The 113589-nt window shown below is 71.1% G+C and carries 97 protein-coding genes and 6 pseudogenes (1 of these 103 running past the window's edge); 51 read left to right on the forward strand and 52 right to left on the reverse strand.

The features are described 5' to 3' along the window. Both ACIBVP_RS12610 and ACIBVP_RS12615 read right to left on the reverse strand, forming a co-directional pair. Nucleotides 1-1632, reverse strand: a pseudogene (locus tag ACIBVP_RS12610) (hypothetical protein); the annotation flags it as partial. A 50-nt stretch (nt 1633-1682) separates the two neighbouring features. Beyond that, nucleotides 1683-2978, reverse strand: coding sequence for a hypothetical protein (locus ACIBVP_RS12615; RefSeq protein WP_396106198.1), 1296 nt, complete (start codon nt 2976-2978; stop codon nt 1683-1685). A 99-nt stretch (nt 2979-3077) separates the two neighbouring features. On the opposite strand from ACIBVP_RS12615, the gene dxs reads away from it, so the two are divergent. Further along, a complete protein-coding gene (gene dxs / locus ACIBVP_RS12620) occupies nt 3078-5003 on the forward strand; it encodes a 1-deoxy-D-xylulose-5-phosphate synthase (RefSeq protein WP_396106199.1) in 1926 nt (641 codons plus the stop codon). Nucleotides 5004-5253: 250 nt separating this feature from the next. Here the strand turns inward: dxs and ACIBVP_RS12625 are convergent, their stop codons facing one another. Continuing rightward, on the reverse strand, nt 5254-5913 hold the full coding sequence (locus ACIBVP_RS12625; RefSeq protein ID WP_396106200.1) for a winged helix-turn-helix transcriptional regulator: 660 nt from the start codon (nt 5911-5913) through the stop codon (nt 5254-5256). A gap of 91 nt (nt 5914-6004) precedes the next feature. On the opposite strand from ACIBVP_RS12625, the gene ACIBVP_RS12630 reads away from it, so the two are divergent. The 3 genes from ACIBVP_RS12630 to ACIBVP_RS12640 are packed head-to-tail and all read left to right on the forward strand — an operon-like array spanning nt 6005 to nt 8992. Beyond that, nucleotides 6005-7150, forward strand: a complete 1146-nt coding sequence (locus ACIBVP_RS12630; RefSeq protein WP_396106201.1) for an acyl-CoA dehydrogenase family protein — start codon at nt 6005-6007, stop codon at nt 7148-7150. A gap of 43 nt (nt 7151-7193) precedes the next feature. Beyond that, complete coding sequence (locus ACIBVP_RS12635; RefSeq protein ID WP_396106202.1) at nt 7194-7868, forward strand: response regulator transcription factor; 675 nt, start codon at nt 7194-7196, stop codon at nt 7866-7868. Next, the gene (locus ACIBVP_RS12640; RefSeq protein ID WP_396106203.1) at nt 7865-8992 is read left to right on the forward strand and encodes a sensor histidine kinase; all 1128 of its coding nucleotides are present in this window, start codon (nt 7865-7867) and stop codon (nt 8990-8992) included. Before ACIBVP_RS12635 ends, ACIBVP_RS12640 begins: the two co-directional genes overlap by 4 nt. Here ACIBVP_RS12640 and ACIBVP_RS12645 read toward each other — a convergent pair. The 4 genes from ACIBVP_RS12645 to ACIBVP_RS12660 all read right to left on the reverse strand — a co-directional run bounded on the left by ACIBVP_RS12645 (nt 8986) and on the right by ACIBVP_RS12660 (nt 12987). Further along, entirely contained in the window at nt 8986-10047 is a 1062-nt protein-coding gene (locus tag ACIBVP_RS12645; RefSeq protein WP_396106204.1) for an extracellular solute-binding protein, read from the reverse strand. The two genes, ACIBVP_RS12640 and ACIBVP_RS12645, sit on opposite strands and share 7 nt — an antisense overlap. 7 nt (nt 10048-10054) lie before the next feature. Beyond that, entirely contained in the window at nt 10055-10885 is an 831-nt protein-coding gene (locus ACIBVP_RS12650) for a DUF72 domain-containing protein (protein WP_396106205.1), read from the reverse strand. Between the two features lie 18 nt (nt 10886-10903). Then, nucleotides 10904-12148, reverse strand: a complete 1245-nt coding sequence (locus tag ACIBVP_RS12655) for an HRDC domain-containing protein (RefSeq protein ID WP_396106206.1) — start codon at nt 12146-12148, stop codon at nt 10904-10906. A gap of 122 nt (nt 12149-12270) precedes the next feature. Further along, nucleotides 12271-12987 (reverse strand): response regulator transcription factor, encoded by a 717-nt coding sequence (locus ACIBVP_RS12660; RefSeq protein WP_133902500.1) that lies wholly within the window; start codon nt 12985-12987, stop codon nt 12271-12273. 254 nt (nt 12988-13241) lie between these two features. Between ACIBVP_RS12660 and ACIBVP_RS12665 the strand changes: the two genes are divergently transcribed. Then, nucleotides 13242-14390 carry a dipeptidase gene (locus ACIBVP_RS12665; RefSeq protein ID WP_396106207.1) on the forward strand — a complete coding sequence of 383 codons (1149 nt, stop codon included), beginning with the start codon at nt 13242-13244 and terminating at the stop codon, nt 14388-14390. A 36-nt stretch (nt 14391-14426) separates the two neighbouring features. Here ACIBVP_RS12665 and ACIBVP_RS12670 read toward each other — a convergent pair whose 3' ends face one another. Further along, nucleotides 14427-14990 carry a DUF3000 domain-containing protein gene (locus tag ACIBVP_RS12670; RefSeq protein ID WP_396106209.1) on the reverse strand — a complete coding sequence of 188 codons (564 nt, stop codon included), beginning with the start codon at nt 14988-14990 and terminating at the stop codon, nt 14427-14429. A gap of 142 nt (nt 14991-15132) precedes the next feature. On the opposite strand from ACIBVP_RS12670, the gene hemE reads away from it, so the two are divergent. The 5 genes from hemE to ACIBVP_RS12695 are packed head-to-tail and all read left to right on the forward strand — an operon-like array spanning nt 15133 to nt 20170. Then, a complete protein-coding gene (gene hemE / locus ACIBVP_RS12675) occupies nt 15133-16182 on the forward strand; it encodes a uroporphyrinogen decarboxylase (RefSeq protein ID WP_396106210.1) in 1050 nt (349 codons plus the stop codon). After that, nucleotides 16179-17567, forward strand: coding sequence for a protoporphyrinogen oxidase (gene hemG, locus ACIBVP_RS12680; protein ID WP_396106211.1), 1389 nt, complete (start codon nt 16179-16181; stop codon nt 17565-17567). The genes hemE and hemG overlap by 4 nt, the downstream gene beginning before the upstream one ends. 4 nt (nt 17568-17571) lie before the next feature. Continuing rightward, entirely contained in the window at nt 17572-18261 is a 690-nt protein-coding gene (hemQ, locus tag ACIBVP_RS12685; protein ID WP_396106212.1) for a hydrogen peroxide-dependent heme synthase, read from the forward strand. Further along, the gene (locus tag ACIBVP_RS12690) at nt 18261-19415 is read left to right on the forward strand and encodes a CoA transferase (protein WP_396106213.1); all 1155 of its coding nucleotides are present in this window, start codon (nt 18261-18263) and stop codon (nt 19413-19415) included. The genes hemQ and ACIBVP_RS12690 overlap by 1 nt, the downstream gene beginning before the upstream one ends. Continuing rightward, entirely contained in the window at nt 19403-20170 is a 768-nt protein-coding gene (locus ACIBVP_RS12695; protein WP_396106214.1) for a phosphodiesterase, read from the forward strand. Before ACIBVP_RS12690 ends, ACIBVP_RS12695 begins: the two co-directional genes overlap by 13 nt. On the opposite strand, the gene ACIBVP_RS12700 is transcribed toward ACIBVP_RS12695, so the two are convergent. Next, complete coding sequence (locus tag ACIBVP_RS12700; protein WP_396106215.1) at nt 20152-23340, reverse strand: S8 family serine peptidase; 3189 nt, start codon at nt 23338-23340, stop codon at nt 20152-20154. The two genes, ACIBVP_RS12695 and ACIBVP_RS12700, sit on opposite strands and share 19 nt — an antisense overlap. Nucleotides 23341-23685: 345 nt before the next feature. Between ACIBVP_RS12700 and ACIBVP_RS12705 the strand changes: the two genes are divergently transcribed. Both ACIBVP_RS12705 and ACIBVP_RS12710 read left to right on the forward strand, forming a co-directional pair. Further along, a complete protein-coding gene (locus tag ACIBVP_RS12705) occupies nt 23686-27666 on the forward strand; it encodes a discoidin domain-containing protein (protein WP_396106216.1) in 3981 nt (1326 codons plus the stop codon). 181 nt (nt 27667-27847) lie between these two features. Beyond that, nucleotides 27848-29734 (forward strand): GTP-binding protein, encoded by a 1887-nt coding sequence (locus ACIBVP_RS12710; protein ID WP_396106217.1) that lies wholly within the window; start codon nt 27848-27850, stop codon nt 29732-29734. Nucleotides 29735-30418: 684 nt separating this feature from the next. Here the strand turns inward: ACIBVP_RS12710 and ACIBVP_RS12715 are convergent. Next, a complete protein-coding gene (locus ACIBVP_RS12715; protein WP_396106218.1) occupies nt 30419-30580 on the reverse strand; it encodes a hypothetical protein in 162 nt (53 codons plus the stop codon). A 269-nt stretch (nt 30581-30849) separates the two neighbouring features. Here ACIBVP_RS12715 and ACIBVP_RS12720 point away from each other — a divergent pair, with 269 nt between their 5' ends. Next, nucleotides 30850-32010 carry a pyridoxal phosphate-dependent aminotransferase gene (locus ACIBVP_RS12720; RefSeq protein ID WP_396106219.1) on the forward strand — a complete coding sequence of 387 codons (1161 nt, stop codon included), beginning with the start codon at nt 30850-30852 and terminating at the stop codon, nt 32008-32010. 146 nt (nt 32011-32156) lie between these two features. On the opposite strand, the gene ACIBVP_RS12725 is transcribed toward ACIBVP_RS12720, so the two are convergent. After that, a complete protein-coding gene (locus ACIBVP_RS12725; RefSeq protein WP_396106220.1) occupies nt 32157-33377 on the reverse strand; it encodes a threonine synthase in 1221 nt (406 codons plus the stop codon). Nucleotides 33378-33583: 206 nt separating this feature from the next. Between ACIBVP_RS12725 and ACIBVP_RS12730 the strand changes: the two genes are divergently transcribed. The 6 genes from ACIBVP_RS12730 to ACIBVP_RS12755 all read left to right on the forward strand — a co-directional run bounded on the left by ACIBVP_RS12730 (nt 33584) and on the right by ACIBVP_RS12755 (nt 44676). Next, a complete protein-coding gene (locus tag ACIBVP_RS12730; protein WP_396106221.1) occupies nt 33584-34219 on the forward strand; it encodes a GntR family transcriptional regulator in 636 nt (211 codons plus the stop codon). Between the two features lie 227 nt (nt 34220-34446). After that, nucleotides 34447-37680, forward strand: a complete 3234-nt coding sequence (locus ACIBVP_RS12735) for a DUF2961 domain-containing protein (protein WP_396106222.1) — start codon at nt 34447-34449, stop codon at nt 37678-37680. A gap of 13 nt (nt 37681-37693) precedes the next feature. Then, nucleotides 37694-39232, forward strand: coding sequence for an FG-GAP-like repeat-containing protein (locus ACIBVP_RS12740; RefSeq protein WP_396106223.1), 1539 nt, complete (start codon nt 37694-37696; stop codon nt 39230-39232). 33 nt (nt 39233-39265) lie between these two features. Further along, complete coding sequence (locus tag ACIBVP_RS12745; protein WP_396106224.1) at nt 39266-40753, forward strand: FG-GAP repeat domain-containing protein; 1488 nt, start codon at nt 39266-39268, stop codon at nt 40751-40753. A 9-nt stretch (nt 40754-40762) separates the two neighbouring features. After that, entirely contained in the window at nt 40763-42793 is a 2031-nt protein-coding gene (locus ACIBVP_RS12750; protein WP_396106225.1) for an N-acetylmuramoyl-L-alanine amidase, read from the forward strand. A gap of 8 nt (nt 42794-42801) precedes the next feature. Then, nucleotides 42802-44676 carry an FG-GAP-like repeat-containing protein gene (locus ACIBVP_RS12755; protein ID WP_396106227.1) on the forward strand — a complete coding sequence of 625 codons (1875 nt, stop codon included), beginning with the start codon at nt 42802-42804 and terminating at the stop codon, nt 44674-44676. A gap of 71 nt (nt 44677-44747) precedes the next feature. On the opposite strand, the gene ACIBVP_RS12760 is transcribed toward ACIBVP_RS12755, so the two are convergent. From ACIBVP_RS12760 to pcaH, 8 genes are all read right to left on the reverse strand, one after another. After that, nucleotides 44748-45869: a hypothetical protein gene (locus ACIBVP_RS12760; RefSeq protein WP_396106228.1), complete on the reverse strand. Its 1122-nt coding sequence runs from the start codon at nt 45867-45869 to the stop codon at nt 44748-44750. Between the two features lie 155 nt (nt 45870-46024). After that, complete coding sequence (locus ACIBVP_RS12765) at nt 46025-46378, reverse strand: YrdB family protein (protein ID WP_396106229.1); 354 nt, start codon at nt 46376-46378, stop codon at nt 46025-46027. 9 nt (nt 46379-46387) lie between these two features. Then, the gene (locus ACIBVP_RS12770; RefSeq protein WP_396106230.1) at nt 46388-47623 is read right to left on the reverse strand and encodes an NYN domain-containing protein; all 1236 of its coding nucleotides are present in this window, start codon (nt 47621-47623) and stop codon (nt 46388-46390) included. 62 nt (nt 47624-47685) lie between these two features. Then, nucleotides 47686-48306, reverse strand: coding sequence for a 3-oxoacid CoA-transferase subunit B (locus ACIBVP_RS12775; protein WP_396106231.1), 621 nt, complete (start codon nt 48304-48306; stop codon nt 47686-47688). Then, the gene (locus ACIBVP_RS12780) at nt 48303-48998 is read right to left on the reverse strand and encodes a 3-oxoacid CoA-transferase subunit A (RefSeq protein ID WP_396106232.1); all 696 of its coding nucleotides are present in this window, start codon (nt 48996-48998) and stop codon (nt 48303-48305) included. The genes ACIBVP_RS12775 and ACIBVP_RS12780 overlap by 4 nt, the downstream gene beginning before the upstream one ends. Then, nucleotides 48995-50161: a thiolase family protein gene (locus ACIBVP_RS12785; RefSeq protein ID WP_396106233.1), complete on the reverse strand. Its 1167-nt coding sequence runs from the start codon at nt 50159-50161 to the stop codon at nt 48995-48997. Before ACIBVP_RS12785 ends, ACIBVP_RS12780 begins: the two co-directional genes overlap by 4 nt. Beyond that, on the reverse strand, nt 50158-50679 hold the full coding sequence (gene pcaG, locus ACIBVP_RS12790) for a protocatechuate 3,4-dioxygenase subunit alpha (protein WP_396106234.1): 522 nt from the start codon (nt 50677-50679) through the stop codon (nt 50158-50160). Before pcaG ends, ACIBVP_RS12785 begins: the two co-directional genes overlap by 4 nt. Continuing rightward, complete coding sequence (pcaH, locus tag ACIBVP_RS12795; protein ID WP_396106235.1) at nt 50676-51437, reverse strand: protocatechuate 3,4-dioxygenase subunit beta; 762 nt, start codon at nt 51435-51437, stop codon at nt 50676-50678. Before pcaH ends, pcaG begins: the two co-directional genes overlap by 4 nt. Nucleotides 51438-51506: 69 nt before the next feature. On the opposite strand from pcaH, the gene ACIBVP_RS12800 reads away from it, so the two are divergent. The 3 genes from ACIBVP_RS12800 (at nt 51507) to ACIBVP_RS12810 (ending at nt 54629) form a co-directional block, all read left to right on the forward strand. Next, nucleotides 51507-52259 (forward strand): IclR family transcriptional regulator, encoded by a 753-nt coding sequence (locus ACIBVP_RS12800; RefSeq protein ID WP_396106236.1) that lies wholly within the window; start codon nt 51507-51509, stop codon nt 52257-52259. A gap of 51 nt (nt 52260-52310) precedes the next feature. Next, entirely contained in the window at nt 52311-53468 is a 1158-nt protein-coding gene (locus tag ACIBVP_RS12805) for a 4-hydroxybenzoate 3-monooxygenase (RefSeq protein ID WP_396106237.1), read from the forward strand. 99 nt (nt 53469-53567) lie between these two features. Next, nucleotides 53568-54629, forward strand: a complete 1062-nt coding sequence (locus ACIBVP_RS12810; RefSeq protein WP_396106238.1) for an aromatic acid exporter family protein — start codon at nt 53568-53570, stop codon at nt 54627-54629. Here ACIBVP_RS12810 and ACIBVP_RS12815 read toward each other — a convergent pair. Continuing rightward, nucleotides 54626-55066, reverse strand: coding sequence for a MarR family winged helix-turn-helix transcriptional regulator (locus tag ACIBVP_RS12815; RefSeq protein ID WP_396106423.1), 441 nt, complete (start codon nt 55064-55066; stop codon nt 54626-54628). The two genes, ACIBVP_RS12810 and ACIBVP_RS12815, sit on opposite strands and share 4 nt — an antisense overlap. Before the next feature lie 74 nt (nt 55067-55140). Here ACIBVP_RS12815 and ACIBVP_RS12820 point away from each other — a divergent pair, with 74 nt between their 5' ends. Both ACIBVP_RS12820 and ACIBVP_RS12825 read left to right on the forward strand, forming a co-directional pair. Continuing rightward, complete coding sequence (locus ACIBVP_RS12820) at nt 55141-55797, forward strand: maleylpyruvate isomerase family mycothiol-dependent enzyme (protein ID WP_396106239.1); 657 nt, start codon at nt 55141-55143, stop codon at nt 55795-55797. A gap of 73 nt (nt 55798-55870) precedes the next feature. After that, entirely contained in the window at nt 55871-56509 is a 639-nt protein-coding gene (locus ACIBVP_RS12825) for a hypothetical protein (protein WP_396106240.1), read from the forward strand. Here ACIBVP_RS12825 and ACIBVP_RS12830 read toward each other — a convergent pair. Next, complete coding sequence (locus ACIBVP_RS12830) at nt 56497-57276, reverse strand: alpha/beta fold hydrolase (RefSeq protein ID WP_396106241.1); 780 nt, start codon at nt 57274-57276, stop codon at nt 56497-56499. The two genes, ACIBVP_RS12825 and ACIBVP_RS12830, sit on opposite strands and share 13 nt — an antisense overlap. Nucleotides 57277-57322: 46 nt before the next feature. On the opposite strand from ACIBVP_RS12830, the gene ACIBVP_RS12835 reads away from it, so the two are divergent. Then, nucleotides 57323-57754, forward strand: a complete 432-nt coding sequence (locus ACIBVP_RS12835; RefSeq protein ID WP_396106242.1) for an MmcQ/YjbR family DNA-binding protein — start codon at nt 57323-57325, stop codon at nt 57752-57754. Here the strand turns inward: ACIBVP_RS12835 and ACIBVP_RS12840 are convergent. Next, nucleotides 57669-58910, reverse strand: coding sequence for an MFS transporter (locus ACIBVP_RS12840; protein ID WP_396106243.1), 1242 nt, complete (start codon nt 58908-58910; stop codon nt 57669-57671). The two genes, ACIBVP_RS12835 and ACIBVP_RS12840, sit on opposite strands and share 86 nt — an antisense overlap. A gap of 71 nt (nt 58911-58981) precedes the next feature. Between ACIBVP_RS12840 and ACIBVP_RS12845 the strand changes: the two genes are divergently transcribed. After that, the gene (locus ACIBVP_RS12845) at nt 58982-59857 is read left to right on the forward strand and encodes a winged helix-turn-helix transcriptional regulator (RefSeq protein ID WP_396106244.1); all 876 of its coding nucleotides are present in this window, start codon (nt 58982-58984) and stop codon (nt 59855-59857) included. 27 nt (nt 59858-59884) lie between these two features. Here the strand turns inward: ACIBVP_RS12845 and ACIBVP_RS12850 are convergent, their stop codons facing one another. After that, nucleotides 59885-60271: a hypothetical protein gene (locus ACIBVP_RS12850; protein ID WP_396106245.1), complete on the reverse strand. Its 387-nt coding sequence runs from the start codon at nt 60269-60271 to the stop codon at nt 59885-59887. Nucleotides 60272-60477: 206 nt separating this feature from the next. Here ACIBVP_RS12850 and ACIBVP_RS12855 point away from each other — a divergent pair, with 206 nt between their 5' ends. The 5 genes from ACIBVP_RS12855 (at nt 60478) to ACIBVP_RS12875 (ending at nt 64093) form a co-directional block, all read left to right on the forward strand. Then, complete coding sequence (locus ACIBVP_RS12855; RefSeq protein WP_396106246.1) at nt 60478-61206, forward strand: hypothetical protein; 729 nt, start codon at nt 60478-60480, stop codon at nt 61204-61206. Nucleotides 61207-61286: 80 nt separating this feature from the next. After that, nucleotides 61287-61973 carry a DUF6529 family protein gene (locus ACIBVP_RS12860; RefSeq protein WP_396106247.1) on the forward strand — a complete coding sequence of 229 codons (687 nt, stop codon included), beginning with the start codon at nt 61287-61289 and terminating at the stop codon, nt 61971-61973. Next, on the forward strand, nt 61973-62761 hold the full coding sequence (locus ACIBVP_RS12865; RefSeq protein WP_396106248.1) for a Rieske 2Fe-2S domain-containing protein: 789 nt from the start codon (nt 61973-61975) through the stop codon (nt 62759-62761). The genes ACIBVP_RS12860 and ACIBVP_RS12865 overlap by 1 nt, the downstream gene beginning before the upstream one ends. 100 nt (nt 62762-62861) lie before the next feature. After that, a complete protein-coding gene (locus ACIBVP_RS12870; RefSeq protein WP_396106424.1) occupies nt 62862-63404 on the forward strand; it encodes a sigma-70 family RNA polymerase sigma factor in 543 nt (180 codons plus the stop codon). Next, nucleotides 63401-64093 carry an anti-sigma factor family protein gene (locus ACIBVP_RS12875; RefSeq protein ID WP_396106249.1) on the forward strand — a complete coding sequence of 231 codons (693 nt, stop codon included), beginning with the start codon at nt 63401-63403 and terminating at the stop codon, nt 64091-64093. The genes ACIBVP_RS12870 and ACIBVP_RS12875 overlap by 4 nt, the downstream gene beginning before the upstream one ends. 24 nt (nt 64094-64117) lie before the next feature. Here ACIBVP_RS12875 and ACIBVP_RS12880 read toward each other — a convergent pair whose 3' ends face one another. Continuing rightward, nucleotides 64118-64417: a hypothetical protein gene (locus ACIBVP_RS12880; RefSeq protein WP_396106250.1), complete on the reverse strand. Its 300-nt coding sequence runs from the start codon at nt 64415-64417 to the stop codon at nt 64118-64120. A 241-nt stretch (nt 64418-64658) separates the two neighbouring features. Between ACIBVP_RS12880 and ACIBVP_RS12885 the strand changes: the two genes are divergently transcribed. The 5 genes from ACIBVP_RS12885 to ACIBVP_RS12905 all read left to right on the forward strand — a co-directional run bounded on the left by ACIBVP_RS12885 (nt 64659) and on the right by ACIBVP_RS12905 (nt 71224). Next, nucleotides 64659-64820 (forward strand): hypothetical protein, encoded by a 162-nt coding sequence (locus tag ACIBVP_RS12885; RefSeq protein ID WP_396106251.1) that lies wholly within the window; start codon nt 64659-64661, stop codon nt 64818-64820. A gap of 13 nt (nt 64821-64833) precedes the next feature. After that, nucleotides 64834-65559, forward strand: coding sequence for a DUF4142 domain-containing protein (locus tag ACIBVP_RS12890; protein ID WP_396106252.1), 726 nt, complete (start codon nt 64834-64836; stop codon nt 65557-65559). Continuing rightward, entirely contained in the window at nt 65556-66395 is an 840-nt protein-coding gene (locus tag ACIBVP_RS12895) for a ferredoxin (protein WP_396106253.1), read from the forward strand. The genes ACIBVP_RS12890 and ACIBVP_RS12895 overlap by 4 nt, the downstream gene beginning before the upstream one ends. After that, complete coding sequence (locus ACIBVP_RS12900; protein ID WP_396106255.1) at nt 66392-69682, forward strand: FAD-dependent oxidoreductase; 3291 nt, start codon at nt 66392-66394, stop codon at nt 69680-69682. Before ACIBVP_RS12895 ends, ACIBVP_RS12900 begins: the two co-directional genes overlap by 4 nt. 237 nt (nt 69683-69919) lie before the next feature. Further along, nucleotides 69920-71224, forward strand: coding sequence for an acyl-CoA dehydrogenase family protein (locus ACIBVP_RS12905; protein ID WP_396106256.1), 1305 nt, complete (start codon nt 69920-69922; stop codon nt 71222-71224). Nucleotides 71225-71284: 60 nt separating this feature from the next. Here the strand turns inward: ACIBVP_RS12905 and ACIBVP_RS12910 are convergent, their stop codons facing one another. From ACIBVP_RS12910 to ACIBVP_RS12935, 6 genes are all read right to left on the reverse strand, one after another. Further along, a complete protein-coding gene (locus tag ACIBVP_RS12910) occupies nt 71285-71860 on the reverse strand; it encodes a GAF domain-containing protein (RefSeq protein ID WP_396106257.1) in 576 nt (191 codons plus the stop codon). Then, entirely contained in the window at nt 71857-72465 is a 609-nt protein-coding gene (locus ACIBVP_RS12915) for a GTP-binding protein (RefSeq protein ID WP_396106258.1), read from the reverse strand. The genes ACIBVP_RS12910 and ACIBVP_RS12915 overlap by 4 nt, the downstream gene beginning before the upstream one ends. After that, nucleotides 72443-72754: a DUF742 domain-containing protein gene (locus ACIBVP_RS12920; RefSeq protein ID WP_396106259.1), complete on the reverse strand. Its 312-nt coding sequence runs from the start codon at nt 72752-72754 to the stop codon at nt 72443-72445. Before ACIBVP_RS12920 ends, ACIBVP_RS12915 begins: the two co-directional genes overlap by 23 nt. Before the next feature lie 68 nt (nt 72755-72822). After that, a complete protein-coding gene (locus ACIBVP_RS12925; protein ID WP_396106260.1) occupies nt 72823-73239 on the reverse strand; it encodes a roadblock/LC7 domain-containing protein in 417 nt (138 codons plus the stop codon). Continuing rightward, complete coding sequence (locus tag ACIBVP_RS12930) at nt 73224-74978, reverse strand: ATP-binding protein (RefSeq protein ID WP_396106261.1); 1755 nt, start codon at nt 74976-74978, stop codon at nt 73224-73226. The genes ACIBVP_RS12925 and ACIBVP_RS12930 overlap by 16 nt, the downstream gene beginning before the upstream one ends. Nucleotides 74979-75127: 149 nt before the next feature. Beyond that, a complete protein-coding gene (locus tag ACIBVP_RS12935) occupies nt 75128-76204 on the reverse strand; it encodes a J domain-containing protein (RefSeq protein ID WP_396106262.1) in 1077 nt (358 codons plus the stop codon). A gap of 142 nt (nt 76205-76346) precedes the next feature. Here ACIBVP_RS12935 and ACIBVP_RS12940 point away from each other — a divergent pair, with 142 nt between their 5' ends. Further along, on the forward strand, nt 76347-76703 hold the full coding sequence (locus tag ACIBVP_RS12940) for a DUF427 domain-containing protein (RefSeq protein WP_396106263.1): 357 nt from the start codon (nt 76347-76349) through the stop codon (nt 76701-76703). Here the strand turns inward: ACIBVP_RS12940 and ACIBVP_RS12945 are convergent. After that, on the reverse strand, nt 76690-77496 hold the full coding sequence (locus tag ACIBVP_RS12945; RefSeq protein WP_396106264.1) for an alpha/beta fold hydrolase: 807 nt from the start codon (nt 77494-77496) through the stop codon (nt 76690-76692). The genes ACIBVP_RS12940 and ACIBVP_RS12945 overlap by 14 nt on opposite strands. Nucleotides 77497-77529: 33 nt before the next feature. Between ACIBVP_RS12945 and ACIBVP_RS12950 the strand changes: the two genes are divergently transcribed. Then, nucleotides 77530-78162 (forward strand): DUF4230 domain-containing protein, encoded by a 633-nt coding sequence (locus tag ACIBVP_RS12950; protein ID WP_396106265.1) that lies wholly within the window; start codon nt 77530-77532, stop codon nt 78160-78162. 415 nt (nt 78163-78577) lie between these two features. On the opposite strand, the gene ACIBVP_RS12955 is transcribed toward ACIBVP_RS12950, so the two are convergent. Further along, nucleotides 78578-79801 carry a YncE family protein gene (locus tag ACIBVP_RS12955; protein WP_396106267.1) on the reverse strand — a complete coding sequence of 408 codons (1224 nt, stop codon included), beginning with the start codon at nt 79799-79801 and terminating at the stop codon, nt 78578-78580. Nucleotides 79802-79929: 128 nt separating this feature from the next. Here ACIBVP_RS12955 and ACIBVP_RS12960 point away from each other — a divergent pair, with 128 nt between their 5' ends. Further along, nucleotides 79930-81018: a PucR family transcriptional regulator gene (locus ACIBVP_RS12960; protein WP_396106268.1), complete on the forward strand. Its 1089-nt coding sequence runs from the start codon at nt 79930-79932 to the stop codon at nt 81016-81018. Here ACIBVP_RS12960 and ACIBVP_RS12965 read toward each other — a convergent pair. Next, nucleotides 80998-83694 carry a hypothetical protein gene (locus tag ACIBVP_RS12965; protein WP_396106269.1) on the reverse strand — a complete coding sequence of 899 codons (2697 nt, stop codon included), beginning with the start codon at nt 83692-83694 and terminating at the stop codon, nt 80998-81000. The two genes, ACIBVP_RS12960 and ACIBVP_RS12965, sit on opposite strands and share 21 nt — an antisense overlap. A 181-nt stretch (nt 83695-83875) precedes the next feature. Between ACIBVP_RS12965 and ACIBVP_RS12970 the strand changes: the two genes are divergently transcribed. Beyond that, the gene (locus ACIBVP_RS12970; RefSeq protein ID WP_396106270.1) at nt 83876-86368 is read left to right on the forward strand and encodes an FAD-dependent oxidoreductase; all 2493 of its coding nucleotides are present in this window, start codon (nt 83876-83878) and stop codon (nt 86366-86368) included. A 1-nt stretch (nt 86369) separates the two neighbouring features. On the opposite strand, the pseudogene ACIBVP_RS12975 reads toward ACIBVP_RS12970, so the two are convergent. The 3 genes and pseudogenes from ACIBVP_RS12975 to ACIBVP_RS12985 form a co-directional block, all read right to left on the reverse strand. After that, a pseudogene (locus tag ACIBVP_RS12975) lies at nt 86370-87088 on the reverse strand (SDR family oxidoreductase). A gap of 73 nt (nt 87089-87161) precedes the next feature. After that, entirely contained in the window at nt 87162-87968 is an 807-nt protein-coding gene (locus ACIBVP_RS12980; protein ID WP_396106271.1) for a helix-turn-helix transcriptional regulator, read from the reverse strand. Between the two features lie 84 nt (nt 87969-88052). After that, the gene (locus tag ACIBVP_RS12985; RefSeq protein ID WP_396106272.1) at nt 88053-89537 is read right to left on the reverse strand and encodes a long-chain fatty acid--CoA ligase; all 1485 of its coding nucleotides are present in this window, start codon (nt 89535-89537) and stop codon (nt 88053-88055) included. Nucleotides 89538-89902: 365 nt separating this feature from the next. Here ACIBVP_RS12985 and ACIBVP_RS12990 point away from each other — a divergent pair. After that, nucleotides 89903-90951: pseudogene (locus tag ACIBVP_RS12990) on the forward strand (MFS transporter). Here ACIBVP_RS12990 and ACIBVP_RS12995 read toward each other — a convergent pair. The 5 genes from ACIBVP_RS12995 to ACIBVP_RS13015 all read right to left on the reverse strand — a co-directional run bounded on the left by ACIBVP_RS12995 (nt 90902) and on the right by ACIBVP_RS13015 (nt 97255). Next, on the reverse strand, nt 90902-91750 hold the full coding sequence (locus ACIBVP_RS12995; RefSeq protein ID WP_396106273.1) for an SAM-dependent methyltransferase: 849 nt from the start codon (nt 91748-91750) through the stop codon (nt 90902-90904). The pseudogene ACIBVP_RS12990 and the gene ACIBVP_RS12995 overlap by 50 nt on opposite strands. A 64-nt stretch (nt 91751-91814) precedes the next feature. After that, nucleotides 91815-93311, reverse strand: coding sequence for a serine/threonine-protein kinase (locus tag ACIBVP_RS13000; RefSeq protein ID WP_396106274.1), 1497 nt, complete (start codon nt 93309-93311; stop codon nt 91815-91817). A 60-nt stretch (nt 93312-93371) separates the two neighbouring features. Continuing rightward, entirely contained in the window at nt 93372-93557 is a 186-nt protein-coding gene (locus tag ACIBVP_RS13005) for a hypothetical protein (RefSeq protein ID WP_396106275.1), read from the reverse strand. A 148-nt stretch (nt 93558-93705) separates the two neighbouring features. Beyond that, nucleotides 93706-96000, reverse strand: coding sequence for a M20/M25/M40 family metallo-hydrolase (locus tag ACIBVP_RS13010; RefSeq protein ID WP_396106276.1), 2295 nt, complete (start codon nt 95998-96000; stop codon nt 93706-93708). 94 nt (nt 96001-96094) lie between these two features. After that, on the reverse strand, nt 96095-97255 hold the full coding sequence (locus ACIBVP_RS13015; protein ID WP_396106277.1) for a M20 family metallopeptidase: 1161 nt from the start codon (nt 97253-97255) through the stop codon (nt 96095-96097). Nucleotides 97256-97316: 61 nt separating this feature from the next. On the opposite strand from ACIBVP_RS13015, the gene ACIBVP_RS13020 reads away from it, so the two are divergent. Beyond that, on the forward strand, nt 97317-98702 hold the full coding sequence (locus tag ACIBVP_RS13020) for a PLP-dependent aminotransferase family protein (protein ID WP_396106278.1): 1386 nt from the start codon (nt 97317-97319) through the stop codon (nt 98700-98702). 47 nt (nt 98703-98749) lie between these two features. On the opposite strand, the gene ACIBVP_RS13025 is transcribed toward ACIBVP_RS13020, so the two are convergent. Further along, nucleotides 98750-98896, reverse strand: coding sequence for a hypothetical protein (locus ACIBVP_RS13025; protein ID WP_396106434.1), 147 nt, complete (start codon nt 98894-98896; stop codon nt 98750-98752). Between ACIBVP_RS13025 and ACIBVP_RS13030 the strand changes: the two are divergent. From ACIBVP_RS13030 to ACIBVP_RS13040, 3 genes and pseudogenes are all read left to right on the forward strand, one after another. After that, nucleotides 98856-99619: pseudogene (locus ACIBVP_RS13030) on the forward strand (SDR family NAD(P)-dependent oxidoreductase). The gene ACIBVP_RS13025 and the pseudogene ACIBVP_RS13030 sit on opposite strands and share 41 nt — an antisense overlap. Before the next feature lie 121 nt (nt 99620-99740). After that, nucleotides 99741-100127: a VOC family protein gene (locus ACIBVP_RS13035; protein ID WP_396106279.1), complete on the forward strand. Its 387-nt coding sequence runs from the start codon at nt 99741-99743 to the stop codon at nt 100125-100127. Nucleotides 100128-100425: 298 nt separating this feature from the next. Then, a complete protein-coding gene (locus tag ACIBVP_RS13040; RefSeq protein WP_396106280.1) occupies nt 100426-101178 on the forward strand; it encodes a hypothetical protein in 753 nt (250 codons plus the stop codon). Nucleotides 101179-101252: 74 nt separating this feature from the next. Here ACIBVP_RS13040 and ACIBVP_RS13045 read toward each other — a convergent pair. Continuing rightward, a pseudogene (locus tag ACIBVP_RS13045) lies at nt 101253-101471 on the reverse strand (peptide-methionine (R)-S-oxide reductase); the annotation flags it as partial. A gap of 334 nt (nt 101472-101805) precedes the next feature. Between ACIBVP_RS13045 and ACIBVP_RS13050 the strand changes: the two are divergent. Beyond that, on the forward strand, nt 101806-102315 hold the full coding sequence (locus tag ACIBVP_RS13050) for a hypothetical protein (protein WP_396106281.1): 510 nt from the start codon (nt 101806-101808) through the stop codon (nt 102313-102315). Nucleotides 102316-102626: 311 nt separating this feature from the next. Here ACIBVP_RS13050 and msrB read toward each other — a convergent pair whose 3' ends face one another. From msrB to hisS, 3 genes are read right to left on the reverse strand one after another with little or no spacing between them, the layout of a single operon-like run. Continuing rightward, the gene (gene msrB / locus ACIBVP_RS13055) at nt 102627-103046 is read right to left on the reverse strand and encodes a peptide-methionine (R)-S-oxide reductase MsrB (protein ID WP_396106282.1); all 420 of its coding nucleotides are present in this window, start codon (nt 103044-103046) and stop codon (nt 102627-102629) included. A 20-nt stretch (nt 103047-103066) separates the two neighbouring features. Then, the gene (locus ACIBVP_RS13060) at nt 103067-103378 is read right to left on the reverse strand and encodes a hypothetical protein (RefSeq protein ID WP_396106283.1); all 312 of its coding nucleotides are present in this window, start codon (nt 103376-103378) and stop codon (nt 103067-103069) included. A gap of 18 nt (nt 103379-103396) precedes the next feature. Continuing rightward, nucleotides 103397-104665 carry a histidine--tRNA ligase gene (gene hisS, locus ACIBVP_RS13065; RefSeq protein ID WP_396106284.1) on the reverse strand — a complete coding sequence of 423 codons (1269 nt, stop codon included), beginning with the start codon at nt 104663-104665 and terminating at the stop codon, nt 103397-103399. Between the two features lie 65 nt (nt 104666-104730). Between hisS and ligD the strand changes: the two genes are divergently transcribed. Next, nucleotides 104731-105759: a non-homologous end-joining DNA ligase gene (gene ligD, locus ACIBVP_RS13070; RefSeq protein WP_396106425.1), complete on the forward strand. Its 1029-nt coding sequence runs from the start codon at nt 104731-104733 to the stop codon at nt 105757-105759. Here the strand turns inward: ligD and ACIBVP_RS13075 are convergent. Beyond that, the gene (locus tag ACIBVP_RS13075) at nt 105756-106202 is read right to left on the reverse strand and encodes a hypothetical protein (protein WP_396106285.1); all 447 of its coding nucleotides are present in this window, start codon (nt 106200-106202) and stop codon (nt 105756-105758) included. The two genes, ligD and ACIBVP_RS13075, sit on opposite strands and share 4 nt — an antisense overlap. Nucleotides 106203-106383: 181 nt before the next feature. Here ACIBVP_RS13075 and ACIBVP_RS13080 point away from each other — a divergent pair, with 181 nt between their 5' ends. Further along, nucleotides 106384-106584 (forward strand): hypothetical protein, encoded by a 201-nt coding sequence (locus ACIBVP_RS13080; protein WP_396106286.1) that lies wholly within the window; start codon nt 106384-106386, stop codon nt 106582-106584. Between the two features lie 6 nt (nt 106585-106590). On the opposite strand, the gene ACIBVP_RS13085 is transcribed toward ACIBVP_RS13080, so the two are convergent. The 5 genes from ACIBVP_RS13085 to ACIBVP_RS13105 form a co-directional block, all read right to left on the reverse strand. Continuing rightward, the gene (locus ACIBVP_RS13085) at nt 106591-107412 is read right to left on the reverse strand and encodes an endonuclease/exonuclease/phosphatase family protein (protein WP_396106287.1); all 822 of its coding nucleotides are present in this window, start codon (nt 107410-107412) and stop codon (nt 106591-106593) included. Between the two features lie 20 nt (nt 107413-107432). Next, on the reverse strand, nt 107433-108971 hold the full coding sequence (locus ACIBVP_RS13090) for an alpha/beta hydrolase (RefSeq protein WP_396106288.1): 1539 nt from the start codon (nt 108969-108971) through the stop codon (nt 107433-107435). Between the two features lie 258 nt (nt 108972-109229). Continuing rightward, on the reverse strand, nt 109230-110294 hold the full coding sequence (locus ACIBVP_RS13095; RefSeq protein WP_396106289.1) for an ATP-dependent DNA ligase: 1065 nt from the start codon (nt 110292-110294) through the stop codon (nt 109230-109232). Nucleotides 110295-110299: 5 nt separating this feature from the next. Next, a complete protein-coding gene (locus ACIBVP_RS13100) occupies nt 110300-111055 on the reverse strand; it encodes a pyrimidine reductase family protein (RefSeq protein WP_396106290.1) in 756 nt (251 codons plus the stop codon). Nucleotides 111056-111075: 20 nt separating this feature from the next. After that, entirely contained in the window at nt 111076-111240 is a 165-nt protein-coding gene (locus tag ACIBVP_RS13105; RefSeq protein ID WP_396106291.1) for a hypothetical protein, read from the reverse strand. A gap of 187 nt (nt 111241-111427) precedes the next feature. Between ACIBVP_RS13105 and ACIBVP_RS13110 the strand changes: the two are divergent. The 3 genes and pseudogenes from ACIBVP_RS13110 to ACIBVP_RS13120 all read left to right on the forward strand — a co-directional run. Then, nucleotides 111428-111883, forward strand: a pseudogene (locus tag ACIBVP_RS13110) (ATP-binding cassette domain-containing protein); the annotation flags it as partial. Between the two features lie 516 nt (nt 111884-112399). Continuing rightward, entirely contained in the window at nt 112400-112993 is a 594-nt protein-coding gene (locus ACIBVP_RS13115; RefSeq protein WP_396106426.1) for an ATP-binding cassette domain-containing protein, read from the forward strand. Continuing rightward, nucleotides 112990-113589, forward strand: the 5' portion of a protein-coding gene (locus ACIBVP_RS13120) for an SDR family oxidoreductase (RefSeq protein WP_396106293.1). It continues 114 nt past the right edge of the window; the window shows 600 of its 714 coding nt (coding positions 1-600); the start codon lies at nt 112990-112992; its stop codon lies off the right edge, out of view. The genes ACIBVP_RS13115 and ACIBVP_RS13120 overlap by 4 nt, the downstream gene beginning before the upstream one ends.

Here is a 113589-nt window from a genome sequence, read left to right on the forward strand (position 1 = left end):
GGGCGGGGTGGGTTCGCCGGGCTGTTGCCCGCCGTAGGGAGTGACGCCGGGCGGTGGAGTGGGCTCGGCGGAGTGCTGGCTGCCATAGGGGGTGGCCGGGATGCCCGGTGGCGGGGTGGGTTCGCCGGGCTGTTGCCCGCCGTAGGGAGTGACGCCGGGCGGTGGAGTGGGCTCGGCGGAGTGCTGGCTGCCATAGGGGGTGGCGGGGTTGCCCGGAGGTCGAGTGGGTTCGCCCGGCTGTTGGCTGCCGTAGGGGGTGGCCGGGATGCCCGGTGGCGGGGTGGGTTCGCCGGGCTGTTGCCCGCCGAAGGGAGTCGCCGGGATGCCAGGTGGTGGCGTGGGTTCGCCGGGCTGTTGCCCGCCGAAGGGGGTGGCGGGGTTGCCCGGAGGTCGAGTGGGTTCGCCCGGCTGTTGGCTGCCGTAGGGGGTGGCCGGGATGCCAGGTGGCGGGGTGGGTTCGCCCGGCCATTGGCTACCTGACGGGATTCCGTGCGGTGGCGACGGTTCGCCGGGCTGTCGGCCGTCGAAGGGAGTGGCCGGGATGCCCGGTGTTTGCGTCTGGCCGTCGAATTGCTGGCTTCCGTAGGGAGTGGCGGGGGTGCCAGGTGGCGGCGGTTCGCCGGAGTGCTGGCTTCCGTAGGGAGTGGCCGGGATGCCAGGCGGTGGAGTGGGTTCGCCCGGCTGTTGGCTCCTGTAGGGGGTGGCCGGGATGCCGGGTGGTGGGGTGGGTTCGCCGGGCTGTTGGCTGCCATAGGGGGTGGCCGGGATGCCGGGTGGTGGGGTGGGTTCGCCGGGCTGTTGGCTGCCATAGGGAGTGGCGGGGTTGCCCGGTGGTGGGGTGGGTTGGCCCGGGTGTTGGCTGCCGTAGGGAGTGGCCGGGATGCCGGGCGGTGGGGTGGGTTCGGCGGAGTGCTGGCTGCCTAAGTGAGTGGCCGGGATGCCCGGTGGTGGGGTTGGCTCTGCCTGACGGTGGCCGAATGGCGTCCCGGGCTGGTCGGGCGGGTTGCCGGGGATGCCCCGTGCCGGTGAGGGCTCGCCGGTGTGCTGGGCGTTGCCCTGCTGCCTCGGCGCTGGCTGGCCGACGTGGGGCGTGCCCGGTGGCGGTGTGGGCTGCCCTCCGTGGGCTTCGCTGCCCGGTGGTGGGGTGACGCCTCGTGGTGGCGTCGGGTCGGGCGTGCCCTCGGGCTGGAGCGGGGGGAGACCGGCGCGCTGGCGGAACCACTCCGGGATGTTCTCGTCCGCGCGCGGGAAGAACTTCAGTTCGTCGGCGAACCCGATCGGTGGGGGCACGCGCCGCCAGTGCGGCTCTACGTCCGGCTCGAACTCGGCGCTGAACGAGCTCGGCGGCTCCAGTAGGTAGAGCGCCGACAGCCACGTCCCGCGGCCCGGCCGGTACATGCCCTGGCGCAGCCGCCCGAGCCCCTCGACGACCTCCTGTGGCGGGCGGACCGGCTTCTCGACGCCGTCGGGGCCGGTCACGAAGACGTCGACCTCGATGTGGCGGCCCGCGGACCGGTACTCGGCCCTGACGCGCTGCCAGCCGTCCCCGGCGACGGTCAGTAGGGACCGGCCCACCTTCCTGGTCAGCTGGTCCTGCTCCGCCTGCGCCATCACCGGCTGCGGCTCGGTCACTGCTCGATCCCCACCCTCTTGTGCCGAACGTGAGCTCTGACCTTACCGAATCACAATGTCGGGTTCGGACCGAACGACAGTCCCAACCGGAACGGGTGCGCGCCCCACGCCGCCACCGCGAACCTCGTCAACAACCCCGACGCGCGCACCGTCTGGTCCGTCGCCGGGCTGGCCAGCACCTGGGTCTTGCCCTCCACCGGCTGCTGGTCGCGCCACACCGGCGCGCCGGCGGGCACCGGGGACGCCTCCACCACCGAATGCCACTCGCGGCCGTCGGTCCGCAGCATCATCAGGAGCACCGGGGTCATCGGCACCTGCCAGCCGCCGGACTCGACCGCCACGAACTCGCCCCGGCGCACCGACGCCAGCACCACCTCGCCCAGCCACGTGTACAGCTCGGACAGTGCCTTGTCGTCGACCGCCGCGAACGCCTCCTCCTCCGTCGCCGGGAGGAGCTGCGTGCTGGTGCCGCCCAGGTGACCGGTCTCGTCGCGGTAGCGGTCCATCAGGAACAGCGTGCCGCGGGACGGGCTGAACATCGCCGCCTCGCGGAACCGGCGCGAGTCGATCTCCGAGCGGGACTCGACGCCGGTGCCGAGCCGGGCACGGACGGCGTCCGGGTCGCTCATCCGCCAGTACGTGACCCCGTCCTCCCGCCACAGCGGCAGGTAACCCGCCAACGGGAGACCGACGAGCACCGTGTGCAGGACGTCACCCTCCTCGACCGGGGGCGCCGGCTCGGGAGCCGGTGGCGGCGCGGCGGCCTCGAACGCGGGCAGCGCCGCGAACTGCGGGTCCACCCGCGCGGTGGCGACCATGCGGTGCGCCCACGCTCGTGCCCTGGTCAACGGGTGGTCGGGGAACTGCTGGTCCCAGCCGGCCTCGTCGGCGACGTTGTACGGCAGCTGCCCGCGCACCTCCGGGGCGTACGGGTGTGGCGGGAAGCACTTGTCGAACCCGACCTGAGCGGCGACCGTCGACTCGCGCACCCCCGTCATCTGCCCCTCCGCGCACTGGATCCGCAGCACGGCGCTGCAGTTCGCCCTCGGCACGGTGAACGCGGCGATGAACGCCAGCCCGGTGTCCTGCCCCGGTATCGGCAGCTTGATGAGCTGGAAGAGCGCAGGCACCCCACCGAGCCGCACCACGTGCGCCTCGATGATCGAACCGGACTCGGCTGTCTCCTCGGCCAGCTTTCTGCGCAGCAGGGGGAGGTCGTCGAACGGCGCGGGGATGTCGGGCACCATGCCGATGTAGGTGAGACTGACTTGGTCTCCGGTTCGCGGGTCGAACCAGGTCCGCTCGTCGTGTCGCTCCATGCCGGCGGTGTCGAATGCGACTGGCACCCGCCCGAGTGTAGGGCCGGGCGGGTTCTCCGGGTGCGCTCGTAGACTGGCGGGGACCCGCCCGACGTCCCGCGATCTGAGAAACCGAGGTGACCAGCGGTGACCGACGAGGATTCCCTGCTCGGCACGGTGCACGGCCCGGCGGACCTGAAAAGGCTGTCAGGAGAGCAGTTGCCGAGGCTCGCGACGGAGATCCGCGAGTTCCTCGTCGACAAGGTGACGACCACGGGTGGTCACCTCGGCCCGAACCTGGGCGTGGTGGAGCTGACCATGGCGATCCACCGCGTGTTCGACTCGCCGGACGACCCGGTGATCTGGGACGTCGGCCACCAGGCCTACGTGCACAAGATCCTCACCGGCCGTCAGGAGGGCTTCGACCGGCTGCGGAAGGTCGAGGGCCTCTCCGGCTACCCGAGCCGTGCCGAGAGCGAGCACGACTTCGTGGAGAGCAGCCACGCCTCCTCCGCCCTCTCCTACGCCGACGGTCTCGCGAAGGCGTTCGAGCTGCGTGGCGAGAAGCGCTGTGTGGTCGCGATCGTCGGGGACGGCGCGCTGACCGGCGGCATGTGCTGGGAGGCGCTCAACAACATCGCGGCGGGCAGGAACCGGCCGATGGTCGTCATCGTCAACGACAACGGCCGCTCCTACTCGCCGACCATCGGCGGCCTCGCCGACCACCTCGCGTCGCTGCGGCTCTCGCCCGGCTACGAACGGTCCCTCGAAGCGGGCAAGCGGATGCTGCAGGGCACGCCGGTCGTCGGCAAGCCCCTGTACGCGGCGCTGCACGCGGCCAAGCGCGGCATCAAGGACGCGATCAGCCCCCAGATCATGTTCGAGGACCTCGGCCTCAAGTACTTCGGCCCGGTCGACGGGCACGACTTCGCCGCGCTCGACGCCGCGCTGCGCCGCGCGAAGGAGTTCGGCGGCCCGGTGATCGTCCACGTCGCGACCTGCAAGGGCCGCGGCTACCCCCTCGCCGAGAACGACGAGGTGGACCAGATGCACCAGACCGACCCGATCGACCCGGTCACCGGCAAGCTCACCACCGCCAAGGGCGCGGCGTCGTGGACCTCGGTGTTCGCCGACGAGCTGGCCCGCATCGGCGAGTCGCGGCCCGACGTCGTGGCGATCACGGCGGCGATGCTGCGGTCGACGGGCCTCGCGAAGTTCGCCGAGGCGTACCCGGACCGCTGGTTCGACGTCGGCATCGCCGAGCAGCACGCGGTCACGTCGGCGGCGGGCATGGCGATGGCCGGGCTGCACCCGGTGGTCGCGATCTACTCGACGTTCCTCAACCGCGCGTTCGACCAGCTGCTGATGGACGTGGCGCTGCACAAGCTGCCGGTCACGCTGATCCTCGACCGCGCCGGCGTCACCGGCCCGGACGGCGCGAGTCACCACGGCATGTGGGACCTGTCGATCCTCGGTGTCGTGCCGGGCATCCGGGTCGCCGCGCCCCGCGACGCGGTGACGTTGCGGGAGGAGCTGAACGAGGCGGTCGCCGTGAAGGACGGCCCGACCGCGCTGCGTTTCCCGAAGGCGTCGGTCGGCGGTGAGGTCGCCGCGATCGAGCGGCGGGGCGTGGTCGACGTGCTGCGCCGCCCCGGCCGCCAGGAGACGAACGACGTGCTGCTGGTGACGGTCGGCGCGCTGGCCGAGCTGGGCATGGCGGCCGCGGACCGGCTGGCCGACCAGGGCATCGGCGTGACGGTCGTCGACCCGCGCTGGGTGACCCCGGTGCCGTCGGACCTGGTGTCGCTGGCCGCCGAGCACCGGCTCGTGGTCACGGTCGAGGACAGCGGCAGGCACGGCGGCTTCGGCTGGGCCCTGGCGGCAGCCCTGCGCGACGCGGACGTCGACGTGCCGCTGCGCGACCTCGGGCTGCCGCAGGAGTTCCACGCACAGGGGACGCGCAACGAGGTCCTGGTGCGGCTCGGCATGAGCGCACAGCAGGTGGCGCGCCGGGTCACGGAGTGGATCGCCACCCGCACGGACGCCACCCCCACCCCGGCAGCAACGCCATGAATCCGCCGATGATCATGCTCGGTTGTGTACGAGGTGGTTTCCCTCCGGGGGGTCCTCGCCGGACGGGCTGATCTCGGGGAGGGGGCCTCACGATTTTGGCGTGTTGTGGTTTGGCATGGATGGGTGGCCTGCCCGGCTCTGCGAAGCGGGCCTGACCAGGCCGCGCTTGCCGCAGGTCCGGAACAACCAGGTTGACCACCGGTGGATCCAGGCTCAACGTCCCGAAAGCGTCTTTCATGGCATTGCCGGGCTACGCCCGGGTCGCGCGAACGATCGGGGCGACCGGGCTCAGCTGCAGCCATTCCGGGAGGCCGCGCACGATCCAGCGGGCGCCCGTGAGGTCGATGGCGCCCGAGCGGAGGGCCTGCCGGAACTCGATCTCGCCCTCCCACATGCGGTACAGGGTCGGCAGGTCGGCGACCAGGACGGCGTCGATGTCGAAGCCGGGGTCGGTGTAGCAGACCGACGCGTCGCCCGGTTCGAGCACGAGCCAGTACCTGCGGCGACGGTCGGCGATGTCGACCTGGATCACGGCCCGCTTCGACAGGGCGCTGGTGTCGATGCGGCCGTGCATCCACCACATCAGCAGCTCGGGGTCCAGCTCCTCGGGCTGCGGGTCGCCGAACGCGTACCGGGCGCCCCAGTCCGCGAGCCCGAACACCAGTGGGCGCAGGTCCGCGCCCGCCCGGGTCAGCGCGTAGCCGTCGGCGGTGCGGCTCACCAGGCCCGCGCTGACCAGCTGTCGCAACCGCCGCGACAGCAGCGCGCGGGACAGCCCGGGCAGGCCGCGGGACAGCTCGTTGAAACGGGTCGCGCCGATCAGCATGTCCCGCACGATCAGCAGCGTCCACCGGTCGCCGAGCACCTCGACGGCCCGCACGATCGGGCAGTACTGCGCGTAGGTCCTCATGTCCTGTCGTCGCGGCAGCGCCGCGACCGTTACGGGCGTGGTTCAGTTTCTGCACTACTCGCGGGCCGCGCCCGTTCCTAGCGTCGGCGGCATGACTACCACCACTTTGGACTTCACCGACCTCGCCGCACGGATCGGCGCGGTCGCCGAGGAACACGCCGCCGACCACGACCGGGACGCCACGTTCGTCACCGAGGCCTACGACGCCATGCGCGAGCACGGCTACCTGAGGCTGGCCGTGCCCACCGAGCTGGGCGGGCTGGGCGCGTCGATGCGCGACGTCTGCCACGCCCAACGCGAGCTGGCCCGCCACGACGGGGCCACCGCGCTGTCCGTCGCCATGCACCAGTACCTGACGCTCGTGCAGGTTTACCGCTACCGCAAGGGCGCCCCCGACGCGGCCGCCGTGCTGAGACGCATCGCCGAGGAAGGCATCGTGATCGCCACGAGCGGCGGGTCGGACTGGCTGTGGCCCACCACCAGAGCAGTACCGGTCGACGGCGGGTTCCTGGTCACCGGCCGCAAGGTGTTCTGCAGCCAGTCGCCGAGCGCGACGGTCGTCGCCACCTGTGCCGTGCTCGGCGAACCGGGCGAGGACGCACAGGTGCTGCACTTCTCCGTCCCGTTCGCCGCGGCGGGCGTCCGGATCGAGGAAACCTGGGACACCCTCGGCATGCGCGGCACCGCCAGCCACGACGTGGTGATGGAGGACGTGTTCGTGCCCGCCGACAAGATCGCGGGCCGCAGGCCGTACGGCGAGCTGGGCGCGCCGCTGCTCGCCGCGACCGTCCACTTCGCACCCGTCGGCGGCGCGACCTACCACGGCATCGCCGTCGGCGCACGGGACCGGGCCGTGCGGTCGCTGACCGGCAACCGCGGCCCCATGCCGTTGACCGCGCTGCCCCGCGTGCACCGGCAGGTCGGCCTGATGGACGCGAAGCTGCGCACGTCGTGGTGGTCCCTGATTGGCGCGCTGGACGACCTGGGCGACGACTACGAGGCCGACGCACAGACGCTCGCGATGGTCATGCTGGCGAAGCGGCAGGCGGTCCTGTCGGCCATCGAGGTCGTCGACCTCGCGATGGACGTGATGGGTGGCCGGTCGTTCTTCCGCCGCTCCGGCATGGAACGCGCCTACCGGGACGTCCGCGCGGGCACGTTCCACCCGCTCACCCCGGAGGCCACGCTCACCTACGCGGGCAAGGTCGCGCTGGGCGACCCGGGCGTGGCGGAGTGAGGGTTCGCGACATCGTCACGCCGAGTTGTGGCACCTTTGTAGCGTGCGGATTCTGATCGTCGAGGACGAGGAACCCCTGGCCGACGCCATCGCCAGGGGGCTTCGTCGTGAAGGCATGGCCGTGGACGTCGCCCTGGACGGCGACGAGGGCCATGAGAAGTCCACGGTCACGCGGTACGACGTCGTGGTGCTCGACCGTGACCTGCCCGGCATGTCCGGGGACGAGCTGTGCCGCGAGATCGTCGCCTCCGGGGCGTTGACCAGGGTGATCATGCTGACCGCCAGCGGCTCGGTCGCCGACCGGGTCGAGGGGCTGTCCCTCGGCGCCGACGACTACCTGGCCAAGCCGTTCGCGTTCGACGAGCTGGTCGCGCGGGTGCGGGCGCTCGCCCGGCGCTCCACCCCGGTGACGCCGCCGGTGCTGCGCGCGGGTGACGTCGAGCTGGACCCGGCCCGCCGCACCGTGACGCGCGGCGGCACCCAGGTGGAGCTGACCCGCAAGGAGTTCGGCGTGCTGGAGGTGCTGCTCGCCGCGAGCGGGTCGGTGGTGTCCAGCGAGGAGCTGCTCGAACGGGTGTGGGACGAGCACGCCGACCCGTTCACCACGACCGTGCGCGTGACCGTGATGACCCTGCGCAAGAAGCTCGGTGAGCCGGGCATCATCGACACGGTGGTCGGCTCCGGCTACCGGGTGCCGACGGCGAGCCGGGTGGAGTGACCGACATACGGCGGGGTCCTGGCCTGCGCGCCAGGATCACGCTCCTCGCCACCGGGCTGGTCGCGGTCGTCGCGGCGCTGCTGCTGTGGCTCGCCTGGATCCTCGCGGGCGACTCCGCCAACGCGCCGTCGCTGCCGGACGGCACGACCGTCGTCGTCGGCGGCACCCGGGTGAAGGCCGAGGACCTCAACGAGGTGCTCCGCGACACCGCCCGCTTCCGGCTGCTGGTGGGCGGATCGATCGCGTTCGTGTGCGTGGTCGGGGCGACCGCGCTGCTCGCGTGGACGCTCACCGGCCGCGTCCTCAAACCGCTGCGGGACGTCACCGGCACCGCCCGCCGCCTGTCGGCCGAGTCGCTCGGCGAGCGGATCGCGCTGCGCGGCCCCCGGGACGAGGTCGCCGAGCTGGCCGACACGTTCGACGCCATGCTCGACCGGCTCCAGGCCACGTTCTCCGCGCAACGCCAGTTCGTCGCCAACGCCTCCCACGAGCTGCGCACCCCGCTGTCGGTGATCCGCACCGAGCTGGACGTGACCCTGTCCGACCCGAACGCGGACGCCGACGAGCTGCGCCGCATGGCGGGCGTGGTCCGCGACGCGACCCTGCGCGCCGGGCAGCTCGTCGACGCGCTGCTGCTGCTCGCCCGCACCGACGGCATGGGCCTGGGCCCCGTCGAACGCGTCGACCTCACGACCGTCGTGGGCAGCGCGTGGCAGGCCGTGCGGAGCGAGGCCGAACAGCGTCACCTGCGCACGTCGTTCTCCTGCGCACCGGCCCCGTCCGCCGGTGACCCGGCGCTGCTGGAACGCGTGGCGGGCAACCTCCTAGAGAACGCCGTGCGGCACAACGTGGACGGCGGCTGGCTGGACGTCCAGACGGCGGCGGGCCCGAGCTGGGTCGTGCTGCGGGTGTCGTCGTCGGGCACCGCGGTCGACCCGGAACGGGTGGAGGAGCTGTTCGAGTCGTTCCGCCGTGGCGGCGTGGACCGCACGGCCCACTCGGGCACGGGGCTGGGCCTGGCGATCGTGCGGGCGGTCGTGCGGGCCCACCACGGCACGGTCGCCGCGGAGGCCGTGCCGGGCGGTGGCCTCACGGTGACCGTCCACCTGCCCGCCGCTCACTGAAGGGCGGCCACCAGCCGGTCGGCCCACTCGTCGGCGGGGAACACGTACCCGCTGCCGCCGTCCCGGACGGTCAGCGACGCCAGCAGGAAGTCGCGGGCCGCCGCGTCGTCGTCGCAGGTCACCGCGTAGCTCACGATCACCAGCGGGTACGCCCCGGTCGCCGGGTCGGCGCCGTACACGTCGGCGGGGTCGAGCGCCAGCCCACCGCCGGGCAGCGCCGAGGTGATCGTCGTGGCCACGGCGTCGGGTTCCGGTGCGACGCCCCCGATCCGCAGCACCTGCGACCGGGTGCCTTCCGCGGCGGTCAGGTAGCCGATCGCGCCCTCGGTGTTCTCGATCATGGCCAGCATGCCGCTGTCGCCCTGCGCGGTCTGGGTCGCCTTGCCGGTGAACGTGGTGCCCGCGCCGCTCGTCCAGCCGCCCGCCGTCGCGAGGTACTGCTGGAACGCGGCCGTCGTGGCCGACTCGTCGCCGCGGCCGACGACGACGATGGGCCGGGCGCTGAGCGCCGTGTCGGGGTTCTGCTCGACGATCGCGGGGTCGTTCCACGTGGTGATGGCGCCGCCGAAGATCTTCGTGAGCGTCGGGGCGTCCAGGTTCAGGTCGCCGACACCCGCCACGTGGTACCGGACCATCACGGGGTGGGCGACGAACGGGTAGGCCTGCGCCTCGCAGCGTGCGCGGACCGCGGGCATCTCGGACTCCGCCAGCGGCCGGTCGACCACCGCGAAACCCGTCGCACCGCTCGTGAACTGCTGCAACCCGCCGCCAGAGCCGACGGGCGCGTAGTCCACCACCGAGTCCGGGCAGGCTCGTTCGAGGGCAGCCGCCACATCGGCCACCGCGTTGCGCGCGAGCGACGAGCCGCTGCCCACCAGCTCACCGGCGCACGCCGGTTCGGCGGGTGGCTCGGCGGGGGAGGGCGTCGTGACCGGCGGGACGTCGGCCGCGACCGGCGACCCCGCCACCGACGGCTCCATGACGGTCAGGGGCACCACCACCGCCGCGGCCGCGACCACGACGGCGGCGCCGAGCCCCACGAGAGATCCACGCACGCCCCAGTTATCTCACGCCGAGGCGCTCCAGGAGCCCCATGGCATCAAACGGTGCCCGCACCTTCATGTCGTTGTCGAAATACGCGTGGACGTCGAACCCGGCGGCGGTCCAGCCGTCGATCCGCGCCGCCCAGCGGTCCAGCTCCTCGTCGGTGTAGCCGCTCGCGTACAGCTCCGTCTCGCCGTGGAGCCGCACGTACACGAAGTCGGCCGTCACGTCCTCCAGGTACGGCCAGTCCCGCGCCGCGGACGCCGTCACCAGGCCGATCCCGTGGCCACGCAGGAAGCCCGGCAGCGTCGGGTCGACGAAGCTCGGGTGCCGCACCTCCAGCGCGTGCCGGACCGGGCGTTCGACGGGTGCTTCGGTCAGCGCCCGGCCCGTCAGCCGCTCGTCGTGTGCGGCGGCCAGCACCGCGGCGGCCGCGGTGTCGCGGGGCAGCAGGTCGAAGAAGTCGGCGAGCAGGTCCTGGTCGTAGGGGACGGTCGGCGGCAGCTGCCACAGGACCGGCCCCAGCTTGTCGCCCAGCGCCAGCACGCCGCTCGCGAAGAAGTTCGCCAACGGGACCCCCACGTCCCGCAGCCGCTTCATGTGGGTGACGAACCGGCCGCCCTTGACCGCGAACAGGAACTCCGGCGGCGTCTCGTCGTGCCAGCGCCGGTAGAACTCCGGCTTCTGCAGCGAGTAGAACGAGCCGTTGATCTCCACCGAGCCGAGCCGCCGCGAGAGGTACTCCAGCTCCCGGCGCTGTGGCAACCCGTCCGGGTAGAACTCGCCGCGCCAGTTCCGGTACCGCCACCCCGACGTGCCGATCCAGACCCTGCCGCTCACCCCTCTCATGCTGGCAGGGGCGGTCGCCTACTGCTCGGCGTCCTTCAGCGCCTGCGAGAACGCGTCGGCCGTCAGGCCGATCTGCCACTCGCGGGCGCCGCCGGCCCGCAGCGCCTGCGCCACCGAGTCCGGTGACAGGTCCTCCGGGGGCCGCCAGCACGTGCGCCGCACCAGGTCGGGCTGCAGCAGGTTCTCGACCGGCAACGTGTTGGCCTCGGCGATCGCGGTGAGCTGGGCCCGTGCCGCGGCCAGCCGGGCGGCGGCCGCCGGGTCGCGGTCGCCCCACCGGTTGGCGGGCGGGGGGCCTTCGTGCGGCGGGGACGGGTCGGGCAGCTCCGACTTCGGCAGCTTCGCCGCGGTCCGCAGGGCCCTGGCCCACACGTCCACGATCCGCCGCTGCGCCCGGCCCTTGAACACGGGCAGCTCCAGCAGCGCCTGCTCGTCGGTGGGCAGCACGGTCGCGGCCTGCACGATCGACGCGTCCGGCAGCACGCGGCCCGGTGCGATGTCCCGCTGGCGGGCGATGGTGTCGCGGGCCTCCCACAACGCGCGCACGGCCGCGAGCCCGCGTGCCGACCGCACGCGGTGGATCCCGGACGTGCGCCGCCACGGTTCCGCACGCGGCGGCGCGGGCGCAGCGGTGCGCAGCGCCTCGAACTCCTCGAGCGCCCACGCCAGCTTGCCCTGGTCGCGCAGGTCCTGTTCGAGCACGTCACGCAGCTGGATCAGCAGCTCGACGTCCAGTGCCGCGTAGTCGAGCCAGTCCTGCGGCAGGGGACGGCGGGACCAGTCGGCGGCGCCGTGGCCCTTCTCCAGCCGGTAGCCCAGCAGCAGCTCCACGAGCGTGCCGAGCGCGACCCGCTCGTACCCGGCGAGCCGCCCGGCCAGCTCGGTGTCGAACAGCTTGGCGGGTTTGAGACCCAGCTCGGCGAGACAGGGGAGGTCCTGGGAGGCGGCGTGCAGCACCCACTCGGTGTCCGACAGCGCCTCGATCAGCGGGTCGATGCGGTCGTCGAGCGCGACGGGATCGACCAGGACCGTGCCAGCGCCCTCCCTGCGCACCTGCACGAGGTAGGCGCGCTGGGAGTACCGGTAGCCGGATGCCCGTTCGGTGTCGACCGCGATGGGGCCATGCCCGGCCGCCAGCGCGTCCGATGTCTCACGCAGCGCGCGAGGCGTCTCCACGACGTCCGGTGTGCCCTCTGCTGGTTGTTTCAGCAGCACCGGATCCGGCCGTGCCTCCTCGGTCGTTCCCGTCCCCGTGTCCTCCACGGCCGATGACCATACGGGACGGGTGTGACACTTCGGCAGGCAGCGACCTGTTGATCACGCAAGGTGACCGTTTCGGCCGGGCCCGCGAATGCCCTCGCGAGCCCGGTCGAAACGTTCCTCGCTCAGCGGATCACACCGGCCCGCATGGCCAGCGCGACCATCTGTGCCCGGTCACCAGTGCCCAACTTCCTGCCGATCCGCGAAAGATGGGACTTCACCGTCAGTGCGGACAGGTTGAGTCCCTCGCCGATCTCCTTGTTGGACTGCCCGTCCGCGACGAGCTGCAGCACCTCCACCTCGCGTGCCGAGAGCTCACGCGGTGTGTTGTCGGTGCCGGGGACCCGCGTGCCCGTGGCGAGGATCGGCGCGACGCTCGGGTCGGCGTAGACGCCGCCTTCGAGTACGCGACGAACCCCGTCGGTCACGACCACCGGCGAGGCCGACTTCAGCAGGTAGGCCTGGGCCCCTGCCTGGAAGGCCGAACGCACGGCGTACGGGTCGTCGGACGAAGCCAGCACCACGATGCGAGGCCAGCCATGGCCGCGCAGCTCGGTGACAAGCTCGATTCCGCTGCCATCGGGCAGACCGAGATCGAGGATCGCGAGATCGCACGGGCCGGTGGCCAATGCTCGCGCCCTCGCCTCAGCCACCGTGGCGGCTTCGTGGACGGTGCCCGCACCCATCTGGGTCAACCGGGCAGCTATCGCCTCCCTTAGTAACGGATGGTCATCGACCACCAGTACTGAGAACAGCTCCTCCCGCGGATGCGGGACCATGTTCGCCGGCAGTACGCCGGCTGGCGTGGTTCGAGCGGCCTGACCTAAGCCGACGGCAGCCACGTCACTACCTCCCTGGAGTCGGTCGTGCCCCCCGACCTACACCGGGACCTTCGGCCAAACAGCCGCGCCGCCATTGGACCGAAAGTGGTGTCGACGTCCGCAGCCTAGCCCCCCAAGCGGGTTAGCGGGATGATCAATTCGTTATCTATCCAATCGAGACATCACTCTGGCGGGGAGATGTAACACGATCGGGTGACTTCCGGTTGGTGACGTAACGTCTATGCCTCTCAACTCGATGAAACGAGGTCGCGGTAGTGCTAGGTGCTTCGATCGAACGTGCCCGGGAGATGCTCGAGACCACCCCGTTGGTCGATGGACACAACGACCTTCCTTGGGCGTTGCGGCTACTTCCGGAGGTCGACGAGACCCGATCGGCTGCATTCGGGGTGGATTTGGAGCAATCACAGCCGCGGCTCCACACCGACTTCCCCCGGTTGCGTGCGGGCGGGGTCGGTGTCCAGTTCTGGAGTGTTTACGTTCCGTGCCGGCTCAGTGGTGACTCTGCGGTTACGGCGGTCGTCCAACAGGCGGAGCTGGTGCACACGCTGGCCGCCCAATATCCGTCGCAACTGCGAATCGCCCGGACGGTCGAAGAGGCTCGTACGGCCTTCGCCGACGGCCGCATCGCCTCGTTCCTGGGCGCCGAGGGCGGCCATTCGATCAACGAGTCGCTCGGCGTGCTCCGCGCGCTGTACCGCCTCGGGGTCCGGTACATGACGCTCACCCACAACGACAACACCCCGTGGGCCGACTCGGCGACCGACGAACCGGCGGTCGGCGGCCTGTCCGACTTCGGCCGCGAGGTGGTCCGCGAGATGAACCGCATCGGCATGCTCGTGGACCTCTCCCACGTCGCCGCGACCACGATGCGTGACGCCCTCGACGTGGCCGAGGCGCCGGTCATCTTCAGCCACTCGTCGTGCCGGGCGATCGCCGACCACCCCAGGAACGTCCCGGACGACGTACTGCGGCGGCTGCGCGACAACGGCGGCGTCTGCATGATCACGTTCGTGCCCGCGTTCGTGTCGCCGGAGCTGGTCGAGTGGGACCGGGGCGTCAGGGCGGCCATGGCGGCGGCCGGGGCCAAGCACGCCGACCTCGAGGAGCGGCAGGAGTTCCTGAAGACGTGGGACGGCCCGAAGCCACCGAAGGTCGGCCTCGACGCGGTGGTCGCGCACGTCGAGCACGCCAGGGAGGTCGCGGGGATCGACCACATCGGGCTGGGTGGCGACTACGACGGCGTGACGGAGCTGCCGGTCGGGCTGGAGGACGTGAGCACGTACCCGAACCTGATCGCGGCGCTGCTCGACCGCGGCTGGACCGAGGAGGACTGCGCCAAGCTGGCAGGTGAGAACGCGCTACGCGCCCTGTCGGAAGCAGAGGCCTACGCGACCAAGCAGTAACCCCCGCCCCCGGCCCCCGGCTCGCTCCGCCGGGGGTCAGGAGCCGTTTCGCTGGCTGAACATCGTGACGCCCACCGGGGGGAGGCCGACCACGCTTGCCATGAGGTCGAAGAACGCCTCGCCGTGCGGGGCGAGGTTGGCGTCCACCGGGGTCCAGGAGGCACGCAGTTCCAGGTCGTCCGTCCTGGCCGGGCCCGCGATGTCGCCGAAACGGGCCGACGACGTGTCGGTGACGGTGCCGCCGAGCGCGCGGTACTCGGCCCCGGTCGCGGCGAGCGCGTCCGTCAGCCACGACCAGCCCACGGCGGGCAGGAGCGGGTCGGCCGCCAGCTCCGCGTCCAGCTCGGCGCGGACGTAGGTCACGACGCGCAGGACACCGTCCCACGTCTCCTGCCCATCCGGGTCGTGCAGGAGGATCAGCCGGCCGGTGGCCAGCTCGTCCGCGGGGCCCGTGACCTCCGCGGTGAACGCGTACGCCCACGGCGCGAGGCGTTGCGGGGCGCGAACGACGCCGAGCTGCAACTCGGGCCTCGGTCGCAGTCCCTTGAGGGCCGCGACGGCCTGAGTGAACAGCTCGGGTGCTCCCGACGTACTGGTCACGACTCGTAACTGTAGGACCACCCGAGTCAGTGAGTGGGCACGGCGCGCCGGTGTGCCGGCCTACTTGTGCACACCGACGGTGGGTGGGTTTTGATCATGGACCCCCCAAGGTCGTTCGATTGGCGCGTGGCACGCTGAATCCATGACACCGGATACCACCGCGCCTGAGCGCGTGCAGACCGCGCCGCTGCTGGTGGCCGCCGCAGGTGAGAAGCCCAGCCACACCCCGGTCTGGTTCATGCGGCAGGCGGGGCGCTCGCTGCCGGAGTACCGGAAGCTGCGCGAGGGCGTGGCCATGCTCGAGGCGTGCTTCAACCCCGAGATGGTCTGCGAGATCACGATGCAGCCGGTGCGCAGGCACGGCGTGGACGCCGCGATCCTGTTCAGTGACATCGTGGTGCCGCTCGTCGCCGCGGGCATCGACGTGGACATCGTGCCCGGCACCGGGCCCGTCGTCGCCTCGCCGGTGCGTACGGCGGCGGACGTGGCCGCGCTGCCCGACGTGACCGAGGACGCGCTGCGGCCCGTCGCCCGCGCCATCGGCCTGCTGCGCAACGAGCTGGGCGCGACGCCCCTGATCGGGTTCGCCGGCGCGCCGTTCACGCTGGCCTCCTACCTGATCGAGGGCGGGCCCTCCCGTCACCACGAGCGCACGAAGGCGCTCATGCACTCCGACAAGGCCACCTGGCACGCGCTGCTGGGCAAGCTGGCGACCATCACGCAGGTGTTCCTGAAGACGCAGATCGCGGCCGGTGTGCAGGCGGTGCAGCTGTTCGACTCGTGGGCAGGCGCGCTGTCGGAACGCGACTACCGCGAGCTGGTGCTGCCGCACTCGACCGCCGTACTGGGCTCGCTGGCGGACGCCGGGGTGCCGCGGATCCACTTCGGGGTCGGCACGTCCGAGCTGCTGCCCGCGATGCGGGAGGCGGGCGCGGACGTCGTCGGCGTCGACTGGCGGCTGCCGCTCGACGAGGCCGCGCGCAGGCTGCCGGGCACGGTGCTGCAGGGCAACCTGGACCCGGCGCTGCTGCTGGCGGACTTCGCGACGGTGGAGGCCGAGGTTCGGCGCATCCACGCGGAGGGCAGGGCCGCGACCGGGCACATCTTCAACCTCGGGCACGGGGTGCTCCCGGAGACCGATCCGGACGTGCTGACGCGGGTCGTCGAGCTGGTGCACAGCCTCGAACCATGACCGTCGTCGTCATCGTCGGCGGCGGCGTCTCCGGGCTGACGGCCGCCTACCGGCTGCGGCAGCTGCTGGGGCCGTCGGCGCGGCTGACCGTGCTGGAGCAGGCGCCCGTGCTGGGCGGCAAGCTGCGGACGGTGGACCTCGACGGCGTGCCGACGGACGTCGGGGCCGAGGCGTTCGTGGTGCGCAACCCGTCGGCGGTGCGACTCGTCGAGGAGCTGGAGCTGTCGGTGGTGCACCCGACGTCCGCGTCCGCGACCATCCGTGCCGGCGGGACGACCGCCGGGCTGCCTCGGCGGACGTTCCTCGGCGTCCCGGCGGGACCGGACGCGGTGCGGGACGTGCTGTCGGCCGACGCGGTGGCGCGGGTGGCGGCGGAGCCGTCGCTGCCGTCGCTGTCGCTGGCCGCCGACGAGGACGTGTCGGTCGGTGCCCTGCTCTCGGCACGGCTCGGCCGCGAGGTGGTGGACCACCTGGTGGAGCCGCTGCTGGGTGGCGTCTACGCTGGCCGGGCCGACCGGCTGGGCCTGCGCGCCACCATGGCCCCGCTGGTGTCCGCGCTGAACGCGACGGGCTCGCTGACCGCGGCCGCCGACTCGCTGGCGCCCGCCGCGGACGCGCCCCGGAAGCCGGTGTTCGGCGCGCTGCCGGACGGGATGCGCTCCCTGGTCGCCGCGCTGGAGGACCGGTCGAAGGCGGAGATCCGGCTGGGCACGACGGTCCGCCGCCTGGCACGCACCGAAGGACCCCTTCAGCACGCGTGGCGGGTCGAGGTGGGGTCCGCGCCGCGGCCGGAGTTTCTCGACGCCGACGCCGTCGTGCTCGCCGTTCCGCCGCCCGCCGCGCGGAAGCTGCTCGCCGACGTCGCTCCCGCCGCCTCCGCCGCCTACGGGCGCATCGAGGTCGGGTCCATGGCGGTCGTCAGCATGGTCCTCCCGGACGTCGAGTTGCCCGACGCGAGCGGTGTCCTGCTCGCCGTGGGCGAGAAGCACCGCGACGGCACCCCGTTCACGGCGAAGGCGTTCACGTTCACGTCCCGCAAGTGGGGCGGCGACCGGGTGCGGCTGCGGGCGTCCGTCGGCCGTGTCGGCGAGGAGCACACCCTCCAGCGCGACGAGGACGCGCTGCTGGCCGCCGTGCTCACCGACCTGGCCGAGCTGACCGGTACGGCCGTCGAGCCGGTCGCCTGGACCGTCACCAAGTGGGGCGGCGGGCTGCCGCAGTACGGCGTCGGCCACACGGCGACCGTCGCCGAGATCGAGCGCGCGGTCGAGGCCGTCCCGGGGCTCGCTGTGACGGGCGCCTCGTTCCGCGGGGTCGGCGTCCCGGCCTGCGTGGACGCGGCCACCGCCGCAGCGGAACGCATCGCCGCGCACCTGGCAGTATGAGGTCATGGCCCGCCTGAACTACGCCGAGTTGAACGACACGATCCGCTACACCATGTGGTCGGTGTTCCGGGTCTCCTCCCCGCTCGGGGACGACCGTGAACCAGCCGCGACCGAGGTGCGCGAGTACTTCGACGGCCTGGAGGACAAGGGCGTCGTCGTGCGCGGCGTGTACGACGTGGCCGGTCTGCGCGCCGACGCCGACTACCTGATCTGGTGGCACGCCGAGGAGATCGAGCAGCTGCAGACCGCGTACACCGGTTTCCGCCGCACCGAGCTGGGCCGCGCGTCGGAGCCGGTGTGGAGCCAGGTCGCGTTGCACCGGCCCGCGGAGTTCAACAAGAGCCACATCCCGGCGTTCCTCGCGGGCGAGGAGCCGAGGAAGTACGTGTGCGTGTACCCGTTCGTGCGGTCCTACGAGTGGTACCTGCTCGCCGACGAGGAGCGCCGCGCCATGCTCGCCGAGCACGGCAAGATGGCCCGCGACTACCCGGACGTGCGAGCCAACACGGTGGCGTCGTTCGCGCTCGGTGACTACGAGTGGATCCTCGCCTTCGAGGCCGACGAGCTCCACCGGATCGTGGACCTCATGCGTCACCTGCGGGGAAGCACCGCACGCAAGCACGTGCGCGAGGAGATCCCGTTCTACACGGGCACCCGCGTGGCTCCCTCGGAGCTGGTGACGAACCTGCCGTAATGGCCTACCTGGTCACCGAGCTCGCGACGACCTGCGTGCGGATGGCCACGCAGGCGGCCCACGACCTGTGGGGCAGGCCCGCGCCCGCGATCGATCCCGGCCACGCGTTCGAGGCGTTCCGCAGCGAGCGGCACACCCGCGTGATCGGCGCGGACCCGTCGCCGCTGTGGTCACCGCTGTCTGGCGACTACCGCGCCGCGGACGGCTGGGTCAGGCTGCACGCGAACTACCCCCACCACGCGGACGCCATCCGCCGCGCCCTGGGCGACGACCCGGCCACGACGGTCGGCGGCACGCCCGCGGTCGCGGTGGAGGACGCGGTGCTCGCCGAGGGCGGTGCCGCCGCGGCGTTGCGCACCCGTGAGTCGTGGCTGGCCGTGCAGGGTTCGTCGGTGCGCACGGAACCGTTGGTGGCACTGGAAGAGCTGGCGTCGGGGGAACCGGTGGCGCGGGCAGGTGACGCTCCGCTCGCCGGTGTCCGGGTGCTGGACCTGACGCACGTGATCGCGGGCCCAGTGTGCGGCCGGGTGCTGGCGGCCCACGGCGCGGACGTGCTGCACGTGACCCCGCCGGGTTGGCCGGTGCTGCTGGACGTCATGCGCGACACCGACTTCGGGAAACGCCAGTGCACGACGGACCTCGCCGGCGTGCGTGCTCTGGCGGCGGAAGCGGACGTGTTCGTGCAGTCCTACCGGCCGGGTTCGCTGGGTTTCACGGCGGAGGACCTGGCCGAGGCGGGCACCGTGGTGGTGAGCCTGTCCGCGTACGGCCACACCGGGCCGTGGCGCGGCCGGCGGGGTTTCGACAGCCTGGTCCAGATGTCGACGGGGATCGCGGCGGGCGATCCGCCGAACCCGTTGCCCGCGCAGGCACTCGACCACGGCACGGGCTGGCTGGCCGCCTACGGCGCGATGACCGCGCTGGCCCGTGGTGGCTCGTGGCACGTGCGCGTTTCCCTTGCCAGAACAGCGGAATGGCTCCACGACCTCGGCCAGGGCGACCCGGTGTCCGAAGCGGACCCGGCCCCGTGGCTGACGGAAACCGACAGCGACTTCGGCCGGTTGCGGCACATCCGAGTCCCCGGCGCGACGGTCCGGTTGCCCGGCCCACGCCGCCCGGGCAGCGATCCGGCGGATTGGACGTGGACAGCGTGATCCTCGCGCACATCAGTGACCTGCACATCGGGCAGGACCAGGGGGACGGCGGGGCTCGCGCGTTGCGGCGTGCCCGGGATGTCGTCGAACGGCTCAACGGCCTTCACGGCGAACTCGACGGTGTGCTCGTCACCGGGGACCTCGCCGATCACGGCCTGCCCGAGGAGTACGAGACCGTCCGCGAACTGCTTGCCACGCTCCGCTTCCCGGTCGCCACCTGTCCCGGCAACCACGACGAGCGCGGCGCCTTCCGCGCCGGCCTGCTCGACGAGCCACAGGAAGACGGCCCCGTGAACCGGGTCCACCGCTTCGGTGGGTACACCGTCGCGATGGCCGACTCGTCGATCCCGGGCCGGGACGACGGCCACCTCGACGACGACACGCTGACCTGGCTCGACAAGGTCCTCGCCGACACCGACGATCCCGCACTGGTCTGCTTCCACCACCCGCCCGTGAAACTGGGCGTCCCGTTCGTCGACGGGATCCGCCTGACCGAACCGGAGCGGCTGGCGGAGGTCGTCCACGCGCACGACAACGTGGTCGCGGTCCTCTGTGGACACGCGCACACCGGTGCCACGACGACCTTCGCCGGGCGGCCGCTGGTGGTGGCGCCCGGCGTGGTGTCCACCGTGGTGCTCCCGTTCGAGAGCACCACGGTGATCGACTACGGCCTACCGCCCGCGGTCGCCTTCCACCTGTTCGATGACAATGCGGCGCACGACCGCGGGCTGGTCACTCACTTCCGCAGTTTGTAGGCCCGCAGCACGGTTTCCGTCACCTCACCACCGTCGCGGTCGGTGGCCGTCGCGCGGAGCGACACCGACTCGGCGTCGGCCGGGTGGTGGACCACCGCGACCAGGTTGAGGATGGTGTCGGCCCGCTTCCAGGTCTTGCCCTCGTCGTAGGAGACCTCGACCTTCAGCGTGCGCGGCCGCTCCGTCGCGCCGGTGCCGTTGTGCTGCGACGACACCGGCACCAGGAACGGCACACCTGCCGGTGCCGAGTTCGCGGCGTCCAGGCGCGGCGTGAACCGGAGCGCGGACGCGTTGACCGGAACCACCGTCTCCTCGTCGACGAACTTCGACCGGAACGTCCACTCGGCACTGATCGCCGTGCTCACGTCGAACACGTCGGCCGGCCGGTTCGCCGTCACCACGACGCGGTACTCGCCGTCCTGCGCGGGCACCTCGAAGAACGCCGACGGCTGGTCCGCCTCTCCGACCAGCTCGCCGTCGCGGTACAGCTTCAGCGACGCCGAGTCGAGCAGCGAGAAGCCCGCGTTGCCCGCGCTGTCGGAGAACAGCGGCGGCTGGATGTACAACTCGTTGGCGAAGCGGAAGATCCAGCCGCCTTCGAACCCGTCGTTGGTGAACGCCGGGGCGAACACCCCGTGGTTGAACGACGTGCGGTACGTCCTGCCGGCTCGGTAGGTGCTGACGGGCGAGGTGAACTGCGCCTCGACGTCGTCACCGTTGTACTGCAGGAACATCCCCTGCCACCGCGTGTTCTCCGTGGTGACGTACTCGGCTCGCCGGCTGGGCAGCTCGACCGTCGACTCGACGCCGAACACGAAACCCTCGCCCTCGGCAGGGGACGGGAAGAGGACCTTGCCGCCGGTGCGGCCCGGCGTCGGGGTGCCGTGGTCGGCACGCACCGTCGCCACGTCCTTCTTCGTCACGACCTTCGTGAACCCGGTCGGCATGCCGCCGTGCGGGAACCACGCCAGGCCGTAGTACGAACCGTCCGCCGCCGCCCACTGGGTGTTGACCTTCGCGGTGAAGGCGGTGCCCGGCACCTTCTCACCCAGGTGTGCCGTCGAGATCCTGCTCACGTCGTCGGTGAGGTACGCCGCGCCGAGGCCGCCGAGGTCGGTCATCATCAGGTAGCCGATGTCCCCGAGCAACAGGTCAGCCGCCGCGGGTGGGGTGACGCTGACCGGCTTCGCCGTGCGTGCGTCCACGGTGACGGTCATTGCCTTGTCCACCACCAGTTTCGGTTGGACCAGCAGGCTGGTGCGCGGGTCCTCCTCGGTGCCTTCGTAGACCGCGTCGTCGAGCAGGTAGGTACCCTTCGGCAGCCGGAGCTCGACGCTGCCGTCCTCTTCGGACGCCAGGATGAACCGCCCGTTGTCGTGGCCGAACAGCACCAGGACGAAGTCGCCCGTCGCCGCGCCCGTCGAGTCGAGCGTGTTGACCGTCAGGTCGTAGCTCTCCACCTCGCGGTAGAGGGCCGCCGGTGTGCGCGTCACGGACTCGCCCGCGGTCGCGACGACCGCGGCGGAGAAGTAGCCGTCGACGTCGCCGACCTCCGCGTCACCGGTGACGGTCACCTCGGCCGTGCCGCCCGCCGGGACGGTCACCTCGTTCGCGCTCACCGTGAACATGCCCGCGGGCGCGTCGGTGTCGAGGGCGAGCGCGAGCGTCACGTCGGTGTCGCCGAGGTTGCGGTAGGTCAGGGTCTTGCTGACGGGTTCGTCGTCGTCGTGCGGCCACTGGATCGTGCCGACGCTGACGCTGGTCGGCTCGGTGACCACGGACTGGGTGATCGCGCGGGCCACGTCGATGCGGCCGGCGCCCTGCTCGAACGCGGTCAGGTCCGCGTGCGGCTTCGCCGACGCCGACAGGATCGCCTTCAGTTGCGCACCGGTGTGGTCCGGGTGCTGCTGGGCCAGCAACGCGGCCGCGCCCGCGACGTGCGGGGTGGCCATCGAGGTGCCGGACAGCGCCGTGTAGCCGGGCTCGACCTCCGGGCCGATGGTGCCGTCGGAGTGCAGTGCCGCCACGATGTCCACGCCGGGCGCGGTGACGTCGGGCTTGATGGCGCCGTCACCGACACGCGGGCCGCGGCTGGAGAAACCGGCCAGGTTGTCGTCGCGGTCGACGGCGCCGACGGTGAGCGCGGCGTCCGCGCTGCCGGGCGAGCCGACCGACTCGTCCGTGCCGGAGTTGCCCGCCGCGATCACGAACAGCGTGCCGTACTCGGCGGACAGCGTGTTCACGGCCTCCTCGAGCGGGTCGATCTCGGCCGTGTCACCGCCGCCGAGCGACATGTTGGCGATGTCGGCGCCCTGCTCGGCCGCCCACTCCATGCCGCCGATGATCCACGACTCGAGGCCGCCGCCGAAGTCGTCGAGCACCTTCGCGTCGAGGATCTGCGCGCCGGGCGCGACGCCGCGGTACTTGCCGCCGGACTTCGCGCCGGTGCCCGCGACGGTCGACGCGACGTGCGTGCCGTGGCCGAAGTGGTCGACGTTGTCGGGGGACTCGGTGAAGTTCGCCTCGGCGATCTCCCGGTCCGCGAGGTCGGGGTGCGTCTGGTCGACGCCGGTGTCGATCACCGCGACCTTGATGCCCTCACCGGTGTAGCCGGCGTCCCAGGCGGTGGGGGCACCGATCTGCGGGACGCTGTGGTCCAGCACGGTCTTGCGCTTGCCGTCGAGCCAGATCTTGCTGATGCCCCGGGCACTCCTGAGGGTCCGCCACGCCGAGCCCTTCTCGGCGTAGTAGGCGTAGCCGTCGATGCTCGGCAGCGCGCGGCCCCGCCCGGTGGCGACGCGGTTCGCGCCCGCGCCGGTGACGATCACGGGGACGGTCGCGCGCTTGTCGTAGCCGAACTCCGTCAGCGTGGTGAGGTCGAACAGCCGCCGGTCGACGCGGCCCTGTGCCACCGCGGCCTTCGCGTCCGCGGGAATCACGTACTGGTGGTCGGCGGTCTTGTGGACCGAGAACCGCATGCCGTCCCGTCCCGGGCCCGGCCGTACCTGTTTCGCCTCCCCGGCGACGAGGACGACCTCGTCGCCGGTGACGAGCGTGATCGTGGTCGTCGGCCGGTCGGCCCCTCTTCGCGGCTCCGCCTGCGCTGCCTGGGCGGTGGTGGTGGCTGCCACCACGCCCAGGACGACGACACCGACTCCGATTCTTCGCACCCCTGACACCTCCGTCGTTGCGCGCGAAGGGGTGTCCGGCCGTGCTCACCCCGGCTCCGGGTGATCACGTGCTGAAGCTATGTGGTTGTCCGCCGTTGCCCCCAGGCGCTCGTGCGTTCTCGCAACGTATCGGCCACCCGATCGGGCGACAATAGGCCGAAGGACGGACGAGGTCGGCAAATCTCCCACCGCGTCGTCACGCTGAGTTCCGGCACGGTCCGATGTCGACCCTTGACTTGAGGTAGCACGTGGGCAACTCTATGACTTGATCGATGCAAAAACTGAGCAAAGCTGTGCAAATATCGATCAAACCCTGCCCCTGCCCTCAAAGATGAGAGCGACGCGATGAGAGCGAAGCCCCTCCTGTCGTGGTGCACCGCCACGGCACTCGTCCTCGGTCTGGTCACCGCGACCGGGCCCGCCGCCGGCGCCGAGAAAACCACCGACCTCGCGCTCGGCAAGCCCGTCACCTCCTCCGCCAACCCCGCCGCCGCGGCCGACGTCAACGACGGCGACCGGAACACCTACTGGGACAGCGCGAAACGCGGTGACCAGTGGGTCCAGGTCGACCTCGGCAAGGCGGCCCGCCTCGGCCACGCCACCCTGCGGCTCCCGTCGGGGTGGTCGGCCCGCAGCCAGCTGATGTCCGTGCAGACCAGCGTCGACGGGCGGGCCTTCGCCACCGCCGCGGGCGCGACCGCGCGGGCGTTCACCCCGAAGAGCGGCAACACCGTCACCGTCCCGCTCGGCGAGACCACCGCGCGGTACGTCCGCGTCGGGTTCCCGCAGCGCGGGCAGCTGTCCGCGCTGGAGGTGTACGGGGCGACCGCCTCCACGACGAACCTCGTCGCCGCCGTCCAGTCGGTCACCGCGAGCACGAACAACTCGCCGTACGTCGCGTCGAACGTGGCCGACGGCAACCAGGCGACCTACTGGGAGAGCCAGAACAACGCGTTCCCGCAGTGGGTGCAGGCGGACCTCGGCTCGTCGGTCGCGACGAACCGGCTCGTGCTGAAGCTGCCGACGCACTGGGAGGCACGCACGCAGACCCTGGTCGTGCGGCAGAGCAGCGACGGGGCGAACTTCTCCGACCTCGTCGCGTCCAACGGGTACCGGTTCGACCCGGCGACCGGCAACACGGTGACGATCGACTTCCCCGCCGTGACCACGCGCTACGTGCGCGTGCACGTCACCGCGAACACCGGCTGGCCCGCCGGGCAGCTGTCGGAGTTGGCGGTCTACGGGCCGTCGACCGGTGACGTCCAGGCCCCGTCCGCGCCATCCGGGCTCGCGTTCACCCAGCCCGCGAGCGGCCAGATCCGGTTGACCTGGAACGCGTCGACGGACAACGTCGGCGTCACGGCGTACGACATCTACGCCAACGGCGCGCTGCGGTCCTCTGTGGACGCTTCGACGCGGGCGTTCACCGACAGCCAGCCCGCGAGCGCGACCGTCACCTACTTCGTGCGGGCGCGGGACGCGGCGGGCAACCAGTCGCCGAACAGCGACACGGTGACCCGGGACGGAACCAGCGCCGGGGTGAACCTGGCGGTGGGCAAGCCGATCGTGGCGTCCGGCCACGTGCACACGTACGTGGCGACCAACGCCAACGACGACTCGGTCACCACGTACTGGGAGGGCAATTCCGGGTACCCGAACACGCTGACCGTGAGCCTCGGCGCGAACGCGGCGATCACGTCGGTCGTCGTGAAGCTCAACCCGGACCCGGTGTGGGCGGCACGCACCCAGACCATCCAGGTGCTCGGACGTGACCAGTCGGGGACGACGTTCACGTCCCTGGTGGCGGCGCGGCAGTACGACTTCAGCCCGTCGTCGGGCAACACGGTGACCATCCCGGTGACCGCGGAGGCGTCGGACGTGCGGCTGCAGTTCACTCAGAACACCGGCGCCCCGGCCGGTCAGGTGGCCGAGTTCCAGGTGATCGGTGCGCCGGCGGCGAACCCGGACCTGCGGGTCAGCGGGCTCACGTGGACGCCGGCGTCGCCGTCGGAGAGCGACCCGATCACGTTGTCGGCGACCGTGCGCAACGCCGGTGACCGCCAGTCCGCGGCCACGTCGGTGAACTTCTACCTCGGGACGACCGAGGTCGGCACTGCGTCCGTCGGCGCGCTGGCCGCGGGCGCGTCGGCCACGGTGACGGCGAACATCGGCGCGCGCGACGCGGGCAGCTACTCGCCCGGTGCGAAGGTCGACGAGGACGACGCGGTCGTGGAGAAGGACGAGACGAACAACGGGTTCACGAGCCCGTCGTCGCTCGTGGTCACGGCGGTGCCGACGTCCGACCTCGTCGCGTCGCCGGTCAGCTGGTCGCCGACGAACCCGCAGGCCGGGGCGACCGTGAACTTCTCGGTGGCGATCCGCAACCAGGGCACGATCGCGTCGGCGAGCGGCGCGCACGGCATCACGCTGACGGTCACCAACGCCACGACCGGCGCGGTGGTCAGGACGTTGACCGGTGCGTTCAGCGGCACGATCGCGGCGGGTGCGACGACCGCACCGGTCGCCCTCGGCACGTGGACCGCCGCGAACGGCCGGTACACGGTGAAGGTCGTGCTCGCGAACGACGCGAACGAGCTGGCCGCCAAGCAGGGCAACAACACCTCGACGCACAACCTGTTCGTCGGCCGCGGCGCCAACATGCCGTACGACATGTACGAGGCCGAGGACGGCGTCACCGGCGGCGGTGCGGCGGTGGTCGGTCCGAACAGGACGATCGGCGACCTCGCGGGTGAGGCGTCCGGGCGGCGTGCGGTCACGTTGAACGGCAACGGCGCCTACGTCGAGTGGACCACGCGCGCGCCGACGAACACGCTCGTGACCCGGGTGTCCCTTCCGGACGCCGCGGGCGGCGGCGGGACGAACTCGACGCTGAACGTGTACGTGAACGGCCAGTTCCACAAGGCGATCGACGTGACGTCGAAGTACGCGTGGCTGTACGGCAACGAGGCGTCGCCCGGCAACTCGCCGGGCGCGGGCGGGCCGCGGCACATCTACGACGAGGCCAACGTCATGCTGAACGCGTCGTTCCCGGCGGGCACCAAGATCCGCCTGCAGAAGGACGCGGCGAACAGCGGCACGTTCGCGGTGGACTTCGTGAGCCTGGAACAGGTGGCGCCGGTCGCGAACCCCGACCCGGCGCGGTACGTGGTGCCGACCGGTTTCGGGCACCAGGACGTGCAGAACGCGCTGGACAAGGTGCGCATGGACGCCACGGGCAACCTCGTCGGGGTGTACCTGCCGCCGGGCGACTACCAGACGTCGTCGAAGTTCCAGGTGTACCTGAAGGCGGTCCGCGTGGTCGGCGCCGGACCGTGGTACACGCGGTTCCGCGCGCCGTCCGGGCAGGAGAACACGGACGTCGGGTTCCGCGCGGAGTCGTCGGCCAACGGGTCGGTGTTCTCCGGGTTCGCGTACTTCGGCAACTACACGTCGCGGATCGACGGGCCCGGCAAGGTGTTCGACTTCAACGGCATCTCCGGTTCGACCATCGAGAACATCTGGGTCGAGCACATGGTGTGCCTGTACTGGGGCGCGAACACCGACAACATGACGCTGCGGAACAACCGCATCCGCGACATGTTCGCCGACGGCATCAACATGACCAACGGCAGCTCCGGGAACCTGGTGTCGAACAACGAGTCCCGCGCCACCGGTGACGACTCGTTCGCGTTGTTCAACGCGCAGGACGGTGGCGGCGGTGAGGTCACGGGCAACACGTTCGAGAACCTGACGTCGTTGCTGACGTGGCGTGCGGCAGGCTTCGCGGTGTACGGCGGGTACGACAACGTGTTCCGCAACCTGCTGGTGGCGGACACGCTGGTGTACTCGGGGATCACGATCAGCTCGCTGGACTTCGGCATCCCGATGAACGGTTTCGGCGCCTCACCACCGACCCGCTTCGAGAACGTGTCGGTGGTGCGGGCCGGTGGCCACTTCTGGGGCGCGCAGACGTTCCCCGGCATCTGGATCTACTCGGCGACGAAGATCTTCCAGGGTATTCGGGTGTCCGATGTGGACATCGTCGATCCGACGTATCACGGGATCATGTTCCAGACCGACTACGTGGGCGGCCAGCCGCTGTATCCGGTGGCGGACACGGTGTTCACGAACGTGACCATCTCGGGAGCCAGGAAGAGCGGTGACGCCTACGACGCCAAGTCCGGCTTCGCCATCTGGGCCAACGAGATGCCGGAGACGGGCGAGGGCCCGGCCCGCGGCTCGGTGACGTTCAACAACCTGACCATGACCAACAACGCGATCGACATCAGGAACACGACGACGACGTTCACGATCGTGAGGAACTGAGGTCGGTGCGGTGCCGCCGGGGCCCCGTGGCTCCGGCGGCACCGTCACCGCGGCGCGGTAAATCGGTTGCCGCTGTCCTGAACGGTTTGCTCTCCTGGAACGCACCACGACCCAGGGGGTTCCGCCATGCGAGCTGCGTTCATGTCCATCCAGCCAACTGCCGTCTACGCAGAGGACATGAATGCACACCCTCAACCTGGGGATTCTCGCGCACGTTGACGCGGGCAAGACGAGCCTGACCGAGCGGCTCCTGCTCGAGGCCGGGGTGATCGACCGGCTCGGCAGCGTCGACGCCGGGTCCACCCAGACCGACTCCCTCGACCTCGAACGCAGGCGCGGTATCACCATCAAGGCCGCCGTCGTCTCGTTCGAACTCGGCGGGGTCACCGTCAACATCATCGACACGCCCGGCCACCCCGACTTCGTCGCCGAGGTGGAGCGGGTGCTTGCCGTGCTCGACGGCGCCGTGCTCGTCGTGTCGGCGGTCGAAGGCGTGCAGGCGCAGACTCGCGTCCTGCTGCGGACCCTCCGCCGGTTGCGCATCCCGACGCTGGTGTTCGTCAACAAGACCGACCGGCGGGGTGCCGATCCGGACCGGGTGATCCGCGCGTTGAACACCCTCGCACCGGTCGTGCGGCCAGGGGACGTCGAGGCGCTCGCCGAGTACGACGACGACGTGCTCGCCGCGTACCTCGACGAGCGGCCCGCGCCCGACCGGCTGGCGGCCAGGACGCGGGACCTCACCGTGCATCCCGTCTTCGCCGGGTCGGCCATCACCGGGGACGGGATCGCGGCCCTGACCCGGGGCATCACCTCGTTGCTGCCCAGGTCCACCGCCGTCGGCGGGCCCGTGTCCGGCACGGTGTTCAAGGTCGAGCGCGGCCAGGCGGGCGAGAAGATCGCCTACGTGCGCATGTACTCCGGCACGCTGCGGGTGCGGGACCGGCTCGACGCGGGGAAGGTGACCGCGGTGCGGGAGGTGTCGACCGGCGCGGCCGAGGTGTCCGGTGGGCAGATCGCGCGGGTGTGGGGGCTCGACGTGCGGATCGGCGACGTGGTCGGGGTGGCCTCCGGCCCCCTCGAACCACGCTACCGGACGGCACCGACAGTGTCGGGGCGTGCGGGCCTGGCCTGTGGACAGTTCGCGCCGCCGACGCTGGAGACCGTCGTGACGCCCGTGCGTCCGGCGATGGGCGGGGCGTTGCACGCGGCGCTCACCGAGCTCGCCGAGCAGGACCCGCTCATCAACCTGCGCCGCGACGACGAGCTGTCCGTCTCGCTCTACGGGGAGGTGCAGAAGGAGGTCATCGGCGCCACGCTGCTCGACGAGTACGGGATCGAGGTCGCCTTCCGCGAGTCCACGACCATCCACGTCGAGCGGCCCGTCGGCACCGGGAACGCCGTCGAGCTGATCGGCACCGGGCCGTTCCTCGCCACCGTCGGGTTGCGGGTCGAGCCCGGGGAACCCGGGTCCGGGGTCGGGTTCCGGCTCGGGGTGGAGCTGGGGTCCATGCCGTACGCGTTCTTCGTCGCGGTCGAGGAGACCGTGCACGCCGCGCTGCGGCAGGGCCTGCACGGCTGGCAGGTCAGCGACGTGCTCGTCACCATGACGCGCTCCGGGTACTGGGCGCGCCAGAGCCACGCGCACGGCACGTTCGACAAGAGCATGTCCAGCACCGCGGGCGACTTCCGCAACCTCACGCCGCTCGTGCTGATGGCGGCGCTCGCCGAGGCGGGCACCACCGTCCTCGAACCGATGCACCGGTTCCGGCTGGCGGTGCCCGCCGACGCCACGGCCGCGGTGATGCCCGTGCTCGTGCGCCACCGCGCCGTTCCGCTGACGACGGACGTCGCGGGGCGCACCTCGGTGATCGAGGGGGACATCCCGGCGGAGGAGGTGCATTCCCTGACGCGGAAGCTGCCGACGCTCACCCGCGGTGAAGGGGAGTTCGAGAGCGAGTTCGACCACTACCAGGAGGTCGTCGGGGCGCCGCCGGAGCGGCCGCGCTCGGACCACAACACGCTCAACCGCGGGGAGTACCTGCTGCACGTGGTCCGGAGGGTGTGACGGCCGCGATGACCGCGGTCGTGCCGTACGTGTCGGCGCCGGAGACGACGCCCCGCAGCGTCCGGTCGCCCGCGACGGCGTCGAGGACGTAGGTGAATCGCTGCGCCGCCGCGCCTGTGCCGGGGGACCCACCGGGAGCGTCGCGAGAACCTCCGGGGCCACCGGCGTCGCGAGCCGCTCCGTCAGTGCCGCCTCGCCGAGGCCCTCGACGTGCCGGACGTCGACGTGCCGGGGGATCGTCACGACCTCCACCAGCGGGATCCGGGCCATGGCCGTCGGGCTCCGCCTCGTCCGGGAGGAGCACAGTCGTGCGGCGGGGCGTTCCCGTGCGCCAGACGCCGTCGTCGTAGACCAGGCCACCGGTCGAGAACGCGTCGAGCGTGCGCAGCGCGGACCGGAGGGAACCACGGGAGGGGCCGCCGACCCGGCCCACGTGCCGCCGTCGGTCTGCTCGACCTGGAGCTGGACCAGGGCGGCCCCGGCACGGACGCGCTGGTACCCGCCCTGCTCGACGTGCTGCTGCTGCACGTGCTCACGACACCGGCTGGGCCGCCGCGCTGACCGCGAGCCACGGCGAACCAGCAGGTCAGTGGACGGTTGGCGGGCTGTCCAGGGCGGCGTTCGCACGCCGGTTCGCGGCGCTGGTCGGGCAGCCGCCGACTCCCGGCCGTTACCGGCGGCAGGTCACTCCACGGTGCTCTTCAGGAAGGCGATGATGGCTTCGAGGCCGTCTCCGATCCAGCCGAAGATGGCCTGTACCCCGTCGCCCAGCTGCGTGGGGTGGACGATCAGCGTGTAGATCAGGACGGCCGCCGCCGCGAGCAGCAAGACCTTCTTGGCTTTCATGCGCGCCTCGACTCGCCCTTTCCTCATCTTCGTACGGTTCCCACCATTGTGCTGCTTCGACGGTAGGCGATGGTGCGGGAGGGTGATCAATAGCCCCATCAGGTGACACACGACCGCGTCCGATAGGGGGACGGCCACCGAGAGCAACAGCGACGTGCGGGGCCGGGGCGAGCGGAACGCGATTTCACGTGCGCGGGTGAACTGCCCACGCGATCCGTACGTATCTGGAGTGGCGGGAACCGCCCGGCGACCGGAACGGAAGTGATCGCGTGCCCAACGGTGTGGACTCGGGGTTGTTCTCGCAGACCGCGCACAGTCCGTCGTTCTTCGAGTTGTCGCGCCGGATGGGGGAGCAGGGCAGGCAGCTGGTCGACTTCTGCATCCCGTGCAACCCGTACTTCCCGACGCCGGAGATGTTCGACGAGCTCGCGAACAACCTGGAGACGCTGCTCAGGTTCTACCCGAGCGACGCGGACACGATCACCCGCCAGCTCGCGCGCGTGCTCGGGCTCAACCCGGCCACGCTCGCGATGGCCAACGGGTCCACCGAGCTGATCACGTGGATGGACCACCTGTGGATCCGCGAGAGCGTCGCGATCCCGATCCCCACGTTCGGCCGGTGGACCGACCAGCCGATGGAGACCGGCAAACGGGTCGACATGTTCCCGCTGCGGGAGGTCGACTTCTTCCAGCTCAGCGTCGACGAGTACGTGCGGTTCATCCGGTCGCGCGGTTCGCGGGTCGCCGTGCTGTGCAACCCCAACAACCCCGACGGCGGCTACCTGCCGCGCCGCGAGGTCATCCGGTTCATGGACGAGCTGGCCGACCTCGACCTCGTGGTGGTCGACGAGTCGTTCATCGACTTCGTGGAGGCCGAGCCCGCGCCGTCCGTCGCGCTGGAGGCGGCGATCCGGCCGAACGTGGTGGTGCTCAAGAGCCTCGGCAAGAACTTCGGGCTGCACGGCATCCGGTTCGGCTACCTCGTCGCGAACCCCGGGCTCGCCCGCAAGATGCGCGGCAACCTGCCGAAGTGGAACCTGAATTCGCTCGCCGAGACGATCGTGTTCATGCTCGGCGCGCACGGCGCCGAGTACCGGGAGAGCCTGCGGCTGCTCGCCCGCGACCGGTACGGCATGGGCATGCAGCTCGCGCGGGTGCCCGAGCTGACGGTGTACTCCTCGCAGGCGAACTTCCTGCTCGTGAAGCTCGGGCCCGGAGTGGACGGCACCGAGCTGCGGGACCACCTGATCAGCCGCCACCATGTGTTCATCCGCGAGTGCGGCAACAAGCTGGGCATGGGCAACAACTTCCTGCGCCTGGTCGTCCGGCCACAGCAGGACGTGGCCCGCCTCATGGAAGGGATCGACGACTACCTGCGGCCGCACTGGGACGACGAACTGTCGCGGCGCCGCAACGCGCAGAGCGCGTGATCACCGCCGAGGCGGCGACGCTCACCTGATCCGGCGGCCGCTGGGCGGCGGCGGGACCACGGGTGGCGCCGTGACGGGTGCGCGTGGTGCCGGGGGTGGGCGGCGCTCCGGTGGCCGTTTGCACGGTGGCGCCGAGAAATGCCGCCTCACAGTGGCAGCTCCGCGTCCTTCGCCAGCACCGGCGGCTCGTCGTAGGTGGCGGCGTGCGGGTACTTCAGGTCGCTGCCGGTGTTGAGCACGACGACCTCCTCCGACCCGTCGAGCCACCCGCTCTCGCGCAGCCGCGCCACGGCGGCGAGCGTCGCGGCGCCCTCCGGGCACATCAGCACGCCCTCGGTGCCCGCGCACGCCGCCTGCGCCGCGAGCAGCTCCGCGTCGTCGACGGCGATCGCGGTGCCGTCGGTGTCGCGGACGGCGGACAGCATGAGGAAGTCGCCGATCGCGCTGGGCACGTTGATGCCGAACGCGACGGTTTCCGCGTTCTCCCACGGTTCCGCCGTGTCCGCGCCCTGCTCGAAGGCGCGCACGATCGGCGCGACGCCCGACGACTGCACCGCGACCAGCCGTGGCAGCTTGCCGGTGAGCCAGCCGAGCGCGACCAGCTCGTCGAGCGCCTTGCGGATGCCGATCAGCCCGACCCCGCCACCGGTCGGGTAGACGATCACGTCGGGCATCCGCCAGCCGAGCTGCTCGACGATCTCCAGGCCCATGGTCTTCTTGCCCTCGATGCGGTAGGGCTCCTTGAGCGTCGAGGTGTTGAACCAGCCGTGGGTGACGGCCTGCGCGGCGAGCTTGCCCGCGTCACCGATCAGACCGTCCACAATGTACAGACGGGCGCCTGCCAGCACGCACTCCATGCGGGTGATCTTCGGTGCGTCCTGCGGCATCACGATCAGCGACTCGAGCCCGGCGCGGGCCGCGTACGTCGCCCACGCCGCGCCCGCGTTCCCGTTGGTGGGCATGGTGATCTTGTCGACGCCCAGCTCCAGCGCGCGGGACACGCCGACCGCCGCGCCGCGTGCCTTGAAGCTGCCGGTCGGCAGCGTGCCCTCGTCCTTCACGAGCAGGTCCGGCACGCCGATGCGGGCGCCGTAGGAGCGCAGCGGCAGGATCGGGGTCATGCCCTCGCCGAGCGTCACGACGTGTCTGCGGTCGCGGACGGGGAGCAGCTCGCGGTAGCGCCAGAGATCGGGCCGCCGCCCTGCGATGTCCGAAGTGGACACAGTGGCGGCGACGCGCTCGAGGTCGTACCTGGCGAGCAGTGGAGTGCCGCACTCACAGAGGTTCCGCGGAGCGTCCGCGTCGTAGCGCGCGCCACACCGCCCGCACTCCACGTGGGACAGTGCGCTGTGCCATGGCTCGGTCAACGAAGATCCTTTGTGTGCGGGGAAAAACGGGGGCGACGGTGCCCTTCCGCAGTTCCTACCACCGGCCGGTTCTGGCATGCAATATTGAATCCAATACTGTGGGATGAACCCCTGATCGGCCCGGGTGAGCGGCTCTGTACCGTGTTCCACGTCACTGACCTGCGGGAAGGACGGCGATGTCGCTGCCGAGGAGCACCCTGAGCAGCATGGCGTACGGGGAGCTGCGCCGGGCGATCCTCAGCGGCCGGTTGGCGCCGGGGGCGCACGTGACCGTGCGGCCGCTCTGCGAGGAGTTCGGCCTGTCCGCCACCCCGGTGAAGGCGGCGCTGACGGCGCTGGAGCGGGAGGGCTTCCTCGTGCTCCACCCCCACCGCGGCTTCTTCGTCCCCGAGGTCGACCGCGACGACATGCAGGAGCTGTACGAGCTGCGCGAGGTCCTGGACGGCATCGCCGCCCGGCGCGCCGCGGCGCTACCGTCCCGGGGCGCGCTGGTGGAGCGGCTGAGCGCACTGGTGGACGCCCAGGCGACGGCGGTCGAGGCCCGGAACCTGTCCGGCTACAGCGACCTCGACGGCCAGTTCCACCAGGAGATCCTTGCCGCGGCGGGCAGTCGCCGACTGCAGCAGGTGGCGGAGAACATGATCGGCCAGCTGCGCCTGGGTCGCGCCACGTCGGCCCGCGTGCCGGGCCGACCGTCGGCCGCTCTCGTGGAACACCGCGAGATCGTGGCCGCCATCGCCGCGGGTCAGCAACAGCAGGCGGAACGCCTGGCCCGCCGCCACGTCCGCAAGTCCGCGAACGCACTGGACCGCCACCTGAACCGAGGCGGCCGAGCGTCCTGAAGGACGCTTTCGGGACGTTGGGCCTGGATCGACCGGAGACCCAAGCTGGCTGTGCCGGCGCCGGGGGCGAGTTGCGCGAAGACGGCCGCTTGTGAATTGGTACCGCCATATAGTCTATTGACGTCACCGAGTAACCAATCGGACACTTAGCCCACCTCGGGTAAACGATTACTCGGGCCACGTGTCGACCGTCCCCTGCCTCCACGGTTGATCGAAAGGTGTCCTCGATGTCGAGAATCGCCGTCCTGCTCTGCGCCGCCCTGGTCGTTCTCGGGGTCGGGCCGGTCGCCACCACCGCCGCCGAACCGCGGGCCGGGAACGGGGCCGTGGGGTGGGACACCTACCGGCGGCTGGACCTGCTGCCCGACCTCGCCGGTGGCTCGCAGACGAAACAGTTCTCCAGCTTCGCCCGCAACGGCACCAACGACGACGGGTTCGTCGGCCGCTACTCCTGCCTGCGCACGAACGGTCCCGGCTGTGTCCTCGCCGAGGACCGGGGGCCCGGTGAGGTCCAGTCGATCTGGTTCACCCGCGACGAGGGGAACGTCACCGCGACCGGCAACATCCGGATCGTGCTCGACGGGGTCACCGTGCTCGACGCGAGCCTCCAGCGGGTCGTCGACGGGGACCTCGGCGCGCCGTTCCTGTACCCGCTCGTGACCAACGCCAACCAGACCTCCGGCGGCGTCACGATCAAGATCCCCATGCCCTACCGCGAGTCGATGCTGATCACCACGACCAACAACCCGCTCTTCTACCACGTCGGCTACCGCGAGTTCGCCGACGCCGCCGGCGTCACGCGCTTCAACCCCGCCGACCCCGCGAACGACGTGATCTCCCTGCTGCGCAACGCGGGTCACCGGGACCCGAAGCCCGTCCAGCCCGGCGCGGCCACCGTCAGCGCGACCGTGTCGCCCGGCGCGGGCAGCAGCGCCACGATCGCCAACCTCACCGGTCCCGCCGCCGTCTCCGCCGTGCGCGTCCGCGTCCCCGACCACCTCGCGACGGAAGCGAACCTGAACGGCCTTCGCCTCCGGGCCACCTTCGACGGGCGCTCCACAGTGGACGCACCGCTGGGCGAGTTCTTCGGCGCGGGGCTCGGGGAGCGGGAGGTCCGCTCGCTGATGTTCGCCATGGATCCCGCCCCCGGCGGCTGGTACAGCGCCTGGTGGATGATGCCGTACGCGAACAACGCGACCCTGAGCATCGCCAACACCACCGGCGCGACCGTCAGCGGCATCCAGACCCAGGTCACCCACGCGCCCAACGGCAAGTGGACCGCGGAACTCGCGGCGAGCGGCAGCGCCGGGTACTTCACCACCCAGTCCCGCGCGGGCAACACCACGCAGGCCCGCGACTGGGTGGTCGCCGACCAGTCGGGCCGCGGCCGCTTCCTCGGGGTCACGCAGGTCGTCCGCAACTCGCTCACCAGCGGCAACAACCGCGGTTACCTCGAGGGTGACGAGCGGATCCAGGTCGACGGCTCGCTCACTCCGCAGTGGTACGGCACCGGCACCGAGGACTACTACGAGTCCGGCTGGTACTTCAACCGGGGCGAGTACTCCGGCGTCTTCACCGGCAACACCGGCCACCGCCTCCGCACCAGTACGTGCGCGGTCGAGTGCGACTCCATGTACCGCCTGCAGATAGGCGACGCCGTCTCCTACTCGACGGGCCTGCGGTTCGGCATCGAGCACGGCCCCCAGAACGACTACCCGGTCGCGGAGAGCACCACAGCCTTCCTCTACACCAAGCCGCAGTTGGCCAACCGCACCACCGACACGATCGTCGTCGGCGACGCGGGCAGCCGGTCCGCGCACGCCTACACCGAGTCCGGCGCCGCCACCCAGTACGGGCTGACCAGCGCGTACGAGGGCGACGACGACCACATCGGGGTGAGCGAGCAGGTCCGTTCGACCGGCGGGGCCATCAGCTTCCGGCTCGCCGTCGACCCCGGCAACCAGGGGGTCCGCCTCCGTCGCACCAGCGACCAGAACGCCGCGTACCAGACCGCGGCCGTGACCGTCGACGGCGCGAACGCGGGCACGTGGGTGCAGGCGCTCGGCAACCAGTCGCAGCGGTGGCTCGACGACGACTTCACGCTGCCGCCGTCGCTGACCGCGGGCAAGTCGAGCATCACCGTCCGGCTCGTGCCGAGCGGTCCGCAGTGGACCGCGAGCCGGTACCGGGCGATCAACCTGGTCGCCCCGTTCACCGACACCACACCACCGAGCGGGGTCGCGACACCGGTCGTCGGCGGCCGCACCCACGCGGTCGCGTTGAGCTGGTCGCCCGCCACGGACAACGTCGGCGTCGCCGCCTACCGCGTGTACGCCTCCACCAGCTCGTCCGTGCCCGTCACGAGCGGCAACCTGGTCGGCACCAGCACCACGCCGAGCTTCCGGCACGGCCCGCTGCCCGCCAACACCACCCGGTACTACCGCGTCGTGGCGGTCGACCGGGCAGGCAACGCGGGCCCGGCGTCCGGTGTGGTCGGCGCGACCACGAAGCACCCGGTCACCACCGACGTCAACGGGGACCGGCGCGACGACGCCGTGCTGTTCACGCAGGGCACGACGAACGACGTCTACACGGCGCCGTCGTCGGGCGGCGCGTTCGGCGCCAGGGTCAAGGGCCACGACTTCTTCTCCGTGACCGGTGAGGTGCCGCTGACCGGTGACTTCAACGGCGACGGCCGCTCGGACGTCGTCACGTTCACCCGAGGCGAGGCCGCCGACGTGTACGTCGCGCTGTCCAACGGCACCGGGTTCACCGGCACGTCGCAGAAGTGGCACGACTTCTTCGCCGCACGCACCGAGAAGCCGGCCGTCGGCGACGTGAACGGTGACGGCCGCGACGACATCGTCACGTTCACCTGCGGCACCGCCGGCGACGTGTACGTGGCGCTGTCGAACGGGTCCGGCTTCGGGCCGGGCGTCAAGTGGGCCGACCACTTCTGCATCAACGACGAACGGCCCGCGGTCGGCGACTTCGACGGCGACGGCCGGGACGACGTGGTCACGTTCACCGGTGGCACGTCCGGCGACGCGTACGTGTCGCTGTCCAACGGCGCCGCGTTCGTGCAGGAGGGCTGGCTCTGGCACGGCAACTTCGCGCTCGGCCAGGAGCTGGCCGGGGCCGCGGACGTCAACGGTGACGGTCGCGACGACGTCATCACGTTCACGCGCGGCGACACCGCCGACGTCTACGTGTCCCTTTCGGACGGTGCCCGGTTCGTGCAGAACGCGTGGAAGTGGCACGACTTCTTCGCGGTCGGCGCGGAGCTGCCCGGCCTCGGCGACTTCAACGGCGACGGCCGCGCCGACATCGTGACGTTCACCGGCGGCACGGCCGCGGACGCGTTCGTCGCAACGTCGACCGGGTCCGCGTTCGCGGGCACGTCGACGAAGTGGCACGACGACTTCGGCACGACCGGCGAGATCCCCCGACCCACGATCTGACAGGACAACTCCCATGCGCGCCAGCAGATTCCTGGCGGCCGTGTCCTCGGTCGCCCTCCTCCCGATCACCGCCGCGATCGCGTCGGCGGCACCGCCCGACGGCCCCAGCGCACCGTGGGCCGACGACACCCCGAAGGCCGCCCGCATGGCCGCCGGTCCACGGCCGGACTTCCGGGCGCCGTGGCCGTGCGGTCAGCAGCGGCAGTACTACCACCACTCCAGCGAGGTCGTGAACGCGCTCGACTTCAACCTCGCCGGGGCCGAGGACCACGGCACCCCGGCGCTCGCGAGCGCGTCCGGCACCGTGATCGACGTGGTGTCCGGCACCACCGGCTACGGCAACTACGTGCGCGTGGACCACGGTGGCGGCTGGACCTCGATGGTCGCGCACCTGTCCGCGTTCAGCGTCGCCCGCGGCCAGTACGTGGTCGCGGGCACCGAACTGGGCAAGGTCGGCACGACCGGCAACTCGACCGGCCCGCACCTGCACTACGAACAGGAGGCCGACGGGGTCAACCAGCCGATCGTCCTCGACGGGGTGGCGTTGCGCTACAGCGGCTCGATCTCCTACCACACCAGCGGGAACTGCGGAGGCGGTGCGAGCACCGTGTTCGGCGGCTCGCCGACGGACTTCGACGGCGACGGCCGCGACGACGTCGTCACGTTCAACCAGGGCTCCCTGGCGGACGTGTACGTGGCGCTGTCGAACGGCTCCGGCTTCACCGGCACGTCGGTGAAGTGGCACGACTTCTTCGCACCCGCCGGGGAGACCCCGCTCACCGGTGACTTCAACGGGGACGGCAAGGACGACATCGTCACCTTCACCCACGGCTCCCGCAACGACGTGTACGTCGCCCTGTCGACGGGATCGAACTTCGGCGCGGGCGTCAAGTGGCACGACTGGTTCGCACTGGGCGGGGAGATCCCGGCCGTCGGCGACGTGAACGGTGACGGCCGCGACGACATCATCACGTTCACGCGCGGCACCACGGGTGACGTGTACGTGGCCCTGTCGACGGGATCGAACTTCGGCGCGGGCGTCAAGTGGCACGACTGGTTCGCGATCGGCGGCGAGTTCCCCGCGGTCGGCGACGTGGACGGCGACGGGAAGGACGACGTCGTCACGTTCACGCGCGGCGAGGCCGGGGACGTGTTCGTGGCGCTGTCCAACGGTGCCGCGTTCACCGGCACCACCGTGAAGTGGCACGACTTCTTCGCGCTCGGTGCGGAGCAGCCCCGCGTCGGCGACTTCACCGGGGACGGCAAGGCCGACATCGCGACGTTCACGAACAACGCCGCGGGCGACGTGTTCGTGGCGACGTCCACCGGCACCGGGTTCAGCGGCACCACGGTCAAGTGGCACGACTTCTTCGGCCTGGCCGGGGAGTTCCCGTACGTCGGCGACTTCGACGGCGACGGCGTCACCGACATCGTGACGTTCACGCTGGGCTCTCTCAACGACGTGTACGTGGCGCTGTCGAACCGGACGAGCTTCGGTCCGGGCGTGAAATGGCACGACTTCTTCGGGTTGAACGGCGAACGGGTCCTGTAGAGAGAAATTCCCCTGCTGAACAAAGGATTCGCGATGAACAGTTGGAGACGCGGCGCGCTCGTCGGCGTAGCCGTACTGGCACTCAGCGGAATGGGCCTGCCGGCGTCGGCGGCCCCGGCCGACCCGGCCGCACCCGGCGACCACGTGCCGCTGTCGGTGGAACCGATGGCGTGTTCGAGCATCCCGGCCAACCACGACCCGAACGTCATCAAGATCGTCTACCAGGTCGGGCTCGACCGCAGCGTGTCGCCGAAGGTGATGCTCGCCGCGTTCGAGGCCGGCTGGGTCGAGTCGCACATGAACAACCTCAACTGCGGCGACAAGGACTCCCTCGGCGTGTTCCAGCAGCGGCCCAGCCAGGGCTGGGGCACGCCGGAGCAGATCATGAACGTGTCGTACGCGGCGACCCAGTTCTTCATCCAGGCACAGCGCAACGAGCCGCTGTACCCCCACTACTCGGCCGGTCTGCTCGCGCAGAGCGTGCAGCGGTCGTGCTGCCCGGAACGCTACGACCAGGCGGAGGCCAAGGCCCGCGCGATGATGGACGAGGCACGCGGCCTGGTCGGCGGCGCGCGCGCGTTCACCGGCTCGCCGACCGACTTCAACGGCGACGGCCGCGACGACGTCGTGACGTTCAACCAGGGCAATCAGGGTGACGTCTACGTGGCGCTGTCCAACGGGTCGGCGTTCACCGGCACCTCCGTGAAGTGGCACGACTGGTTCGCGCCGGGTGGGGAGACGCCGTTGACGGGTGATTTCAACGGTGACGGGAAGGACGACATCGTCACGTTCACGCACGGTTCGCTCAACGACGTGTACGTGGCGTTGTCGAACGGTTCGTCGTTCGGTGGGGGCGCGAAGTGGCACGACTGGTTCGCGCTCGGCGGCGAGGTGCCCGCGGTCGGCGACGTGAACGGGGACGGGAAGGACGACATCGTCACGTTCACCCGCAACAACCTCGCGGACGTGTATGTCGCCCTGTCGACGGGCACGTCGTTCACGGCGTCGGCGAAGTGGCACGACTACTTCGGCCTCGCCGGTGAGGTGCCCGGCGTCGGGGACGTGAACGGCGACGGCAAGGCGGACATCGTGGTGTTCACCAACAACGCGTCGGCCGACGTGTACGTGGCGCTGTCCAACGGCACCGGGTTCGCCGGCACGTCGGTGAAGTGGCACGACTTCTTCTCCATCGGCGGCGAGTCGCCCCGCATCGGTGACTTCACCGGCGACGGCAAGGCCGACATCGCGACGTTCACCAACAACTCGGCCGCCGACGTGTACGTGGCGACCTCGACCGGCAGCGCGTTCCAAGGCACCACGGTCAAGTGGCACGACTTCTTCGCGCTCGCCGGCGAGTTCCCGTACACCGGCGACTTCAACGGTGACGGGAAGGACGACATCGTCACCTTCACCAAGGGCTCGCTCAACGACGTGTACGTGGGCCTCTCCACCGGCACCGCCTTCGGCGGCGGCGCCAAGTGGCACGACTTCTTCGGCCTCAACGGCGAGATCACCCTCTAGGAGCGCGAGATGAGACGACGCTTGGCGGCACTCGGCACCGCGCTGACTGTCGCAGTAGGACTGATGAGCACCCCGGCCGCCGCCGCGGCCCCCGGTTCGGTCAACGCGGCGTTCGCGAGGGCGGCGCACGAGTTCGACGTGCCCCGCGACCTGGTCGTGGCCGTCGGCTACGGCGAGACGCACCTCGACGGGCACGGCGGCGAACCCAGCCAGGACAACGGGTACGGCGTCATGCACCTGGTGAGCAACCCGTCGCGGCAGACGCTCGAACTGGCGGCGGAACTGACCGGCGAGTCGACGGACGTACTGAAGAAGGACACGGCGGCCAACATCCGCGGCGGTGCGGCCGTCCTGCGGTCGCTGGCCGACGAGGCGGGCATGTCCGGTGAACAGCGGGACCGGATCGCCGCCTGGTACCCGGTGGTCGCGCGGTACGGCGGTGCGACCGACGACGCGGTGGCCCGGCTGTACGCGGACACCGTGTACGAGTTGCTGGCCTCCGGCATGCAGGTCCGCACCCCGGGCGGGGAGCCGGTCGTGGTCAGGCCGTACCCGAGCGCACCGGAACGCGGCCGGTTCGAGAAGGTCGCGTCGGGCGGGGTGTCCGCGCAGGGCCTGGACTACCCGAACTCGCGGTGGATCGCCGCGCACCCGAACAACTACAGCCCCGGCCGGTCGTCGGCGATCAACCTGATCGTCGTGCACGTGACGCAGGGGTCGTACGCGGGCACCATCAGCTGGTTCCAGAACCCGTCGTCCGGGGTCAGCACGCACTACGTGGTGCGGTCGTCCGACGGCGAGATCACGCAGATGGTGCGCGACGGCGACACCGCATACCACGTGCGGAACGCGAACTCGCGGGCGCTGGGCATCGAGCACGAGGGCTTCGTGGACAACCCGTCGTGGTTCACCGACTCGATGTACCGGTCGTCGGCGGCGCTCACGAAGTGGCTGTGCGAGCGGCACGGGCTGCCCAAGACCCGGCAGTACGTCCAGGGCCACAACCAGATCCCCGGCAACGACCACACCGACCCCGGCCCGCACTGGAACTGGGACTACTACATGAGCCTCGTGAACAGCGGCGGCTCGGCGGCGGTCCACACGGGATCGTCGACGGACTTCAACGGTGACGGCCGCGACGACATCATCGCGTTCAACCAGGGCAACCTGGGCGACGTGTACGTGGCGACCTCGAACGGTTCCGGGTTCGCCGGGACGTCGGTGAAGTGGCACGACTGGTTCGCGCCGGGTGGGGAGACGCCGTTGACCGGTGATTTCAACGGTGACGGGAAGGACGACATCGTCACGTTCACGCACGGTTCGCTGAATGACGTGTACGTGGCGTTGTCCACTGGTTCGTCGTTCGGTGGGGGTGCGAAGTGGCACGACTGGTTCGCGCTCGGCGGCGAGGTGCCCGCGGTCGGCGACGTGAACGGGGACGGGAAGGACGACATCGTCACGTTCACCCGCAACAACCTTGCGGACGTCTATGTCGCCCTGTCGACGGGCACGTCGTTCACGGCGTCGGCGAAGTGGCACGACTACTTCGGCCTCGCCGGTGAGATCCCGGGCGTCGGCGACTTCAACGGTGACGGCAAGGACGACATCGTGGTGTTCAACCAGGGCACCCAGGCGGACGTGTACGTGGCGACGTCCACCGGCACCGGGTTCTCGGGCACGTCGGTGAAGTGGCACGACTTCTTCTCGATCGCGGGCGAGGCGCCGAGGATCGGTGACTTCAACGGTGACGGGCGCGACGACATCGCGACGTTCACGCTGAACGCCGCGGCGGACGTGTACGTCGCGACGTCGACCGGGAGCGGGTTCTCCGGCACCACCGTGAAGTGGAACGACTTCTTCGGCCTGGCCGGCGAGTTCCCGTACACGGGCGACGCGACCGGTGACGGCAAGGACGACGTCCTCACGTTCACCAAGGGCACCCTCAACGACGTCTACGTCGGCGCGTCGACCGGCACCGCGTTCGCGGGCGGCGCCAAGTGGCACGACTTCTTCGGGCTCAACGGCGAAGTGACCCTGTAGAGGAGGACATGATGGGCAAGGGGCTGCGCCTGCTGGCGCTCGCGCTGCTGTTCACCGGGCTCATGGCGGCGCCGGCGGGTGCGGCCCCGGCCCCGCCGACGGTCTCGGCGGGCAACTTCATCCGCGTCTACGACCCGTCGGTCGGGGAGTCGACGCAGTGGTACTACAACGACCACACGCTGGTCCGGGACGTGGTAACGGGCACGTGGCACGTGTACGCGATCACGCACGCGGAGCCGGCGAACCCGTTGGACGAGAAGAACTTCGGGCACGCCACCGCGCCGTCGCCGAACGGGCCGTGGACCAAGCGCCCGTTCGCGCTGACCGCCGACCCGGCGCGCGGCGAGAGCCACATCTGGGCGCCGCACGTGATCCACCACAACGGCGTCTACTACATGTACTACGCGGCCGGGACGCCGGACCACGCCGCGTACCGGATGCACCTCGCGACCTCGACCGACCTGAACACCTGGACCCGCAGCGCGGCGAACCCGCTGTTCACCGACGGCTTCGACGCGCGCGACCCGATGGTGACGCGGGTCGGCCCGCAGTGGGTCATGTACTACACCGCGAACAGCACCCCGACCGGCGGCAACCACCAGGTGGCGTACCGGACGTCCACGGACCTCGTGCACTGGAGCGGGAAACAGGTCGCGTTCCAGCACCCGGCTTCGGGTACCTACGGCGGTCCGACGGAGTCACCGTTCGTGGTGTACCGCGGTGGCTGGTGGTACCTGTCGATCTGCTGCGACTCCGGCTACAAGGACACGCGGGTGTACCGCAGCCGCACCCCGTTCAGCTTCTCGGTGAACGACCTGGCCGGGCGGATCGACGCGCACGCGGCGGAGATCGTGACGGAGCCGTCCGGTGCGACGTGGGTGACCGGGGCCGGGTGGGGCCAGGGCGGGCTGTGGGTGGCGCCGCTGTCGTTCCGCTCCTCGTACGCCGGGGTGTTCACGGGTTCGCACGCGGACTTCAACGGCGACGGCCGCGACGACGTGGTGACGTTCACGCACGACCCACTGGCGGACGTCTACGTGGCGCTGTCGAACGGCAGTGGCTTCACCGGCACGTCGGTGAAGTGGCACGACTTCTTCGCGCTGTCGGGGGAGACCCCGCTGACGGGCGATGTCAACGGCGACGGCCGCGACGACATCATCACGTTCACCCACGGCTCGCTGGGTGATGTGTACGTGGCCCTGTCCACCGGTTCGTCGTTCGGCGCGTCGGCGAAGTGGCACGACTGGTTCTCCCTGGACGGCGAGGTCCCGGCGATCGGCGATGTCAACGGCGACGGCCGCGACGACATCATCACGTTCACCCGCAACGCGGACGCCGACGTCTACGTGGCGCTCTCGACCGGCTCCGGCTTCGCGACGTCGGCCAAGTGGCACGACTTCTTCGGCGTCGCGGGCGAGTCCCCGGGCGTGGCCGACGTGAACGGCGACGGCCGGGACGACATCGTGACGTTCACCCACGGTTCGCTTGCCGACGTGTACGTGGCCCTGTCGACGGGTTCGGGCTTCGGCGCGTCGGCGAAGTGGCACGACACGTTCGCGGCGGGCCTGACCGACCCCCGCCTGGGCGACGTCAACGGCGACGGGAAGGCGGACGTGATCCAGTTCAGCCGCGAGGGCGTCGTCCACGTGGCACTGTCGACCGGCGCCGGCTTCGGCACCACGGGAAAGTGGCACGACTTCTTCGCACCCCAGGGCGAGTTCCCGTACGTGGGCGACTACAACGGCGACGGCCGCACGGACATCGTGACGTTCACGAAGCTCCCGAGCGCGGACACGTACGTGGCCTTGTCGACCGGCGCCGCGTTCGGCCCTGGCCCGAAGTGGCACGACTACTTCGGCCTCCCAGGCGAAACCACGTTGTAGCGTCCGCGTGACCCGGGGCGATGAGTGGTGCTCGGCTCGGATGACAGCGACTCCGGCGGTGGAGGAGGAGGCTAACTGCCGCCCCTCGGCCGGTTGAGAAGTGCCACGACCACGGCGAAGCCCGCGCACCCGGCCGGCACGAGCCATGCCGCGGCCAGACCCGCGCCGTCGGCGAGCGCGCCCGCCACCGACTGACCGGCCGCGGTGCCCACCGGTCCGCCCGCGTTCACCACGGCCATCGCGATCGGCAGGCGGCCGGGTGGCGCGATCGCGTCGGCCAGCGCGTAGAGCGTGATCATGTACGGCGCGATGCAGAACCCCGCGACGGTGATGCCCACGACGGGCCACGGGCTGAGCGCCAGCACGCCCATGCCGAGCAGGAGTGTCGCGCTGAACGTCACGTACCGGTGCTCGACCTGGAACGACCGCGGCAGCCACCCGTAGGCGACGCCGGACACGGCGCTGCCGATGCCGAGACACGCGTACAGGAACCCGGCGCCACCGCCGGCCTCCACGATCGCCGCCGTCTGGATCGCGCCGAAGATCGCGCCGAGCGCGGCCATCGACAGGACGAGCAACGCCATGCGCCGCAACGGAAACGTGCCGACCGGACGCGTTGGCACGCCGTCGGCGTACCGCGTGGCGAACGGCAGCGCGGCACCCAGCAGGAGGATCGCCATGCCCAGCAACGGCCCCACGCCCGGCACCACCGCCGCGAACAAGCCGGCCGCGGCCGGCCCGACGACGAAGCTCACCTCGTCGACCGCGCTCTCGTAGGAGAACGCCGTGCGCAGCAGGGCGGTACCGCGGCCGAGCGTGTGCGACCAGTGCACCCGAACGAGGAAACCGACGTGCGCCTGAGTCAACCCGACCAGCACCGCGCAGGCCAGCATCGCGGGCCGGGAACCGGCCGACGCGACGAAGAGCACCGCGGCCACCGCGTTGAGCACGGCAAGGTGCGTGCCGAGCCGACGCGTGCCGAGCCGCACCGCCAGCCCGCCCGCAGCGAACCCGGACACGGCGATGGCGATGCTCTGCGCACCCGCGGCCAACCCCGCGAACGCGGCACTGCCGGTCGCGTGCTGGACGAGCAGGAGTGAGCCGATCGGCGTCATCGCGTAGGGCAGGCGTGCGAGCACACCGAGGAGGAAGAAGGTGACGGGCGCGGACCGCGCGAGTGCACGATAGGACATCGCGTCTCCATGGCATGCCGAGGAGACGCGCCTACCCAGCCACCGGGCGCGTGCCGTTCCCGATTCTGTGGCCGACCCTACGCGGTGTCAGGACGCGAACGACAGGCCTCGCGGCGCGACCCTGCCCATGCGCTGCGGGAACTCGGTCTCCGCCATCAGCTGTCCTTCGCGAACACGCGGGTCAGCGCGGCGAACCCGATCCCGACGACCGCGACCACGAGACCCGCCACCAGCCAGCCCGTCAACCCCAGCACCAGCCCGGTAACCCCGAACAACACGAACTCCAGCACGAACCGCCCAGGCTCCGGCAGCCGGCGCCGTGCCCGGGGCGCGACGAACATCCCCCACAACGCCGCGGCGGCCAGCGGCAGCAGCACGGCGAAGACGATGTTCAGCACCACCCCGCCGCCGAGGTGCGCGCCCGCCACGGCGAGACCGGCCAGCATGCCCAGCTCGCTGAGGAAGCGGATGAGGAGGACGGCTCCACGCACGGGAGCGGGCGATGTCATGCGCGCAGTCTATGTCTGTCCAGACGGGACGGTCGGCGGGCGGACCAGCCACGCGCGGATCTCCTCGCGTTCGTGGTCGGACAGCACCATCGGCACGGCAGCGGCCAGCTCCAGGACGTTCTCCGCGAACGCCACCGCGAGCTTCGCCGCATCGAGGCCCGCTCTCGGCCACGTGACGCCCCGGTGCCGCAACCCCACCACCACGAAGTGCACCGCGGGCCGCGACACCGGACGGCCCAGCTCCGCGCACCGGTCCCGCACCCGGCGCTCCGCCTCGGCCTGATCGCCCTCGGCCTCGGCGTGGCCGATCTCGGCCAGCACCGCGAACAGCGTCGCGTACGTCTGTCCCGACAGCATGGGTGCGTCGACGAGCCTGCTGACCCGGTCGACGACCTCCGAGACGTTCTGCGCGCTGGCCGTGTGCCGCGTCGGGTCGTACAGCCAGCCCGGCGACCGCCTGCTGTCGACCCGCAGGTACTCGTCGGTCATCTGCGCGATGAACTTGCCGAAGCTCCCGCTGCCCGCCCAGTTCGTCGTGTCGACCGAGACGCCGACGGTCTTGCGCACCTCGTGCGCCACCCTGGCCATCACGACCGGTTCCGCCGCCGACGACACGAGGTCGCGCACCACCTGCTCCATCCGCCGCCGCAGGTCGTCCAGCTCGATCGGCGGCGGTGCCGGGGACGGCTCGTCCTCGAGGCCGAGCGCCTCGTCGAGGAACACCGAGTCGGGGATCGCGAAGTCGCACGCCGCCTGCAACGCCGCCGCTGCCGGTCCGCTCACCAGCATGGCGGTGCGGCGGTCGTGCTCACGTAATCGGAGCAGCACGGGCGTGAAGTCGGCGTCGACGGACAGGACGATGAACTCGTCGTACCGCTCGGGGTGGGTGAGCGTGTCGAGGATGTCCAGCACCATGTGGATGTCGGCGCTGTTCTTGCCCATCGTGGTGAGCGCCGGGCAGTCGACGACCCGGAAACCGGCACGCGTGAAGTACGGCCGGTACTGGCCCGACCGCGCGGGTTCGAGGTAGCAGATGCGCCGCAGCAGCTTGCGCGGCTGGTCGTCCAGGTCGACCACGAGCGGGCCGAGGGTCCGTTCCATCCACTGCACCCACCGCGCGGGCTGCGTCGCGAACCGGCGGCCCGCCTCCGGGCTCGACTCGCACAGCCCGCGGTGCACGTTCTCGAAGTCGACGAAGAGGGCGGCTCTGCGGTGGCCGTCCGCCGCGGCCTGGTTGACGTGCACGGATCCGACCCCCGCACCGTTGGGACTCCGACTCCCTACGAATCGGTTTCCCGGAACGGTTGTTACAGACCCAGCCTGGCGCGGAGGCCGGACTCGTCGATGCCGTGGGTCTCCCTGATCGCCACGCCGTCCGCGCCGACCGAGAACACGCCGTAGTCGGTGTACACGCGGCTCACGCACCGCAGCCCGGTCAGCGGGTAGGTGCACGACGGCACCAGCTTCGGCACGCCGGCCTCGGTGAACAGCGACATCATCACGAACACCTGCTTCGCGCCGATCGCCAGGTCCATCGCGCCACCCACCGCGGGGATCGCGTCCGGCGCGCCGGTGTGCCAGTTCGCGAGGTCACCGGCGAACGACACCTGGAACGCGCCCAGCACGCACACGTCGAGGTGCCCGCCGCGCATCATGGCGAACGAGTCGGCGTGGTGGAAGTACGACGCGCCAGGGGTTTCCGTCACCGGAACCTTGCCCGCGTTGATCAGGTCCGGGTCCACCTCGTCGCCGCGGGCGGCACCACCCATGCCGAGCATGCCGTTCTCGGTGTGCAGGACGACGCCCGACTCCGGTGCCAGGTAGTCGGCGACCAGCGTGGGCTGCCCGATGCCGAGGTTCACGTACGAGCCGGGCGGGATGTCGGCGGCGACCAGCTTCGCGATCGCCGCGCGGTCGAGCCTGGTCATCCCGCCGCTCCCGCCTCGGCCAGCACGGCGGGTGACGGGCAGGCCACCACCCGGTCGACGAAGATCCCCGGCGTCACCACCGCCTCGGGGTCGATCGACCCCGGTTCGCCCACCGCCAGCACCTGCGCGATCGTCAGCGTCGCCGCCGTCGCCATGACGGGACCGAAGTTGCGGGCCGTCTTGCGGTACACGAGGTTCCCGAGCGTGTCCGCGCGGTGCGCCTTGACCAACGCGACGTCGCCGTGGACCGGGAACTCCAGCACGTACTCGCGGCCGTCGATGGTCCGCGTCTCCTTGCCCTCGGCGAGCGGCGTGCCGACGCCGGTGGGGCAGTAGAACGCACCGATCCCCGCGCCCGCCGCCCGCAGCCGCTCGGCGAGGTTGCCCTGCGGCACGACCTCCAGTTCGATCTTCCCCGTCCGGTACAGCTCGTCGAAGACGTACGAGTCCTTCTGGCGCGGGAAGGAGCACACGATCCGGCGCACCCGCCCGGCGGCCAGCAACGCGGCGAGCCCGTGCGACCCGTTGCCCGCGTTGTTCGACACGATCGTCAGGTCCTTGGCCCCGCCCCGGCGCACCGCGTCGATCAGCTCGACCGGCTGCCCGGCGGTGCCGAACCCGCCGACGAGAACCGTCGCACCGTCGGAAATCCCGGCGACGGCCTCGTCAGCGGACTCACAGATGGCTGTCACGCCACGTTCTCCAGCACCACCGCGAGTCCCTGCCCGACACCGATGCAGATCGCGGCGACGCCCCAGCGGTGCCCGTCGGTCCGCATGACCTTCGCCAGCGTGCCGAGAATCCGGCCGCCGGACGCGCCCAGCGGGTGGCCCAGCGCGATCGCACCGCCGCGGGAGTTGACGATCTCCGGGTCGATCTTCCACGCGTCCACGCACGCGAGCGACTGCACGGCGAACGCCTCGTTCAGCTCCACCGCGCCCACGTCCGACCACGTGATCCCGGCCCGCTCCAGCGCCCGGTTCGCCGCCTCGACCGGCGCGTACCCGAACCGCTGCGGCGCCAGCGCGAACGCGGCCCGCCCGGCGATCCGTGCGAGCGGGTCCCGGCCGAGGTCGGCGGACTCGGACGCCACCAGGACGGCCGACGCGCCGTCCGACAGCGGCGACGCGTTGCCCGCCGTGATCGTGCCGTCGGGCCGGAACGACGGCTTCAGCTTCGCGAGCTTCTCCGTCGACGTGTCCGCCCGGATGCCCTCGTCCCGGGTCAGCTCACCGGCCGGGACGGTGATGTCGTCGTAGAACCCGGCCTCCCACGCGGCGTGCGCGAGCCGGTGCGACCGCTCCGCGAACGCGTCCTGCCGTTCGCGGGAGATGCCGAACTCCTCCCGCAACCGCTCGTTGCACTCACCGAGGGAGGCCGTCCACTCCTCCGGCATGTTCTTGTTCACCAGGCGCCAGCCCAGCGTGGTCGACACGGCGGTCACGTCCCGCGCCGGGAACGCCCGGTCCGGCTTGGGCAGCACCCACGGCGCGCGGGTCATCGACTCGACGCCACCCGCGACCACGATGCTCGCGTCGCCGGTCTCGACCTGCCGGGACGCCGACATGACGGCGTCGAGGCTCGACCCGCACAGCCGGTTGACCGTCGACCCCGGCACGGACACCGGCCACCCCGCGAGCAGCACCGCCATCCGGCCCACGTTGCGGTTGTCCTCGCCCGCTCCGTTGGCGAGACCGAACGTCACCTCGTCGACGGCGGCCGGGTCCAGCCCGGGCGTGCGGTCGGCGATGGCCCGCAGAACGGTCGCGGCGAGGTCGTCGGGCCGCTCCTTCGCGAGGCCGCCGTCGAACCTGCCGAACGGGGTGCGTACCGCGTCGTAGAGGTAAGCGCTCATGAATGTCCAGGGTAGGTAATGAACACCGTCTCCCGGTCGCCCTGGAGTGTGACGTCGAACCGAAGCCCGTTCCCGTCCTTCTCCGCGACCAGCGTCTCGCGGCGGTCCGGCGGCAGGGACAGCAGGAACTCGTCGCTCGCGCCGGGCAGGTAGACGCGGGTGAACAGGCGGTTCATCAGGCCGCGCGCGAACACGGTCATCGCGATGAACGCCGCGCCAGGGAGGACCGTCGTGAACGAGTACTCGCCGATGTCGTTCGTGCTCGCGCGGCCCCAGCCGGTGAACGTGTGGCCGTCGCGGCGCAGCGAGCCTGCCTTACGTGGCACGTCGCCATCGCGGTCGGCCTGCCGGATCTCCAGCAGCGCGTCCGGCACCGGCGCGCCCGCTCCGTCGCGCACCACGCCGTGCAGGCGGATCGCGTCCGGGTGGCCCGTCGGCACCAGGTCGGCGCCACCCTCGAAGGGCAGCGCGTAGCCGTAGAACGGGCCGACCGTCTGGCCCGGTGTCGTCTCGTTCACGACTCGCTCCAGGTGCGGTGGCCGCCGGTCAGCACGATGTCCCAGCGGTAGCCGGTGGCGAACTCGGGCATGGTCACGTCGTGGTCGTAGGCCGCGACCAGCCGCTCCCGGGCCTTCGGGTCGATGATCGACTGGTAGATCGGGTCGAGGCCGAACAGCGGATCGCCGGGGAAGTACATCTGCGTGACCATGCGAGACGTGAAGTCGCCGCCGAACAGGGAGAAGTGGATGTGCGCGGGCCGCCACGCGTTGGCGTGGTTGCGCCACGGGTACGGGCCCGGCTTGATCGTCAGGAACCGGTAGCTGCCGTCCGCGTTGGTGAGGCAGCGGCCGACGCCGGTGAAGTTCGGGTCCAGCGGCGCCGGGTGCTGGTCACGCTGGTGGAGGTAGCGGCCGCACGCGTTGGCCTGCCAGATCTCCACCAGCTGGTGCGCGACCGGTCTGCCGTCGCCGTCGGTCACCCGGCCGGTGACCACGATCCGCTCGCCGATCGGCTGGCCGTTGTGCTGGATCGTCAGGTCCGCCTCCATCGGGTCGACGTCCTGGGGTCCGAACACGGGCGCGAACAGCTCGGCGCCTTCGGGGTCGGCCTGGTACAGGGACTTGGTCGGGTGGCGCAGGATGCTGCTGCGGTAGGGCGGGTAGTCGAGGCGCGGCTGGGGTTCCGGGCCGGTGCGGGTCGCGGCGATGGCCGCGATCTCCGCGCTGATCTCCGCCTGCGTCGCGGCGGCGGCGTCGGACGACGCTGCTGTGGTCACGACGACAACGCTAGGGCCGATGGCCGCGATGGTGGGAGACTTGGCTTTCACTCAGTGGAAGGACCGCGTGTGGCGGGGAACAGCTCACGGCCGGGTGCCAGCGTGGCGTCGCGGGTGCTCGCCCTGCTCGGCGCGTTCGACGGCGAGCACCGGGCCATGACGCTCACCGCGCTCGCCCGGCGCGCCGACCTGCCGGTCGCGACCGCGTTCCGGCTGGTCGCCGAGCTGGTCGCGTGGGGCGCGCTGGAGCGGCGCGAGGCCGGGGAGTACGTGGTCGGGCGGCGGATGTGGGACCTCGGGCTGCTCGCGCCCGTGCAGTCGGGCCTGCGGCAGGTCGCGTCGCCGTTCCTGCACGACCTGTACGGCGCCACGCTCGCGACCGTGCACCTCGCGGTCCGCGACGGCACGTCCGTGCTCTACGTCGACCGGCTGGCCGGGCACGTGTCGGTGCCGGTGGTCAGCGACGTCGGGTCACGGCTGCCCATGCACGCGACGGGTGTCGGCAAGGTGCTGCTCGCGCACGCGCCGGAGGACGTCCAGGCGTGGGTGTTCCGCAACCTCACACGCGTCACCGCGTACACGATCACCCAGCCCGGACGGCTGCGGGGCGAGCTGCGGCGGGTGCGCCGCGAGGGGTACGCGCAGACCGGTGAGGAGATGAGCCTGGGCGCGTGCTCGGTCGCCGTGCCGATCACCGCACCGGACGGTGCCGTGCCCGCGGCGCTGGGCATCGTCGTGCCGACGCTCGGCCGCGACCGCCCACGGCTCGTGGCGGCGCTCCAGGTGGCGGCCCAGGGCATCAGCCGAAGCCTGTTCCACTGAGCGGAAACCGATGCGTTGTCCGTGCGGCACCGCGGGTATTGACTGTCAGGCATGCGAACCCAGGTCGCCATCATCGGTGCCGGTCCCGCCGGGCTGCTGCTGTCCCACCTGCTCGCGGCGGGTGGTGTCGAGTCGGTCGTGGTCGAGACCCGCACCCGCGAGTACGTCGAGTCCCGCATCCGTGCGGGCATCCTGGAGCACTCGACGGTCGAACTGCTCCGGTCGGTCGGGCTCGGTGACCGCCTGACCCGCGAGGGCGACCAGCACCGCGGCGTCTACCTGCAGTGGCCGGGCGAGCGGCACCACGTCGACTTCCAGGACCTGGTCGGCCGGAGCGTGTGGGTGTACGGGCAGACGGAGGTGCAGAAGGACCTCGGCCGAGCGCGCGACGCGGCGGGCCAGCAGGTGATCTACGACGTCCGCGACACGGCCGTCCACGACCCGGCCGACCCGTACGTGACGTTCACCGTGGACGGCGCGCCGCACCGGCTGGACGCGGACGTGGTCGTCGGCTGCGACGGCTCGTTCGGCCCGACCCGCGAGTCCGTGCCGGGGACGACGTGGCAGCGGACCTACGACTACTCGTGGCTGGGCGTGCTGGCGACCGTGCCGCCGTCGACGGACGAGCTGATCTACGCGTGGCACCCGGACGGGTTCGCGCTGAACTCCATGCGCTCGCCCACCGTGACCCGTCTCTACCTGCAGGTACCGTCCGGCACCGACATCGCGGAGTGGCCGGACGACCGGATCTGGGACGCGCTGTCGCGGCGGCTGGGGCACGGCCAGGACGGCTGGAAGCTCGCCCGGGGTCCCATCACCGACAAGAGCGTCCTGCCGATGCGCAGTCTCGTGCAGGCGCCCATGCGCCGTGACCGGGTCTTCCTCGCGGGGGATGCCGCGCACATCGTGCCTCCGACGGGCGCGAAGGGCCTGAACCTGGCCGTGGCCGACGTGGCGTTGCTGGCACCCGCGCTGGTGTCGTTGCTGCGCGAGAAGGACCCCAGGCTCGCCGACGAGTACTCGGACCGCGCGCTGCGGCGCGTGTGGCGCTGCACCCACTTCTCGTGGTGGATGACGACGATGCTGCACGCCACGGACGATCCGTTCGACCACCAGCTCCAGTTGTCGCAGCTGCGGTGGGTCGCGTCGAGCGAGGCGGGCGCGCGGGGCCTGGCGGAGAACTACGCCGGCCTGCCGATCGGCTTCTGACCTCACAGAATCGCGACCACCAGGAGCACGCAAGGGACGTCACAGCGACAGCAGGCGGTTGCCCTGAATAGCCCCGCGCCGCGCGAGGAACCCGTCCGCATGCAGCTCAGCGCCAGGCAGCGGGAAGGGCTCGTACAGGCGGCGAAGGCTGCGGTCGCGGCGGCCGTCGCCTTTCTCGTCGCGCGGCAGGTGCACGCGCCGCAGTCGTTCATGGCGCCGTACGCGGCGGTGTTCATGATGACCGAGACGGTGTACCGGTCGTTCACCGAAGCCGCGCGGACCGTGGCCACGCTCGTGCTCGGTGTGCTGCTCGCGTTCGTCACGATCACGGTCATCCCGAACACGGCCGTCGCGCTGCCGGTGGCCGTGTTCGTCGGGGCCGCGATCGGGCGGTGGCACCGGCTCGGGGACAGCGGCATCTGGATCGGGGTGACCGCGCTGCTGATGCTCGCCTACGGCACCGCGGACGACATGGGTTACCTCGTCTACCGCGCGATCGAGGGCGTGCTCGGCGCGGCGGTCGGGCTCGCCGTCAACATGTTCGTGGTGCCACCGCTGCATCTGCGGTCCGGCCCGGGCGCCGTCGAGGACGTCGCCGCCGAACTCGACGAGCTGGTCCGCGACATCGCCACCGGCCTGCGCGGCGACTGGGACGACGGCGACGCCCGGGGGTGGCAGCGCCGCGCGCGTGAGCTCGAGGATGTCGTGCGCCGTGCCGAGCAGGCCAGCGGCCGCACGTGGGAGAGCACCAGGTACAACCCGAGGTGGGTGCTGCGGCAGCGGCGGCGGCCGGACCTCGACGGGCTCCACCAGGACCTCGGCACGCTGTACGAGATCGCGCGGCAGGTGCAGCACATCACCGAGGCGCTGGTCGCGTCCAGCACGGGCGTCGCGCCGATCGCGGGCGAGTGGTTCACCTCCTCCTACGCCGACCTGCTCGACGCGCTGGCCAAGGCCGTCGCCGCGCACCGGGACGACGCGAGGTCCCCCGACACCGGGGACGTGGCCAGGGCACTCGACCGCAGCCGCGAGTGGCGCCGTGACCTGGTGCACGACGGCATCGTCGACGGCGACGGCGTACGGCTCGACTGGAGCACACAGGCCGCCCTGCTGCTCGCGGTGGAACGCGCCTGCGACGTCGTCCTCGACGGCGACCGCTAGGGGTAGGGGTCCGTGACCTCGCGCAGCCGGGTCAGGATCTGGCGCAGCTGCGCCATGTGCCGCTTGCCCAGGTGTGCCGCCCACTCCGCCTCCACCTCGGCGACCGCGGCGGCGGCGATCGGGATGGCCGCCTTCCCGCGGCCGGAGATCCGCACCAGCCGGGCGCGCTTGTCCGTCGGGTCCGGGACCCGTTCCACCCAGCCCGCCTTCTCCAGTTGGTCGACCAGGAAACCGGCGGTCTGCTTGGTGACCTGCGCCTGCTCGGCGAGGTCGGTCAGCCGGGTGCCGTCGGGGCCGACGCGCTGCATGATCTTCATCTGCGCGGTGGTGATGTCGTCGTACCCCGCCTCGCGCAGCGCGGTGATCACCCGGTTCTCCAGCCACCGGTACGGGATGTAGAGCAGCAGCCCGGTGTTGAGCTGGTCGTCGGTCACCATCACCCCTTGACGTTGGTCAGAGAATCTGACTTAATTTGGTCAGCGAGTCTGACTTATTTTAGTGGGAGGTCCGCATGGACCGCGAGCAGGCCTGGCAGGCCATCGAACAGGAACGGCGCCGTTTGGCCGACCTCCTCGCCGACCTCGCGGACGACGAGTGGGACACCCCGTCGCTGAGCGCGGGCTGGCGCGTCCGCGATGTCGCCGCCCACGTCGCGCTCGCGCCGCAGCCGCCGGGGCCGTGGGAGATGGTCGCGTGGGCCGTCCGCGCTCGCGGCAGCTTCCACCGGCTGAACCACGACATCTCCGTGGCGCACGCCGAGTCGCGTACCGGGGCCGAGTTGGTGGCCGAGCTGCGTGCACACGCCGCGTCCCGCCGCCTGCCCGCGCTGACCGGCTACCGCAACATCCTGTTCGACACGCTCGTGCACGTACAGGACGTCGCGATCCCGCTGCACCGGGTGCTGCCGATGCCGGTGGCCGCCGCCCGCGCCGGCGCGACCCGCGTCTGGACGATGGGCTGGCCGTTCTGGGCGCGACGACGTCTGGCCGGTTTCCGCCTGGTCGCAACCGACACGCTCTGGGCCGTGGGCGACGGGGAACAGGTGGTGTGCGGCCCGATCGAGGCCCTGCTGCTCCTGCTCACCGGCCGCCCGGTGGCGCTGGACCGGCTGACCGGCGCCGGGGTCGACGCGCTGACCGAACGGGTCGCGGGCCGCTCCCGGGCGTGAGGCGGATGGTGTCGGTCGCTCCTGTTCGGTTCCCTTCTGTCGCTACACTCCGGCCGCTACGAAGGGGGTCGGCGTGGACGCGAGGCTCAGTCGGGCCAACGAGTTGTACGAGCGGGCCGTGTTCGGCGGTGACGACGCCGCGCTGGCGGCCGCCGATCGGGAGCTCGACGGGGTCGAGGCCGATCTCGCCCTTGCCAGGGGGCGGGTCGTGCACGCGCGCTTCCTCGCCCGGCGGGTCGAGGAACCGGCCGAGTTGCCGCTCTTCGAGCAGGCCGCCGAGCTGTACCGCCGCGCGGGCGACGAGCGTGGCGAGGCCGAGGCGTTGTTCTGGGTCGGCACGTTCCACCAGGTGGTCCGCCGCGACCACGACACGGCCGCGCCGGTGCTCGGGCGCGCACGCGAACTCGCCACCGGCGCCGGTGACGACCTCACGCTCTCCTACGTCCTGCGGCACCTCGGGTTCGTCGAGCAGGCCGAGGGGCGGGTACCGGCCGCCCGGGAGCTGTTCGCCGAGTCGACCGAGCTGCGGCGCAAGGTCGGGTTCCACGCCGGGGTCGCCGCCAACCTGGTCGGGCTCGCCCATCTCGCCGACGACCCCGCGACGGCACGCGGGTACCTCGACGAGGCGGCCGCCGTCGCCGCCGAGTGTGGCGCCGACGCCGTGCTCGGCTGGGTCGCCCAGGCACGCGACACCCTCGGTCAGGACTCGTAGGCCACCCGGTCGAGCCAGTCCGACATCAGCGCGTCGAACAGCAGCGGCTGCTCGAACTGCAGGTTGTGCCCTGCCACGTCGAGCACCGCGAACGTCGCTCTCGGGTAGTGGGGTAAGAGCGCCCACTGGTCCTCGTAGCCGACGACGTCGTCCTGCCTGCCGGTGACGATCAACGCGGGCCCGGTGAACTCGTCGCCACCCTCCGGGTCGTCGGACAGCAGCCACCGCGCCCGGATGCGCGCCATCGCCTCCTCGTCGGCGGCGGCCAGGCCCGGTTCGATCTCCTCCTCGAAACGCCGCAGGGTCTCCGCCGTCTCGACCACCGCGATCGAGCTGAACTCCGCGTTCTCCCGCAGGCCGGGGTCGCGCCGCAGCACCTGGCGTGGCGGGACGGTCCTCGTCGCGTGTTCGACCGCGACGCCGATCGGGCAGATCAGCGCCAGCCCCAGCACCTGTGTGCCGAGCGCGCGTGCGAGCCCGCGCGCCAGGTAGCCGCCGTACGACTCGCCGACCAGCAGGAACGGTGTCGTGCCGATGGTTTCCGACACGAACGCGCGCACCGCGGCCAGCACGGCGTCCGACGACGCGACGGACGGCGGGGCGTGGGACTTGCCCATGCCGGGCAGGTCCGGGTAGAGACGCCGGTAACCCGTTCTTCGCGCGAAGACCGGTTCCAGACAGCCGAGCATCAGGCGGTGGTCCGGGGTCCAGCCGTGCAGTGCGAGCACCGGGGTGCCGGTGCCGATGTCCACGTGGTTCAGGCTCATGCGCGGCATCATGCACCAGACCACCGACAATTCCGGGAGGCCGAGGATGCCGGACCGACCAGACGTGCCCGACGACGTGCTCGACCGGCTGCGCGCCCGGTGTCTCGCGCTGCCCGGCGCCTACGAGGAACGGGCCTGGGTCGGCACCCGCTGGATGGTCCGCAAGAAGACCTTCGCCCACGTGCTCGGCATCAGCGACGAGTACCCGCCCGCCTACGCCCGCGAGGCCCCGTACGTCGGCGACGCCACCGTGCTCACCTTCCGCTCGCGGGGTGACGAGCTGGCCGCGCTGGTCGGCACCGGCCACCCGTTCTACAAGCTGAGCTGGCACCCGGAGGCCGTCGGCATGGTCGTCGAAACGGACGCCGACTGGGACGAGATCGGCGAGCTGCTCACCGAGAGCTACTGCCTGCGGGCGCCACAGAAGCTGGTGGCGCGGGTTCGTCGGCCAGGTCCCGCAGCCGGCGGACCGGGCTGAACCACAGGAGCACCGGACACGCCAGCGTCAGCAGGCACGCCACCCACAACGCGCCCCGGGTCCCGATCGCCGTCGCCACCACGCCGCCCGACAGCGCGCCGAACGGGATCGCGCCCCACGACACGAACCGCACGGTCGCGACCACCCGCGACAGCAGCTCGGGCGGGGTCGTCACCTGCCGGTGCGTCCGCGCGTTGATGGAGAACACCACCACGCCGATCCCGAAACCCACGTTGGCCACGGCGAACAGCACCATGCCCGCCACACCGTGACCGACCGGCATCAGCAACGCGATCCCCGCGCCGCAGAACGCCGCCACCACCAACGCCCGCGCGCTGCCCAGCCGCGCGGTGAGCCACGGCGCCAGCGCCGCCCCGACGAGCGAGCCGAGCCCCTCGGCCGCGATCAACAGGCCGACCAGCGCCGGGGAGGCGTGCAGGTCACGCACCAGGAACACCGGGATCAACGCCATCAGCGCGCCGTTCGCGAAGTTGTCCGCGGTCGCGCCGAGCATGCAGGTGCGCAGCACCGGGTGCCGGACCACGAACCGCCAGCCCTCGCGGATCAGCGGGCCCATCCGCGGCCGGTCCGCGCGCGCCGGGACCGAACCGCGGGGCAACCCGCGCAGCAGCACCGCCGACACCAGGAAGCTCACCGCGTCCACCAGCAGCGTCGGCACCGCGCCGAGCAGCTGCACGACCAGCCCGCCCAGGCTCGGGCCGCCGAGCGAGGTCGCGGAGTGCGTCGCCGACATCAGGCTGTTGCGCGCGGTCAGTTCCTCACGGCTGACGATCGTGGGCAGGAACGTGCCGGAGCCGACGTCGAACACGACGTTCGCCAGGCTGATCACGAGTGCGGCCACGACGAGGTGCCCGATCGTGAGGTGGCCGGACCACCACGCGAGCGGCACCGAGCTGATCGCGGCCGCGCGGAGCACGTCCATCGCCACCTGCGTGCCGCGCAACGGCAGCCGCTGCACGATCACGCCCGCGGGCAGTCCGACCACGGCCCACGCCAGGTAGGTCGCGACCGTGAGCATGCTGACCTCGAAGGCCGAAGCGTCGAGGGTGGTCACCGCGACCAGCGGCAACGCGACCGCGGTGACCGCCGTGCCCGTTTGGCTGACCGCCGTCGCCGACCAGAAGCGCCAGAACATGCACCCTCCCCAGTGAGTTCACAATCGGAACTGACTATATTGGGCGAGGTGGCGGACAGGCGAGTGGGTTCATGAAGCACAGCGAGCTGGCCGACGCCGAGTGCGCCATCGCGCAGGCGCTCGGCGTCGTCGGTGACTGGTGGACGCTGCTGGTCGTGCGTGACATCGCGGGCGGCGTCGCCCGGTTCGACGACCTCCAGCGCGAGCTGGACATCAGCCGCAAGACCCTCACCGAGCGGCTGAAGTCGTTGGTGGCGGGCGGAGTCGTCGAGAAGGCGCACTACTCGGACCGCCCGCCGCGCTACGAGTACCGGCTCACCGACAAGGGCCGCGGTCTGCTGCCGGTGCTGATCGCGTTGCAGGACTGGGGCGCCAGGTACGTGTCCGGCGACGGGTCGCTGACGGGCACGAGCTCACCGTCGTCGGCGGAGGCGCGGCGGGTGCACGGGCTGGTCGGCAAGCGGGTACCCGCCATCGGCCTGCCCGCCGACAGCGGGGACCACGCCGACGCCGTGCCCGGACGCTGGACGGTGCTGTACGCGTTCCCCGGCGCGTTCGCGCCCGCGGGCACCCCGCTGCCGCCCGACTGGGGCGAGATCCCGGGGGCCGCGGGCTGCACGCTGGAGTCGACCACCTACCGCGACCGGTTCCCCGACTTCGCACGGCACGACGTCGCCGTGCGCGGGCTGAGCACGCAGCGGCCGGACCAGCTGCGTGCCTTCGCCGAACACGTCCGCCTGCCGTTTCCCCTGCTGTCGGACGAGGACCTCGCGCTGACCGCGGCGCTGCGGCTGCCCACGTTCCGCGCCCACGGCGTCGACCGGCTCAAGCGGCTGACCATGATCGTCGACCCCGCACGGACCGTCCGCGCGGTCCAGTTCCCGGTCACCGACCCGGCGGGCTCGGTCGACGAGGCGCTCGCCCAGGTCAGGAAGCTGCGGGGGTAGCTCCCGTTTCGTTGCGGGACAACGGAATCAGCTCACCGGCCGTGGGATGCTCGCGACGACGTTCTCGTCGCCGCCGTGGATGAGGGTGATGACGACCCGCGTGAAGCCGCCGACCGGGCCCGGCTCGGTCCAGCCGAAGGGCGTGACGCCGTTGGACGCCGTCCGCGTCTGGACGTCGAGCAGCCTGGTCGACTGGTAGAACTCGAACTGGACCGTGGTGCTGCCCGCCGTCTCGTAGTCGCGCACCTGCCCGCTCACGCCCACCGACCGGTTGTACCAGATCAGGTCGCCGTCCACGCCGCCGCGACCGGTCCAGGTTTCGCCGAAGGGCGACGTCGGCTCGGCGACGGCCGCGGTCGGTGCCGCGAGCAGAGCGAGGGCGGTCAGGGTGGCGCACGCGGTGAGGCGCTTCATGCTGCTCCTTCTCGAGGTGGATCTTCCGCGGGAAGTATCGCCGCGATCCCGCCGCGCCGCGGACACGTTTGTGCGCGGCCTGTGCACCTCGCCTGCCCGCAAGGCCGCCCGAAAAGTCCGCCTGAACCGGGCCAGTCGCCGGTACGTGTATCTCCCGAGCGGGTTGGTCGCTCATGTCGGCATACCGCACGGACAGGGAGAAAGTCATGGCGCAGCGCGGTCCGCTGGTCACCGCCGCCGTCGTGGTGGCCGGGCTCGTCGGTCTCATGGCGGCCAACGCCTCCGGGGGACTCGTCACGGCGGGCGACGCGCCGCCGCCCGGTCAGGAGAACGTCGCCGCCACCGGCACCGACGCCCCGGCCACCACGACGACGACACCCGCGCCGCCACCGACCACGGCGGAACCGCCGCCACCGCCCGCGTCGACGACGACCACCGAGGAGGCGCCGCCGCCGAAGCCGCGGTTCCCGGCCGAGGTCGTCTACGCGGGCCGCGCCGCCGACAGCAACCTGGCGATCGCGGTCGCGGTGAAGGGCGACGAGGCCGCCGCCTACCTGTGCGACGGCGCGCGGGTCGAGTCGTGGCTGCGGGGCACGGCCGTCGACGGCACCGTGAACCTCGAGTCCAAGGACGGCACCACCACGCTGACCGGCGAGCTGATCGACGGAAACCTCAACGGCACCGTGTCGATCGCGGGGCGGGAACGGCAGTTCAGCCTCGCCGTCGCGAAGGCACCGGCCGGGCTGTACCGCGGCGAGGGCGGCACGACCACGCTCGGCTGGATCCTGTTGCCCGACGGCACACAGGTCGGCATCGCACGTACCGCGTCCGGCGCCGCGCCCGCACCCGCGCTGGACCCGGCGAAGGGCGCCGTCACCGTCGGCGGCACGCGCATCACGGCCGAGAAGGTCTCGGGGGAGACCACCTTCGGCTGATCTCCACGGTTCCGCGGGGGAACCGAGCACGCGACAGAGGGTGCCGGGGCGTGTTCCCCGGCAGCACGAAGGAGAACCCCATGACCACGCGACCGCCAGAGCCGCCCGACTTCGGGCCGACCGGGCCACCGCTCGACTCCGACCTCACCCAGCCCGTGCCCGGCCACTGGCTCGACGAGACCGCGACCAACGTCGCCCCGCTCACGTTCGAGGACGAGGACGTCTACACCGACCCGCCGAACATCCGCGGTGTCGTCGGGGCGCTGTCGGTCGGCGCGCTCGTCGCCGTCGCGCTCGGCGTGTACGGCAGCGTGCACGAGGGCACCGGTCAGGCGCTGAACCTCGCGGGCTTCTCCGACGGCCTGCACGCCAAGGCGTGGCTGGGTTCCGTCGCGTTCGTGCTCGCGATCCTGCAGGTCCTGTCCGCGATGGCGATGTGGGGCAGGCTGCCCGGCTTCACCGCGGGCCGCGGCACCGCCGTCGTGCACCGGTGGTCGGGCCGGGTGGCCGTGCTCGTGTCACTGCCGGTCGCCGCGCACTGCCTGTACGCCTTGGGATTCCAGTCCTTCGACACCCGGGTGCTGCTGCACTCGTTGCTGGGCTGCTTCTTCTACGGCCTCTTCGTCTGCAAGATGGTCGTGCTCACCCGGTCCCGCACGCCCGGCTGGGTGGTGCCCGTCGCCGGCGCGGCCGTGTTCACCGCGCTCGTGGGCCTGTGGGTGACGTCCTCCCTGTGGTTCTTCTCCGAGTTCGGGGTGAGTCTGTGATGAGTCACGAGATCCCCCGCCGCGCCGCGGTGGGGTTCGCTGTCGTGGGCGCCGCCTGCGCGGCCTGCACCCGGTACGGCGCGCCGGTGGCGCAACCCCAGGCACAGACCGCCACCGAGGAGGCCTCGCCGCGGGTGCTCGGCAAGGCCATCGACGTCCCCGTGAACGGTGGTGTCGTGTACCGCGACCAGAAGATCGTGGTGACCCAGCCGACCGAGGGAAAGTTCAGGGGCTTCTCCGCCGTGTGCACGCACCAGGGCTGTGTCGTCAACGACGTGCTCGGCGGCGCCATCAACTGCGACTGCCACGGCAGCAGGTTCGGGCTCGACGGCTCGGTCACGACCGGACCGGCGACACAACCGTTGCCACCGGTGGAAGTCAGCGTCAACGACAACGGCGACCTCGTCACGGGAGCGGCCGAGACACCGGCCACCACACCGGAGACGACCGGCCCGGGCACGACCGAACCCGAGGCACCGCCGGAGACGCCCACCACCGAGGCGCCGGCCGGTTTCGCGACGACCGCGGAGATCCCGGTCGGCGGCGGCAAGGTGTTCTCGGCCGAGCAGGTCGTGGTCACGCAGGCCGCGCCGGGGCAGATCCGCGCCTACTCCGCCGTGTGCACCCACCAGGGCTGCGTCGTCAACGACGTGCTCGGCGGCACCATCAACTGCGACTGCCACGGCAGCAAGTTCGGGCTCGACGGATCCGTGGCGCAGGGCCCGGCTTCCGCCCCCCTGCCCGCCGTTGCCGTTAAGGTGACCGGGGACCAGATCTCGTTGGCATGAACCGAACCCGGTTCACAACCGTGTTCCAGTCGTGAGCGACGTTGCTTCCAGTACCCTGCTCATCGACCGGCCACTTGGGCAGGTGATGGCGGCCGTGGCAATGATCGGCAGACGTTCCCGCCGCGCGCGTGCCGCGAACCCGGCCGAGGACCTCATCAAGTCCCTCTACGCCGAACACGGCCGCAGCCTGCTCGACTACGCGACCCGGCTGACCGGCGACCGCGCCGCGGCCGAGGACGTCGTGCAGGAGACGTTGCTGCGGGCGTGGAAGCACGCCGACGCGCTGCAGTCCGGTGTCGGGTCCGTCCGGGGCTGGCTCCTCACCGTGGCGCGCAACCTCGTGACCGACCGGGCGCGGGCCCGTGCCGCCCGGCCCACCGAGGTCAACCAGCCGATCGACGTGCCCGCCGCGCAGCGCGACCACGCGGACACGGTCGTCGACACGATGACCGTCATGGGGGCGCTCGAAGGTCTGTCGCCTGAGCACCGGGCCGTGCTCGTCGAGCTGTACTACCGAGGGCGGACCGTGAACGAGACCGCCGCCGTGCTCGGCATCGCGCCGGGTACGGTGAAATCGAGGACGTATCACGCGGTCCGCGCACTGCGGGCGACGCTCGGCCAGTCGGGGGAGGTGCGCCGATGACCGGTCCCGTGCACGACCGGGCGCAGCTCGGCGCCTACGCACTGGGCGTGCTCGACCCGGTCGAAGCACGGCAGGTGCACGAGCACCTGGCCACCTGCCTGGACTGCCAGCGCGAAGTCAACGAGCTGATGATGATCCGGCGGGCACTGGACCAGGTGCCCCCGGAGGCCTTCGTCGACGGCCCGCCCGAGGACGGCGACCTGCTGCTGCGGCGCACGCTGCGCCAGGTCCGCGACGAGGCACCGGCCCGTCGCCGCTTCTCGGCCGGTTTCGCGGTCGCGGCCGCCGTGGCGGTGGCCGTCGCGCTCGGCGGCGGCATCCTCATCGGCCGGGAGACCGTGTCCACGCCGGTCGCCCAGCCGCCCACGTCCACGCTGCCGTCGAACGCACGGCTCGCCGAGGCCACCGACGCCGGTACCGGCACGTCGATGAACATCGCGCTGGAGCCCAGGAAGGGCTGGGTGTGGGTGAACGCGACCGTGACGGGTCTCGACGCCGGTCTGCACTGCGAGATGTACGTGGTCACCAAGGACGGCAAGGACGTCCTCGCGGGCGGTTGGCTCGTGTCCGAGGACGCCGCCACCGCGGGCACCAAGCTCGAAGGGACCGCGGACGTCCCGCCGGACGAGGTCCGGGCCGTCGAGATCCGCACCCGCGATGGCCAGACGATGGTCTCGGTCCCGCTCTGACGCGACAGGCTGACGACGCAGGGGTCATCGCTCGACGAGGCGCACCTTGACCTGGTGGTTGTGCTCGGTATGCCAGACGACCTCGCCCGTGACCCGGTCGCCCAGCGAGGGCAGTTCGGCCCCGCGGGGCATCGCGGTGATCTCGGCCAGGGCCACGGTGTCCGGGGCGTCGTCGACGCGGATGAAGACGCCGAACGGCTGGCGCCCGACCACCTCCCCGGCGACCGGCGCGCCGACCGGGAAGTCGGCGACCGTCGCGGGCCACGCCCGGAGTACCCGGTCCGTCTCCCAGACGCCCTTGTCAGGCCAGGTGTAGTCGTTCATCGCCGATCAGTATGGGGTGGCTTCTGTTCGGACGCCAGGGGATAACTGGCGGCCGCGCGCCCTCCGGCGTCACACCTGATCACGGCAATGTGACCCACGTCACACATCTCCGGATGGGTGATCTGAACGTAGGTGCCGTTACCAAACGTATATACGGGTAGCACCTGCAACGAGGCGTGCCAGAAACAAGAATCTTGACGCGGCGTAATCGTTCTGATATCTACTGCAGAGGAGTTCATCCATGAGGATGCAGAGCTCTAGAGTTGCCGGACTTGCTGTGCTGGCAACGATCTCCGCGCTCCTCCTCGGCGGTTGCCAGCTGCGCGAAGGTGCCGCCAGTGAGTACGGCGAGCCGCAGGGCATGGCGAAATCGGTCGGCCAACACGAATTGGGCGGAAACTGAGTCGGCCAGAACCATGCGACGCAGAATTGTCCGCTGGTCCGTTGCCGTGTTCCTCGTGCTCCTCGGCGCCGTCTGCCCGGCGGTCGGTGTCGCCATGGCGAGCGCGAGCCAGGCGCAGCCCGACCGGCAACAGACCGCGCAGACCATCTCCGCGCTCGACCGCGAGTTCCTCACGGTGATCAACTTCGCGAACCTGTGGGAGATCCCCATGGGCGAGCTCGCCGCCGAGCGCGGCAACTCCCAGTCCGTCCGCGACACCGGCGCCGTCCTCGCCGCCGACCACACCAAGCTCGACGGCGCGGTGCGCCGGCTCGCCGACCGGTTCGGCGTCCCGCTGCCCGACACACCCTCGTCGTCCACACAGGCGTGGATGGACGAGATCTCCGCCAGGACCGGCGACGACTTCGACATCACCTTCGCCAACCGGCTGCGTGCCGCGCACGGCACGGTGTTCGGGCTGATCGCCGAGGTCCGCGCAGGCACCCGCAACCCGGTCATCCGCGACTTCGCGACCCAGGCCAACGACATCGTGATGAAGCACATGACCCTGCTCGAGGGCACCGGTCACGTCAGCGCCGACCACGGCATGTTCGCCGAAGCCGCGGCCCGCCAGATCAGCTATCCGGAGAACTCGTTGACACGTGGCGACCTTCTGCTCGCCGGCGTCGTCGCCGTACTCATGGCGGCGGCCACGATCGGCATCGTGCGTACCTTCAGCGCACCGGGGCCCGCCGAATGATCGACATCGCGCTGCCACAGCACGACATCGGCGTACGTGAGGTCGCCGCCCTGTCGGCCCGGGCCTCCTACGTCTTCATGTGCCTGACGCTGTGCTGGGGCGTGCTCACCGCGACCGGCTGGATCAAACGGCTCACCGGTCACCAGGCCATCCGCTCCGCGCACATGATCCTCGCGACCTTCACCCTCGCGACCGGCATCGCGCACGCCATCGTGTTCCTGTTGCTGCGGGAACAGGGCCTGGACGTCTTCGGCATCGCCGTGCCGTTCTCCGGCACGTTCCGGCACGCGCTCGGCATCCTCGGCCTCGAGATCATGGTCGCGATCACGATCACCACCGGCATGCGGCGGTTCATCCGCTACCGCAACTGGCTGCGGTTCCACCAGCTCGCGTACGTCGCGGTCGGCATGGTCGTCGTGCACTCGTGGTTCGGCGCCATCCACAACGGCCACCTCGCGCTGCTGTGGCTCGGCGGCATCACGGTGCTTACCCCGGCCGTGACGCTGACCGCGCTGCGGTTCCTGCCACCGAAGACGCTGATCCGCGCTGGGCTCCTCGCCGGGGCCCCCGCCACCACCGGCACCCAGCTGGCGGTCGTCGAGCCGCCGCCACCCGGCCCGCGCGTCGGGCGCAAGGTGCAGGTGAGCGTCGACAACCAGCGCTGCAAGCGGTACGGCATCTGCCAGGCGGAGTCGCCGCAGCTGTTCCAGCTCATGGAAGACGGACGACTGCGCTACGTCCGTGACCCCGACACAGACAGCCGCGCGCAGGCGCAGGCGGCGGCACGGTCCTGCCCCATGCAGGCCATCCAGTTGCAGGAGGTACGCACCCGATGAACCGGGACGAACGGATCGTCGTGGTCGGCGCGGGCCTGACAGGTCTGCGCACCGCGGAACGGCTCCGTGAGCTCAAGTTCGAGGGCGAGATCATGATCCTCGGCGACGAGAAACTGCCGCCGTACCACCGGCCCGCGCTGTCCAAGCAACTGCTCATGGGCACGCTGCGGTCGAGCGACCTCACCCTGCCCGCGTACGAGGACCTCAACGCCAAGTGGCGGTTCGGCACGCAGGTCCGGCAACTGGTGCCGCACAACAAGGTCCTGCACCTGCCCGGCGGCGAGGAGCTTACCTACGACGGTCTCGTCATCGCGACCGGAGTGGAAGCCAAGCGCCCGGGCGGCCTGCCGTACTACGACCCGCGCGTGCTCGTGCTGCGCACCATGGCCGACGGGCTCGACCTGGAGCGCGTCATCGGCTCGACGAAGGGCCGTGTCGCGGTCGTCGGCGGGGGGTTCACCGGCTGCGAGATCGCGGCGAGCCTGCGGCACCTGTCCCGCGAGGTGACACTCATCGGTCGCCAGAACACGTTGCTGGGCAACGTACTCGGTCCGGAGCTGGGCGCGTGGCTGACCAACCTGCACCGCGACCACGGCGTCGACCTGGCGCTGGGCAACTCGGTGCAGGAGTGGTCACCGGGCCCCGAGGGCATCGGCCTGCGGCTGACCGACGGCTCCACCCTGCTCGCGTCCTGTGTGATCGTGGCCGCGGGCACCGTGCCACTGACCGGCTGGCTGCGCGGTTCCGGTCTGCCGCTGGACAACGGCGTGGTGTGCGAGCCGACGTGCCACGTGGTCGGTGCCGAGGACGTCGTCGCCGCCGGTGACGTCGCGCAGTGGCCGAACCTGCGGTTCGACAACGTGCCCCGTCGCGTCGAGCACTGGCTGAACGCGGTCGAGATGGGCCGCGCCGCCGCGGAGAGCCTGCTCGCGGGCCGTACCGAGGCCGAGCCCTTCACGCCCATGCCGCGTTTCTGGACCGAGCAGTACGGCGTCCGCATCCAGGCGGCCGGCATGCCGAAGCTGGGCAAGGACATCATCACGCTCGGCACGCCCGACGAGGGCACCGGCACCGTGTACGGGTACTCGAAGGAAGGCCGCCTGATGGGGGTGGTCGGCCTGGACTGCCCGTCCTCCGTGCTGGCGTGGACCGACAGCGTCAGCAGGCAGAACCCGGTGCCGCGCCCACGTACCACCCCGGCCGAGAAGACACCGGCCGTGAGCGTCGGCGGCCAGGCGAAGCGCGGCAAGGGGCGGCATGCGCTGCCGCCCAAGGACAAGCAGCCGCACCGTGCGGACAAGCGCGAGCACGAGATCGCCTACGTCGAGGAACCGCCGCGGCCCGTCGGCGTCGGCACCGGGCCGGTCCCGTCCGGACGGCCGAAGAACGTGGTGGACTCGTTCAGCCGCATGCTGCCCGTGAAGGTCCGACCGGGCGCGGGCCCGATGCCCCCGTCGAACCGCGGCCAGGTGCGGGGCGCGCCGGTTCTGCCGCCACCGCCGTTCAGTGCGCAACCGAACGGTCGGCCCGCGCTCGGCCCCGCGACCGGCGGCCGTGTCATGCCGCCGCAGTTCCGCGCCCCGAACGGCATGCCGGAGCCGCTGAGCGGACGGCTCAGCCCGGCGGACGCGCTCGCGATCGACGTGACCGGGCAGATGGCGCTCCTCGACGCGAACGGGCACGTCCGCCCGCCGGAGTTCCACGACCCGGTCGGCGAGACCATGGTCGAGGGTGTGATACCGCCGGTGGGCCGCGGTTCGGACGGGTCGTTCGCGCAGCTGCCACCCGACCCGTTCGGCCGGCCGCACGCCCACGGTCCGCAGGACTCCGTCGGCGGCATGCCACCTGTTCGCCGGGGAGCCACCGACCCGCGCGGCGTAATGCCGCCCGCGCGGCGGGGTGCGGTGGCGCCTGCGTCGTTCGGTTCGGAGGGTTCGCCGGGCGGGATGCCGTCTGTTCGGCGGGGTGTGGCGGATTCGCATGGTGCGCTGGCACCCGGATCGCGTGGGCCGGAGGGCTCGTTCGAGGGCTTGGCGCCTGCTCGGCGGGGTGCGACTGATGCACGAGGTGTGGCGGCGCCCGCGTCGTTCGGTTCGGAGGGTTCGTCGGGCGGGATGCCGTCTGCGCGGCGGGGTGTGGCTGATGCGCGCAGTGCCATGGCGCCCGGATCGCGTGGGTCCGAGGGCTCGTTCGAGAGCATGCCTCCTGCTCGGCGGGGTGCGGTGGATTCGCATGGTGCGCTGGCGCCCGCGTCGCGTGATCCGGAGGGCTCGTTCGGTGGCATGCCTCCGGCGCGCCGGGGTGCGGCCGAGTCGCGCGGCGCGATGCCGCCCGCGTCGCTCGGTCCGGAGGGTTCGTCGGGCGGGATGCCACCTGCGCGGCGGGGTGTGGCTGATGCGCGTGGTGCGGTGGCGCCTGCGTCGCTCGGTTCGGAGGGTTCGTCGGGCGGGATGCCACCTGCGCGGCGGGGTGTGGCTGATGCGCGTGGTGCGGTGGCGCCTGCGTCGCTCGGTCCGGAAGGTTCGTTGGGCGCGATGCCGCCTGCTCGGCAGGGTATGGCTGATTCGCGCACCATGCCGCCCGCGACGCTTGGGCCGGAGGATTCGTTCGGGGGTATGCCGCCCGCGCGGCGTGATGCGGCCGACTCCCGTGGCGCGATGCCGCCCGCCCGGCGCGGTGAGGACTCGTTCGGGGGAATGCCGCCCGCGCGGCGGGGAGCGGCCGACTCGCGCGGTGCCATGCGGCCCGCCTTTCGCGAGGACCCGTTCGGCGGCGTGCCCGCCGCACGGTGTGGCCCCGCGGACTCGTTCGACGCACTGCCCCCGGCGCGGCGGCCGCGGTCCGACCGCCGTGGTGGGGCCCGCGCCGGTGCCGCGGGCTTCGGCCGCGACGACGCGCGTGGCCCCGAGGACCCGTTCACCCCACTGGCCGCCGCCGTAGGGGATTCACTCGATCGGATGCCGCCGGTCGGGGGAAGCGCGGACGAGACCACCGTCGACGGCATGGCGCCTGCCCGGCGTGCCGCGGGTGGTCCGACCAACGGCGGCCGGGCCGCGCGGCGACGGGCCGAGGAACGCCTCTCCCGCACCCTGGACCCCGCTCTGAGCAGCATGCGACTGGTTCCCGCGCTGCCCAGCATGGACGACGCGTTCGACCGCGTCCCGAAGCACAGCAGGCCGGACGACGACTACCTCGTCCACCCGCGCTTCGGGCCGGAGGACTCCTACGACCGGATGCCCGCCGTCGATCGTCCTGTTCGGTCCTCCGGCGGACGGCGCCACGCCTGACCCACGCCTGACCTCCCTCAATGCGGCCGCGTGTCGCCCTGGTACGACAGGGTGGCACGCGGTCTGTCCTTTGTGGATGATCACGTTCCGCAAGAGAGATCACTGCCAGTAGTCAGGAGTTATTCTCGTCACCATTAAGGAGGTACCGCTTTGGTCTGATCAGTGGCAAAGTTGTGCGGCGCAAACAACTAACGGGGAGTTCGTGTTGATCTGTGACGAAACGTCGAGGACCGTCCAGTGACCACCATCGCAACCCCAATGACCGGCTATTTCACCACGCCGCAACACGAACGGCTGCGTGAGCACGTCCGCGACTTCGCCGAGGTGAAGGTCGCGCCGCGCGTTGGGGACATGGAGGCGGCCAAGGCCGTCCATGTCGAGATGTCCCGGCTGATCGCCCAGCAGGGCTGGCTGGGGGTCACGATCGACCCCAGGTACGGGGGAATGGGCCTGGGGCATCTGGCCAAGGCGATCATCATCGAGGAGTTGTCGCGGGTCAGCGGCGCGATGGGCGCCATGGTCCAGGCCTCCCAGCTGGGTGTCGCCAAGATTGTCCACTTCGGCAACGAGCAGCAGAAACGGCGGTGGCTGCCGCTGATCAGCGAAGGCCGTTGCCTGCCGACGATCGCTGTGACGGAACCCGAATCCGGTGGACACGTACTCGGCATGTCCGCTACCGCCAAACGGGTGGGAAACGACTATTTCCTGAACGGCAAAAAAGTGTTCGTCGGGAACAGTCACGTCGGCGACCTGCACGGCGTCGTGGTCCGGACCGGACCGGGTTCGCGCGGCCTCTCCGCCTTCCTCGTCGAGTCGACGGCGCCGGGCCTGTCCCTCGGCAGCCACCAGCCCGCGATGGGACTGCACGGGTTCAGCTTCGGCGAACTCATCTTCGAGAACTGCCGTGTCCCCGCGGAGAACCTGCTCGCATCCGAAGGGGACGGGCTCGCGGTCGCCTACTCGTCGAGTGTCCTCTACGGACGCCCGAACCTGACCGCGGTGGCGCTCGGCATCCACCGCGCGATCGTCGAGCAGACCCTCGAGTTCGCCACGGCGCAGACCCGCTACGGCAAGCCGCTCGCCGAACTTCCCACGGTCAAGCAGAAACTGGGTCAGATGCAGTCCCAGCTGATGACCGCGAAGCTCGCCGCGTACCACGCCGCGCACCTGCTCGACGAGGGCCTGCCGTGCGACGCGGAGCTGATCAGCGCGAAGCTCCTCAACGTCGAGTCCTCGTTGGACAGCGCGAGAACGGCGATGGAGGTGCACGCCGCCTACGGGCTCTACCCGGGCAGCAACATCGAGCGCTTCCTGCGCGACGCCAACCACATCTACGCGCCTGCCGGCACGTCGGACGTCCAGCGGGTCCGGCTCGCGGAGGTCGCGCTCGGCCAGTACCGCGAGCAGTGGTCGGCCCGTTTCTCCGAACAGCTCCGCGCGAGCAGCGGCCTGCTCAACCGGGTGGCCCGCGTCGCGGACGAACCCGTCACCCACGAACCGAACGGCCCGGCGACCACCCCGTCCCGCTGGTGGCGCCGGTGATGCCCTGAAAGACGCTTTCACGGCTCTCAACGTCCCGAAGCGTCCTTCAGGGCATGACCCTCAGCGGAGCTGCTGTTCCTTGCGGTGGATCAGGTCCACGACCTCGGCCGCCATGGACTTGATCATCTCGAGGCCGGGACGGCCCCAGTTGCTCTCCTCCGTGTTCACCACGCAGATCGTGCCCAGCGCGGTGCCGGTGCGGTCGATCAGCGGCGCGCCCATGTAGGCGCGCACCCCGATCGAGTTCACGACCGGGTTGACCCCGAACCGCGGGTACGCGCACACGTCGTCGAGCACGAGCGCCTTGCGCCGCACCACGACGTGCGGGCAGTAGCCGTGCTCGCGGGACATCGTGCGACCAGGAGCGGCGTGCGTCGCGGACGACGCCGCCTCGAGCGCGTCGGACTTCGCACTGTCCGGACCGTACAGTCCAGCGAAGTACTGCTCCTCGTCCCCGACGAAGTTCACCATCGCGTACGGCGCGTTCGCGGCCGTGGCGAGACGGGCGGCGAACTGGTCGAACTCCGAGTCCGGCCGGGTGCCGAGACCGAGCTGCGCCAGCCGTGCCAGGCGCTGGGGGATGTCGGGGTCGTGCGGGGCCTTCAGCAGGCGGGGGTCGAGGATGTCGTGGTTCAACGTGGACTCCGCATCATCTGGGGTGTGGCGGCGGCACGCGTCGTCGCCAGAACGGTTTCGAGCAAGGTGATCAACGCCAGGCTCGCCGAACGCGTGTTGCGCGCGTCGCAGCGGACGAGCGGGACGTGTGGCTTCAACGCGAGCGCCTTGCGGACCTCCGCCTCGTCGTAGCGGTAGGCGCCGTCGAACTCGTTGAGTGCCACCAGGAAACGGATCTCGCGCCGTTCGAAGAACTCGATGGCGCCGAAGCAGTCGGCGAGCCTGCGGGTGTCGGCGAGCACCACCGCGCCGACCGCGCCGAGGGACAGCTCGTCCCACATGAACCAGAAGCGGTCCTGGCCCGGCGTGCCGAACAGGTAGAGCACCAGGTTCTGGTCGCGGAAGGACAGTCGGCCGAAATCCATGGCCACCGTCGTGGTGGCCTTGCTCTCCACCCCGGCGACGCTGTCGGTCGACGCGCTCGCCGCCGTCAGCGTCTCCTCCGTGGTCAGTGGCTCGATCTCGCTCACTGCGCCGACGAACGTCGTCTTGCCGACGCCGAAGCCGCCCGCGACAAGGATCTTCACCTGGTTGGGGAACAGCTCAGACGAACCGTCGGAGGCCATCGATCACCGCCTCCAGAATCGCCGGGTCGTTGGAATAGGACTCGCGCGGTGCGAACTTCGCGATCACCGCGCCCAGTTCGATGAGGTCGGACAGGACCACCTTGGTCACCGTGACGGGCCGGTGCAGCAGGGCCGCGATCTCGGCGACCGAGGTGGGGGACTGGCACAGCTCCAGGGCTTTCGAGTGCTCGACGCCCAGCCTGCTCTTTCCGACCATGCCGCGGCCGGTCGCCCGCACCAGTGACATCAGGTCCAAAGGTGTGCTCGGCCGGGTTCTTCCGCTGGTCATCGCGTACGGCCGTACGCCGAACAAGTCGGGGGCCTCCGTGGAAGTCGTCTCGTCCGGACCGATCATCGTCAACGCGTTCCATTGCCCTGGTGCGCGACGTGGTAGCGCGTCGGCGTCGTCAGCACCGCGGGCACCTGCGTGCACAGGCGCTGCATCTCGTAGCTGAGAATGCCCGCGTCGACCTCCCGGGCGGCCAGCACGGCCAGCACGCTCCCGGCGCTCGCGGCCGTCACGAACAGGATGATCTCGTTGAGTTCGGTGATCACCTGCCGGACGCCGTCCGAGCCGTCCTCGGAGAACTTCTTGCCGACCTGGTTGGCCAGCGAGCACATGCTGCTGGCGAGCGCGGCGAGCCGGTCCGCGCCGTCGATGTCCAGCCCGTACCAGTACTTCGGGATGCCGTCCACCGACAGCAACAGCGCGCTGTGCGTGTCGGGTACCGCCTCAACCAGCCGGCGGAGCAGCCAGTTCAGGTCGTCGGCCATGTCGTGGAGTCTCCTCTGTTCGTCGCGTCTCGGTTCTGCTCCGCGAGCCAGTGGTCCCGGCCCGCCTGGACGGTCTTCATGAGGTTGGTGTTGTGCCCCGGGACCGGCTTGGTCAGCTGCGGCGGTTCGAGCAGCTCCTCGCGCAGGTGGCTCCCCTTGCGCTGCGGAAGCGGCGGCGGCTGGTCCCCGGCGACGACGCCGGGGTCGGCGAGCTTGGCGGCGTCCTCGGGGGAGATGCCGCCGCTGCCACCGGCACGCAGGTCGTCGTAGGACCGGCCGGGTGCCCGCACGGGCAGCGGCGGCAGGTCCGCGTCGGAGGTGTCCTCCTCGGCGGCCTCGGCCGGTGCCGGGCGGGGCGTCTGCTGGGGGCGGATGGGCCCGAGACCGGGTGCCGAGGCGGCGCCGACGGTCGCGGTGGGCACGGGGAGCGGCGCGGGTACGACCGTGGGCGCCGGGGTGGCCGGAACCGGGGTCGCCGGAACCGGGGTCGTCGGGGCGGGGGCGGACCGGGGCGTCGGCGAGGGCTTCTGGACCGGCGACAGCGACGGCGACGAGGCCGTCGACTCCGCCTGCTCCCGCTTCGCCGGGGCGCGGTGCCGTGGTTCGGCGGTGGGCTCCGTCTCGCTCAGCAGCTGCGGTGGGATGACCACGGCCGCCGCGATGCCGCCGAAGATGTTCGACTGCAGGCGCACCCGGATGTCGTGGCGGCGCGCCAGCTCGCGGACCACGGCGAGGCCGATGCGGCCGTCGGTGAGCAGCTCCGAGATGTCGATGCGGGTCGAACCGTCGAGCAGGTGGTTGATCCGCTCCAGGTCCTCGTAGCTCATCCCGAGGCCGCGGTCCTGCACCTCGATCGCGAGGCCCGCGGTCACCTTCTGCGCGCGGACCTCGACCTTCGGGCCGTCCGGCGAGGTGAAGCGGGTCGCGTTCTCCAGCAGCTCGGCCAGCAGGTGGATGATCTCGGCGACCGCGTGACCGTGGATCTCCACGTCCTCGACCGGCACGATCGCGATCTGCCGGTAGTGCTCGGCCTCGGACACCGCGGCGAGCAGCACCGAGTACACGCTGACCGGCCGGGTCGACCTGCGTTGCGGCGCCTCGCCACCCAGGACGGCCAGGTTCTCGCCCTGTCGCCTGGCCAGCGTGAACAGGTGGTCGACCTCGTAGAGCCCGTTGAGGAGCTCCGGGTCCTCGTTCTCCTGCTCCAGCTCGTCGATCCGCTTGATGGCCCGGTTGATGAGGGACTGCAGGCGGCGCGCCAGCTTGACGAACACCTCGCGGCGCTGGCCCGGATCGTCGCTGAGCACGACCTGTCCCTCGCCGGGACGGCCCCACAGCGGCGCGGGCTCCGGTGCGCGGGTGACCACCTCGACGACCGGCGGTTGCGGCTTCTGCGCCGGCGGCAGGGCCGGTGCCGCCGCGGGCAGCGGCGTGACGGGGCGTGGCGCCGGTCTGCGGGCGAGCGGGGTGACCTCCCGGGTGGCCGACATCGCGGCCAGGACCGCGACGAGCACCGCGACCACACAGCCCGCGACGACGCTGACCGAGACGGTGAGCGCGCTGCCGCTGCCCGTCGCGAGCATCAGCACGCCCGCGCCACCGCCGAGCACGACGACGGTGAGGAGGAACAACCCGATGTGCAGAAGTCTGGTCTGCAACCGTTCGATGCCGTCCGCGTAGGCGGCCTGCGTGTCGTTCTCCACCCTGATTCCCCACGGTGGGGTAGGCGTCTCGGACATCGGGTCCTTCCTGTGCGAGAGGCGGCGAACGCGAACCGACGCGCGTCGGACGGAAAGCGCAGCAGACTCTACCGCAAACGGACTAGTGAACTTTGGCCCTGTGCTTGGAATTTCGCGTTACCACACCCGGTTCGCGGCAACGTCGCAGTTCAGCCGGGGGACACGACCTGACGCAACAGCGTGGAGAACATTTCGCGCTCCACAGTGGACGGTTCGGCGGCCAGCCAGGCGCCGATCTCCCGGACGAACCGCTCCGGTGTGTGTCCGAGCCCGTCGCCCACGGTGATCGTCCCTGCTCGGCTGGGGTAGATCAGCAGTGCGCCACGGATTTCCGTGTCAGGCAACAGCGCGCGGTACACGGCGAGCCGGGTCGGCAGGCTCACCGTCCCGCCGCGGAACGGGCGCCCGTTGCGCAGCACGTCACCGGAGTTGTCGACGTCGTAGTGTCCCGGCAGCCACGACTTCGACTCGATGAGCACGAGCCGGCGACCGCACAGCACGGCGTGGTGGAGGTCGGCGAACACGGAACCCTCTTCGGCCGCGAGTCCATGGCAGACGCGGACACCCGGGATGCGCGTCAAATACCGCGCGAGCAGGTCGGCCGTCAACCGTTCCGCGGCCTCGTCTTCTTCCTGGCCCGGTGCGCCGAACACCTTCCGGTCGCCGAACTCCGCGGTGAACTCCCTGTCCACCCGCAGTGCCGCGAGGTGTCTCCGTCCACATTCGACGGTCGCCGCGCCGCCGACCAGCAGGAACAAGATCAACAACCAGGACGGCGCGCCGAGAAGACCCGTTGCTAGCACAACGAAAGCGGTCGCACCAGCCGCCATCAGGGTGACCGTCCTGCTGGGACCGCTCGTCGGTTCGAGCACGACCTGCCGTTCCCGGCGCACCTCGTCCCACCACGGGATCGTGTCGGGCTCGATGACCGGCAGGGTCGGCACGTACCGGGACGTCTGCCGAGGTCCGCGCGTGCGCACCGGCGGCGGTGGGGGCGGCGGCTCCGGTTCCGGTTCGTACTCGTCTCCGCGGTCGTAGTCGGCGCGCCGCTCGGGGTCGGTGAGGGTGTCGTAGGCCTCCCGCAACAGCCGGAACGCACCCGCGGTGCCGCCGGTGTCGGGATGCATGGCCTTCGCGAGCGCCCGGTACGCGGACCTGATCTCCGATGACGACGCGTCCGGAGCCACGCCGAGCAGTTCGTAGTAGTCGATCCCGCGCACCAGCACCGCCGTTCGTCACGTCCTCGCGCGGCACAAGGTTAAGGCCAGCCCGCGGCGGGCGGGCACGAGGTGGCCACGCGTCACCGCATCGGTGGACCCCGGGAACAACCCGCGCCCGCCGGGACTTGAGAAAGGTATGTCCCGTGAGATGAAGACACCCGGCCCGGACCACCCGATCACCGTCGAGAAGAACCCGGCGCGGGTCACCGTCCGGGTGGGCGACCAGGTGGTGGCGGACACCACCGCGGCGCTCGTGCTCCAGGAGTCGAACTACCCGCCGGTGCAGTACATCCCGCTGGCGGACGTCGACCCGGCCGCCATCAGGCCGACCGACACCAGCACCTACTGCCCGTACAAGGGCGACGCGTCGTACTACACGCTGGTCACGCCCGCCGGCGAGGAGAAGGACGCGATCTGGACCTACCGCACCCCGTACCCGGCGGTCGCCGGGATCGCCGACCACGTGGCCTTCTACCCGAACAAGGTGGAGATCACGCAGAGTTGAGCCGCAGCCACGCCAGCGCCCGCTGAGCGTGGTCGAGCACGGAGACGTGCCCTTCCCCCGGTACGAGCCGCAGCTCGGCGCCGGGGATGTGGCGTGCCATCCATTCGCCGTGGGCCGCCGGGACCATGCGGTCCTCGGCGCCGTGCACCACCAGCGTCTTCGCCGTGATCGTGGCCGGGTCGAAGCCCCACGGACGCACGTAGGCGAGGTCGTCGTCGACCGGCGCGGACGGGTCGCCGGCCAGGGCCGGGCCGACGACCTTGCCGAACCACGACCACGTGCCCTTCAACGCCGCCCAGTCGGCCGCCGTGAAGTCCGGGTCACCACCCTCGGCCGCTTCCCGTGCCGCGCGGTCGGTCGCTGCCGCCCGCAACGTCGCCGCGCTGTTCGGACCCATGCCCGCGAACCAGTCGAGGCCCGCCGCGCCGAACGGGGCGAGGCCCGAGATCGCGACGACCGCGCGCACCCGGTCCGGCAGGAGTGCCGCGCACGCGAGCGCGTGCGGGCCACCACCCGAATGGCCCAGCAGAGCGAAAGTTCCGACACCGAGCGCGTCCGCGACCGCCTCGACGTCCGCCGCCGCGGACGCGATGTCGCGGCCGGGAGCAGGCGACGATCCGCCGTATCGCGGCCGGTCGTACGACACCCAGCGCAACCCTGGTTCGAAAAGCGGCTCCGGGGGTAGCCCCGTGTTGGGAGTGCCGTGGTGCCAGAAGACGACGAGGTCGCCCTGCTCGGTGTCGTACGTGTGCAGCGTCCGCCCGTCCGCGAGACGCAGGTCGGTCTCCTTCACGAACCGGCACTGTAGCCGGAACGGGAGGTCATCGTGACGGACAGTCCACTGTGGAAGACCGGGCGGCTCGTGCTGGCCGTGGTCGTCGTCGTGGCCGCGCTGATGTGGCTGGTCGCCCAGGTGCCCGCGCTGAACCCGTTCACGACCGAGACGAAGGACCGCACCGGTCCCGCCATGCTCCAGTCGGTCCGCGACCTGAGCCAGTACCACGCCGCGGAGGGCGACTTCCAGGTCGTCGTCGACGTCGAGCACGACGTCGCGTGGGTGCCGGACTTCATCGCCGGGAACCGCGCGCTGTTCGTCGCACGCGGGTCGGTGAGCGCGTACGTGGACCTCGGCAAACTGTCCGAGAAGGCGCTCACCGTCGACGAGGAGCGCAGGACGGTCGAGGTCCGCCTGCCAGAGCCGAAGCTCGCCAGGCCGAACATCGACCAGGAGCACACCTACCTGTACTCGCAGGACCGCGGCGCGTGGGACCGCGTCAAGTCGCTGTTCGAGGAGTCCGACCAGCGCGAACTGTACGTCCTCGCCGAGAAGCGGATCGACACGGCGGCCAAGGAGGCCGGCCTGACCGCGCGCGCCGAACGCAACACCCGCCAGATGCTGTCGGGCATGTTCACGTCACTGGGCTACAAGGCGACCTTCCCCGGCGCCGACCGCACGTAGCGGTTGAGTGCCCTGACGCTTTCGGGCCGTTGAGCCTGATTCCGCCGATGATCATGTTCGGTTGTGTGCGGGGTGGGTCGGGTTTCCCTCCAGGGGCCTCGCCGGACGGGCTGATCTCGGGGAGGGGGCTTCCGAGTTGGTCTCGGGGTTCTTTGGCATGGACGGGTGGCCTGCCCTCCCGTCGACCTCCCTCCGGGCTATCACACCGCGTCAAGGGGCCGTGCTTATGGACGGGGTGTTTCGGGTAGGGCCCCTTGACCGGTGTGATCGGGCTTCGCCAGGTCGACGGGAGGGCAGGCAGCCGTCTTTGTGGGCTTGCGCCCGGCTTGTGCACGGGGGCTGGCCCGCTTCGCGGGTACCGGGCGCTGCGCGCCCGGTCGGGGATGTCCTGAAAGCGTTTTTCAGGGCATCGCTCCTAGGCCGTCGTGCCGGTCCAGGTGGTGGGGATGTGGCCGATGCGTACGCGCTGTGGGTGGTCGCCCACCGGCACCGACGCGATCTTCCTGCCGGTGGCGAAGTCGATCGACGTGACGCGGTCCGAGCCGCTCTCGGAGATCACGCACGCGCTCCCGTCGCCGGACACGGTCGCCCAGTACGGCTTCGACGCCGTCACCAGTGGGCCCTCGGCCAGCGTGGCACGGTCGACGACCGTCGCGTAGTCGTCCATCGTCCCGGCCACGCACAGCTTGGTGCCCGACGGGTTCACCGACAGGCCGTGGTGGCGCGAGTCGTTGATCCACGTGGTGCGGTCCTCGCTGGTCGCGGGGTTCTTCGGCAGCGTCTTGTCGCGCGTGACGCGGTCGGTCGCCACGTCGTACTCCAGGAACCCGTTGTAGAACGACACCTGGAAGTACAGCTTCGACCCGTCCGGGGAGAACACCGCGGGCCGCACGGCGTCCGACAGGTCGTCGCGGCCGAACGCGTCTAGCCGCTGCCGCATGTCGATGACCTTCACCTGCTGGTACGTGGTCGCGTCGGCGACGGTGATGCGGCGGTCGCCCTTCGTCCAGTCCAGCCACGGGTCGTCGAGCGCGGTGTTGACCTCGCCGATCGACATGTTCCACACGTACCGCCCGCCGCCGGTGAACACGTTCTCGTGCGGCTTGTCGCCGGTGCCGAACGAACCCAGCTGCCTGCCGGTCGTGATGTCCAGGACGTGCACGTTGTTCGACGTCGACGCGGACACCGCGACCTTCCTGCCGTCGGGGGAGACGGCCATGTGGTCGGCGCGGAAGCCCGACACCGGGAAGCGCCAGTTCACGCCGCCGTCGGCGAGGTCGATCGACACCACGTCGGCGAAGCTGGGCCGGGACACGACGACCGCGGACCCGTCGGGCGTGGTGTACATGTCGTCGACGAACTGGTCGTGGCCCTCACCGACGGTTTCGCGGATGCCGAGGAAGTAGGCGAGCTTGACCGGGTCGAGGTAGATCTCCCGCAGCCGCTCGTCCTTGTCGGGGATGACGTCGATGCGGCCGATCCTGGTGAGGTCGGGTGTCGAGGCCACGACGTCGGCCGTGCCCTCCCAGTTGTTGCCGACGAGCAGCACCTCCCGCAGCGGTTCCGCGGGGGCGGCGGGTGCGAACACGGTGATCGACACGGCGGCGAGCGCGGCCGCGAGCAGGGGACGCCACGTCATCGAAGCCTCCGGGCAGGGAGTGTTACCGTTCGGTAGCTCTCAGCAAACCAGCGGGTCGCGCGGGCGCGGTAGGCGTTGACCGCCAACGCGCACCACGCCGGTTGTGGTTCGCGCACAAGGCGGTGCAGATGGACGCACTCGGGGTCGTGCTGAAGTCCCTCGCGGCCGACCCGGCGCTCGTCGACGAGGTGGTCGCCGCGGCCCGCGAGGCGTCGCCGGAGGTCGCGCGCCTGCCGGAGGCCGAGAACCGCCGCCACATCGCGGTCGTGGTCGCCGCCGCCATCGCCGCGGTCGAGGACCCGGCGGAACCCGGCGACGAGGTGTTCGCGGCGGCCGAGGCGCTGGGCGCGGACCGTGCCGCGCAGGGCATCCCGCTCGAGGCGCTGCTGCGTGGCGTGCACGCCGGCCGTACCCGCGCCGTCGACATCGCGGTGGCACAGGCCAACGCCGCGGGCGTCCCACCGGAGGCGATGCTCGACGCTCTGGTGCGGTTCAGCCGGTACGCGGGCGCGCTGGAGCGGCACGTGATCAGCGGCCACCACCGCGCGGAGCTCACCGCCCGCGACGCGCACACCCACGTGCTGCGCAGGCTCCTGCACGGCGCCGACCTGGCCGACGAGGAGATCGCGCGGGCGGGCCTGCGCCCGGACGGGCGATACCACTGCGTGCTGACGGATGTCGCCGACCCGGTGCGTGCCCGGACGCTGGAGCGCCGGCTGGCGGCGTACGGCGGTGTCTTCGGCCTGGTGGAGGGGCGTCTCGCGGGGCTGTCGGTGCGGGCGCCGGTGCCGGCGGACGTGCCGGACCTCGTCGTCGTCGCGCCCGCCGCCGCGCTGGACGAGGTCCGTTCCCGGTACGACCTGTGCCTGACCGCCGTCCGGGCCGTACCCGGGACGCGTGGCGTGCGCCAGCTGACCGACCTGGCGGGGGAGACCGCGCTTGCCGCACAGCCACTCCTGGCCGAACTGCTGGCGGCGGAGTACCTGGGCGCGCTCGACCGGTCGGATCCGTTCCACCGCCAGCTGGTCGGCACCGGGATCGCGTACCTCGACCACGGGCAGCGCCTTGACCAGACGGCCGAGGCGCTCCACGTCCACCCCAACACGGTGCGGTACCGGCTGGGCAAGCTCGCCGAGCTGACCGGTGCCCGCCCGACCCCGACCACGGTCCCGGAGACCCTCCGCTGGTGGTGGGCGCTACACACCTGGCTCGGCTGACCGCGCCGCGGCCGCCATCCGGGTGAACACCCCCGGCTTCGGCAGCGCCTTCGCGAACGTCTTCTGGCGCTCCTCGACCGCGACCCCACCCAGGTCGTCGTCGAAGACGTCGGCGAGCGCCGTCCACAGCCGCTCCCGGTCACGGCACAGCCTGCCGACGGCCCTGGGCGACGTGAGCGTCACGTCGAAGCCCACGAGCAGCGCCGACTGCCTGACCGCCACGCTCCACACCGAGCCCATGGCGTTGTCGCACCGCGGCCCGTCCCGCGGTCCGCGGTCGAGCTCGTGGAGCGCCCGCGCCAGGAAGGCCATCCGGTCGTTGCAGTTGTCGATGTACTTCTCGGAAACCTCGTTGATCATCTCGATCGAGTCGTTCATCGCGGAACGCAGGTCGCGCAGCGCGGTCTCGCCCACCGCGTTGGCATAGCGGGTGTAGAGCCCCTCCTGGCTGAAGGTCGGCAGACCGGGCGCCGCGTGGCCGTCGTGGAGTTCCTCGGCGAGGAAGAGGTCCGCGTCGTGCCGGGTGCGCCAGTCGCGGTGGCTCACCGACAACCGGGCGACCTGCCGCCACGCGCCGCACTCGAGCGCGTGCCACGCCCCGAGGTCCACCGGGGTGCCATCAACCACCTGGCCCGCCTGGCCCGCCCGGCTCGCCCACAGGTCCGCCATCCGGCGCGCGATCCCGGCGATCAGGCCGACCTGGTAGGACACCAGCTCCCACACGTGTGTCCGCCGTGGACGCAGCGGCACCGGCCGGGTCGGCGAGAACGTGACCATCTCGAAGTTGCGGAACTCCGGTGTCCCGCGCAGTGACTCGAGGTCGGGGTCCTCGTAGAGCAGCCACGACCGCCGCTGCGCGAGGTAGCCGCTGTGGCTCCCGGCCGCCGCCCGGTGGAGGTGGCTGATGGCGAGCTTGCGGAACGGGGTCCGTGAGTCGTCGACGGCGCGTTCCTTCGGTTCGAGGAGCGGCAGGGCGCAGACGCACGCCACGTTGTAGTGCTCGTGCCAGCTCGCGTGGCCGAACCGGGGGATCAGGGCGTCGATGGCCCTGCGCAGGCGTTTCTCGGTGGCCGGCCACTCGCGTTCCGCGAGGAGACCGGTGAGCCACGGCGGGGAGGACGCCCACTTCCACACCCGCTGGTACCGGATCGGCGTCTTCGCCGCCGCCTGCGCCATCGCGCGCCGGAGCACGGCCCAGATCAGCGAGACCTGCAGCCCGCGCAGGGTGACGATGTTCGCGGAGTCCCGCTGCGCGACGCGGCGGATCCAGCGGGAGTAGCGCGGGTAGTCCGCGATCAGGCGTTCGAACTCGTACTGGCCGAGCGTGCACAGGTACTGGCGCAGGACGGCGGCACGTTCCTCGCGTTGTTCCGTGGTGTAGGTGCTCAGCTCCGTCGTCCGCAGCACCTCCTCGCGGGTGAGCTCCGTGAACGGCAGGCATTCCTCCCGGACGAGGGCGCCCACGTCGTAGCGGTCGAACCTGCGCCGGGCCATCTCCCGCAGGTACCCACGCTGGCGCTGGCGCGCGTTCCAGTGCGGCACGTGCCCGCACTCGCGTTCCCGGAGCCACCACTGTGCTGCGATCCGGTCGCCGTGGCCGAGCATGAGCGCGTGCCGGAACCGGGCGACGAGCAGCGCGACGCCCTGGTGGCGGTGCGCGCGCGACCGTTCCTCGCCGAAGTCCGCGCCGTTCCACCACCTCGCGAGCCCGACGTTGCCTCGGCTGCAGATCGTGATCACGTCGTCGTAGGTGACGAGCGCGTCGAGGTGCATGTTCAGCCGTTCCTGCAGCTGCGCGATCTCCAGCCGGATGTACACGTTGGCCGGGTCCAGCCGCAGCGCCCGGTAGAACTCGGAGAGCGCCTGGTCGAACCGGCGGTCCGCCTGGAACTGGTGCGCGCGCTGGTAGGCGTCGAAGAGTTCGGTGGGGAAGGCGTAGCCCCACCAGCTCGCCCACTGCGGGCGGCGCTTGCAGATCCGGCTCCGCGGGAAGATCTGCGCGGCGACGGAGTTCGCCGCCCGTTCCAGCACCCGGTCCCAGGTGGTGTCCTCGATGATCAGGGGCGCGGCCGCGAACTTGGGCAGCCGCATCAGCTCGACCACCAGCTTCGGCCGGTCGGAGTCGGCGACGGTGCCGGTGACCCGGTACGCCGCGGGGGGTCGCAGCAGTCGCAACGCGCGTGCGGCGACCTTCCACCAGCTCGCCGCGGCCGCCTCGCCCACGTGCTCCACGACCTGGAGGAAGTCGTACGAGCCCGCGGCGCCGGGCAGTGCGGCCGGACTGTAGATGCGTGACTCGGTGAGCTTGCGGGTGAACCCAGCGGTCAGCTCTCGCGTGGACGGCGCGGTGCCCGTGCGGTTGTCGGTGAACTCGGTGACGTCGACGTGCAGGCCCCGCAGCGCGCTGCCCTCGATCCTGGCGCGCCCGAACGAGTACATCGCGAGCAACGCGGTCAGCACGAGCAACGCGGGCTGGACGACCACCCATGTGACCGTCGTGGACACCGCGGTGGGCGCCGCGGGCGCCGGGCGGTCCGACACCAGCAGGTACGGCCCGACGATGAGCGCCGCACCCGCGAGCACGCACCCGGCCAGGCCGAACCACCACAGCCACGGCCGTGCCTTGGGCAGGTCGGCGGTGGTCGCCCGCGCCGCCGGATCGCCGGTCCTGGACATCGGAGCCCCTTGTGTCCTCGGTTCCCGAGGGATCGGGTCGATCAGGGCGACCGTTAGCGGCTCCGTCGCGTTGTCCAGGAACTGTCCTTCGCTCCCGCAACTTTTGTTGAGCCTGAACAGACTTTCGTTGTTACCGTGCGAAAGGTTGCGTGCTCGGCCAACGGCGGCGGAAGGCGGATCCATGGACCTCGAATTCTCCCGGCGGACCGCCATCGCGGGGGCCGGTGCGGCCGCGATCCTCCTGACCGCCGGTGGCACGGCAGAAGCAGGCCCGAAAGCCCCCGGCCTGCGCTACTACTACCCCGTGTCGCCCGCTCCGGGGGAGATCCGCACCGACGTCTGCGTCTACGGCGGCACGTCGGCCGGTGTCACCGCCGCCGTGCGGGCCGCGCGGCACGGCCGTTCCGTCGCGCTCGTCGTCTTCGGGCGGCACCTCGGCGGTCTCACCGCCTCGGGCCTCGGCGCCACCGACTCCGGCCGCATCGAGGCGATCGGCGGGCTGTCCCGCGAGTTCTACCGCCGCGTCGGCGCCCACTACGGCAGGCCGGAGGCCTTCGGCTTCGAACCGCACGTGGCCGAGAACGTGTTCGACACCTGGGCCGCCGAGGCGGGCGTACTGGTCCTCCGCGAGCACCGTCTGTCCTCAGTGGACATGAGCGGTGGCCGGATCACCGCCCTGCGCACCGAGAACGGCAAGGTGTTCCGCGCGAGGGTCTACATCGACGCCTCCTACGAGGGCGACCTCATGGCCAGGGCCGGGGTCACGTTCACCGTCGGCCGCGAGGGCAACGCCGCCTACGGCGAGACCCTCAACGGCGTCCAGGTCCGCTCCGGGCACCAGTTCCAGCGGCCGATCGACCCCTACCGCACGCCCGGCGACCCCACCAGTGGGCTCCTGCCCGGCGTCCAGGGCGACCCCGTCGGCGACACCGGCGCGGGCGACCGTCGCATCCAGGCCTTCAACTTCCGTGTCTGCCTCACGAAAGCCGCCGACCGGCGCCCCTTCCCGCGGCCACCCGGCTACGACCCGGCACGCTACGAACTGCAGCGCCGCTACATCGCCGCCGGGGTCTGGGACGCCATGCGCCTCAACACCCCCATGCCCAACGGGAAGACCGACCTCAACAACAACGGCGCCGTCAGCACCGACAACATCGGCCGCAACCACCGCTGGCCCGAGGCGGGTTACTGGGAACGCGAACGGATCTTCGCCGACCACGTGACCTACCAGCAGGGCCTGCTGCACTACCTCGCCAACGATCCCGCCGTGCCCGCCGCGATCCGGGCCGAGGTGAGCGCGTGGGGCCTGCCCGCCGACGAGTTCGCCGAGACCGGCGGCTGGCCGCACGAGCTGTACATCCGCGAGGGCCGCCGCATGGTCGCCGACTACGTGGTGACCGAGCACGACTGCCGCTGGGCCCGCACCGCCCCCGACCCCGTCGGCCTCGCCTCGTACACGATGGACTCGCACAACTGCGCCCGCGTGGTGATCAACGGGCTGGCCCGCAACGAAGGCGACGTGCAGGTGGCGCCCGCGGGACCGTACGGGATCTCCTACCGCGCGATCGTGCCGCGGCGTGGCGAGTGCGCGAACCTCGTGGTGCCGGTGGCGTTCTCCGCGTCGCACATCGCGTTCGGGTCCGCGCGCATGGAGCCGGTGTTCATGCTGCTCGGGCACGCCGCGGCCACCGCGGCGCACCTCGCGCTCGCCGACGGCCGCGCCGTGCAGGACGTGGACTACCCGACGCTGCGGCGCAGGCTGCTCGCCGACGGCATGGTCCTGACCTGGCCGCCGAACCAGGGCCCGGTCACCCTCGACGCACCCGGCGCCCCCGCCGCGGGGACGCCGTTCCCGGCCACCGCGACCGTCGTCAACCGCGAGGGGGTCGCGGTGACCTCGGTGGCGCTGGGGCTGACCGTCCCCTCGGGCTGGGCCGCCACACCCGGCGAGCAGACCACGCCGTCGCTCGCCGCCGGTGCCACGTTCACGGCGGACTGGACGGTGACCGCCTCCGCGCCCGCGCAGCTGCTCGAACCGGCACGGCTCGCCGCCACCGTCAGGTACACAGTGGACGGTCAGGCGCTGACGTTCGAGCAGGCGAGGACGGTCACGGTGGTCGAGCCGGTGGCCGCGCCGCTGCGGACCGCGGCGACCACCGAGGCCTACTTCGGGCAGCGCGGCGACCAGCTCGCCGTCCTCGCGGGCGGGCGGGACATGTGGACCGGCATCGACGAGTACGGCGCGATCTACCAGCCCGGCGTGGCCGCGACCGCGGCGGCGGTGACCCTGGTGTCCCAGGCGGCCACCGACCCGAACGCGCGCGCGGGCCTGGTGTTCCGCAACGACCTGGGCACCCGCTCGACCGGTTACGTCGCGCTGGTCGCCAAGCCGGCCAACGGGTTCCTGCTCCTGTGGGACGCCGACGAGGACGGCACGCTCGACGCGGTGGCCCGGCTGGAACTGAACCCGACGCCGTACCCGGCGCGGCTGCGGCTCACCCGCCAGGGCACCACGTTCACCGGTGACATCAGCACCGACGGCGGCGTCACCTGGCGGCGCGTGGGCACCGCGACCGTGCCCTCCGCCGCCGCGGCACAGGACGTGGGTGTCGTGGCCTGTGCGCACTCGACCACACCGGGCCGTGCGTTGTTCAGCGGCCTGGCGGTCACGTGAGTCAGCGCTGGCGGGCCGGGCGGATCACCAGCTCGTTCACGTCCACGTCCGCGGGCTGGTCGACGGCGTACGCGATGGCGTCGGCGATCGCGGACGGCGGGATCGTCTCCGCGCGGTAGGTGCGCATCATCTCCCGCGCGCCCGGCTCGGTGATCGTGTCCGCCAGCTCCAACGCGACCACCCCCGGCGAGACGGTCGTGACCCGGATGCTCGGGTCCGCCTCCTGGCGCAGGCCCTCGGTGATCGCCCAGGCCGCGTACTTCGTCGCGCAGTACACGGCGGCCGTCGGCACCACCTCGTGGGCGCCGACCGACGCGACCGTCACGAAGTGGCCGCTCCGGCGGCGCTGGAAGTGCGGCAGTGCGGCGGCGATGCCGTTCAGCAGGCCGCGCACGTTGACGTCGACCATCGGTCCCACTCGTCGACGTGCAGCGAGTCCAGCCGCGACAGCGGCATGACACCCGCGTTGTTCACCACGACGTCGACGCGCCCGTGCCGGGTGACGGCGGCGTCGACGCACCCGGCGACGGCGGCGCGGTCGGTGACGTCCAGCCGGGCCGCCTCCGCCGACCCGCCGTCGGCGCGGATCTTGTCGGCCAGTTCGGTGAGCCGGTCCACCCGGCGCGCACCCATGACGACGTGGTGCCCGGCCGCCGCGAGGCGCACGGCGGTGGCCTGCCCGATGCCGCTGCTGGCACCGGTGACGATGACGATCTTCATGTCGGTTTCTCCTTGCTCAGGGCAGGGTTCGACGCGCCACGTGCTCGCACGCGGCGTTCGGTGGGTGAACGGGTTACGCGGTCAGGCTGCCCAGCAGGGCCAGCGTCTCCGCCGACGGGCTGCCGGGTTCCGCGTGGTAGACGACCAGCTGCTGACCGGGTGCGCCGTTGACGGTGAACGCCTCGTACGACAGCGTCAGCTCACCGACGAGCGGGTGCCGGAACCGCTTGGTCTCGTTCTTCTTCCGCCGGATGTCGTGGCGGGCCCACAGCCTGCGGAAGTCCGCGCTCTTGACCGACAGCTCACCGACGGTCTCGATCAGCCGCGGGTCGTCCGGGTCGAGTCCGGCCGCGGCACGCAGCCCGCCGACGGTGTTGACGGCCACGTGCTCCCACTCGGGGTAGAAGTCACGCGCGTCGGGGTCGAGGAACACCAGCCGCACCAGGTCGTCGCTGTGGGTGTGACCGGCGAACAACGCCCTGCCGAGGTCGTTGCCCGCCAGGACGTCCAGACAGCGGCCCAGCACCACGGCCGGGGTGGTCGTCCAGGCGGCCATCATGCTCGTCAGCGCCGGGCTCACGTGCTCCCGCCGCCTGCGCCGGGCTCTCGGCCGGGGCCGGGCCAGTGCGTGCAGGTGGGCGGTGGCGTCCTCGTCGAGGGCCAGCGCGTGCGCGAGCGCGTCCACCACCTGCGCCGACGGGTTCCGTTCCCGGCCCTGCTCGAGTCGCACGTAGTAGTCGCTGCTCACGCCGGCGAGCATGGCGACCTCCTCGCGGCGCAGGCCGCTCACCCGGCGCCGCCCGCCCGGCTCGAGGTCGACGTCCTCGGGCCGCACCAGCTCGCGCCGCGCCCGCAGGAACTCACCGATCGCGTTGTCCACGTCTCCGAGGCTAGCGCCGGGACCAGCGGTGATGGTGGCCGTGCCACACCCACCCAGGACCGCGCCGGATACCTGGTCCTCGCGTCACGACCGTGGTGGCGGCTCCCCGTAGGTCGCGCGCAGCGCGCTCTTCAGCAGCTTCCCGGACGCCGTGCGCGGCAACTCGGCCGCGAAGACGACCGACTTCGGGATCTTGTACCGGGCGATGCGGCCGTCGAGGAACCCGAGCAGCTCCGCTGGGGCGACCTCGTCACGCGCCACCACGATCGCCCGGCCGACCTCGCCCCAGCGTTCGTCCGGCACGCCGATCACCGCGCAGTCCCGCACCGACGGGTGCCGGTGCAGCGCGTCCTCGACCTCCGCCGGGTAGATGTTCTCGCCGCCCGAGATGATGACGTCCTTGACGCGGTCGCGGATGTAGAGGAAGCCCTCCTCGTCGGACACCGCGACGTCGCCCGTGCGCAGCCAGCCGTCGGGCGACAGCACCGCGGCGGTCTCGGCGGGCTTGCCCCAGTAGCCGGTCATCACGTTCGGGCCGTGCAGCACCACCTCGCCCGGCACCCCCGCTGGCACGTCGGCACCATCGGCGTCGAGGACACGTACGTCGGTGAAGAAGCACGGGGTGCCCGCCGAGCCGACCTTGCGGGTGCTTTCCGCCGCGCGCAGGAACAACGCGCTCGGTGACGACTCGGTGAGTCCGTAGCCCTGCAGGAACACCAGCCCGCGTTCCTGGTAGGTGGTGATCACGCTCGCGGGGACCGGCGCGCCGCCGCAGATCAGGGTGCGCACCGGGGAAAGGTCCGCGTCTGTCCACTGTGGAGTGTTCGCGATCGCCTGGAACATCGCCGGAACGCCGAACAGGTACGTCACCCGCCTGCGGGCGATCGTCTCCAGCGTGCGCACCGGGTCGAACGTGTCCAGCACGACGGTGCCGCCCTTGAGGAACGTCGGCAGCACCGTCTGGTTGAGGGCGGCCACGTGGAACATGGGCGCGTTCACGAGCGTCACCTCGTCGTGCGCGATGTCGACGTCGATGAGCACGTTCACCGTGTTCCAGTGGATGTTGGCGTGGGAGAGCGCCGCGCCTTTCGGTCGGCCGGAGGTGCCCGAGGTGTACATGATCATCGCCACGTCGTCGGGCGCCACGACTTCGTCGACGGGTGTGGCGGCCGCCGCCGTGACCCGTTCGGAGTACGCGGCGGGGTCGAGCACGTGCGGCACGTCGGCCGTCAGCGCGTGGCCGGTTGCCCGCACGAGCACGGAAACGCCGCTGTCGGTGAGGATGTGGTCGAGTTCCGGGACGGCCAGCCGGGTGTTGAGCGGCACGAAGATCGCGCCCAGCATGCCGGTGCCGAACATGGTCTCGAGGAACCGGGGCTCGTTCGGGCCGAGGTAGGCGACCCGGTCACCCTTGCCGACGCCGAGCGCCGTCAGCACGTGCGCCACCCTGGTGGCTCGCTCCCACAGGTCGCGGTAGGTCGTTTCCCGGTCGCCGTGCACGACCGCGACCCGGTCCGGTGACATCCGTGCCCGCCGCGCGGCCCATGAGCCGATGCCCTGGTCACGCATTGGTCTTCCTCGCCATGGCTGACTCCCGGATCGCGTCGTCGTCGGCCTTTCCGGTACGCGACTGTAGCCGCACGTCCCCCGTGAGCGGCAGGTCCGCACCCGCGCCGGCGCGGTTAAATCCGTTGGTGCACCGGCTCTTGCCGCCGGTACGGTGTCGCCCCGTGACGAGCCCCGAGTCGGACAGAGCGGAGCCGCCGGTCGTTCGGCGGCGCCTCGGTTGACCTGACCGCCCCCGCACGGGGTGGCTTCGACGCGCGTGCTCAGCGGCCGGACCTGGCTTCCCTTCGTCCGTTCTCCCGTTGGAGCGCTCGTTGTTCGTCCACATCCTCGGCCTTGCCGTGTTCGCGCAAGGCACCTCCGAGTTCATGTTGTCCGGGCTGGTGCCCCCATCGCCGGTGACCTCGCCGTCCCGGTGGGGGCCGCGGCGACGCTGACCTCCGCCTACGCGGTCGGCATGGTTGTCGGGGCGCCGGTGATGGCCGCGCTCAGTGCCCGCTGGCCGCGGCGCCGGGCCCTCGTGGTGTTCCTCGTCGCGTTCGTCGTCGTGCACGTCGTGGGGGCGGTGACCGGGGACTTCGCCGTTCTGTTCGCCACCAGGGTGGTCGCCGCCGTCGCCAACGCCGGGTTTCTCGCCGTCGCCATGTCCGTTGCCGGGGCGCGCGGAGCGGCGGTGCTCGTCGGTGGCGTGACCTTGTCGTGTGTCGTCGGCGTGCCCGCGGGGGCGCTGCTCGGCCAGTTCTTCGGCTGGCGGTCGGCGTTCTGGGCCGTCGCCGCGTTGTCCGTGCCCGCGCTCGCGTTCGTGGTCCGGTCGGCGCCCACCGAGCCCGCGGCAGCCCGTGCGGTCGACCTCGCCGACGAGGTCCGCACGTTGCGGTCGAAGCCGCTGCGGCGCACGCTCCTGCTCGGCGCCCTCGTCAACGGCGCCACGTTCGCGACGTTCGCCTACCTCGCGGTCATCGCGACCGGGGTGGCCGGGCTGCCGACCGGGGCGGTGCCCGCGTTGCTGGCGGCGTTCGGTGTCGGTGCGTTCGCCGGGGTCACCGCACGGGTTCCCGACCGATGGCTCACCGCCGGGTTGTTCGTGCTGCCCGTCGGGTGGCTGGCGCTCGTGCTCGTGAGCGCCCATCCCGTGCCGCTGTTCGCCGCCACCGCCGTGCAGGGCGCGTTGTCGTTCGGTGTCGGGTCGGCGCTCATCACACGCGTGCTGCGGCTCGCGCCGGACGCGCCGTCACTCGGTGGTGCGTTCGCGACCGTCGCGTTGAACGTCGGTGCCGTCGTCGGGCCCGCGTTGGCCGGCGCGGTCACGGAAGCGACCGGCGACCACCGGCACGCCGTGTGGTTGAGCGTGGCGGCGAGCCTGCTCGCTACAGCTTGCGCCCCACCGCGCCGACGATGCACCGCGCGGCCCCGCTGATACCACCGAGCCGGGGCCCGTCCGGCCACCACAGGTCGCATGGTGCGAGGCCGGGCGGGTCCTGGACGTTCGGCGTGACCAGTTCGAGGCCGTCGAGCATCGCCATGATCTCGTCGCGCGTGCGGAAGCGGCCCGCGCCGAGCGGCCCGTTGACGAGGATGTTCTCGATGCGTTTGGCGATCGGCGTCAGCTCGGGGGTCTCGGGGTCGATGAAGTGTGAGAACACCACGTAGCTGCCGGGGGCGAGCGCGTCGATGTACTCGCGCATGATCTCTGGGGCGCGCTCGTCGTCGGCGACGTGGTGCATCGTGCCGACCTGCAGCAACACCAGCGGCTTGGCGAAGTCGACGACGCTGCGGATGGTCACGTCCTCGAGCACCTGCCGCGGCTCGAAGATGTCCGCGCCGATCATGCGCACGCGGAAGTTGTCCTCCAGCAGGGCACGCCCGTGCGCGAGCACCACCGGGTCGTTGTCGATGTAGACGACCCGCGCCTCGTCGTTGTACCGCTGCACGATCTGGTGCGTGTTCTCGGCGGTCGGCAGCCCGGAGCCGCAGTCCAGGAACTGGTCGATGTTCGTCTGCGTGAGGAACCGGCACGCGCGGTTCAGGAAGCCGCGGTTGCCTCTCGCGATGTCCACCGCCTCCGGCACGGCACTACTGATCTTGACCATGACCTGCCGGTCGACCTCGTAGACGTCCTTGCCGCCCAGGAAACCGCCGTAGATCCTGGCGATGCTCGGCCGCGTCGGATCGACCCCGACCGGCACCTGGCTGGGTGATGTCGCATGCGTTGTCATCGGGGAAACAGAGTAGTCCCTCGACGTGGTCGAAGGACTCACGTCACTCGTTTGGGGGAGAACGTCAGGCCGGGTTGCTCGACAGGAGCGTCGAGGTGTCGATCAGCCACGTGCCGTTCTGGTTGACCAGCGTGTACCGGTGCCGTTCGCGCTTACGGGTGCCGTCGTTGAACGTGTACAGGATGGTGACCTCGACGGTCGCCGGGCCGGTGGTGGTGACTTCCGAGGCGGACACGGAGCGGATGGAGGCCCACCAGTTGTCGAAGCTCTCGCGGCCCTTCGCGCGGCTCTGCTGGAAGCGCGGCGTGAGCCGGTTCCAGGCCTCGTCGCGGTTCGCGGGCACCATCGCGTAGTAGGCGGCGATCGCGGCGCCGGGATCGGCGGGCTGTTGTGACGTGGTCGTCGTCGTGGTTGTCGTCGTGGTGGTGGTCGTGGTCGTCTCGTCCGACGTCGACGGCTCGGTGGTCGGCGCGTCCGTCGTCGTCGTGGTGGTCCCGTCCGACGGCGATGCCGCGGTGGACGGCGTGTCGTCTCGGTTGATCAGTGTGGTCACGAGCGCGGCCGCCACCGCGACGACGAGGAGCACGGCCGCGAACAGAACGGCACGGCCACGTTTGCCTGTCCGCTGGGTCGGCGGTGCCGCGGCGGAGGGTGCCGCGACGGGCGTCGGCGCGGCCGCGAGCACCGGTGCCGGTGTCTGCGCCGGGATCGCCGCGGGTGCCGGGGCGGGTGCCGGGGCGATCGCCGGGATCGGTGTCTCGTAGGTGACCCGGGCGAGTGCGTCCCGCGCCTGCACCATCGTCGGCCGCTGTTCGGGGTCGGCGTTGAGCAACCACAGGAGGACGTCGGTGAGCGGCCCGGCCTTGGTCGGCGGTGTGATCACACCGGACGAGATCCGGTACAGCTGCGCCATCGGGTTGGTGTCGTTCCCCGACGGCGGCGCCCCTTCGACGGCCGTGTACAGGGTCGCGCCGAGCGAGTACACGTCCGACGCGTAGGTGGCGGAGTTCCCCTTCGCCACCTCGGGCGCGAGGTACGCGGGCGTACCGGCGAACGTGCTGGTGAGGGTGCCCCCGATGTCCTCGGTGACCCGCGCGATCCCGAAGTCGGTGATCTTGACCGTGCCGTCGTCGCCGACGAGCACGTTCGCGGGCTTGACGTCCCGGTGCACCACTCCGGCCGCGTGCGCGGCCGCCAGCCCGTCGGCGGCCTCGGCGCCGATGCGCGCCACCTCGTCAGGCGGCAGCGTGCCCAGCGTCGACAAGTTGTTCGACGGCAGGTACTCCATGATCAGGTACGGCTGCCCGTCGTCCTGGACGACGTCGAACACGGTGATGAGCTGTGGGTGCTGCAGCCTGGCCGCGATCCGCCCCTCCCGCATCGTGCGGCGGATCATCTCCTCGCTTTCCGAGGAGGTCAGCTCGGCAGGCACCATCACCTGCTTGACGGCGACCTTGCGGCGCAGCCGTTCGTCGTAGGCCTGCCAGACGACTCCCGTGCCGCCACTGCCGATCCGCTCCACCAACCGGTACCGGCCCGCGATGACCTGCTCGTCGCTCATCTCTCCCCGTCTCGCCCCCACGCCCCTATGGATAGCACGAGACCACAGGGCAGCTGACGACTACACGCGCGGAGCGGGGACGTCCGGGAACGCCTCCGCCGCGCTGAGCCCCAGCATGTCGAGCAACTCGGCACAGTCTTCCGCGTCCCGAGCCGCCGACGCGACCGCGACAACGGCACGCCTGCGCTGGTCAGCGGACAGATCGACAGCGGTGAGCTGGTAGTCGATGACTTCTTTGGTAGGCATGGGCGCTCTGTACCCGCCCACACCCCGCGCCAAACCGTGTCACAGTCCGTTTCGGTGTGGCGCGCGGGGGTGGGCGTGACGTTCCCCGCACCGCTCGCGGTCCCCGTCGAGTTGTCGGATTTGCGAGGTGAGCGTGGATGTTCGGCGGTCACAGGCTGTAGGTACGGGCCACTGCAGTCACCCCACCGTCCTCTCGTGTGCTGTGGGTTGTCGTGCTGGGACGCGGCGTGGTCTCGGGCAGGCCCGGGGTTTCGTCGATGGCGGTCAGCCGCACGCGCTCGCCCGTGGTTTCGACGGTGATCGTCGCGCCGTCAGCCGGGAGGTCCCGAAGACGGATCTCGGAGGGCCACGTGTTCTTGCGGGTGCCCGTGACCGTCGTGGACACCGGTGGCTCGCCGGCGATCTGTGCCGTCGCCTTCGTGATGGGTGTGTCCAGCCGCAGGGTGACCGACGGGGCGTCGCGCGTGGAGCGGACCGTGAAGGTGATCGTCGTGCCGGTCCTGCTCACCGCGGTGACGTCCGGGCCGGTGGCCTCGATCGCCAGGGCTGACCCGGTCCACAGTGTGCCTCGCCGGTAGCCCGGGGGCAGGGCGTCGGTGTTCTGGCTGTCGACGTGCTCCGACGTCCATTCGCCCGGTGCCTCGTCCGCGCTCACCCAGCTGGCCTCGCCGGTGTCCGCGTTCAGTACGTACGCCAGGTGTGTCGGCGCCGGATGCCCCGCGTCCGGGCTGTCGATCGCCAGGCCCGCCGCCACCAGGGCCACGCTCGCCAGCAGCGCTGTGGCCGGAACGGTCGCGATCAGGCGCCTCGACGGTGCCGCCGGCAGCAGGAGTGCCACCGCCGGCAGCAGGAGCAGGGCGAACAGGACCGCGAACACCCCGCCCACGCCGGCCAGCGACAAGCCCACCGCACCGAACACCATGTAGGCGAAGTACGGCAGCACGGCACTGCCCACCACCAGACCCGCGGCCAGCGCCCCCACGGACCACGACGGCCGCTTCACCAGCAGCGCGACGACGGCCCCCAGAGCGGCCATCAACGCGGGCGCGGTGAAGAGGAACGACGCTCCCGGTGCGTACGCGGCGCACACGACACCGAGCAGCACGTGCCACGTCAGGCCGCCGATCACCAGCGCCACCGCGCCCAGGCGACGGCGCAGCAGCAGGTACCACGCCAGCAGCGCCGCGACGCCCGCCACGATCACCGCCACGTTCACCGCCGTCGGCCGGTGCAGCAGCCCGCCACCGGACTCATAGGACGGTCGGGCCCACGTCAGCACGCGCCACACCAGCTGGCCCAGCGCGAACGCCACCACCAGCGGCACCGCGACCGACACCGCGCTCACCGCGACCCTGCCGACGGTCGTCAGCCCGCGCCTTCTCGCCAGCCACGTCAGCAGTCCGAGGACCGCCAACGCCACCACCGCGAGCGGCCACACCAACCCGTTGGGGTAGCTGATCTTCAGGCCCAGCACGTCGAAGTACGTGTCGTCGTGGTCGGCCGTGAGCGTGCGACGCAGGTCGGTGTCGCCCAGGGCCTGCGCGAGCGCCAGCATGTTCTCGCCGTGGTGCTGCAGGCTGCCCCGGTCCAGGTTGGCGATCGAGTCGCCCGCCGTGTGGTACTTGGCCCCGCCTTCGATGTAGGCGAAGTTCATGCCACTGAACCCGGCGTCGGCGAGCACCGAGAAGTCGGTGTCGTTCGGCAGCAGCCGGTACACCTCGACCATCGACGAGTCGCCCCTCGGGTGCGGAACGGTGTCGTTGAACAGCTCCACGAGCCCCGCGTTGTTCCGCGATGTCTCGAACATCAGCGACGGACCGCCGACCCCACGTGCCTCGAAGTTCAGCACCACACCGCCGCGGCCGCCCAGCGGGTGCTCCCGCACGAACGCCTCGGCGCCCAGCAGACCGTTCTCCTCGCCGTCGGTGATCAGCAGCACGAGGTCGTTGCGCAACCGGTCACCGGTGCGCAGCGCCCGCACCGTCTCGAGCATGGCGGCCACCGCCGCGCCGTCGTCCGACGCGCCCGGCCCCATCGCCGCCGAGTCGTGGTGCGCGGCCAGCACGACCGTGCCCGAGGAGTCGGTGCCCGGCAACGTCGCCACGATGTTGTCGACCCGGCCGAACGTCGCCAGTCCGCTGGACGCGCGGACACCCACCGCCTGCTGCACGGTCACCGAAAGGCCCGCCGCGCGTAACTCGTCCGCCAGGTAGCGCTCGGCGCGTGCGCTCGCGGCGCTGCCCTGTGGGCGTGGTTCGCGCGCGAACTGCTCCAGGTGCCGCATCGCCCGCTCGGCGCTGAACGTCGACGATGGCGCCGATGCCGGCGCGGGCGAGATGCCGCCCTGGAGCAGCGCGGTGCCGGTGATCACTCCTGCCACCACCAGGAGGAGCACCAGGCCCGCCAGGACGCGACGGGGTGAGTCGGGGAGGTTGATGTTCACGGACGCGACGGTATGCGGCGGCGGAGCCGACCGAAATGATGTTGACCACAAGGTTTTGCTGTGGAGATCCACAGTTTGTCGACTGTGGAGATCCTCAATCGGCCAGTACCGCGGGCAGCGACGTGAAGAACTCGGCGGCCCGCTCCAGCGCGAGCACGTCGACGCGCTCGTCCGTCTGGTGCGCGAGGTTCGGGTCGCCCGGGCCGCACAGGAGGGTGGGTACTCCGGTGGCTGGTTGCAGGATGGAACCGTCCGAGAAGTAGCTCACGCCACGGACCGCGGCGGGCCGGCCCAGCACGGTGTCGAGCACTCCGGTGGCGGCCCGCACGAGGGGTTCGTCGAGGGACGTGCCGACGGCCGGGTAGTCACCCGTGACCGTCATGCGCGCCCGGAAGCCCGCATGGGTGGCGCCGAGTTCGTCGAGCAGTCGCTCGACGCGGGCCACCAGGGCCGGGTGTTCGATGCCGGGCACCGTCCGCACGTCCACGCGGGCGGTGCACTGGTCGGGAACGATGTTCACGACCGAGCCGCCTTCGATCGTGCCGACGTTGAGCGTGGCGCCGCCGAGCAGCGTGTGCGCCGGCAGTTCGGCGTCGAGCGTGCCCAGGCGTGCCAGCAGGCACATCATGTGCGTGATGGCGTTGACGCCCTGGTCGGGCATGGCGCCGTGCGCGGCCCGGCCATACGTCGTGAACTCCAGGAACAGCGCCCCCTTGTGGGCGACCACGAGGTCCAGGTCCGTCGGTTCGGCGATCACCAGGTTCGCGACGCCCGCCATCGCACCGGCGTCCAGAGCGGCGCGTGCGCCCGCGCAGTCGACCTCTTCGCCAACGGTGCCGAGGAAGTGCACGTCTCCGGGCAGTGCCGCGCCCGCACGGGCGAGGGTGGCCATGCCGACGATCATGGCGGCGAGGCCGCCCTTCATGTCGACGGCTCCGCGGCCCCACAGCACGCCGTCGTCGTCCACCTCCGCGGCGTGGGGCGGCCGGGTCCATGGCGAGGAGCCCAGCGGCACGGTGTCGAAGTGCCCGCAGTACATGAGCGGAGCCCGTGCACCCGTGCCCGGGAGCACCAGGTGCAGGTTGGCGCGGCCGTCGTCGAGAGGGGACAGGTGCCCGTCGAGCCCGAAGCGTTTTCCGTACGCCAGAGCCACTTCCGCGGCCGCCAGTTCGTTGCCCGGCGGGTTCACCGTGTCCACCCGGAGGAGCTCACGCGTGAGTTCGAGTACTTCGCGACGGTCCGGTGAGATCAGCACGTACCCCACTGTGACAAACTTGGCTGGCTCTGAACACAGCCAAGTTGGAGGTGTTGGCCGGATGGGCCCGGACCGGCTGGCGACGCTGCTGGAGCCGTGGCTGGGCAGTGGTGTTCCCGTCTACGTCGCCGTTTCCGCCGGGGTCCGCGGCCTCGCACTCGACGGCCGGCTGCCGGTCGGCACGCGGCTGCCGTCGGAGCGCGCCCTGGCCGCGGCCCTGAACGTGAACCGGACGACGGTGAGCGCCGCGTACAACGTCCTGCGGCAGGAGCGCTACCTGCGCAGCGCGCACGGCGCGGGCAGCCGGATCAGCCTGCCGACGACACCCGCCCAACGACCGGACAGCCGGCCGGGAGAACCTCGCGAGGTCCTCGATCTCACGGTGGCCGCACTGCCCGCGCCCGGCCAACTGCCCGGCGCGGCGCGGGCGGCCGCGGCGGACCTCTCGGCGCAGCTCGCCGGCCACGGTCTGCACCCGTTCGGCCTGCCCGCGCTGAGAGCGGCGGTGGCCAGGCACCTCACCGGCCGGGGCCTCGCGACCGACGCCGAGCAGATCCTCGTGACCAGCGGTGTCCTGCAGGGCTGGAACCTCCTGCTGCGCGCGCTGAGCCGCCCAGGTGCTCCGGTGCTGGTGGAACAACCCACGTACCCGGCCGTTCTCGACGCCGTGCGCGCCCACCACCTGCACCCGGTCGCCCTCCCGGTCACGGCCACCGGTTGGGACCGCCCCGCCGCGGGTGTGCCGCTGGCCCACCTCACCCCGGACGGACAGAACCCCACCGGACGGGTCGCCGACGAAGCGGCCCGCGAACAGGTGCTCGGCGGCCTGCGGGACGCGGTCGTCGCGGTCGACGAGACGTTCGCCGATCTGGTGCTGGACGGCCCCGCGCCAACGCCGTGCGCCGTCCTGCGCCAGGACGTCGTCACCCTCGGCTCGATGAACAAGGCGTTCTGGGCGGGGCTGCGCATCGGCTGGGTACGTGCCGACCCGGAGCTCCTCGCCCGGCTGGCGCAGGAGCGTGCCTCCGCCGACCTCGGCAGTCCGGTCCTGGACCAGCTGGTCGCGGTTCGGCTCCTCGCCGACGCCGACGCCATCCTCGCCGAACGCCGAGACCACCTGCGCCGCTCCCGCGCCGCCCTGGAGCAGGCCCTGCGCGACCGGCTGCCGGACTGGCGCTGGTCCTCCCCGAGAGCCGGCATGGCGCTGTGGGTAGAACTGCCCCACCCCAGCGCGACGCGCATCGCGTCGGTGGCGCTCGACCTCGGGCTTCGTCTCACCCCGGGGCCCCGGTTCACCGTGGACGGGACCGCGGACCGGTGGCTCCGGCTGCCCTTCACGCTGACCGCCCACCAGGCCGACACCGTCGTCGGCCTGCTCCGGCAAGCCGCGCTCCGGTCCACCTCGCCGTCGAGCCGGGACCTGCACGTCTCCCGCTGGACGGTCTGAGCCGCCACGCGGGTCGCGCTGAACCCAGGTGCGTTCGACGCGGTCCGTCAGCGTCGGGTGTGGTGGTCGAGGACCGCGGTCACCAGTGCGCGGGTGGCGGTCGGTGGGCCGTCGGCGCCCATGGCCTGTGCTGTGCTGTTGGTGCCTTCCCAGATGATCGACAGCTGGTCGGCGAGCTCCTCGGGCCGGGCCACGTCGAGCTGTCCGGTCGTGCCGTCGCCGAACGGCTGGCCGAGGACGGCGCTGGTGGCGGTGCACTACGGCACCAACAAGGCCGCCGCGCTGGACACCGTCGCCGCCATCGAGGCGGCAGGCGGCCACGCGTTCCCGGTGGAGGCGGACCTGGCCCGGCCCGATGGTGTCGACCTGCTGGTCGGCAGGCTCACAGACGGGCTCGCCGGGCGGGGTCTCGACGTGCTCGTCAACAACGCCGCGGTGTTCGGGCCGAGGACCGACGCGTCCGAGGACGAGTTCGACCGGGTGTTCGGGTGAACGTGCGCGCGCCGTTCTTCATCATCCAGAAGGCGTTGCCGCTGCTCGCCGACGGCGCCCGGATCGTGAACGTCTCGTCGGGGGGCACCTGGTTCGCCATTCCCGAGGCGGTCTACGCGATGACGAAGGGCGCGCTGAACGTGCTCGGCCGCTCGCTCACGAACACGTTGGGGGACAGGGGGATCACCGTGAACACGATCTCGCAGGGCATCACCCGCAGCGACATGAACGCCTGGCTGGACGACCTGCCCGGCGCGGCGGACGGCGTCGCGGACATCGTCGCTCTCGGCCGGGTCGGAGTCCCGGTGGACATCGCCGACGCGGTCGCGTTCTTCTCCTCGTCGGACAGCAGGTGGGTGACCGGGCAGGTGCTCGACGTCAACGGCGGTCTCTACCTGGGGCCGAAGGCCGCACTGCACGCGTGAGGAGGTCCCGGAAAAAAATCCTGGAGAAGGTTCGCGGCCGTGTCGATCGGCGTGCCGTCCCGTTCGACCTGGGGGTGAGAGCCGAGGCAGAGAGCCTCGCACCAGAGTTTGGGAGCACGCCATGACGAGCATCTTCGTGAACCTGCCGGTCGCCGACGTCGCCGCCGCGCGGGCGTTCTACACCGGCCTCGGCTACACGGCCAACGAGCAGTACTCCGGCGACCAGTCGGCGTGCATGGTCCTCAACGACGCCGTCAACGCGATGCTGATGTCCGAGACCCACTTCCGTGAGTTCATCGACAAGGACATCGCCGACACCCGCAAGACCACCGGCGCGATCTTCGCCCTGAACGTCGCGAGCCGCGCCGAGGTCGACGAGGTGGCGGACAAGGCACTGGCACTGGGCGGCTCCGAGCCGAAGCCGCCGCAGGACCACGGGTTCATGTACGTGCGCACCTTCGCCGACCTGGACGGGCACCACTGGGAGCTCGCCACCTTCGCAGGCTGAAACTCCGGAGTGCCGCTGACTGTGCCGGCCATCGGGCCGCCGGGTGACGACCACGGCGGCCCCGGCACACGATTGTCAGGCGCTCCGTAGGTGACGCGTATCCAATCGAGTGACTAATTTCGTCGCTCGAGAGATTGATAATGCAACCTGGCGACAGCTCGTGCACCGGCTCCTTCTCGCGAGGGTGAAACGTCTGCGCGGTCGACTGAAGAAGTTTCCAAGCCTTTCGAAATCTTTTCCTGGGGTTCATGCTGGCTGAGCGTTGGGGAAAATCCATGACGTCGAGAAAGGCTTCAACATGACCACCATCAACTGGAGCGACGGACGGCTCATCACCCTTGCCGAGGGTGACACCGCGGCCGCGGGCGAGTTGAACGAGGGACAGCTCTACGGCTTCTTCTTCTACAACGCAGCGGAAAACGACGCCACCACAACCGTCGAGGTGACCTGGAGCAACAGTCAACCCCCGAAGCCGGTTCCCGTCCACGGAACCACCGCGAACCAGGGTCTCGCGTCGGTCCTGCTGGTCTCCGGCGACGACACGAACTCCGTCTCCGCCTCGATTGTCAAAGGCAATCCGGGTGCCACCATCCAGGCTTTCGTGTGCAGTGTGAAAATGCCCGTGAACACCAGCGGCATCAACAATTTGCAGCTACCCGCCAACGGCCAGCCGCAGCCGTTCCAGCGACTGACCCGGTACTACGACGTGCCCGCCACGCACTGGTACGACCTGACGATCGAGAGCGACGTGGACCAGTTCATCGTCGTCCAGTTCACCGAGATGACGGCACAGGTCATCGTCGTGAAGTGTGTCGCCGACCCGAAGGAAAACGTCTTCGCCGTCGGTGCGGCGGAGAAGAACAAGATGTACACGATCCAGCCCACGCAGAACGAGCGGCTCCAGGTCAACATCCAGGGTGACGGCACCCAAACCGTCTGGATGAACGCGGACAGCGTGCAGAATTCGCAGAACGCCGCCATTACCCTGCAGTCCCTGGCCCCGAGCACCGGGCGACCCAGGCGGAGCGCGGACCCGGCACTTCCCGTCTGACCGCCGCACCGTCACCGGCACCAGTCGTGTCCCGGGCACGGCGGGTGCTACGTGCGAAGCTCTGCGACGGATAGTCAGCCCTCGTCGGGGACCAGGCGCAGTGAGATCGAGTTGATGCAGTAGCGCTGGTCGGTGGGGGTGTCGTAGCCCTCGCCCTCGAACACGTGGCCCAGATGGGAGTGGCAGTTGGCGCACAGGACCTCGACGCGGACCATGCCGAGCGTCCGGTCCTCGCGTTCGATGATCGCCTCACCCGCGAGGGGGCTGAAGAACGACGGCCAACCGCAATGCGAGTAGTCATGTGACGGTGGCTCGACGAGATCGGATCTGCCCGCGTGCGCATGGAGGCGGGCAGATCCGATCTCATCGAGCCTGTCGAGGGGATCAGCGCCGCGTGTGCGGGAGCGATCAAACCCACGCCAGCCGGGACGGGTGGTGGGATTGGCCCCGCGTGCGTAGGAAACGAGCGACTGTGTGGAGGACAAATCGTGTAAGCGCGGAAACAGTGGGTTCGGGAATGCTATATTCGACCTGTCCGACGTGACTGGAATCGGACGCGAGTATCTCGCGATGGCCCAATGCGGATGTGTGCGTGAGATGTTCGACCGGTACCCGTATCATTTCCCCATGGTCGAGGAGTGGAGACGAGTCGAGTCAGCCGGCGGGAACTCTTTTCCGGTGCGCCGCGATAGCCCCCTGGACGCGGCATTCCCCGAGGCCACCGCGCCGACTTCGGATGTGCCCATGACCTGGAGTCTCGGTAGGCTCGGTGACCTTATGTGGATGCGTCTACCTGAGGCCCGTCCGTTATTGGCCAAACTTATTACCTCCGAGTTGGAACACGCGATGAATGCGCGTAGCGAGTTGATGTTGTTGGTCGGCGACATCGTCACAGATGCGTTGTGGCGTCCGCTTATGTGCCCGACATTGGACGACTACCCCCGAACCAGGGATCAGGTAGCGCGGCAGTTCCAAGTGGTCCGAGAGGGATATCTTGCCGACCATCCAGACCAGGACGCAACACGAGAAATGCTAGTGGACTACGTGTTCTATAATCTTCAGGAGCCAAAATACCTCGCCATTGTCGAAGAAGTCGACCCCGAACTGGCCGCCCTCATACAATCAGTGATGGGGTAACTTTGCGGCGGTCGCCTTGGCGGCTCCAGGTGTCCGCGGTCGTCGGCGACACGGCTCGGCGTGGGCGGTTGAACGTTGCTGGCGCGAGCGCTTCCGCGCGGGTCTTTACCGGGTTTGAGGTGGGAGTCTTCGGCTCGACGATGATGTGATCAAGATCGACCGGCGTAGGAAGGCCGATCTTGGGTTTGGCGTCGTGACGCTCGATGGGAGCATCGTCGTCGAGACACGATGTGTATCGATCTAGGCGTTGCGCTGCAGATCCGCTGCGGCCGAGGGGCATGGCCGCAGCGGGCAAGGACGGTTGGCTGGGCTTAACCCTCGTCGGGGACCAGTCGCAGGGAGATCGAGTTGATGCAGTAGCGCTGGTCGGTGGGGGTGTCGTAGCCCTCGCCCTCGAACACGTGACCCAGGTGGCTGTGGCACGTGGCGCAGGTCACTTCGATCCTCACCATGCCGAGGCTGCGGTCCTCTCGTAGGATCACCGCGTCCGAAGTTCGTGCGGCATAGAACGATGGCCAACCGCAATGCGAGTCGAACTTGGTGTCGCTGCGGAAGAGTTCCGCGCCGCAGGCCCGGCACTCGTACACGCCGGTGGTCTTGGTGTCGGTGTACTCGCCGGTCCACGGGCGTTCGGTGCCCGCCTGGCGCAGCACCGCGAACTCCTCCGGCGTGAGCTGGGCACGCCACTCCTGCTCCGACTTCACCACATGCGGCTGCTGCTCGGTTTCCATACCGTCCAAACTACGCGTCGCTAGAACAACGTGGTGACCACGAAGACGAGCGCGTCCCACGCGGTGATCGTCACACCGAGCAGGATGAGCAGCACGAGGATGACGGCCATCAGCTTGTAGTGGCCGCCGAGGCGGTTGGCGGAGTCGGCGAAGTCACCGACGTCCGACAGGTAGCCCTCAACGGTGTAGCTCGGCCGCACCCGCTGCTGGCGCTCGAGGTGCTCGGCGAACGCCTGCGCCTCGGGGTCGTTGGGATCGAGGCCGATCAACTCGTCCTCGAACTGAGCCGTCCGCCTCTTCTCCGGGTCGTCCGGGTACGCGGTGGCCGCCATGATCCCACCGTAACCTCTCTACCTCGCCTTGTCCCCGAGGGCGCGCTCCTCGCCCGTCTCGTCCGCCTTGACGTGCACGAACGACGTGAAACCCCACTCCTCCAGCCGGGTGAGCTGGGCCCCGAACTTGCCCGACCGGCGCACCGGCGACACCGCGCGGCCGCCTGCCCGCAGCTCGCGGGCGACCGACAGGACTCGCGGGATCGGCGTGCCCGACTCGTACAGCACCGCGACGGTCTCGCGGGCCGGGGCGCTGGCGAGCAGGTCCACGATCCGCTCGAACCCGATCGAGAAGCCGCACGCGGGCACGTCGGTGCCCAGGAAACGGCCGATGAGGCGGTCGTAGCGCCCGCCACCCGCCACCGAGCCGCCGGACGCCGGGTGCGTGACCTCGAAGATCTGGCCCGTGTAGTAGCCCATGCCACGCACCAGCGTCGGGTCGAACTCCCAGGTCAGGTCGGGTAGGGCGGCCAGGCCGTCGACGGTGGTCGTCAGGTCGGCCAGCACGTCGTCGCCGAGGGCGGGCAGCGTCGTGGCCAGCTGGTCGGCGAGCTTCGCGGCGTCCAGACCCTGCAGGCCGGTGATGGTCTCCTGCAGCCTGCCCACGGTCGTCTCGTCGATGCCGAGGCGGTCGGTCAGCTCCGTGCGCACGCCCTCCCAGCCGATCTTGTCGAGCTTGTCGAGCGTGATGAACAGGCGGTCCCAGCCCTCGGCGGGCACCCCGGACTGCTCGGCGAGCGCGGACAGGAACCGGCGGTCGGAGAGCCGCACGGTCGTGCCGGAGAGCCCGGCCGCCGCCAGTGCCGCCGACGTCGCCTCGATCAGCTCCACCTCGGCCAGCACGCTCGGCTCGCCGAGCATGTCGATGTCGCACTGGTAGAACTGCCGGTAGCGGCCCTTGGCGGGCCGCTCGGCCCGCCACACCGGCCCGAACTGGAACGACCGGAACGGCTGCGGGAGCGTTGCCCGGTTGGCGCCGTAGAAGCGCGACAGCGGCACGGTCAGGTCGAAACGCAGCCCGAGGTCGACGAGGTCGGCGAGCGGGGTGCCATCGGCGACCGTCGGCTCGAGGCCGCGGCGCAGCACCTGGTAGATCAGCTTCTGGTTCTCGCCGCCCTGGCCGCCCTGGAGGCGCTCGATGTTCTCCAGCGCCGGGGTCTCGATGCGCTGGTAGCCGTAGCGGCGGTAGACCTCCGTGATCCGCGCCAGCACATGGTCACGCACGGCGACGGCCGAGGGCAGCAGATCACGGGTTCCCCTGGCGGGGGTCAGGTCCATCTTCACCATGACAACGCTACTTGACCAGGCGAAGCCTGTTTCGCAGACCGTAGGCTTGGGCGGTGGCCGATGCGATGGAGTTCGAGGTGGACGGGCACGCGGTGCGCGTGTCGAGTCCGGACAAGCCCTACTTCGCCGAACTGGGGATCACGAAGTCCGACGTCGTTCGGTACTTCCTGTCGGTGGGCGACGGTATCCTCGGCGCGCTGCGCGACCGGCCCACCACGCTGGAGCGCTGGCCGGGTGGCGTGTTCGAGGGTGCGAAGCTCTCCACCAGGGCCGACAACCGTGGCGACGCGTTCTACCAGAAGCGGGTGCCGAAGGGCGCACCGCCGTTCGTGGAGACGGCCAGGATCACCTTTCCGAGTGGTCGTCCCGCCGACGAGGTGTGCCCGACGACGCTCGCGGTGGTCGTGTGGGCCGTCAACCTGGGCACGTTGACGTTCCACCCCTGGCCGGTGCGGCGGCCCGAGGTCGACCACCCCGACCAGCTGCGGATCGACCTGGATCCGCAGCCGGGCACCGACTTCCGCGACGCCGTGCGGGTCGCCGGGGAACTGCGTGCGCTGCTCACGGAGCTCGGCATGGAGGGCTTCCCGAAGACGTCCGGCGGTCGTGGCCTGCACGTCTACGTGCCGATCGAGCCGAGGTGGACCTTCGTCGAGGCCCGGCGGGCGGTGATCGCGCTGGGCCGTGAGCTGGCCCGCCGCATGCCCGACGACGTGACGATGAGCTGGTGGAAGGAGGAGCGCGGCGAACGCATCTTCGTCGACTTCAACCAGATGGCGCGCGACCGGACCATCGCCTGCGTGTACTCGGTCCGGCCGACGCCGAAGGCGCAGGTGTCCGCGCCCGTGACGTGGGACGAGCTGCCCGACGTCATGCCGGCGGACTTCACGGTGCTGACGATGCCGGACCGGTTCGCCCAGGTCGGTGACCTGCACGCGGGCGTGGCCACGCAGGCGTTCTCACTGGAGCCGCTGATGGAGCTGGTGGCCCGCGACGAGGCAGCCGGTGAGGGCGACATGCCGTACCCGCCGGAGTATCCGAAGATGGCGGGCGAGCCGAAACGCGTGCAACCGAGCCGAGCGCGACCCGATTAGCCGACTTTCTGCCAAGGCTGGCAGCCCGCGGTCTCCACCAGTTCGTTGAGCCGGATCGTGAGGGTGCCGGGGCCGGTGATCACGCCGTTCTCGATGACGCCGCCTGCGCCGTCGGACCTCGTCCAGTAGCAGCCGCCCGCGTTGGTGCCGCTCGGGCCGGTGGTCTGGTAGACGCCGGGCTGCACCTCGACGCCGACGGTGTGGATGCCGTCGAGCAGTGCCGTGGCCGGAACCTCCGGCGGCGGGGGAACGGTGACCGTCACCTTGACGGTGCTGGCCTGGAACTGCGTCGCCGTGACGGTGACCGTCACGGGTGCGGGCTCCGCGGCGTCGTTCACACCGGTCGTGGTGCCGACGATCGCCGCGACGACGGTCACGACGACGCCCGCGACGGTCAGCACCAGCCACGGCCACACCGGCCAGCGGTGGTCCGACGTCGTCATGAGCGCGGCTCCTCACCTGCGGTGTGCTGCCCTCGTGTCGTCATCTTTGTCGAAACCGTTACTGCACCGCGACATCCAATGCGGTGAACGTGTGCTCGGTTTCATGTTTCGCGGTGCACTGGTTGCTTTCGGCCGGATCGCAAGGAAGCATCGAGGGGACGGAAGCCGGAGGGAGGTCAACGTGACGAAGCCGTACGTCGTGCGCTACGTGGGCGGGCCGCTCGACGGGCGCGTCGACACGCTCCCCGAGCTGCCGGAACAGCCACGCGACACCGTGACACACGTGCACCTGCACGAGGGTCCCAAGATCGTGCACCACTACGATCTCTGCTATGCCGTCGAGTACGGCTGCGAGTACCGGGTGCGCGAGACCGAGGACTAGCGCGGACTAGCGCGGCACCGACAGTTCCGCCAGGACCGGGCGGTGGTCGGAGGCGAGTGTCTCCGGCACGCTCGCCGATCGCACCCGCACCTCGTCCGACACGGTCACGAAGTCGATCGCCGTCGTCGGCGCCTGTGCTGGATACGTGCCGCCGCCGGGTGCCGCGTCGGTCAGGACCGTCCACAGTGGCGCGAGCGCGGGCGCCTCGTGCGGGGCGTTGAAGTCGCCGAGCAGCAGCCGCGGGCCGCGGTCGTCGGACATGATCCGCAGCATGTCGGCCACCTGCATCTCCCGCACGGTCGGGTCCGGGCGGTAGTCGAGGTGCGTCGAGTACACGTGGACCGGCACGCCGCGCACCAGCACGACGGCCTCCGCGAACCCCGGCATGGGCCTGGGCGCCGGGTCGGGATCCTGTGTGGACAGCCGGGTGATCTCGTGGTTCTCGGTGTGCAGTACGGGGAAACGGCTGAGCACGGCCACCCCGTACCGCCGTCGAGGCGCGCCCGGCGTGAGCGGGTCCAGGTCGTAGATCGGGGCGAAGAACGCCCGCATCCCCAGCATGTCGGCGAGGTCGCGTGCCTGGTCGCGGAAGTCGCTGCGTGCGGCCCAGTGCACGTCGACCTCCTGCAGCGCCACGACGTCCGCGCCGGTGCCGCGGATCGCGGCCGCCGTGCGTGCCAGGTCCAGGACGCCGTCCGTGCCGATGCCCGTGTGGATGTTGTAGCTCAGCACCCGCAGCGTGACCGGCGGTGGCGCCGGTGTGGCCCCGGCCGGAGCCCCGAACAGGAACGACACCATGACCAGCAGCAGCATCCCGACGCGTCGCACATGGTCACCCTAACGTGTGATCACGGCGGGCAGACGGTTCCGTTGCGTGGAATCGCGCCGTCGGCCAGGAAGCCGATGGCCGCCGTCGTGGCGCACGGTGAGAAGCCGAGCGCGCCGTGCCCCGCGCCTTCCCAGGAGAGGAAGACGCCGGAGTCGAGCTGCTGGGCGGCGCGCTGAGCGCCTTCGCCCGGGGTGACGGCGTCGTTCGCGGTGCCGATGACGAGAATCGGTGGCGCGCCACGGCCGGTCGGCGTCGGCAGCGGGTGGTCGGGCACGGTCCACGGGCCGCAGAACGCGAGGCGCTGCGCGGCGAGCGGGCCGAAGAGCGGGTACAGGTCCTGCCACTTCTTCCCGGCTGTCTCCACCTGACCGGGCGACAACCGGGTCTTCATGTCGTTGCAGATCGTGACCAGCGCGCCGTCGAGCGACGCTGCCTGGACCTCGCTGCCGAGCACGACCGGGGCCAGCATGGCCCGCAGACCGCTGCCGTCGCCGTTGTTCGCGGCCGCGAGCGCCGTGCTCAGCGCGGGCCACGTCCTGCGGTCGGACAGCCCGATCATGACGGCGTGCATGGCCGCGCCGGCGGTGATGTCCAGCGCGTCACTGTCGAGGGAGTTGTCGCGCAGCTTGCCCAGCAGCTCCAGGAAGGTGCGCTCGGGGTCGGTGCCGAGCTCACAGCGACGTGCGACGCAGTCGGCGACGAACGCGTCCCATGCCGCCTCGCCACCCTTCGCCACACCCTCGAGGGCCAGCTGCGCGTCGACGGCGGGGTCGGGGACCCCGTCGAGGACGAGCCTCCCCACCCGGTCGGGGAACCGGTCGGCGAACATGCTCACCACGCGTGACCCCTCACCGTGGCCGATCGCGTTCAGCCGGGACACGCCGAGACCGGTCCGCAGCGCGTCCAGGTCGGCGGCGGTGCGCCAGGTGTCGATGGCGGGAAGCTGGCGTTCCAGGGCGATCGAGCACTGCTGCCCGGCGGTCTGCGCGGCCTCGAACCAGGCATGGACGTCCAGCGCGGCCGGATCAGGCTCGATCATGTCGCGCCGGATCTCATGGGGGAGGCAGTTCAGGGCGCCGGAGTTGCCGGTCCCGCGCCGGTCCATGCCGATGAGCTGGAACTCGTCGAAGAACTCCTGCGGGAGCGACGCCGCGAGCCGGGCCGCGTAGATCGTGCCGGGCAGCCCGTCGACGTCGTTGACCACCGCGATCGGCACGGGCCCGTCACCGGCCTTGAGCAACTGGATGCGGGCCGTGCCGCGGTCGGGCGCGTAGGGGGAGTCGAGGACGCCGTTGACGCGGCCGCAGTCGATGGGCAGCCAGCCGGGGAGCTGCTGGGCGGCCAGGGCGTCACGGATCTCACCGGAGCACGTGCGCCACTGGATGTCGTTGTCGGCTTCCTCGAGCGACGGGAGCTCACTGGGCGGCACCGACTGGGTGGTCGAGACGTCCGGCCCGTCGTTGGTGACGATCTCCGGCCGGACCGACGGACCAGCCGTGCAGGAGGCGACCGCCGCCGCGGCGACCAGCATGGCCACGCCTACTCGCCAGGCCGTCACCGTGTCTTGTCCTCCCCTGTGTGTGGTCCGTTGCAGGGTCGCACGGGGGAGGTGAGAACGGGGTGAACGTGGGAGGGGCGGCCTCCGGCCCCCGGTTACCAGCTTACGGGACGGGGCCGACGCTTCCGGTCGTCGCGAGTGGTGCTTGTGGACAACCGAGTGCGTTGTGGACAACCCGTTTTCGGCAGGCGGAGGTCGTCGGTGGCCGGGTCTAGGCTGGATTCCGGGGGCCGGAGGCCGCGTGGGGGCGAAACAAACTCAGGCCAGCACGTCCGCGAGATCGAACTTGACCGGCTCCTCCAACTGCTCGTAGGTGCAGCTACGCGGATCACGATCCGGCCGCCACCGCGAGAACTGGGCGGTGTGCCGGAACCGGACACCCTCCATGTGGTCGTACCGCACCTCCACCACCCGCTCCGGCCGCAGCGGCACGAACGACAGGTCCTTCCCCGCCTGCCACCGGCTCCCCTCGGCGTTCCGCGGCGTCCGTGCCCCCTCCTCCTGCCGCGCCCACGCCCACGGGTGGTCGTCGAAGTCCGTGACCAGCTCCTGCATCTCCTCGAACAGCTCCTCCCGCCTGGCCAGCGGGAACGCACCGATCACCCCGACGCTCGCCAACACACCCTCGTCGTTGTACAGGCCGAGCAACAGCGACCCGATGCGGTTGGGCGCACTCTTGTGGACGCGGTAACCGGCCACGACACAGTCCGCGGTGCGTTCGTGCTTGATCTTGAACATCACCCGCTTGTCCGGCTCGTACTCACCGGTCAGCGGCTTGGCGATCAGCCCGTCGAGACCAGCGCCCTCGAACTGTTCGAACCACTCCTGGGCCACCGACGGATCGGTGGTCGTGCGGGTGAGATGGATCGGCGCCCGCGCTGGCGCCAGCGCCTCCTCCAGCGCGGCCCGGCGTTCGGCGAACGGCCGGCCCGTGTAGTCCACGTCGTCCAGGGCCAGGAGGTCGAACGCCACGAACTTCGCCGGCGTGGTTTCCGACAGCATCTTCACGCGGCTCGCGGCCGGGTGGATGCGCTGGGCCAGCACCTCGAAGTCCAGCCGATCGCCGGTGGGGCCGACGACCACGATCTCGCCGTCGATCACGCAGCGTGTCGGGAGGTTGGCCTTGACCGCCTCGACCAGTTCCGGGAAGTACCTGGTCATGGGGCGTTCGTTGCGGCTGCCGATCTCGACGTCGTCGCCGTCGCGGAAGATGATCGACCGGAAGCCGTCCCACTTCGGCTCGTAGCTCATCTCGCCCGTCGGGATCTTCTTCACCGGCTTGGCCAGCATCGGCTTCACCGGCGGCATGATCGGGAGCTGCATGGGCGTCATTCTGGCCCGGATGCCGCCTTCGTGCGATACCGCAGCATCAGAAACCCGTCGTCCGCCAGCACGGACTCCAGGGTGAGGTCCACTGGCGCCGCCGCGGGGAGACCTTCGGCGATGCGGACCGCGCCCGCGCCGGTGAGCAGCGGGGACACCGTCAGGCACAGCTGGTCGACGAGGTTCGCCGCGATCAGGTCCGCGAACAGCGTCGGGCCGCCCTCGCAGCACACCCGCAGCAGACCGCGGTCGGCCAGCGCCGTGAGCGCCGCCGCCGGGTCGACGCGGTCCTCGCCGGTCACCACCACGTCCGCGCCCGCGTCGGCGACCGCCTTGCGCCAGTCGGTGGGGGCCGTGTTCGAGGTCAGCACGATCGGGGGCACCGTGGTGTCGGTGATCAGCGGCGACATCGGGTCGACGGAACCGTTCCCCGTGACGACGGCGATCGGCGGGATGTCCGTCAGGCCCAGCCGTGACCGGCGGGACGCGCGCAGCTCCGTTCGCTTGATGCCCCGGTATCCCTCGGTCAACGCCGTGCCGGCACCCACGAGAACGACGTCGGCCAGGTCACGGCCCAGCGCGAACACCTTCTTGTCCGCCGGGCTGGACAGGCCGCGGGAACGGCCGGACACGGTCGCGGCGCCGTCGGCGCTCGCGACGAAGTTGACCTGCACGAAGGGACGGGTCAGCTCGGTGGGGTACGCGTAGAGGTCCTCCAGCGCGCGGTCGTCGACGGAAGGGCCGGGGCTGAGCAGGTGCATGGACCCAATCCCAGCACGCGTCAGCGGCGCTTGCCGTTCCGGTGCTGGTTCACCAGGGCCCAGACGGACACGGCCTGACCGTCGTCGTCGCCCGAACGTGATCTCCTGGCCGTCGCCGGGTCGGTGCGACCGGCTTCGAGTTCCTGGCGGATCTGGTCGTAGATCGGGGTGTCGGACAAGTACATCCCTCCCGTTCGCAGCCAAACCCTCGCAGGTGACGCAGCGTACCGCCTTGGATCCACAGCGATGGCGAGGGGGTTGCTTTCGAAAACCAGTCGCCCGAAACGCTCCGCATGCCGGACGATCTGCGCTATGGGCGCGGGATTTCTGGAGGCGGGTGGCCTCGGCCATCGACTCGACGACGGCAGGCAACTCTTTCGCGACGCGTCGTTCCGGGTCAGCACCGGCCAGGTCGTCGCGCTCGTCGGCGCGAACGGTGCTGGCAAGACGACGTTGCTGCGGCTGCTCTCCGGGGACCTGCCGCCCAAGGAGGGCGGTGTCACCGTCCAGGGCGGACTCGGCGTGATGCCGCAGTTCATCGGGTCGGTGCGGGACGAGCGCACGGTGCGGGACCTGCTGCTGGCCGTCTCACCGCCCGCGTTGCAGGCGGCCGCCACGGCGCTCGACGACGCCGAGCTGGCCATGATGGACACCGACGACGAACCGACTCAGTTGCGTTATGCGACTGCCCTCGCCGGGTGGGGCGAGGCGGGCGGGTACGACGCCGAGGTCCTGTGGGACACGGCGACCGTCGCCGCGCTCGGCGTGCCCTACGACCGCGCACAGTTCCGGTCGGTGTCCACGCTCTCGGGCGGTGAACAGAAACGGCTCGTCCTGGAGGCGCTGTTACTGGGCCGGGAACAGGTGCTCCTGCTCGACGAGCCGGACAACTACCTCGACGTGCCCGGCAAGCGGTGGCTGGAGGAACGACTGGCCGCCTGCGGCAAGGCCGTGCTGCTCGTCAGCCACGACCGGGAGCTGCTCGCGAGCGCCGCCACCCACATCGTGACGCTCGAGGGCGGCACCACCTGGGTGCACGGCGGCGGGTTCGGCACGTGGCACGCGGCCCGCGAGGCCCGCTGGGACCGCATGGCGGAGCTGCGCAGGCGCTGGGACGAGGAACACCAGAAGCTCAAGGACCTGGTCCGCAACCTCCAGCAAGCCGCCATGATCAGCGACAGCCTCGCGGCCAAGTACAAGGCCGCACAGACCAGGCTCCGCAAGTTCGAGGAGGCCGGGCAGCCGCCCCTGCCGCCGAAACAGGAGCGGGTGCAGCCGCGGCTGCGTGGCGGACGGACCGGGCTGCGGGCGATCCAGTGCCACGACCTCGAGCTGACCGGGCTGATGAAACCGTTCGACCTGGAGGTGTTCTTCGGCGACCGGATCGCGGTGCTCGGGTCGAACGGCTCCGGCAAGAGCCACTTCCTTCGGCTTCTTGCCGGGGAGACCGTCAAGCACGACGGGGCGTGGAAGCTCGGTGCCCGCGTCGTGCCCGGGTTGTTCGCGCAGACCCACCAGCACCCCGAATGGGTGGGCCGGACGCTGCTCGACGTCCTGTGGCACGGCGACGGCACGCGGGAGGGGCTCGACGAGGGCGCGGCGTCGTCGAAGCTGTCCCGGTACGGCCTCGCCGGCTCGCGTTCGCAGCGGTTCGAGACGCTGTCCGGCGGGCAGCAGGCCCGGTTCCAGATCCTGCTGCTGGAGCTGTCCGGAGCCACGCTGCTGTTGCTGGACGAGCCGACCGACAACCTCGACCTCACCTCCGCCGAGGCCCTGCAGGACGCCCTGGAGGCGTTCGAGGGAACGGTCATGTCGGTGACACACGACCGCTGGTTCGCCAGGTCGTTCGACCGGTTCCTGGTGTTCCGGTCCGACGGGCAGGTGGTCGAGACGGACGAGCCGGTGTGGGACGAGGCCCGGGTCAGGAGGGCGCGGTGAGCGTCGCGGTCGTGACGGGTGGCGCCCGCGGCATCGGCGCGGGCGTCGCCAAGCGCTTGCGTGCCGACGGGCACCGGGTCGCGGTGCTGGACGTCGACACGGCCGGCGCGGAGGGCGACGCGGTCGTCCACTGTGACGTCGCGGACGAGGAGTCGGTCGCGACGGCGTTCGACACGGTGGTGGCGGAGTTGGGCGAGCCTGCGATCGTCGTGAACAACGCGGGCTTCGCGCGGGACCAGCCGCTGACGGACATGTCCCTGTCCGACTGGGACGCGGTCGTCGACGTGTGCCTGCGCGGCGCCTTCCTGACCACCCGGCTGGTCGCGCCGTTCATGAAGGCCGCGGGCTTCGGCCGGATCGTGAACATCTCGTCGACGTCCGCGCTCGGCGACCCGGAGCGGGTGCAGTACGTGTCGGCGAAGTCCGGGCTGAACGGGTTCACGAAGGCCGCCGCGCTGGAGCTGGGGCCCTACGGGGTGACGGTCAACGCGGTCGCGCCGGGCTTCACCGTCACGAACATGACGGTCCGGTCGGCGGCGCGGCGGGGCCGGACGCTGGAGGAGCACGTCCGGATCACCGCCGAGGCGTCGCCGGTG

Source organism: Actinophytocola sp. NPDC049390 (assembly GCF_044466355.1).
In the GTDB taxonomy this organism is placed as follows: Bacteria; Actinomycetota; Actinomycetes; order Mycobacteriales; family Pseudonocardiaceae; genus Actinophytocola.

What these genes read in the sequence shown, in the direction of transcription:
- ACIBVP_RS12690 (WP_396106213.1), top strand. Translation starts at nt 18,261, where the DNA reads ATGGCCTACCTGGTCACCGAGCTCGCGACGACCTGCGTGCGGATGGCC.
- hemQ (WP_396106212.1), top strand. Translation starts at nt 17,572, where the DNA reads ATGGCCCGCCTGAACTACGCCGAGTTGAACGACACGATCCGCTACACC.
- ACIBVP_RS12830 (WP_396106241.1), bottom strand. Translation starts at nt 57,276, where the DNA reads ATGAGCCTGAACCACGTGGACATCGGCACCGGCACCCCGGTGCTCGCA.
- ACIBVP_RS13105 (WP_396106291.1), bottom strand. Translation starts at nt 111,240, where the DNA reads ATGTACTTGTCCGACACCCCGATCTACGACCAGATCCGCCAGGAACTC.
- ACIBVP_RS12875 (WP_396106249.1), top strand. Translation starts at nt 63,401, where the DNA reads ATGACCGGTCCCGTGCACGACCGGGCGCAGCTCGGCGCCTACGCACTG.
- ACIBVP_RS12940 (WP_396106263.1), top strand. Translation starts at nt 76,347, where the DNA reads ATGAAGACACCCGGCCCGGACCACCCGATCACCGTCGAGAAGAACCCG.
- ACIBVP_RS12760 (WP_396106228.1), bottom strand. Translation starts at nt 45,869, where the DNA reads ATGTCCTATCGTGCACTCGCGCGGTCCGCGCCCGTCACCTTCTTCCTC.
- ACIBVP_RS12995 (WP_396106273.1), bottom strand. Translation starts at nt 91,750, where the DNA reads ATGACAACGCATGCGACATCACCCAGCCAGGTGCCGGTCGGGGTCGAT.
- ACIBVP_RS12765 (WP_396106229.1), bottom strand. Translation starts at nt 46,378, where the DNA reads ATGACATCGCCCGCTCCCGTGCGTGGAGCCGTCCTCCTCATCCGCTTC.
- ACIBVP_RS12775 (WP_396106231.1), bottom strand. Translation starts at nt 48,306, where the DNA reads ATGACCAGGCTCGACCGCGCGGCGATCGCGAAGCTGGTCGCCGCCGAC.
- ACIBVP_RS12890 (WP_396106252.1), top strand. Translation starts at nt 64,834, where the DNA reads ATGCGACGCAGAATTGTCCGCTGGTCCGTTGCCGTGTTCCTCGTGCTC.
- ACIBVP_RS12970 (WP_396106270.1), top strand. Translation starts at nt 83,876, where the DNA reads ATGGACCTCGAATTCTCCCGGCGGACCGCCATCGCGGGGGCCGGTGCG.
- ACIBVP_RS12895 (WP_396106253.1), top strand. Translation starts at nt 65,556, where the DNA reads ATGATCGACATCGCGCTGCCACAGCACGACATCGGCGTACGTGAGGTC.
- ACIBVP_RS12650 (WP_396106205.1), bottom strand. Translation starts at nt 10,885, where the DNA reads ATGAGAGGGGTGAGCGGCAGGGTCTGGATCGGCACGTCGGGGTGGCGG.
- ACIBVP_RS12960 (WP_396106268.1), top strand. Translation starts at nt 79,930, where the DNA reads ATGGACGCACTCGGGGTCGTGCTGAAGTCCCTCGCGGCCGACCCGGCG.
- ACIBVP_RS12755 (WP_396106227.1), top strand. Translation starts at nt 42,802, where the DNA reads ATGATGGGCAAGGGGCTGCGCCTGCTGGCGCTCGCGCTGCTGTTCACC.
- ACIBVP_RS12845 (WP_396106244.1), top strand. Translation starts at nt 58,982, where the DNA reads ATGAAGCACAGCGAGCTGGCCGACGCCGAGTGCGCCATCGCGCAGGCG.
- ACIBVP_RS13005 (WP_396106275.1), bottom strand. Translation starts at nt 93,557, where the DNA reads ATGCCTACCAAAGAAGTCATCGACTACCAGCTCACCGCTGTCGATCTG.
- ACIBVP_RS12735 (WP_396106222.1), top strand. Translation starts at nt 34,447, where the DNA reads ATGTCGAGAATCGCCGTCCTGCTCTGCGCCGCCCTGGTCGTTCTCGGG.
- ACIBVP_RS12930 (WP_396106261.1), bottom strand. Translation starts at nt 74,978, where the DNA reads ATGTCCGAGACGCCTACCCCACCGTGGGGAATCAGGGTGGAGAACGAC.
- ACIBVP_RS12820 (WP_396106239.1), top strand. Translation starts at nt 55,141, where the DNA reads ATGGACCGCGAGCAGGCCTGGCAGGCCATCGAACAGGAACGGCGCCGT.
- ACIBVP_RS12850 (WP_396106245.1), bottom strand. Translation starts at nt 60,271, where the DNA reads ATGAAGCGCCTCACCGCGTGCGCCACCCTGACCGCCCTCGCTCTGCTC.
- msrB (WP_396106282.1), bottom strand. Translation starts at nt 103,046, where the DNA reads ATGGAAACCGAGCAGCAGCCGCATGTGGTGAAGTCGGAGCAGGAGTGG.
- ACIBVP_RS12815 (WP_396106423.1), bottom strand. Translation starts at nt 55,066, where the DNA reads ATGGTGACCGACGACCAGCTCAACACCGGGCTGCTGCTCTACATCCCG.
- ACIBVP_RS13115 (WP_396106426.1), top strand. Translation starts at nt 112,400, where the DNA reads ATGAAACCGTTCGACCTGGAGGTGTTCTTCGGCGACCGGATCGCGGTG.
- ACIBVP_RS12750 (WP_396106225.1), top strand. Translation starts at nt 40,763, where the DNA reads ATGAGACGACGCTTGGCGGCACTCGGCACCGCGCTGACTGTCGCAGTA.
- ACIBVP_RS13050 (WP_396106281.1), top strand. Translation starts at nt 101,806, where the DNA reads ATGGTCGAGGAGTGGAGACGAGTCGAGTCAGCCGGCGGGAACTCTTTT.
- ligD (WP_396106425.1), top strand. Translation starts at nt 104,731, where the DNA reads ATGGAGTTCGAGGTGGACGGGCACGCGGTGCGCGTGTCGAGTCCGGAC.
- ACIBVP_RS12865 (WP_396106248.1), top strand. Translation starts at nt 61,973, where the DNA reads ATGAGTCACGAGATCCCCCGCCGCGCCGCGGTGGGGTTCGCTGTCGTG.
- ACIBVP_RS12900 (WP_396106255.1), top strand. Translation starts at nt 66,392, where the DNA reads ATGAACCGGGACGAACGGATCGTCGTGGTCGGCGCGGGCCTGACAGGT.
- ACIBVP_RS13095 (WP_396106289.1), bottom strand. Translation starts at nt 110,294, where the DNA reads ATGCAGCTCCCGATCATGCCGCCGGTGAAGCCGATGCTGGCCAAGCCG.
- ACIBVP_RS12730 (WP_396106221.1), top strand. Translation starts at nt 33,584, where the DNA reads ATGGCGTACGGGGAGCTGCGCCGGGCGATCCTCAGCGGCCGGTTGGCG.
- ACIBVP_RS12870 (WP_396106424.1), top strand. Translation starts at nt 62,862, where the DNA reads ATGATCGGCAGACGTTCCCGCCGCGCGCGTGCCGCGAACCCGGCCGAG.
- ACIBVP_RS12835 (WP_396106242.1), top strand. Translation starts at nt 57,323, where the DNA reads ATGCCGGACCGACCAGACGTGCCCGACGACGTGCTCGACCGGCTGCGC.
- ACIBVP_RS12985 (WP_396106272.1), bottom strand. Translation starts at nt 89,537, where the DNA reads ATGCGTGACCAGGGCATCGGCTCATGGGCCGCGCGGCGGGCACGGATG.
- ACIBVP_RS13075 (WP_396106285.1), bottom strand. Translation starts at nt 106,202, where the DNA reads ATGACGACGTCGGACCACCGCTGGCCGGTGTGGCCGTGGCTGGTGCTG.
- ACIBVP_RS12925 (WP_396106260.1), bottom strand. Translation starts at nt 73,239, where the DNA reads ATGGCCGACGACCTGAACTGGCTGCTCCGCCGGCTGGTTGAGGCGGTA.
- ACIBVP_RS12955 (WP_396106267.1), bottom strand. Translation starts at nt 79,801, where the DNA reads ATGACGTGGCGTCCCCTGCTCGCGGCCGCGCTCGCCGCCGTGTCGATC.
- hemE (WP_396106210.1), top strand. Translation starts at nt 15,133, where the DNA reads ATGACACCGGATACCACCGCGCCTGAGCGCGTGCAGACCGCGCCGCTG.
- ACIBVP_RS13020 (WP_396106278.1), top strand. Translation starts at nt 97,317, where the DNA reads ATGGGCCCGGACCGGCTGGCGACGCTGCTGGAGCCGTGGCTGGGCAGT.
- ACIBVP_RS12705 (WP_396106216.1), top strand. Translation starts at nt 23,686, where the DNA reads ATGAGAGCGAAGCCCCTCCTGTCGTGGTGCACCGCCACGGCACTCGTC.
- ACIBVP_RS12920 (WP_396106259.1), bottom strand. Translation starts at nt 72,754, where the DNA reads ATGACCAGCGGAAGAACCCGGCCGAGCACACCTTTGGACCTGATGTCA.
- ACIBVP_RS12880 (WP_396106250.1), bottom strand. Translation starts at nt 64,417, where the DNA reads ATGAACGACTACACCTGGCCTGACAAGGGCGTCTGGGAGACGGACCGG.
- ACIBVP_RS13000 (WP_396106274.1), bottom strand. Translation starts at nt 93,311, where the DNA reads ATGAGCGACGAGCAGGTCATCGCGGGCCGGTACCGGTTGGTGGAGCGG.
- ACIBVP_RS12745 (WP_396106224.1), top strand. Translation starts at nt 39,266, where the DNA reads ATGAACAGTTGGAGACGCGGCGCGCTCGTCGGCGTAGCCGTACTGGCA.
- ACIBVP_RS12630 (WP_396106201.1), top strand. Translation starts at nt 6,005, where the DNA reads ATGACTACCACCACTTTGGACTTCACCGACCTCGCCGCACGGATCGGC.
- ACIBVP_RS12885 (WP_396106251.1), top strand. Translation starts at nt 64,659, where the DNA reads ATGAGGATGCAGAGCTCTAGAGTTGCCGGACTTGCTGTGCTGGCAACG.
- ACIBVP_RS12740 (WP_396106223.1), top strand. Translation starts at nt 37,694, where the DNA reads ATGCGCGCCAGCAGATTCCTGGCGGCCGTGTCCTCGGTCGCCCTCCTC.
- ACIBVP_RS12860 (WP_396106247.1), top strand. Translation starts at nt 61,287, where the DNA reads ATGACCACGCGACCGCCAGAGCCGCCCGACTTCGGGCCGACCGGGCCA.
- ACIBVP_RS12965 (WP_396106269.1), bottom strand. Translation starts at nt 83,694, where the DNA reads ATGTCCAGGACCGGCGATCCGGCGGCGCGGGCGACCACCGCCGACCTG.
- ACIBVP_RS12810 (WP_396106238.1), top strand. Translation starts at nt 53,568, where the DNA reads ATGCAGCTCAGCGCCAGGCAGCGGGAAGGGCTCGTACAGGCGGCGAAG.
- ACIBVP_RS12805 (WP_396106237.1), top strand. Translation starts at nt 52,311, where the DNA reads ATGCGAACCCAGGTCGCCATCATCGGTGCCGGTCCCGCCGGGCTGCTG.
- hemG (WP_396106211.1), top strand. Translation starts at nt 16,179, where the DNA reads ATGACCGTCGTCGTCATCGTCGGCGGCGGCGTCTCCGGGCTGACGGCC.
- ACIBVP_RS13060 (WP_396106283.1), bottom strand. Translation starts at nt 103,378, where the DNA reads ATGGCGGCCACCGCGTACCCGGACGACCCGGAGAAGAGGCGGACGGCT.
- ACIBVP_RS12785 (WP_396106233.1), bottom strand. Translation starts at nt 50,161, where the DNA reads ATGAGCGCTTACCTCTACGACGCGGTACGCACCCCGTTCGGCAGGTTC.
- ACIBVP_RS13100 (WP_396106290.1), bottom strand. Translation starts at nt 111,055, where the DNA reads ATGCACCTGCTCAGCCCCGGCCCTTCCGTCGACGACCGCGCGCTGGAG.
- hisS (WP_396106284.1), bottom strand. Translation starts at nt 104,665, where the DNA reads ATGGTGAAGATGGACCTGACCCCCGCCAGGGGAACCCGTGATCTGCTG.
- ACIBVP_RS12710 (WP_396106217.1), top strand. Translation starts at nt 27,848, where the DNA reads ATGCACACCCTCAACCTGGGGATTCTCGCGCACGTTGACGCGGGCAAG.
- ACIBVP_RS12855 (WP_396106246.1), top strand. Translation starts at nt 60,478, where the DNA reads ATGGCGCAGCGCGGTCCGCTGGTCACCGCCGCCGTCGTGGTGGCCGGG.
- ACIBVP_RS13040 (WP_396106280.1), top strand. Translation starts at nt 100,426, where the DNA reads ATGACCACCATCAACTGGAGCGACGGACGGCTCATCACCCTTGCCGAG.
- ACIBVP_RS12625 (WP_396106200.1), bottom strand. Translation starts at nt 5,913, where the DNA reads ATGAGGACCTACGCGCAGTACTGCCCGATCGTGCGGGCCGTCGAGGTG.
- ACIBVP_RS12915 (WP_396106258.1), bottom strand. Translation starts at nt 72,465, where the DNA reads ATGGCCTCCGACGGTTCGTCTGAGCTGTTCCCCAACCAGGTGAAGATC.
- ACIBVP_RS12715 (WP_396106218.1), bottom strand. Translation starts at nt 30,580, where the DNA reads ATGAAAGCCAAGAAGGTCTTGCTGCTCGCGGCGGCGGCCGTCCTGATC.
- ACIBVP_RS13035 (WP_396106279.1), top strand. Translation starts at nt 99,741, where the DNA reads ATGACGAGCATCTTCGTGAACCTGCCGGTCGCCGACGTCGCCGCCGCG.
- ACIBVP_RS12840 (WP_396106243.1), bottom strand. Translation starts at nt 58,910, where the DNA reads ATGTTCTGGCGCTTCTGGTCGGCGACGGCGGTCAGCCAAACGGGCACG.